The sequence below is a fragment of the Leisingera sp. ANG59 genome, from assembly GCF_013317235.1.
Lineage (GTDB): Bacteria > Pseudomonadota > Alphaproteobacteria > Rhodobacterales > Rhodobacteraceae > Leisingera.
Genome location: NZ_WLCM01000001.1, coordinates 1 through 112,929 on the forward strand (window position 1 = coordinate 1; position 112,929 = coordinate 112,929).

The window sequence follows — 112,929 nt, forward strand, 5'->3', positions numbered from 1 at the left end:
GATCCATCGAAATGAACCAAACCGCCCGCATATCTCTTCAGTATTCCATCAATGTCAAAGAGCATCATCCGGAGGCCAAAACCAGACCGTTGCGCCAATCCCTCAGCGCGCCCGCCTGCAAAATCTCCAAAATGACCCAGTCTCTCCTGAGCGTCCAGCCGTCTCTCCGGCCCGTCTCCCGTCCGATCCTGCGTCGCCGCCGCCCCGTCCGGTGTGTCTCAGCAGCGCCTCAGCGCCGCCGGTGAGGGGGCTTTTACGGTTACACCAAAACACCCGCAACCCAAAAATTCAGAAAAACGCCAAAATCCGCAAAGAAAAATCACAAATCAAACAAAATCAATACCTTACAGCAAAACAAAGTCAGAAACACTGACCCGCCTGCCGCAACACCAAACACCGCAATTCCAACCCAGAACCCCCAAATCAGATCCCCGCACCGCTTACCCACAGACTCAGCCCCCTTATCCACAGACCCAAAGCCAGGAATCGCAGACTCAAAGCCAGGAATCAAAGAAAGGCCAAGACCCNACCCAAAAATTCAGAAAAACGCCAAAATCCGCAAAGAAAAATCACAAATCAAACAAAATCAATACCTTACAGCAAAACAAAGTCAGAAACACTGACCCGCCTGCCGCAACACCAAACACCGCAATTCCAACCCAGAACCCCCAAATCAGATCCCCGCACCGCTTACCCACAGACTCAGCCCCCTTATCCACAGACCCAAAGCCAGGAATCGCAGACTCAAAGCCAGGAATCAAAGAAAGGCCAAGACCCCCTGAATCGAAACCAAGCCACGATCCCATCCAGCTGGAGGAACGCCAACTGTGTCGCAACGCAGCAGACGCAGAACGATAAGCGAATAGAGCGCCGCAAACTGCGGCGCCGTCAGATTTCCACACAAGCGGGCTCAGCTTTCGAGTTCACTCAACCCCTTAGCGAGAGCATTGCGCATTCCAGCCTCTTCCATGTGCAGCCGCAGCCGCTGGTTAAACCCGCCTGGCGTATTCAGCGCCCCGATCAGGCTCGCGCATTCTGACGCCTGCAGGCTGGTGGACACCAGCATCCTCAGGAAGGCCTCTCCTTGAGCGGGGTCCGATACCCGCTGCCCAAGCCAGTTCGCAGCATCGCCCACCAGGCGCGCAGCCGGCGAAAGCACTGCCTGGGCCGCCAGATAGGACTTCAGCTCCGCCCCGTCCTTAAGCACGAAGACCTGGTTGTCCGGCTCGAAAATCCGGCCAAGCAGGGCGGTATCCCCGAGGGCCATGATTGGAGAGCCACCCTGTGCGATGCCGGGAAACGGCATCATGACCGCTGCCGCCGTTGCCGGCGCAGCCCAGTCCGCAACCTGCTCCAGCTCCGCGCCCGCCATGAACGAGACCACTTGCTGATCCGCCCGTAAGGTCAGGCCGCTCAGAACGGCCTCCGCAATCTCCGCCATCAGGCCCAGGAAAACCACGTCGCTTGCATCGATCACGGCCTGGTTTCCGGCCACGGCAACATCATCGAAGGCCTCGGCAAGCGCCGAAGCGTGGCTTGCGCTGCGTTCCGAGACGGTGATCTGGTGGCCCTTGCCCGCCAGCCCCCGTACCACAGCGGAGGCGATGGTTCCGCATCCCAGGAATCCCAAACGCATATCAGATATCCTTCATCAGCCGCAGCGCATCATAGATCGCCGCGTGGGTGTTGCGTGCAGAAACCGCATCACCGATGCGGAACAGCTGAAACCGGCCCGAGGGATTGGCGCGGATCGTTTGCGGCCGACCGCTGATCAGGGCGCTTTGGTCCACCTCGCCCCGGTTGACCGATACGTCCTTGAGCGCGAAATAGAGATCGTCGAGCGGCAGGGTTCCGTAATTCAGCACCACCTGATCATACTCGACCTGATAGGAATGGCGGCTGTAGTCGGTGCCGATGGACGCCGTCAGCCTGTTGCCGCTGCTCGCCAGCCCCTGCAGGCGGCGGGCAACCGTGAACGTCACATCCTTGTCCTGCAGCGCCCGCATGTAAGGCACCAGGTTCATGCCCATGATGTCAGGGGCAAAGGTCCGGTCGGGAGTCATCACCTCCACTTTGGCGCCCGCATTTGCCGCAGCTTCAGCTGCCATCAGGCCCGGGTGATCGCCGCTTTCATCGTAGACCAGAACGTGCCCGGCCGGCTTCACATCGCCGGAAATGATGTCCCAGCTCGACACCGCATGGGGCAGGTCCCTGCCGGTTTCATGCAGCATCATGCAGGGCATTCCGCCGGTTGCCACAATCACGACGTCCGGGCCCAGCGCCTGAACATCCTCTGCTTCGGCCCAGGTGTTGAAACGGAACGCCACCTCCCGGGCCGCGCATTGCGCCATGCGCCAGTCGATGATGCCGATCATCTCCGCCCGGCGCGGGTTCTGCGCGGTCAGGCGGACTTGGCCGCCCGGTTCCGCTGCAGCTTCGAAGACGGTCACGTCATGGCCGCGGTCGGCCGCCACCCGCGCAGCCTCCAGCCCGCCTGGCCCGGCACCAACGATTACCACTTTCCTGCGGATTTCCGCCGGGGTGATCAGGTGCGGCATCGTGAGTTCGCGCCCGGTGGCAGCATTGTGGATGCACAGCGCCTCCCCCGCCTGATAGATGCGGTCCAAGCAATAGGTGGCGCCGACGCAAGGGCGGATATCATCCTCGCGCCCTTCCATGATCTTCTTCACGATATGCGGATCGGCCATATGGGCGCGGGTCATCCCCACCATATCCAGCAGGCCGCTGGCAACCGCGTGGCGCGCAGTGGCCACATCCGGAATGCGCGCGGCGTGGAAGGTCGGCATGCCTGTTGCCTTCTTCACCTCTCCAGCGAAGTCCAGATGCGGCGCCGACTTCATCCCCTGCACCGGGATCACATCGGTCATGGCCGGATCGGTGTGGATGCGGCCGCGGATCACGTTGAGGAAGTCCACCATGCCGCTGTCCGCCAGGCGTTTGGAGATCTCCAGCCCCTCTTCCGGGGTGATCCCGCCCGCTTCCGCCTCATCCGCGGTGTACCGCAAGCCGACAATGAACTCATTTCCGACACGGTCCCGCACGGCCTGCAGAACGTCCATCGGCAACTTCATCCGGCTGTCCAGCGTCTGGCCGCCGTAAGGCCCGTCCAGATCATTGGTCAGCGGCGACCAGAATTGATCCAGCAGATGGCCATAAACCTGCAGTTCGATCCCGTCCATTCCGCCCTTTTTCATCCGCTCCGCCGCATCGGCGAAGTCGGAGATGATGCGGGTGATGTCCCAGTCTTCAGCCAGTTTCGGGAAGGACCGGTGCGCAGGCTCCCGGTGGCGCGAGGAGCTGACAGAAGGGAGCCAGTCGCCCTTGTTCCAGCCGGTGCGGCGGCCCAGGTGGGTGAGCTGGATCATCACCGCTGCACCATGTTCGTGAACCTGATCGGTCAGGTTGCGGATCCAGGGAACCACTTCGTCCTTGTAGGCAAGGATGTTGTTGAACACCGGCGGACTATCGCGGCTGACCGCAGCCGATCCCGCAGTCATCGTCAGCGCCACGCCGGCCTTCGCCCTCTCCGCGTGGTAGGCGGCATAGCGCGCCTTCGGCATGCCATCCTCCGGATAAGCCGGCTCATGGCTGGTGGTCATAATCCGGTTGCGAAGCGTCAGGTGCTTCAGCTGGTAGGGCTGCAGCAGCGGATCCTTGGACATGGGCGTCTCCTGGCACGGTGGCTTGGCGGCGAGTCTTCCGCCACTCTTGACACATATGTCGACAAAACTTTCACACCTGTCAAGAAAAGTTGCACCAGCCCGGCCCCGCTGCTATGGCTTGCGCATGGACACACAGGACATTTCCCGCCCGAGGCTAAGCGAAGAAGACTGGCTCGCAGCGGCTTATGAGGTGCTGACCGAAAGCGGTGTGGAAGCGGTGAAGGTGATGCCGCTGGCCAAACGGCTTGGCGTTTCGCGCACCAGTTTCTACTGGCACTTCAAGGACCGAGAAGAACTTCTGGAAGCGATGGTCCGGCGCTGGGAGGAGCGGAATACCGGGAACCTGGTGGCCCGTACCGAGGCCTATGCCGAAAGCATTGCCGAAGCGATGTTCAATCTGTTCGACTGCTGGATCGACCCGGAACTGTTTGATGCAAGGCTGGATCTGGCAATCCGCAACTGGGCGCGCAACGACAGCAGCCTGCAAGAGAGGCTGGATCTCGCGGATACCCGGCGCGAACAGGCCATGACCAACATGTTCACACGCTTCGGCTACCCGGAGACGGATGCGCTGATCCGTGCGCGCACAATGATCTACACCCAGATCGGTTATATTTCGATGCAGGTGCACGAAAGCACGGAGTACCGGATTTCCCTGATGCCCGGCTGGATCGAGGTATTCACCGGCACCCGCCCTGAGCCGCGGGATCTGGAGCGGTTTCTGTCCCGGCACCGCTAAACCCGGCCGGGACCCGGACGCAAGGAACAGTCCAAAACAAAAGCGCTCCCGCTGGCCAGGCAAGCATCAAAAAGGCCCGCCCCGCAGTTGGGCCGCGCGCCTGGCGCCAGCCCGGCGCGACCAGAAGAAACGGGCGCGGAAGCCCTGGTTCCGCGCCCGCCTTGTTCGCTCCAGCAGCTCTGCCGGATTACTCGGCTGCGATCTGCCCTTCGATCTTTTCGACCTTCACCGCCGAGAACTTGAACTCGGGGATCTTGCCGTAGGGGTCCAGCGCCGGGTTGGTCAGGATGTTGGCCGCTGCCTCCACATAGGCAAAGGGAACAAACACCATGTCCTCGGCAATTGCCCGGTCGGCGCGCGCCATGATCTCGATCGAGCCGCGGCGGGTCGACAGGCGGATCATCTCGCCAGGCTCGATTCCCATCAGCTTCAGGGTGCGCGGGTTGAGCGAGCAGTTTGCCTCCGGCTCCACCGCATCCAGAACCTTGGAGCGGCGGGTCATCGACCCGGTGTGCCAATGCTCCAGCTGGCGGCCGGTGGTCATGATCATCGGATAATCCGCATCCGGTGCTTCATCCGGCGGGATCACAGATGCCGGGGTGAAGCGGGCGCGGCCCTCGGGGCGCGGGAAGCCGTCACCGAACACGATCGCCTGACCGGGGTCGGTCTCATGCAGCGACGGGTAGGTGATGGTCTCGGTTTCCAGACGCTCCCAGGTGATGTTGTTCAGAGACTTCATGTTCAGCTTCATCTCGGCAAAGACTTCGCTGACATCCTTGTAATCCCAGGGCAAACCGATGCGCTGCGCCAGTTCAACGGTGATCTGCCAGTCCTCCCGCGCTTCGCCCGGAGGCGGAACGGCGGGGCGCACACGCTGCACCTGGCGGTTGGTGTTCGACACTGTGCCGTTCTTTTCATAAAGCGCCGAGGCGGGCAGAATGATATCGGCATAATTCGCCGTCTCGGTCAGGAAGATGTCCTGCACAATCAGCAGTTGCAGCTTTGCAAAGGCATCACGGGCGTGATCCACGTCCGGGTCCGACATCGCCGGGTTCTCGCCCTGAATGTACATGCCCTTGATGTTACCGGCATAGACCTCATCCACGATCTCGGTCACCGTCAGGCCCTTCTCGTTCGAGAAGTCACCGCCGCCCCAGACATCCGTAAAGCTGCGACGCACGTCATCCGAGGTCACGGTTTGGTAGTCCGGCAGGAACATCGGGATCAGGCCCGCGTCGGACGCGCCCTGCACGTTGTTCTGGCCGCGCAGCGGGTGCAGGCCGGCGCCCGGCTTGCCGACGTTGCCGGTCATCAGCGCCAGCGAGATCAGGCAGCGCGAGTTGTCGGTGCCGTGGATGTGCTGGGAAACGCCCATGCCCCAGAAGATCAGACCCGCCTTGCCCTTTGCAAAGGTGCGCGCAACGCTGCGCAGCTGCTCAGGCGAGACACCGCAGATTTCCGACATCTTCTCAGGCGTGAACTGCGCCAGATGCTGTTTTTCCGCTTCCCAGTTCTCGGTGTACTTGTCGATGTACTCCTGATCGTAGAGCTCTTCCTCAACGATCACGCTCATGATCGCGTTCAGCATCGACACGTCCGCGCCCGGGCGGAACTGCACCATTTCGGTGGCAAACCGGCGCAGGCCGACGCCGCGCGGATCCATCACGATCAGCTTGCCGCCGCGCTTGGTGAACTGCTTGAAGTAGGTCGCAGCCACCGGGTGGTTCTCGATCGGGTTGGAGCCGATGACGATCGCCACATCCGCGTTTTCGATCTCGTTGAAGGTCGCGGTCACAGCACCGGAGCCGACATTTTCGATCAGCGCCGCAACGGAGGACGCGTGGCACAGGCGGGTGCAGTGGTCGACGTTGTTGTGCTTGAAGCCCTGGCGGATGAACTTCTGGAAGAGATAGGCCTCTTCGTTGGTGCATTTCGCCGAACCGAAGCCCGCAACCGACTTCGGGTTCTCATCGAGCAGCTTCATCAGACCCTTGGCGGCCAGATCCATCGCCTCTTCCCAGGTCGCTTCGCGGAAATGGGTCGACAGGTTGCCCGGATCGACATTCAGCCCCTTGGCCGGCGCGTCGTCGCGGCGGATCAGCGGCTTGGTCAGGCGGTGCGGATGGTGGATGTAGTCAAAACCAAAGCGGCCCTTGACACACAGACGGCCTTCGTTTGCCGGGCCGTTGATGCCCTCGACGTGCTTGACCTTGCCGTCCTTGACCTTGAGCGAGACCTTGCAGCCCACGCCGCAGAACGGGCAGACGCTTTCGGTTTCGGAATCGTAGTCCTTGCTGTCGCCGACCTGGTTTTCGTCCAGCACGGTGGCGGGCATCAGCGCGCCGGTCGGGCAGGCCTGGACGCACTCGCCGCAGGCCACACAAGTGGACTGGCCCATCGGGTCGGCGATGTCGAAGGTCGGATAGGCATCGTGGCCGCGGCCGGCCATGCCGATCACGTCGTTCACCTGCACTTCACGGCAGGCACGCACGCACAGGCCGCAGGAAATACAGGCGTCCAGGTTCACCTTCATGGCAACGTGGCTGTCGTCCAGCAGCGGGATGCGGCCTTCTTCCAGTTTCGGGAAACGGGATTCCGTCACGCCGTTCAGCTCCGCCATGTCCCACATGTGGGAGGACTTGTCGTGCGCCTCTTCCTTCTTGGGCTGGTCAGCAACCAGCAGTTCCATCACCATCTTGCGGGCGTTTTCCGCGCGCGCGTTGTTGGTGGTGACAACCATGCCCTCGGCGGGCTCGCGGATGCAGGAGGCCGCCAGCGTGCGCTCGCCCTCGATCTCCACCATACAGGCGCGGCAGTTGCCGTCCGGACGGTAACCCGGCTGCGGCTTGTGGCACAGATGCGGGATCTTCAGCCCGCGGCCGTTGGCGACTTCCCAGATGGTCAGGCCCTTGTCCGCCGTGACCTGTTCGCCATCGAGTGTGAATGTGACTTTATCGCTCATGGCTCAGACCTCATCCGGAAAATGTTTCATGGTCAGGCGGATCGGGTTCGGCGCAGCCTGGCCGAGGCCGCAGATCGAGGCATCGACCATAGCGGTGCTCAGCTCTTCCAGCAGGCCCTGATCCCACTTCTTCTCGCTCATCAGCTTGACGGCTTTTTCACAGCCCACCCGGCAGGGGGTGCACTGGCCGCAGCTTTCGTCCTCGAAGAAGCGCAGCATGTTCAGCGCCGCGTCGCGGGCCGAGTCCTGGTCGGACAGCACCACCACGGCAGCGGAGCCGATGAAGGTGCCATGCGGCTGCAGCGTGTCGAAGTCGAGCGGAATGTCATTCATCGACGCAGGCAGCAGGCCCGAGGACGGCCCGCCCGGCTGGTAAGCCTTGAACGCGTGGCCATCCAGCATGCCGCCGCAGGCCTCGATGATGTCGGTGATGGTGGAGCCGGCGGGCAGCAGATGCACGCCCGGGTTCTTCACGCGGCCCGAGACAGAGTAGCTGCGCAGGCCCTTGCGGCCGTTCTTCTCAACCGAATTCAGGCACTCCGGGCCTTCGCGGTTGATCTTGCAGACCCAGTACAGGGTCTCGACGTTGTGGACCAGGGTCGGGCGGCCGAAGACACCCACCTGCGCCACAAACGGCGGACGGTGGCGCGGCTCGCCGCGCTTGCCTTCGATCGACTCGATCATCGCGCTTTCTTCGCCGCAGATATAGGCCCCTGCCCCGCGGCGCAGATCGATGTAGCCTTCCTCGACGATGCCGGCGTCTTCCAGCGCCTTGATCTCGCGGCGCAGGATCTCCAGCACCGCCGGATATTCGTCGCGCATGTAGATGAAGGCTTTCTCGGCCTCGACGGCCCAGGAGGCGATCAGCATCCCCTCAAGGAAGACATGCGGGGTGCGCTCCAGATAGTAGCGGTCCTTGAAGGTGCCGGGCTCGCCTTCGTCGCCGTTCACGGCGAGGTAGCGCGGGCCTTCGTTGGCGCGCACGAAACCCCATTTGGTGCCGGACGGGAAGCCAGCTCCGCCCAGACCGCGCAGGCCGGCTTCCTTGACTTTCGCCTGTACCGCTTCCCAGTCGCCATTCGCACGCAGGTCCTTCAGCGTGGCATAGCCGCCTTCCGCTTCATAGGCGGCGAAGGTTTCATACTCGGGGATGTGCGCGTGAGTGTCGTCTGCCGCGATCGCCGCTTCCACCTTTTCGATGGTGGCGTGGTCGATGTGGTTATGGCCGATCTCCAGCACCGGCGCTGTATCGCAGCGGCCCATGCAGGGCGCGCGCAGCACGCGGACCTGGCTTGCGTCCAAGCCATCTTCCAGCGCCTTCTGCAGCTGCTGGGCACCCGCCAGTTCGCAGGACAGCGAATCACAGACCCGGATGGTCAGCGCCGGCGGCGGCGTCTCGCCTTCCTTCACCACATCGAAATGGGCGTAGAAGGTAGCCACTTCATAGATCTCTGCCTGACCGGTCCGCATCTCCTCGGCCAGCGCCCGGATGTGTGCGGCGCTGAGGCAGCCGTATTTGTCCTGAATCAGGTGCAGGAACTCAATCAAGAGGTCACGGTTGCGCGGGCGGTCCCCCAGCAGTTCCTGAACCTCGCTCAGCGCAATGTCGTTAACCTGGCGGCCTTTGGGCGTTTTGCGGCCCTTGCCTTTGCCGGACTTCCATACGCCCTTGCTATCATCCAATGGTGCCATGGGATCCTCCAGTCAGCACGTCTTTCATTCAGCCAATGCCATCAAGAATGAATATCGTCAAATCTGGAAATTGGATTGCACGATCAGGAAATCTTATGACGCCATTTGCGGCATCCTATTGTCTACAAACGTCGCAACTACCTCTTTCAAAGCGCGCACAGTTGTGAGTTCCGGTGTCCGGTCCAGAGTCGCAATGCAGATCGGCCGCGCCTGCTCGGGCTCCACCAGCGCCAGAACCCGGGTGCCGCCCAGGTCGCCCAGCGCCTGCATCAGCGCCCGCGGCAGGATGGTTGCTGCCGAGCCTTCCCGCGCCAGCACCATCGACGCCATGAAGCCGTTGGACTCGGAAACGATCTCCGGCCTCAGCCCCAGATCGGCAAAGATCCGGTCCAGAATCCGCCGGTTCTGCATCTGCTGGTCCAAAAGGCTCAGCGGCAGTTCAGCCGCTTCCGCCCAGCTGATCGCATCACCGCGGCCGGCCACCATGTCTTCCGGTGCCAGAAGCACATAGCTTTCCTCATACAGCTGCTGCACCGTCACCAGTTCGCGGCCCATACCGTCGGCATAGGTAATTCCGGCATCGATTGTACCATCATACAGCCGCTGCTGGATAGCCAGCGAGGTGGTGACCTCCACCTGCGCCAGAATCCGCGGGTAGGCCTGATGCACCTGGTCCACCAGCTGTGCGGCCCAGGCAGTGGCAGTTGGCACCACTCCCAGCACCAGCGTGCCGCTCACTTCACCGCGGGTTGCGGCGATCTCCTGTTCCAGCGCCTTGGCATCGTCGAGGATCGAGCGTGCCCGGCGCACGATCATCATGCCTTCCTCTGTCAGCCCCTGGAAACGGTTGGCCCGGCGCACAATGGACAGGCCCAGCCGCTCTTCCAGATTGCGGATCCGCATGGAAAAGGCCGGCTGCGACATGCCGCAATCAGCGGCTGCCTTGGCGAAATGCTTGTGCCGCGCCAGCGCTGTCAGCAGCATAAGGTCCTTGAGTTCGATCATGACGGAACCTTAAGCCGCTGCCGCCGGTCTGTACAATGGAACAGTTGCCGGCTCAGCCTTGGCTGGCGGGGCCAACGGAGGTTTCCGTGGATCCGTAAAGCACGGTCAACTCCTCCAGAACGGCCAGGGCGCTCTGCAGCTGCACCGCCATACCAGGGCTGCCTGCAAGCGCCTTTTCCAGGAGATCTTCGCGGGCAGCCCGCATTTCCGCGGCAGCCTGGCTGCCCTCCTCCGTGAGGCTGTAGGATACACCCGAGCGGCCTGCGCCCTGCTTCTGTGTCAATCCCGCTGAGGCCAGTTTGCGCAAAGAATACTGAATGTTGGGAATATCCACGCGATTGGTGATCCGGGCCATTTCCTTGATCGAGATAGAGCGGCCGCTTTCTCCGATCAGAAGCAGCAAGGTGATTTCCGCCCCCGACAACGCCACGCCGCTAAGCTGTTCGAAACGCGCCACCTGCCAGCGGACAAGCCCCTCATGCGTCCGCTGCACCGCTAATTCCAAATCCCGAAACCTGTCAGAAGGCTGCTGATCAAATGGGTCTGAAAACAAGGACTGACTGACTGAATGATCCAACGAACAACTCCAAAATCTGCTGCCTCAAAACAGGCAAAATGGTATGGATCAGAATGCCGGTGCCTGCGGCGCACCGCCCGGGCCACAATTCAAGGCACTCAAGCACCCTGCGGCAGGCCAAGCTTAATTCCGAAGATCCAATTCAAATACACCGCAACATATCCGCTCAAATCGCCGAAACTTCAATACCCTGCCCGATCACACGGCAGAACTGGCAGGCAAGATTAAAACGATGCACGCATCCGCACAATTGGCAGGCCAGCAATACTTGCAGGCGGCAGGACTTCCTGCCAGCCACCAGCTTTCAGGTGCCGGGATCCAAGCCTGCTGAAAGGGCTCAGGAAATCGTCAGGTTCCGCAAATCGCGCCGCCGCATGGCGTCGCGCGCAAGCCCGCCATAGGTCTCGCGCACCTGTCTCCTGCCAGTTGCCCCGGAAAGACAAACCGCTGGGGCCAGAGCTGGGAACAGCTCAAACAGCTCCCGCCGGCCTTCGGTGTTCAATCCGCGGACAGCCTCAGGCCCCGGCCAGAAAGTTTCTGTTGCAATACCTTCGGCAAAGATCACTTCGTGCTGCTCCGTCATGAGATGCACATAGGTGACCGGACCGCTTGCACCTGACACCTGAACGCAGCTGGTGTCGATCTCCGCAAGTAGCTTGGCAGACAGGAAGCTTTCGTCAAACCGCCTGTCCGCCCCCAAAGCCCTGCGGCCAATCAGCAAGCGATGCTGCGGGGACAGCAGCATAGGCCGGTCCGGACACAACAGCCCACCCGGACGGACGCGGTAAGGTCTCAGATGCGGACGCCGGGCCAGTTCCGCCGGGCTCAGGATACGGCATCCGGTCCAGATCACCGGCTGGTAGCCATTGTCGGCGGTCTGCAGTAAGTCGCCAACCCGAATCTGCCCGGCCGGTACCGCGCCGCGCTGGGTGGCGATCAGAACATCAGGCGTAAAACAGGGGATCCCGGCGGAATACATCTGCTGCGCGGTTGTCATCTGCGCCGGGGTCACCCCCTGCAGAACAAGCATTTCCCCGCCCGGGAAGGTGAGCAGGGCATTGCCGGACCCATCGTCACTGACAGAGATGTCCCAGGCGCGCACGGCTCCGGCCGGTCCGGTGCCGCCCGTCAGGTCCGAAATGTCCAACTGGTCATTATAGAAGCCGTCAAGATCGTCATCGGCAATGCTGAAGTCGGTGATCGTATCGGTGCCGCCGCCACCGCTCAGGATCAGCTCATCATAGCCTGTTCCGCTGGTGATCGAGTCATTACCGGCCCCGAAAGCTACGGTGTCGTCACCAGCGCCTGCATCGATCACGGTTCCGGCGCTGTCTGAAGAAGCGTCGACTACATCCGCCTGATCCGTGAGATGAAGCGCCTCGATCTCCGAGAATGTGATCGTGTCGGCACCGTCGGTGATCGTGCCGGCCTCGTCGCCGGTGTAGGTGACAGTGACTCCTGTGGTGACACCCGACATGTCCACAGTGTCATAGTCATTACCGGCCTCGCCGCCGGTCAGGGTGTCATTTCCGAACCCGTCCGACATTTCGAAGGTATCGGCATCGGCTTCGCCGTGCATCTCGTCGGCACCGGCCCCGCCAACCAGCAAGTCGTCATCGTTGCCGCCGTACATTGTGTCGGCACCGTCGCCGCCTTCCAGCGTGTCATTGCCGTCGGTTGCAACAATGCTGTCGTCGCCGGCCCCGCCGACAAGACTGTCGTCGCCGGCCGAGTTTCTGAGAGTATCGTTGCCGGCACCGCCGATCAGCGTGTCATTGCCCAGGCCGGTGGTCAGGCTGTCATCACCGTCGCCGCCTTCGATGTAGTCATCGCCATCACCGCCGGAGATCGTGTCCGCACCCAGGCCGCCGATCAGCGTGTCAGCCCCAGCGCCCCCGTCCATCACGTCGTCGCCGTCGCCGCCTTCCAGGCGGTCATTGCCGGTCTCACCATACATCAGGTCAGAGTCAGCGCCCCCAAGCAGGAGGTCGTCATCGTTGCCGCCATACATGGTGTCGGACCCGTCGCCGCCCTCCAGGGTGTCGTTGCCGTCAGTCGCAACGATACTGTCGTTGCCGGTGCCGCCGACCAGGCTGTCATCGCCGGCCGAATTCCTCAGGGTGTCGTCGCCTTCACCGCCGATCAGCGTGTCATTGCCAAGGCCGGTGGTTAGACTATCGTTGCCGGCGCCGCCTTCGATGTAGTCATCGCCGTCGCCCCCGGCGATCGTATCCGCCCCAAGACCGCCGATCAGCGTGTCAGCCCCAGCGCCCCCGTCAAGCACATCATCGCCATCGCCGCCGTCTAGGCTGTCGTCGCCATCTTCGCCCAAAAGTGAGTCATTACCGCCCTGGCCATAGACAATGTCATGCCCGCCCCCCGCGAAAACGGTGTCGGCGCCTTGCTCGATCGGGGTGATAACCGGATCGTCGATAACGTCGCCGGATAGGGTGAACCCCGCCAGCCCGTCGCGGGTCTGCAGGGTGAACTCGATCGAAGAGCGGTCCTCGAACGCCGCAGAAAACCAGGCATCCTGATCCGTGTAGCTATTATACTGAGTCCCGCTGGCCGTTACCAAATTGCCGTCGGTTGAAGTGCTGAGAGAAGTATTCGAAGCGACGCCAAAGGAGGTGAAGCTATTGCCGTCGATGATGACCGCCTCAGCATCGCCGTAACCGCTGTTGTCATCGACATCGTTGAAAGTGGCAGTGGAATTCAGATAGACCGGCTCCCCCGTTGCCGGGTCGAAGAATTCCAATCGGAACGTCGCCTGATCGCCAGCCTGATCGCCTTCCAGCAAAATTTCAGCACCTTCGGTATAACCGAACTGCACCGACATGTTCGAATTGGATTTCTCCACCAGGACAAGTTTGCCCCAGACCTTGGTGCCATCTTCAAGTGTCGCGATGTCGCTGAAAACTGCGTAGTTACCGGCAGACCCGGTCCAGCCGTCATGCGAGATGGTCTGGATTTTGTTAATGTTCAGTTCAAGCGGGCTGGCATCCGTGCCCTGATTGAACCCGTCCCCCATGTCGCCGTAGATGACATCATCGCCGTCGCCGGCATCGATGGCATCGTTGCCTTCCTCCCCCGCAACGGTGTCGGCACCGGCGCCGGCTTCGATGATGTCATCACCGGTGGTTCCTGCAAGCCTGTCGTTGCCTACTGTGCCTTTCAGGGTCGCAAGAAGGCCGGCAAGCCAGTCAGGTAATGCCATAGTAAAATCTCATATTCCGGTCATGGCTGTACGGGCGCCCGTACAAGGCCACGTGTTTTTGGCTTAGGCGCCGTTGGTTCTGCCCTCAATACAGCCATCCCTGTAATGAATGGTAAATCCGGAAGAAGCCGGGCCGGACCTGCAACGAAACGGCCGGTATGCCCCGCGACAGTGCAATGCCATGCCGACCGGTGACAAAGGGTGCTCCGCACCATTCCGGGCCGCAGATGATTCGCGCCGACCTGAAGGCGTTCAGTTAAAAGTGGAACGTTTTTTCCGCCGCCCTAGGCCGCCGAAAGGCTCAAATACAGGGCTACGGCGGCCATTTTAACGGCCCTGAAATGAATCCCCCCAAATGTTTTGACGTCCGGCACCTCACTGCCGGCACCGCCAAAGGCCGCTCTCAGGCAGTCCGGCAGACTGAAATGTTGATGGGAACTTCGCCGTTATGACTCGACTGTTTAAATTCTGGAACAACATGCGGCTGGGCCGCAAGCTGCCGCTCTCCATTGCCGCGCCGACAATCTTTCTGACGCTCGCCTCGGGCTTCTTCTTTGCCTGGGAGGCCGGGCAGGCGCTGAAAACCAACCGCGAGGCGGCCTATGCCACGCTGCTGGAAGAGCGCAAGGAAGCGCTGGAGAACTGGGTTGCGGGGCTGCGCTCCCAGACCCGGACGCTGGTTGCCAGCAAGGCGGTTGAAACAGCGCTGCGCGACTTTTCCAACGGGTTCTACTCGCTTGGCGACGATCCCAGCGGCCATCTGCGCGCTACCTATGCCGACGGCAACCCGAACCCGGCAGGCGAGCGCTACAAGCTGCTGGACGCCAAGGACAAATCAGCCTGGTCGATCCGCCACAAGATGAACCACATCGGTTTTGTCACCTTCCTTGAAGAACAGGGGTTCCTGGACGCCTATCTTTTGGATGTGCAGGGCAACATGGTCTACTCGGTCCACAAGAACGAAGACTTCGCCCTGAACTATCTGGACGGGCCGTACAAGGACAGCGGGCTGGGCCTGGCCTTCCGCGCCGCCCTGGAGATGGAGCAGGGCAAGGTGTACCTGTCGGAGATGGCTGCATATGAGGCCGATGGCGGTGCAGCTGCCATGTTCATCTCCTCGCCCGTCTTCAAGAAAGGCGCGATCATGGGGGCGCTGGTATTGCGTGTACCGGTGGATGGCATTGCCGGCATTCTGTCCCGGTCCGCATTGCTCGGCGAAACCGGGCAGGCTTATCTGGTGCGCGGCGACGGCATCGCCCTGACCGCATCGGATCGCGAAGGCGGTCACCAGGTCCTGACAAAGCTGCCCGAACTCCAGCAGATCACCGCGGCGCTCAGCGGTGGGGAAAGCAGCTTCTCCGGCACCCCGGGCCTCTACGGCCAGCCGGTTGAGGCGATGGCTGCAAGCGTCGGTCTGGACGACCGAACCTGGGGCATCGTGCTGGAGGTCGACAGCGCCGAGGCCCTGGCAGCCGAGAAAAGCCTGGTCAATGCCTCGATGCTGCAGGCTGTCGGCGTCGCTCTTGCGGTGGCGCTGCTGTCCTGGATCGCGGCCCGCGGCATTGCGCGCAAGGTGTCCGGCCTGTCCGACAGCGTCGAACACATTGCCGCCAAGGACTACGGCCATCCTGTGGCCGGTCTGGGCACTGGCGACGAATTCGGCAATATCGCCGGCATCCTGGAAGGCTTCAAAACCGATCTGCAAAAAGCCCAGCTTGCTGATGAGGAACGGGCGGAAGCGCAGCGCCAGCAGGATCTTGTGGTGAATGAATTGCGCACCGGCCTGACCCGCCTGGCAAAGGGCGATTTTTCAACCACGATCGACGCGCCCTTCCCCGAGGCCTACAAGGGCCTGCGGCTCGATTTCAACCAGACGGTCAACACGCTGAACGCAACCGTGCGCGAAGTGGTGGAGGCCACCACCAGCATCCGCAATGGCACCTCGGAGATCAGCCAGGCCTCTGACGACCTGTCGCAGCGCACCGAAAGCCAGGCTGCAACGCTGGAGCAGACCGCCGCGGCGCTGGATCAGATGACCGCCAGCGTCAAGGCCGCTGCGGATGGCGCACGCAAGGTGGAAACCGCGATGAACGAGGCCCGGGACGAGGCAACGGCCAGCGGCGAGGTTGTGCAGAACGCCGTCACCGCGATGAACGGGATCGAGGAATCCTCCCGCCATATTTCCCAGATCATCGGCGTGATCGACGACATCGCCTTCCAGACCAATCTGCTGGCCCTGAATGCGGGTGTCGAAGCCGCCCGCGCCGGCGAGGCAGGGCGCGGCTTTGCCGTCGTCGCCTCCGAAGTGCGGGCGCTGGCACAGCGTTCCTCGGATGCGGCCATGGAGATCAAGACGCTGATTTCCAATTCCGGCGAACAGGTCGAAAAGGGCGTGGACCTGGTCGGCAAGGCCGGCGAGGCGCTTCACAGCATCGTCTCGCAGGTGTCGCATATTTCCGGCCTGGTCTCGGATATCGCCACAGGCGCGGCAGAACAGTCGACCGGCATCGGCGAGATCAACACCGGGGTGATGCAGCTTGACCAGGTCACCCAGCAAAATGCCGCAATGGTGGAGCAGATGACGGCGGCCGGCCAGCTGCTGAACGGCGACGCCACCAATCTGGCCGGCCTGGTGGCGCAATTCGACGTTGGGCTGGAAATGGCGGCCCCGCGCCGGGACACCCGGCCGGAGCTTCCGTCGGCGCATGGGACCGGCTGGGACGAATTCGCGGAGACGCCCGCTGCCATGCCTGTTTCGGACGGATCGGCCGCCTTGGCAAAATGGCAGGACTTCTGATCCCGTCCCGGTCCGAACTATTGCGGCGGCGGCTGCTTGCGCCACACTTAGCAGCAGCCGCAACTAACCATATTGTGGAAACCGGATTTTCAGACTTTAAAAGGAAAATGGAACAAATCCGAACACCAGGCAATATTTCAGGCCGCTATTGCCAACGGTGTTTCAGAAAAAGCAAAGGTGGCTGAATGGCCCTGTCAAATCTCCCCGCTCGCTGGCTGCGCGCCTTCAGCAACAGGACATACCTTCCTGCCCTGCTTGCGCTCGCTGTCGTATGTGCTGCGGGACTTTATGCCGAAAGACAGAACGCCACGATCCACTACCAGTCCCAACGCGCCGACACCCAGCAAGCAGCGGGGGTTATCAAGTCCCGCCTCGAGGGTCAGCTGAACGGCGACTACCAGCGACTGCGCGGCCTGGCGGCCATGCTGGCGACAGAGCCGGACATGGGTCAGGAGCGGTTCAGCCAGATTGCTGGCCAGGTACTGGAAGGGAAGACCGCCATCCGCCATATTGCTGCGGCTCCCGGGCTTGTGGTTACCCTGGTTCACCCGATGAAAGGCAACGAAGCGGCTCTGGGGCTGAACTACAACAAGAACGAAGCCCAGCGCGCCGCGGCACACCGGGTGCGCGACAGCGGAGAGATGGTTCTGGCTGGCCCGGTTAATCTTGTGCAGGGCGGCTCCGGGTTCATTTACCGCCTGCCGATCTTCACCGGCACCGGGGAACATCGGCAATTCTGGGGCATTCTTTCGGCGGTTGTCGAAACAGATACCCTTTATGCGGGTACGGGCATGCACCACGGCAGCGCGCTTGAACTTGCGCTGACAGGCCGGGACGGCACCGGGGCTGCCGGTCAGCAGTTTTTTGGCACAGCCGGTATTTTTGCGGACAACCCGGTGCTTCTGGACATTACCTTGCCCGCCGGATCCTGGCAGCTGGCCGCCCGTCCGCAAGATGGCTGGCAGAATAGCCCTGAAAACCTATGGAAGCTTCGGCTTGCGCTTGTGGTAGCAGGCACTCTGATCGTGTTCCCCACATTCCTGGCAGGCAGGCTGTCCCATGCCCGGCAAGCCGTGATCGGCAAGCTGCGGCACCGGGAAGCGGAACTGGAGGCGGTCTCGCGGCGGCTGGAAATTGCGGTAAAGACCTCCCGGGTTGGTATCTGGGAATACGATGCCGCAGCCCAGCGGGTGAGCTGGGACAGCAGGATGCACGAGTTGTACGGCGTGCCTGAAGAACAAGGCCCGCCCAGCGGAGAGGCCTGGGCCGAAATGCTGCACCCTGACGACCGCAGCAGGGTTCAGGATGCCATGAAAGCCGCGGAAAGCGATCGCACAAGCTTTGCCTCTGATTTCCGGATTGTTCTGGACAACGGCACGGTCAAGCACATCCGGGCACTGGCCAGCCCGTTCACCGATGCACACGGCCGGAACCTGATGATCGGCGTCAACTGGAATGTCTCCGAAGATGTGAGCCTGCGCGAGGAACTGATCCGCGCCAACCAGACCCTATCCGAACGCAACAGTGAGCTGAAACTGGGCAAGCAAGCCCTGGAGCAGGCGCATGCAGAACTGCAAAAGCAGCAGGCGGAATTGCACCGTTTGTCGCTGGTTGCGAAACACGCCTCTGACAGCATCATCCTGACCGATGCGGAGCGCCGGATTCTCTGGGTTAATGACGCATTCACCCGGGCAACAGGTTATCTGGCTACTGACGCCATCGGCCGGTCCCCGTCTGAACTTCTGGACGGGCCGGACACGGACGCCAAGGTGATCCAGGAAATGAACCGCCACAAAGACCTTGGCATCCGCTACCACAACGAGGTTCTCAATTACACGAAATCGGGCGACGAAGTCTGGTTCGACACCAACATCGTGCCGGTGACATCTGCGGATGGATCCGTGGATCTGATCATCGGCATCGAACGGGACATCACGCACAGCAAGCAGCGGGAACGCGAACTGGCCGAGGCGAAGCTGGCGGCGGAACAAGCCGACCGCGCCAAATCAGAGTTTCTGGCCAACATGAGCCATGAGATCCGCACACCCATGAACGGCATCATTGGCATGGCCGACCTCCTGGCAGAGGCGGAACTGCCGCCTGACGAACTGCAAAACGTGGAAACCATCCGCAGCTCGGCCCAGGCCCTGCTGAAGATCATCAACGACATCCTAGACCTGTCGCGGCTGGAAGCGGGCAAGCTCTCGATCACAGGGGAAGACTTCAATCTGCGCGATTGTGTCAGCAGTGCAGCCAACCTTTTCCGCCCGAAAGCGCAGGAGAAGGGCCTGCCGCTGGAAATCAGCTATGCGGACGGGCTGCCGGAGCGGATGCACGGCGACGACGGGCGCTTGCGCCAGATCCTGGTCAACCTGATTGGCAACGCGGTGAAATTCACAACGGAAGGCAAAATATCGGTCCGGGTGTCACATGCGCCGGGCGACCCGTACCGCCTGATTGCCAAAGTCGAGGACAGCGGGATCGGGATCGCAGAAAATCAGGCACGCCATATCTTCGACCGCTTCACACAGGCCGACGCTGCAACAACCAGGGCATTTGGCGGTACCGGACTGGGTCTGACCATCTCCAGCATGCTTGCCAAACGGATGGGCGGCGGCATTTCGGTCGTCTCGGAACCGGGCCGGGGATCCTGTTTCCGGCTTGAGCTTCAGCTGGCAGCGGCCGGCGAAACAGCGAACGAAGCTGTTCCCCTCACTTTTGCGAGCCCCGCGAAGCTCGCTCCTTGCAGGGTGCTTTTGGCCGAGGACAATCAAACAAACAGGCTGCTGATCCGCAAATACCTGCGCGGCCAGCCTGTGGAACTCGTTGAGGCTGCAAACGGGCGCGCAGCGGTGGACATGTGCAAGGAACTGCAGCCTGATATCATCCTGATGGATATGTCGATGCCGGTTCTCGATGGTCTCGGGGCGACCCGGGAAATCCGCAGCTTGGCTGTTCCGCAGCCTGTGATCGTAGCCCTGACGGCCAACGCCTTTGCCAGCGACCAGCAAGCCTGCCTGGACGCAGGGATGGATCATTTTCTGGCCAAGCCGGTAAAAAAGGCCGTTCTTCTGCACACGCTGGCAGCGATTTCCAAGGAGATAGCACCGCGGCAAAAACCCCGGGCCAGTGCCTGACAGAGGCAACCTGACGCCGGTCCGGCTGCAGGGTCATACAGCTGTTCCGATCAGGCCGACACCAGCCGCCATCAGAACTGCCGATCCCAGCCGCCGCATCCAGTACCCTTCCTTCAGGAAGACAAAGCCGATCAGCGCTGCAAAAATCACCGAGGTCTCGCGGAGCGCAGAAACCGCCCCAAGCGGGGCAAAGTTTTTGGCATATAGCACCAGCCCGTAGGCAATCATCGACACCAGCCCGCCGACGATGCCCAGTATCCAGGTCTTGCCGGGCAGGAGTGCCAGCGTCCGGCGCCTGCGGACAGCAACAAACCCGGCAATGAAGATATGCAGGAAAGCCCCCCAGGCCCAATAGCTCAGCGTATGTCCTGAAAGGCGCACCCCAATGCCATCGACCACGGAATAGATTGAAATGCAAAATCCGGTGCCGGCAGCAAAACCGAATGCCGCCCGCCCGACCCCTGACCGCAGCGCCTTCCAGCTGCTGAGCTGAATGCCGCAGCCGATCACTGCAATTCCGGCCCAGGCCTGCAGCGGCAGAACCTCACCGGCAAAAGCCATTGCCCAGACCGCAACCAATGCCGGTACGATGCCGCGGGCAATCGGGTAGACAACGCTAAGGTCACCGTGCTGATAGGCACGGCCCAGCATGTAGTAGTAGCCGAAATGCACGACCGTCGAGACCAGAATATGGGGCAAGCTTTCAGCCGCGGGTAGCGGCAGCACCGCAATCATGACAGCACCCGGAATAACCTGGCCCAAGGCCACCAGCCCCAGCGTGGTGGTCCGGTCGGCAGCCGTCTTCACTATGGCGTTCCACAGCGCGTGCAGCAGCGCCGCTGACAAGATGATTGCAATTACGGGGGCGACGGCGGCGATGTGGCTGTTGAACTCGCGCAGGGCGCGCAGCGTTTCCAGGTGGATGTCGGAGGTGTCAAAGCTCTCCCGCGCGCCGTCCTGCAGCCGCTTCAGGTGGCGCTTGCGGCTGTCGTGCTCCATCCGCTTCAGCTCGGTCTTCTCCAGGCTCAAGAGCCGCGCGCTCTCCAGGTCGTCGGAGATCAGCACGTTGGAGGCCAGCTGCATATTGGCCAGGATCGCCTCATGCATGCGGGTGATCTCCAGCCAGCCCTCGCGCGAGAAGCTGAGGCCCTTCTTGTTCATTTCCCCCGCCAGCACCGTCAGGCGCCGCGCCACCACGTCGCCCGCGGTCTCCAGCCGGATCGCGTATTCCATCAGGCTGCGGGCCGCTTTCAGCTCCGCCTTGCCGAACGCCTCCTCCGGGATCGCCGCCACATAGCGGCGGATGCCGGAGAGGCAGGCGTTCACCTCCGCGTCCATCCGCTGCACCGCCCTGATCTGTTCCTTGCTGCCGCCCTTGTACAGCTCCAGCACCGGGCGGAACATGGCGCCGGTCTGGTCGGCCATCCGCAACAGCTCCCGCTTGAGGTTGGCCACCGCCTGCGCGGGCGAGCCGTAGCTGCCCTGCTCCAGCGCGCTGACCGGGCGGCCCGGCTGCGCCGCTTCTGCCTGCGCGGGTTCCGGGAAGGCGCGGGCAAAGACGCCGCCCAGCGGGGTGCAGGCCGGCAGCGCCAGCAGCAGGAGCGATGCGTTGAAGGCGAGATGCGCATTGACCAGCATCTGGCCGCCCTGCGGATCGCCGAGCCAGCCCTGGCGCAGCGCCAGATTGGCGCCGAACAGGCAGAGCACCGCCCAGGTGCCGCGTAAGGTAAGGTTGGCATAGGGAATGCGCCGCGCCTTCAGCGCCATGCCGCGGCTGAGCCAGACCGGGATGAAGGCGGAGCCGAAATTGGCGCCCAGGACCAGCGACAGGCCGGCGGCAAAGGGGATGGCGCCGATCTGCACCAGGGTGACGCACATCAGGATCGCCGCCACGCTGGAATGCATCACGAAGGCCAGCGCGCCGCCGACCAGGAAGGCGGTGATATAGTCGCGCGCCAGGTAGCCCGCCACCGCGGGCAGAAAGGCGCTGTCGCGGATCGGGTCCATCGCCTCGCGCAGGAAACGCAGCGAGATCAGGATGAAGGCAATGCCCATCAGGATCCGGCCCAGCTGGCGCGCCTTCTTGGCCTCGGTCTTGACGAACAGGTAGCCGCCGGCCGCCAGCAGCACCGGCACCAGCCAGTCGAGCTTGAACGACAGGATCTGGATGATCAGCGCCGAGCCGAGATCGCCGCCCAGCACGATCGCCAGCCCGGCGGGGAAGGCCAGATAGCCGCTGGCGGCAAAGCCGGAGGTCAAGAGCGCCACCGCCGCCGAGCTTTGCAGCACGATCGCCAGGATCAGCCCCATCAGCCCCGCCTGCAGATGGCTTTGGCGCCCGGTCAGCAGCCGCTGGAACGAGGCGCCGTAGCTGCGCTCGATCCCGGTCCGCACCATCCGCACCGCATACAAAAGCAGCATCGTGGCACCCGCCAGGCTGATCAGAAAGGTCAGTATCGCCATGTCAATTTCCGCTCAAAGCCGTCTGCCGGAGCGCAACCGCTCCCCGCATGGCCTTAGTGCCGCGCGGCTCCGGCGGCAACAGCTATTCCTTCCCCAGTAAAGACTGGAATTGCCGCGCCGCGCCCGCCTCTTCGCGGGTCGACGGTTCAGTCTCCCTTGCCGGATAGGGCGACCTCTGTTTTCACCCCCCAGCCGGTCAAAGCAGCAGACAGTTTCTTGCCGGGATCCTGATCGGTGAACAAGACAGTGACCCTGCGAGGATCCGGTCCGCAGTGGGGAGCCGTTTCTGCAAACTTCGGATGTGCAATTGCAACCGCAACCTTCTGGGCGCAGTCGGCGGCCACGCTCGCCAGCTGAGCTTCCTCTGCACTGTGATAAAGCACCCCATGTTTGGCCGAAAGCGCGTCCGCAGACAGGACCGCCATGTCAAGCGCGAACCGGCGCAACTGCTGTTCGGCAATAAAACCGAAAGTGCCCCGCTCGTTACTCTGCATTTCGCCACCCAGAAAATGCACCCGGTTGCCATTGTGGTTTGCCAGAGACTGCGCCACCCCAATCGAGTTTGTGACCACGGTCAGATCAGACTTCTGCCGCAATTCCTCCGCAACAAAAGCCGTGGTAGACCCGACATCAAGAAACACCGCCATCCCGTCGCGCACATGACCGGCAGCCAGCGCAGCAATTCGCGCTTTCTCCTTCTGGTTCTCAGAAATCCGCCGCGCGAAACTTGATGCGCTTTGCGGACCGGCCAGAAAAGCGCCGCCATGCACACGCTGTACGGCCCCAACCTTGTTCAGCGCCTTAATGGTGCGGCGCACGGTCTCCTCCGACACATCCAGCATCTTTGCCAGCTCGGCGCTGCGGGCGGAGCCGCCGAGGCGGCGCAAGGCATCCACAAGCTCCATTTCACGATGGGACAGGGGTTAATGCTGCGAGATTCCGCGTAATTTGCTGTTAACAAACAAGGTTTCGCAGCGAAACCCCTTTTCGGTAACGCTGCCCCCGCGGACCGCGATCCGCATTGCCCTGCCAAAGCAAAACCGCCGCGGCTTTGAGGCCGCGGCGGTTCAATGTCAGTCCCGGAAGGGCTTACAGGTTCGGGTAAAGCGGGAACCGGGCGCAGAGGTCCGCCACTTTGGCGCGCACCGCCGCTTCCACGTCGGCGTTGCCCTCTTCACCGTTGGCCGCCAGCCCGTCGATCACCTCGATGATCAGGTCGGCGATCTGGCGGAACTCCGCCTCGCCGAAGCCGCGGGTGGTGCCCGCCGGGGTGCCGAGGCGCAGGCCGGAGGTCACGGTCGGCTTTTCCGGGTCGAACGGGATGCCGTTCTTGTTGGTGGTGATATGGGCGCGGCCCAGCGCCTTGTCGGCGATGTTGCCGGTGACGCCCTTGGGGCGCAGATCGACCAGCATAACATGGGTGTCGGTGCCGCCGGTGACGATGTCGAGGCCGCCCTGGATCAGCTGGTCGGCCAGCGCCGCCGCATTGGCGCGCACCTGCTTCTGGTAGGCCTTGAACTCCGGCTTCAGCGCCTCGCCGAAGGCCGCCGCCTTGCCTGCGATCACATGCATCAGCGGGCCGCCCTGGATGCCGGGGAAGATCGCCGAGTTCACTTTCTTGGCGATCGCCTCGTCATTGGTCACGATCATGCCGCCGCGGGGGCCGCGCAGGGTCTTGTGGGTGGTGGTGGTGGCGACATGCGCATGCGGGAACGGCGAGGGGTGCTCGCCCGCCGCGATCAGGCCTGCGATATGGGCCATGTCGACCATGAAGTAGGCACCGACGCTGTCGGCGATTTCACGGAACTTGGCAAAGTCGATCTGGCGCGGGATGGCGGAGCCGCCGGCGATGATCAGCTTCGGCTGGTGCTCGTTGGCCAGCGCCTGGATCTGGTCGTAGTCGATCCGGTTGTCATCGCGGCGCACGCCGTAATGCACCGCGTTGAACCACTTGCCCGACTGGTTCGGCGCGGCGCCGTGGGTCAGGTGGCCGCCGGAGGCGAGATCCATGCCGAGGATGGTGTCGCCGGGCTTCAAGAGCGCCTGGAACACGCCCTGGTTGGCCTGGCTGCCGGAGTTCGGCTGCACGTTGGCGAACTCACAGCCGAACAGCTGCTTGGCGCGGTCGATCGCCAGGTTCTCGGCGACGTCGACATACTGGCAGCCGCCGTAGTAGCGGCGCCCCGGGTAGCCTTCGGCGTATTTGTTGGTCAGCACGGAGCCCTGCGCTTCCATCACCGCGGCGGAAACGATGTTCTCGGAGGCGATCAGCTCGATCTCGTCGCGCTGGCGGCCCAGTTCGGCCGTGATCGAGGCAAACAGTTCAGGATCGCGCTCAGACAGCGCTTGGGTGAAAAANCAGCTGCTTGGCGCGGTCGATCGCCAGGTTCTCGGCGACGTCGACATACTGGCAGCCGCCGTAGTAGCGGCGCCCCGGGTAGCCTTCGGCGTATTTGTTGGTCAGCACGGAGCCCTGCGCTTCCATCACCGCGGCGGAAACGATGTTCTCGGAGGCGATCAGCTCGATCTCGTCGCGCTGGCGGCCCAGTTCGGCCGTGATCGAGGCAAACAGTTCAGGATCGCGCTCAGACAGCGCTTGGGTGAAAAAGCCGGTGTCACGGGTCGCTTCAGTCATGGTGGCTCCGTTGGAGTTGGGATCAGAATTGAGGGATTTCCTATCGGAAACTTCCTTGCGCAGGAAGCCTGTAAAGCGACATATCCCTGCGACAGAACGGCAACTATGGCCATCGGCGGAAAGCTGTGATTGTTTCGGAACCAGATGCCTAATACCGGAAACAGATTTCATGAGTTTGAGAATCGCCTTTCTGGCCAGTGACGTTGACGTGGCACAGGATGCGCTGGCTGAACTGAGCCGCCGCTACGGCCATGTGCCGCCTGATCAGGCCCAGGTGATCGTGGCGTTGGGCGGCGACGGCTTCATGCTGCGGACCCTTCATACCATGGTCGATCACCCGGCGCCGGTCTATGGCATGAACCGCGGCACTGTCGGCTTCCTGATGAACGAATACCGCGAGGACGGGCTGATCGAACGGCTCGAGGAAGCAGTACAGGAGATTATCAATCCGCTGTCGATGACTGCGATGGACCGCCGCGGCGAGGTGCACAAGGCGCTGGCGATCAATGAAGTTTCGCTGTTGCGCGCAGGCCCGCAGGCGGCGCGGCTCAGGATCTCGGTGGATGGACGGATGCGGATGGACGAGCTTGTCTGCGACGGCGCGCTGGTTTCCACCCCGGCGGGCTCCACCGCCTACAACTACTCCGCCCATGGCCCGATTATTCCGATCGGTGCTGATGTGCTGGCGCTGACTGCGATTGCTGCCTTCCGTCCTCGGCGCTGGCGCGGGGCGCTTCTGCCCAGCAATGCGATGGTGCGATTTGATGTTCTGGAGGCGGACAAGCGCCCGGTTATGGCCGATGCCGACTCGATTTCGGTTGCCGATATCGACTGGGTGGAAATTCGCACCGATACGCAAATCCGCCATAAAATCCTGTTCGATCCCGGCCACGGGCTGGAAGAAAGACTGATCTCCGAGCAATTTACCTGATTGTTTAACGCCGGGCTCACGAAGCTGTGAACTTCCCGGTAACCATTCTGTGCGATGATTTATCCACAGGCAGCTGTGTGTTGCGATTGCCTGAGGCTGCAAGGCCGATGTGCCGGACCGGCGGTTTGTATGTGTTCCAGTTTTGTGTTTTCCGCCGGTTTGGTCCGGCACGCCCCGCCGCTGTGAGCCGGGGCGGATCGTGCGGCATTGGTAGTGAGTGACTTGGGTTCAGAAGGACCCCGGGGGCGGCTCATTCTGTCCCCGGGGACTTGGAAAGCGGCTTTTGGAGAACGTTGTTTTCACCACTGCCGGCGGAAGGCTGCTGAGCCGGTCCGCGCAAACGCGCGGCTAAGCAGGTCTGCGCCGCCGCCTTTTCCGGAAGTGAACGAAACACAGCTGCTGCAGCGGCTTTGCCCGGCGGTGTTCAGCATGTCCCTTCCCCCATTCCCATACGGAATGGAGCGGTGTTTCTCAGCGGGGAATGACTGCCGCCTGGCGCGGAGGAGCAATCCGCACGTGCCAGGCGCGGGGCAGGGTGCTACAGCCCCTCGCTTGCGGCCATCTTCTCCCACAGCGGCAGGCACATGCGGCCTGCGCGCGCCTCAATCGCGGCGCAGGCATCCACCGCCAGATCCTCGCGCCAGCGGCGGGCGGCGATCTGCACATTGATGGGCTGCGGCCCCTTTGGCAGCTGCGCCAGCCGGGCCGGGACAGAGGCCGCGGGCAGGCCGAGGAAGTTCATCGCATAGGAATAGACCGCGCAGCCCAGCACTTCATGCACGCCTGCCGCGCCCTCGGTATCGCGGTCCGGCTTGAAGAAGGGCTGCGGTAGGAAGGGCGACAGCACCAGCGGGTAGTCCTCCATGAACAGCGACCACTGGCGCGCGTAATGTGTGCGTTTGGCCATCATCTGCAGCAGCTCGTCGCCGGCATAGGGCGGAAATTCCTGGAAATAGACCGCAAAGATGTCGCGCACGGTTTGCGACCCGGAGGCGTCCACATCGTGTTTCATCAGCGCGTAGATCTCGCCCATTAGCGCGCGGTAGCCGGTGCGCCCGGCATCGAACACGTTGGGTGGCTCCACCTCTTCGACTTGGTAGCCCGCATCGGTCAATGCATCGCGGGCAAAGTCCAGTGCGGCCTCGACCTCGGGGTGCAGGTCGTAGCCATGGGTGTTTTTCGTGAAGGCGACCTTGATAGGGCCCTCCAATGCCTCGACGTGCCACGGCATCGGCACATGGAAGGGGTCGCGGGGAGCCGGGGCAATCAGCGCGGGCATCGACAGGTGCAGGTCCTCGGCGCTGCGGGTAATCAGCCCCTGCACCGACATCAGCTGCGCCAGCAGCCCGCGCTCCGCGGTCTGGCTGGGGTTCCAGGCGGGCACCCGGCCAAGGCCCGGCTTGACGGTCACCGCGCCATTGGCGGCGGCGGGAAAGCGCAGGGAGCCGCCGATATCATTGCCGTGGGCCAGCGCGCCGATCCCAGCCATCACCGCGGCCCCCGCGCCGCCGGAGGAGCCGCCGGGAGAAATATGTAGGCCCCAGGGGTTATGGGTGCGGCCAAACAGCGGGTTGTCGGTATCGGCGCGGAACGAAAACTCCGGCGTGTTGGTGCGCCCGATCACCACCGCGCCGGCCTTGTGCAGGTTCTCCACCACAGGGGCGTCTGCCGGGGCAATCAGGTCCTTCAGCGCGGTGACGCCGTTAGAGGTGGCGTGGCCTTTCTGGTCGATATTGATCTTGATGGTGACCGGCACCCCGTGCAGCGGTCCGGGTGCCGCGCCGTCTGCGCGGGCCTTGTCCAGAGCCTGCGCGCGCTCCAGCGCCTCGGTGCTCAGGTCCTCGACCACTGCATTCAGAGCCGGGTTCACCGCGTTCATCCGGTCGATGGAGGCCTGGACCGCTGTTTCCGCCCTCAGGTCGCCCGTGCGGGTAAGTTTCGTCAATTCCGTGGCGCTCAGGCGCCAAATGTCGGTCGTTGCCATGCAAAAGCCTCCCTGGCCGCAGCCTAGGCGGGCAGGGCGGAGTTGCAAGCAAAACCGGACGGAAAACAGGCTCCGCCTGCTGGCGGAGCCTTCAAAACCCTCGCAGGGTTTTTGGCCGTTTTCCGTGCCGGGAAACTAGGGAGGTTACTTGGCGTAGCCGATGGTCTGCAGCGCCGCGGTGATTTCGTCCAGGATCGCGGGATCGTCGATGGTGGCAGGCATCTTCCAGGGCGTGCCGTCGGCGATGTTCACCATGGTGCCGCGCAGGATCTTGCCGGAGCGGGTCTTGGGCAGCCGGTCGACCACCACCGCCAGTTTGAAGGCGGCGACAGGACCGATCTTCTCGCGCACCAGTTTCACGACCTCGGACACCACTTCGCCATGATCGCGGTCCGCACCCGAGTTCAGACAAAGGAAGCCCACCGGCATCTGGCCCTTGAGGCTGTCCGCCACGCCGATAACGGCGCATTCGGCGACATCCGGGTGGCCCGCCAGCACCTCCTCCATGCCGCCGGTCGACAGCCGGTGGCCCGCCACGTTGATCACGTCATCGGTGCGCGCCATGATGTAGAGGTAGCCGTCCTCGTCCTTCATGCCGGCATCGCCTGTTTCGTAATAGCCGGGGAAGGTATTCAGGTAGCTCTTCTTGAACCGCTCTTCCGCGTTCCACAGGGTCGGCAGGGTGCCAGGCGGCAGCGGCAGTTTCACTGCAATCGCGCCCAGCTCGCCCGCCGCAACCGGGTTGCCGCCCTCGTCAAGAATATCCACCTCATAGCCCGGCATCGGCACCGCAGGCGAGCCGAGCTTGGTCGGCAGCTCCTCGATCCCCAGCGGGTTGGCGGCAATAGACCAGCCGGTTTCGGTCTGCCACCAGTGGTCGACCACCGGCACCTTCAGCTGCTCCTGCGCCCAGGTGATGGTGTCGGGATCCGCACGCTCACCGGCCAGGTAGACCTGCTTGAGACCGCTGAGGTCGTATTTCCGGACGAACTCGCCCTTGGGGTCCTCCCGCTTCACCGCGCGGAAGGCGGTGGGGGCGGTGAAGAAGCTCTTGACCTTGTGCTCGGAAATCACCCGCCAGAAGGTGCCCGCATCCGGGGTGCCGACCGGCTTGCCCTCGAACACGATGGTGGTGTTGCCGTGGATCAGCGGCCCGTAGCAGATGTAGCTGTGGCCGACGACCCAGCCCACGTCCGACGCCGCCCAGAACACGTCGCCGGGATCGACGTTGTAGATGTTCTTCATGGTCCAGTTCAGCGCCACAAGCTGGCCCGCGGTGTGACGGATCACCCCCTTGGGCTGGCCGGTGGTGCCGGAGGTGTAGAGGATATAGGAGGGGTGGTTGCCCTCGACCGGCACGCATTCGGCCGGTTCCACGCCGTACTGGAAGCCGTGCCAGTTCACGTCGCGGCCCGGGATCAGCTCCGCCACTTCCTGCTCGCGCTGGAAGATCACGCAGAACTCCGGCTTGTGCGCGGCCAGGTCGATGGCGCCGTCCAGCAGCGGCTTGTAATGCACGATGCGGCCCGGCTCGATGCCGCAGGAGGCGGCGATGATCGCCTTGGGCTTGGCGTCGTCGATGCGCACGGCGAGTTCATTGGAGGCAAAGCCGCCGAACACCACCGAATGCACCGCGCCGATCCGGGCGCAGGCCAGCATCGCCTCCAGCGCCTCGGGGATCATCGGCATGTAGATGATGACGCGGTCGCCTTTCTCCACCCCCTTGGCGCGCAGCGCGCCGGCCAGGGTGGCCACGCGGTTGCGCAGCTCGACATAGGAGATTTCACGCTTGGTATGGGTGACCGGGCTGTCATAGATGATCGCGGTCTGCTCGCCGCGGCCTTCCTCGACATGGCGGTCGACGGCGTTGTAGCAAGTGTTCACCTTGGCATCGGCAAACCATTCGTAAAGCCCTTCGCCCTTTTCAAACAGCGCCTGCTTCGGGGCTTCATCCCAGCTGATGCCCTGTGCGGCCTCCATCCAGAAGCCTTCCGGATCCTGTTTCCAGGCCGCGTAAATGTCCTGATATCCCATGGTGTTCAACTCCTCCTGCCATTTGCGTAGGCGAGAAACCGGCAGCCGGGCAAGTTTTGCTGCGTCTTCACGCAAGGTTGGTCAAGGAATTTACAGATTCTGCCCGGATTTGCGCCGGTGATTTACCGGATTTACAAGCGATGGCCGGCTTGCCCGCCGCCAACTTTGCAAACTGGTGTTTGCTGTAGAATATTCCGAAAACCCGCTGCCGAATTGCAAACTTGCAAAACCGGCTGCCATGCTCCCGAACCCGCCGCCGGGAATCACCCGTTTGAGGATTTGGCAAAGCGGGGCAGGCTGTCTTTCAGCTCCAGCCACCTAACATGGTCGGAATGGAACACATGGAACTTGGGCGGCATCTGGCTGGGGCTTTCCAGCGTCGCGGTGTAGAGGTGGATGTTCACCGGATCGCGCGCGGTGCGATAGGCCATCTGGGTGCCGCAGGTGCCGCAGAACAGCCGCTCCACCCCTTCGGATGAATTGTAGACCTTCAGCTCCGCGCCGGACCATTCCACCGCCTCATGCGGCAGCCCGAAGAATGCGGTGACAGGCGCCGCGCAGTTGCGGCGGCAGTCGGCGCAGTGGCAGTAGCAGCTCCAGGCCGCCTCGGCCCGGCTCTCCCAATGCACTGCGCCGCAGTGGCAATGCCCTCTCATATCCGGCCTCCCTGACTGGACGGCCGGCTGACGGGGCCGCGCAGTTAACCGTAGTGCGCGACCGGCGTGCCGGCAATGGCGGCCATGTTCAGGAGCCCGCGTGCGGTGATCGAGGGGGAGACGATATGGGCGCGGTTGCCCATGCCCATCAGGATCGGCCCCACTTCCAGCCCGCTGGCCCGCATCTTGAGGATGTTGCGCACGCCGGAGGCCGCATCGGCATGGGCGAAGATCAGCACATTGGCGGCGCCGTCCAGCCGCGAATTGGGGAAGATCCGCTCGCGCAGCTCCGGGTCCAATGCGGTGTCGATGTTCATCTCGCCCTCATAGACGAAGTCGCGGCGCTTATCGTCGAGGATTTCAATGGCGGCGCGCAGCCGGCTGCCGGTGTCGCAGGAGATATTGCCGAACTGCGACTGCGAGCACAGCGCGATCTTTGGCTCCAGCCCGAAGCGGCGCACATGGCGGGCCGCGCCCATCACGGTTTCGGCGATCTGCTCCGGCGTCGGCTCCACATGCACATGGGTGTCGGCAATGAACAGGGGGCCGTCCTCCAGGATCATCATCGACAGCGCGCCGTGCGGCGAATAGGTGCCGCCGCCCAGCACCTGCTGCACGTAGTTCAGGTGCCAGCGGTATTCGCCGAAGGTGCCGCACAGCAGGCTGTCCGCCTCGCCGCGGTGCACCATGATGGCGCCGATCGCGGTGGTGTTGGTGCGCATGATCGCCTTGGCCAGGTCCGGCGTGACCCCGCGGCGCTGCATCAGCTTGTGATAGCTGTTCCAGTAGTCGTAGTAGCGCGGGTCGTTTTCCGGGTTCACCAGCTGGAAGTCGCGGCCCGGCCGCACGTCCAGCCCCAGCCGCTCGCAGCGGCGCTCAATCACCTCCGGGCGGCCGATCAGGATCGGGGTTTCGGTGGTTTCTTCCAGGATCGCCTGCGCAGCGCGCAGCACCCGCTCATCCTCGCCCTCGCTGAACACGATGCGGCGGGCGGCCGCGCGGGCGGCCTCAAAAACCGGCTTCATCAGCAGTGCCGATTTGAAGACAGTCTGTTTAAGCTTCTGCTTGTAGGCCTCGATATCCTCGATCGGCCGGGTCGCCACGCCGCTGTCCATTGCCGCCTTGGCCACCGCGGAGGAGACCACCGCCACCAGCCGCGGGTCGAACGGCTTCGGGATCAGGTAGTCAGCCCCGAAGGTCAGCTGCTCGCCCTTGTAGGCTGCCGCGGCCTCAGCAGAGGTGGTGGCGCGGGCCAGTTCCGCGATGCCGTCGACGCAGGCAATCTGCATCTCGTCATTAATCTCGGTCGCGCCCACGTCCAGCGCCCCGCGGAAGATGAAGGGGAAGCACAGCACGTTGTTGACCTGGTTGGGGAAATCGCTGCGGCCCGTGGCGATGATCGCATCCGGCGCCATCTTGCGCGCCTGGTCGGGCATGATCTCCGGCGTCGGGTTCGCCAGCGCAAAGATGATCGGCCGCGCGGTCATCTTGCTGACCATTTCCGGCTTCAGCACATTGGGGCCGGACAGGCCCAGGAACATGTCGGCGCCGTCCATCACCTCGTCCAGCGTGCGCAGGTCCGAGGCCTGGGCAAAGGCCGCCTTCTGCGGGTTCATGTCCTCTTCGCGGCCCTCGTACACCAGCCCGTGAATGTCGCAGAGCCAGATGTTCTCGCGCTTCACGCCCAGCTTCAGCAGCATGTTGAGGCAGGCAATCCCCGCCGCGCCGCCGCCAGTGGAGACGATCTTGATGTCCTCGAACGACTTGCCCGCCACATGCAGCGCGTTCTTGGCCGCGGCGCCCACAACAATTGCGGTGCCATGCTGGTCGTCGTGGAAGACCGGGATGTTCATCCGCTCCCGGCACAGTTTCTCGACCACAAAGCAGTCCGGCGCCTTGATGTCCTCGAGGTTGATCGCCCCGAATGTCGGCTCCAGCGAGCAGACGATCTCGGCCAGCTTCTCGGGATCGCTTTCGTTGATTTCCAGGTCGAAGCAGTCGATGCCCGCGAAATTCTTGAACAGGACCGCCTTGCCCTCCATCACCGGCTTGGAAGCCAGCGCGCCGATGTTGCCCAGTCCCAGCACTGCGGAGCCGTTCGACACAACCGCAACCAGATTGCCGCGCGAGGTGTAGCGGGCGGCATTGGCTTCGTCTGCCTTGATCTCGACGCAGGCTTCCGCCACGCCGGGCGAATAGGCGCGGGCCAGATCGCGCCCGTTGGCCATCGGCTTGGTCGCGCGGATCTCCAGCTTACCGGGGCGGGGAAACTCGTGATAGTTGAGTGCGGCTTGGCGCAGGTTCTGTGAATCGGACATCTGGCGCTCCTCGGAAAGGGTATTGTTTAGCGTTAAACCATTTTTTCTGCCGGAAACATAGCCCAAACTGACGCAAACGGACGCGGCGGCAGACCGGGCGGCGGGTTCTTGCATAAACCCTGCCGCAGGGCCACTCTCCTGCCAACAGAACAGGGAGTGAAAACGTGAGCGAAACAATCGCTGAGATCCGCCTGCCGACGGATGAGCTGCGCAAAGATATTCCGTTTTACACCAAGGTGTTGGGTATGAAGATGGACATGATCTATCCGGCGGATGATCCGAGCACCGCGGTGTTTTCCGGCCACGGTCTGCGCCTGAGGATCGAAAAAGGGGCGCCGGAATTTCCGGGCACTATCCGGATTTTGACTGAAGATCCTGATGGATTTGCCGAAGGACAGCGCCGCCTGACCGCGCCCAACGGCACCCGGGTCGAGATAGAAGAACGCCACCCGCCGATGGTGATGCCGCAGACGGTTCACAGCTTCGTGGTCCGCCGCCTCAAGGATCAGGCGCCCTGGATCATCGGCCGCGCAGGCATGTATTACCGCGACCTGGTGCCGGACCGGCTGGGCGGCTCGATCATTGCCAGCCACATCCGTATCCCTGACGGCGGCCCGGTGCCGGACATGGTGCATTTTCACCGCGTCGGCTTCCAGCTGATCTTCTGCATCCATGGCTGGGTCGATGTGGTTTACGAGGATCAGGGCGAGAAGATGCGCCTGACCGCGGGCGACTGCTTCATCCAGCCGCCGGAGATCCGCCACCGGGTGCTGGAGGCCAGCGACAATGTGCAGGTGATCGAAATCGGCGTGCCGGCCGAGCATGTCACCGAGATCGATCACGAGATGACCCTGCCGACGCCGCACTACCGTCCCGAACGGGAATGGCAGGGGCAGCGGTTTGTCTACAACAGAGCGGAAGGCGCTGAGTGGGGGCCGTTCCGCTTGCCGGGCTATATCTGCCGCGACACCACCATTGCCGAAAACACCAAGGGCGTCGCGGGCGTGCAGGTGGTGCGCCGGGGCGAGGGTAAGCCGCAATGGGCCGCGCATGACACCGACATCCACTTCACCTTTGTGATGAACGGCGAGGTGACGCTGGAGGGCGAGGGCCGCGAGCCTTACCGGCTGGAGCAGGGCGACGCCTTTGTCATCCCTCCGGGCATGAAGACCCGCCTCAGTGCGCCGTCTGACAATGTTGAATTGCTGGAGGTGACTCTGCCGGGGGTGTTCAAGACCACGCTGGCCTGAACTCAGAGCGGCGCAAAGAACTGCCTCCGGGGGCTTCCGCTTCCCGGAGCAATTCAGCTATCCTGCAGTATCTTGACCAAACGATCAAAAATCGGGGAATCGCCATGAGCCTCAAAGCCGCCGCCGCCGCTGTCCGCGAAAACGCCCACGCGCCGTACTCCAACTTCAAGGTCGGCGCCGCCATCCGCTCCGCCTCCGGCCAGATTTATGTGGGCTGCAACGTCGAAAACGTCGCCTACCCGGAGGGCACTTGCGCCGAAGCAGGTGCCATCGCCGCAATGGTGGCTGCGGGGGAGAAAGAACTGGCGGAGGTCTATGTGATCGCCGATTGCCCGACCCCGATCACGCCCTGCGGCGGCTGCCGCCAGAAGATCAAGGAGTTCGCCAGCGGAGATGTGAAGGTCATCATGGCCACCACCGACGGCGACGAGCAGGAAACCACCATCGGCGCCCTGCTGCCCGGCGCCTTCGACGCGGACCATATGGAGCGCAGCTGATGGACGCCCGTGCCATCAACGCCAGCCTGCGCCGTGGTGAAACGCCCGGCGGGGAAGCGCTGCGCTGGTTTGCCGAAGGGCTGGCCAGCGGGGCCGTCAGCGATGCGCAGGCCGGCGCCTTCGCCATGGCGGTCTGCCTGCAGGGGCTCAGCGTCGAGGGCCGCCGCGCCTTGACGCTGGCGATGCGCGACACCGGCGATGTTCTGGCCTGGGATCTGGACGGCCCGGTGCTGGACAAGCACTCGACCGGCGGCGTCGGCGATTGCGTCTCCTTGCTGCTGGCGCCTGCGCTGGCGGCCTGCGGTGCCTATGTGCCGATGATCTCCGGCCGCGGCCTGGGCCACACCGGCGGCACCCTGGACAAGCTGGAGGCGATCCCCGGCGTCTCCATCAGCGTCACTGAGGACCGCTTGCGGGACATGATGCGGGACATGGGCTGCGCCATTGTCGGCGCCACCGCCCAGATTGCGCCCGCGGACAAACGGCTCTATGCGATCCGCGACGTGACCGCGACGGTCGAAAGCCTCGATCTGATCACCGCCTCGATCCTGTCTAAGAAACTGGCCGCCAGCCCGGATGCGCTGGTGCTGGACGTCAAGATCGGCTCCGGCGCGTTCATGAAAACCGCCGATGAGGCCCGCGCGCTGGCGCAGTCGCTGTGCGATACGGCCAACGCGGCCGGCTGCAAGACCTCGGCGCTGATCACCGACATGAACCAGCCGCTGGCGCCCGCCCTTGGCAACGCGCTGGAGGTGGCAGAGGTGATGCGGGTGCTGACCGGCGGCACCTCCGGTCCGCTGGCAGAGATTTCGGCGGTGCTGGGCGGAGAGCTGCTGGCCCACGCAGGCCTCGCAGTGGATGCGGATGACGGCGCGGCAATGATTACCGCCGCCCTCACCGATGGCCGTGCGGCAGAGCGCTTCGCCAAGATGATTGCTGCCATGGGCGGCCCCGCGGATTTTGCCGCGAACTGGCAGGACCATCTGCCGGGCGCGGAAGTCGTGCGCGAGGCCAAGGCGCCCTCAGAGGGGCATGTCTCTGCCATGAACGGCGAAGCGCTCGGGCTGGCGGTTGTCGCCCTCGGCGGCGGCCGGATGGTGGAGAGCGACAAGATCCATCCGGGCGTCGGCATCTCGGACATTGTCCGCCTGGGCCGGCAGGTCGGGGCAGGCGACACCCTTGCCCGTATCCACGCGGCCAGCGATGATGCAGCTGAGAAGGCGGAGGCGGCCTTTCTCGCGGCAGTCTCCATCGGGGAGGCGCCGGACACTCTGCCGCCGCTGGTTCACGAAAGGATCACCTGATGCCCCGAGCCTTCCTTGTAGTGATGGATTCCGTTGGCATCGGCGGCGCGCCGGATGCCGGAACCTTCTTCAACGGCGGTCTGCCGGACCTTGGCGCCAACACCCTTGCGCATATCGCCCAGGCCTGCGCGGCCGGGCAGGCGGAAGAGGGCCGCAGCGGCCCGTTGCAGGTGCCGAACATGGAGCGCCTTGGCCTAGGCGCAGCAATGCGGTTGGCGTCCTCTGTGCCGTTTCCCGGGTTGGATGCAGAACCGCAGGGGATGTGGGGCTGCGCCAGCGAGCTCAGCCGCGGCAAGGACACGCCATCGGGCCATTGGGAGCTGGCAGGCCTGCCGGTGCCCTGGGACTGGCATTATTTCCCCGATCAGGCGCCGTCCTTTCCCGAGGATCTCTCCGCCTTTGTCGGGGAGCAGGCGGGCACGGATTGTATCCTGGGCAATTGCCACGCCTCCGGCACGGTGATCCTCGATGATCTCGGCGCCGAACACATGCGGACGGGCAAGCCGATCTGCTACACCTCCGCCGACAGCGTGTTCCAGATCGCCGCACATGAGGAGACCTTTGGCCTCGACCGCCTTCTGAAGCTGTGCGAGGCCATTGCCCCGCGGCTGCACGCGATGAAGGTGGGGCGGGTCATTGCGCGCCCCTTCCTCGGCTCCGCAGAGGAGGGCTTTACCCGCACCACCAACCGCCGCGACTATGCTATCACCCCGCCGGCACCGGTGCTGACCAACTGGGTGCAGCAGGCGGGCGGCAAGGTCCACGCCATCGGAAAGATCGGCGATATCTTCTCCATGTCCGGTATCGACACCTTGAAAAAAGGCTCTGATGCCAAGCTGATGGAGCATCTGTTTGAGGCGGCCGAGACGGCGGAGGACGGCAGCCTGACTTTCGCCAACTTCGTCGAGTTCGACAGCATGTACGGCCACACCCGCGACGTCTCCGGCTACGCAAGGGCGCTGGAATGGTTCGATGGGGAAATCGGCCGCCTGCTGCCCAAGCTGCGCCCGGGTGACCTGCTGCTGCTGACTGCCGATCATGGCAACGATCCCAGCTGGCCTGGCACCGACCACACCCGCGAACAGGTGCCGGTACTGATCGCAGGCCTTGACGCAGGCCCCCTCGGGCAGGTCAAATTCGCCGATGTGGGCGCCTCCATCGCGGCCCATCTGGATGTCCCGGCCCAAGGCCCCGGCCGAAGCTTTCTTTGACCCTATGGTCAAAACACGCTTGCCTGCCGCGGCCAAGCCCGTAAAAGCGCGCAAAAGCAAACTTTAGGAGTGCCCCATGACCGACCACCTGACCGTTGTTGATCACCCGCTTGTGCAGCACAAGCTGACCCTGATGCGGGACAAGGGCACCTCCACGGCCGGCTTCCGCCGCCTGCTGCGCGAGATTACCCAGCTGCTGGCCTATGAAATCACCCGCGAGATGCCGCTGACCACCACCAGTATCGAAACCCCGATGGAGGAGATGGAGGCGCCGATCCTGGCCGGCAAGAAGCTGGCGCTGGTGTCGATCCTGCGCGCGGGCAACGGCATGCTGGACGGCGTGCTGGAGCTGATCCCCTCTGCCCGCGTCGGCTTTGTCGGCCTGTACCGCGATGAGGAAACCCTGGAGCCGGTGCAGTATTACTTCAAGGCGCCCGAGGGCCTGAAGGACCGGCTGGTGATTGCCGTGGATCCCATGCTTGCCACCGGCAACAGCTCTGCAGCCGCCATCGACCTGCTGAAGGAGGCCGGCGCCAACAACATCCGCTTCCTGTGCCTGCTGGCCTCGCCCGAAGGTGTCGAGCGGATGAAGCAGGCACACCCGGACGTGCCGATCGTGACCGCGTCTTTGGACCGCGAGCTGAACAAGAAGGGCTATATCCTGCCCGGCCTCGGCGATGCCGGAGACCGGATGTTCGGCACCAAATAATCTGCCGCCGCCAGGGCGGGGCAAACCTGTCCTGGCGGCCGTATCCGGCGGCGGGACGTGAATTGGTTTCAATTCATGCAAAAATTGCCCGCATAAAGGCCTATTGTTGCTGCGGAATCTTTACTCACAGGCAAGATTCGGGCATCCTGCAGCCATATTTTGTGGGGCTCAGGAATGAAAATAACTAGAATTATTGCACTGGCCATCATCGCGGGGACGAGCAGCGCAGCGGGGATACAGGCACAAACCTTGCGGGACGCCAGCCCGCCCGCCGAATATCCGCCGCTCTCCTACAAGGGGAAGCAGTATGTGGACAGCCGCGGCTGCATTTACATTCGGGCGGGTATTGACGGGGAAGTGAACTGGGTGCCGCGGGTCAACCGCGCCCGCAAGCATCTTTGCGGTTACGCCCCGACCCGGGTTGCGGGGACCAGCCGGCAGCGGCAGGCTGCGTCAAAACCGGAACTGATCACCCTTGAACCCGGCCAGCAGCCCGCGCAGGCGGCTGCGGCTGGTGCGCAGCCAAGCGTAGTCACAACTGCCAAGCCGGTCCGGAAACCGCAGCCTTCCAGCGTCCAGCCTGCAACGGTTGCGGCAGTACCGGCGGCCCCCAAGCAAGCCGTCCGGAAGGTTGCGCCGGCAGCGCCCAAACCCGCAGCAGCGGCACAGAAGCCGGCGGGGAACGCGGGCTGTGCAGGCCTGTCCGACGTCAGCCGCCGGTACACCAACTCCAACGGCGTGCGCTGCGGTCCGCAGGAGGAACCGCCAGTCAGCTATGGCGGGCCGCAGTCCTCTCTGCGGATCACGCCGAACACCCGCGTGGTGCAGGCGCATGTCTACCAGGACCGCCGTCTCAGCAACAGTTTCCAGGTGCCCAAGGGCTACCGCCCTGTCTGGACCGACGGCCGGCTCAATCCGCAGCGGGCAGTGCGCACGATGCGGCCGGCGGTGATCATCAGCGGCGTCCAGGCCCCGGCCGGGTATGAGACGGTGGAGCGCGAGGATGGCCGGATGAACCCGATGCGCGGAGTGCGCACGCCAGGCGGCGATGCGCAGATGGCGCAGATCTGGACAAATGGCGTGCCGCGCAAGCTGGTTCAGCCGCTGCTGGACCGGTCCACGGTCATCCTGCCGCGCGACGCACGTGTCAGCCCGGCTGAGGCGCAGCCCAAGGGCCTGCGCCTGTCCACCCGCTCAGCCCCCGGAGCCGCGGCACTGGAGCAGCTGGCAACATCCCGCCGCTATGTCCGGGCAGCGACCTATGCTGATCCGGCCGAGGCCGAGGCGGCGGCCCGCAAACTGGCCGCCTCAGGCCTGACGGTGCGGCTTGGCACCGTCAGTCGCAAGGGGCGGCCCTACAAGGTGGTTCTGGCCGGGCCCTACCGGGGCGACGCCCAGGCGGCCGCAGCGCTGGCCAAAGTGCAGAGAGCTGGTTTCAGCGGTGCCCGCCTCAGCAAGTAACCCATTGAACAATAATCTGGTTTGGCCGGGAATCTGCCTGGCCTTTTTTGTTGCCGCCGTGCAAATGCGGCGGCTCTTAAGATTACGGTCTACTGGCGACGGCAGGTGAAGAAGACAGCTTCCAGCGGCATCTGCAGCGGCGGCGGCCCAAAGCGGTTCCGCAGTTCATCCAGAATGGCGCTGGCGATCTCATCGGGATCAACACCGCCCCGGGACCGGATCTCATCGACCAGCGGATTGCCATAGACCAGCGCCTCGGCAAATTTTTCCGGGTCTTCGATGGTCTTGTTCTGCGTGACGGTCTCGTGGCTGACTTGCGACCAGTCTTCGCCGCTCAAGTCCGCCTTCACCGCCTCCGGGTCGCCGTAGTGGAACGGCACCTTGTAAAAGCCCGGCGGGTCTTCGGGGAAGAACTGCGCCGCGATGGTGTCGGCAATCTGTGAAAACGGGTTCCTTGTCATCGGTGCCCAGACGTTGAAGACATAGTGGCCGCCGGATTTCAGCACCCGAGCAGCCTGGTGGAAGGCGGCGGCTTTGTCCGGAAAAAACATCACCCCGAACTGGCAGGCAATCAGGTCAAAGCTGCCATCTTCAAACGGCAGAGCCATCGCGTCGGCAGGCTGGAAGGCGACATTCTTAGCGTCTGAGAGTTTCGCCTTTGCCAGCTCCAGCATCGGCTCGTGCAAATCCGTGACCGTCAGTTTGCAGCCGGGCGGCAGCTTGCGCCGCAGGCGCTGCGAGACGATCCCGGTTCCTGCCGCCAATTCCAGGACGTCTTGCGGCGCATGGGCACGGCAGCGTGCGGCCAGATCATCCGCATAGTTGTAAAAGATCACCGGCCCCAGGCCGCTGTCATAGTGGCTGGGAATATCCCCGGTGAAACTGGCCGAATTCTCCGGCATGGCTCATTCCCCCCTGAATGTGCGTTTGCGCAGATGTGACGATCTTAACAGATCCGGCGCATTTTCGCGATTGGCAGGGGGTGGGGGCGCAGCAGGATCAGCCGCAGATGTTCTGCAGCTGCACCCAGTCGCGGTCGTTCAGCACCGGCTCCAGCTCGCGGCCGGCCATCGGGTCGGCCTCGATCAGCCCCAGCACGGTCTCGCCGGTGATGTCCAGCGCATAGGCATAGGGGGAGGAAGGCAGGGCGGCGCGGGCAAATTCCGCGAGCAGCACCTCGTCCGGCAGCTTCGGCCGCGGGCTGGCCAGGGTGGCCTCTGAGTAGGCATCCAATGCCGCGCGGTCCAGCTCGCCGGTGGTCAGCAGCTTGAAAGTGGCGAGGAAGCCGCCGGCCTCCAGCAGCTCGAGCATCGGGTCGCTGGCCACAGCCCGGGCGCGTTCCGCGAGGACCGCCCCGGCGGCGACCGCCGGGTCCTCGAAGTCCTCCACGAAGGAGCGGTTCAGCAGGACGATGCCGCCGGGAAGATGCAGGCTGCCGGGAATGCCGGAGCGCATGACCGCCAGCTGCCGCACACCGGTGCGCTGCGCCAGGTTCTTCAGGATCGGGGCGGCCTCAGGTGTGGCGCAGGCGGGGCCGGAAACCCGCTCGATCCGCCCCAGCAGCGCCTGGCCGATGGCCTTGCGCTTGATATCCGGCACCACGCTGACGGCGTGGCGGGTCACGGCGCCCGGCAGCCACAGCACCAGCAGCGCCAGCACCAGTGCCAGGGTGCCCAGGATACTGACCGCCCGCAGCCGCCCGGGCCGCGCGCGCGACCGCCCGATGGCGTTCTGCACCCGGGCGATGGCTTCCAGCATTGCGGTTTCGTCCTCAGCCAGCTCCAGCGTTTCGCCTGGGTCGCCGTCAGGATGGAACATGGCAGGGAACTCGCCGGGGTTGGCACGCTCCACCGCCGCCAGCGACCAATGCGCAAGCGGCAGATCGTTCATGCTGGCAATGGTCAGCGTTGCATCGCCCAGAGAGATGATCACATCCCGCCGCTGCGCCTCAGGATCTGCGCGCCAAAGGCCCGCAGCCTCCAGCCGCTCGAATTCCTTCAATGCCGTCATGCAGCCTGCCCGGTCCCCATCCGTATCCCTGGCGCCAGACTAGTCGCATAAAACAGGGGCGGCAATTTGCTTTGCCGCCCCGGATGCTGTTTCGCCGCAAAAATTACAGGTTCTTGGCAATTTTCCTCAGCTCGAACTTCTGGATCTTGCCGGTGGAGGTCTTGGGCAGCTCCTGGAACACCACCTTCTTGGGCGCTTTGAAGCCCGCCAGCGTTTCGCGGGTGAAGGCGATCAGCGCCGCCGCGTCTTCCTTGGCGCCGGCCTTCAGCTCGACAAAGGCGCAGGGCACCTCACCCCATTTCTCGTCCGGCATTGCCGCTACCGCGGCCAGCAGCACATCCGGGTGCGCCATCAGCACGCCCTCCACCTCGACAGAGGAGATGTTCTCGCCGCCGGAGATGATGATGTCCTTGGCCCGGTCGGCGATCTGGATATAGCCGTCGGGGTGCTGCACGGCGAGGTCGCCGGAGTTGAAATAACCGTCCTTGAAGGCTTCGGCGGTGGCCTCCGGGTTCTTCAGGTAGCCCTTCATCACCACATTGCCGCGCAGGCCGATCTCGCCCTGGCTCTGGCCGTCCATCGGCAGCACGTTGTGCTCGCTGTCGCGCACCACCACCGGCTCCAGCATCGGCATGGCAACACCCTGGCGGGACTTCTTGGCGGCGATGCCGGCCTTGTCCAGCCCGTCCCACTCGCTTTTCCAGTAGCATTCGGTGACATGGCCAAAGGTTTCGGTCAGCCCGTAGACATGGGTGATGTTGAAGCCGAGGTTTTCGATCTTCGACAGCGTCGCGGGCGCGGGCGGGGCGCCGGCGGTGAAGACTTCCACCGTGTGGTCAAAGGTGCGGCGCTCTTCGTCCAGCGCGTTAACGATCATGTTCAGGACGATCGGCGCGCCGCCGAAATGGGTGACGCCCTCGTAGTGGATGGCGTTGTAGATGTTCTGCGCGGTGATATCGCGGCAGCAGACCACTGTGCCGCCCACCAGCGGCATCATCCAGGTGTGGTTCCAGCCGTTGCAGTGGAACAGCGGCACGATGGTCAGATAGACCGGGTGCAGCACCATCCGCCAGGACACCACCGTGCCCATGGTCATCAGGTAGGCGCCGCGGTGGTGATAGACCACGCCCTTGGGCCGCCCGGTGGTGCCGGAGGTATAGTTCAGCGCCAGGCTTTCCCACTCGTCCTGTGGCATGATCCACTGGAAATCCGGGTCGCCGCTGGCCAGCAGCGCCTCGTATTCCCTGTGCCTGCCGGTGGCGTGCCAGCCGGCTTGGTCATCCGCCACCTCGATCAGCACCGGGGCGGGGCCGTCCATTTCCTCAACGGCGGCTTCGGCCAGCTCCAGGAACTGCGGGTCGACCAGAACCGCCTTGGCCTCGCCGTGACCGAAGATATAGGCGACCGTGCCCACATCCAGACGGGTGTTGATGGTGTTCAGCACAGCGCCGCAGGCCGGCACGCCGAAATGCGCCTCTGCCTGGGCGGGGATGTTGGGCAGCAGGGTGGCCACCACGTCGCCCGGCTTCACCCCCAGCTTTGCCAGGCTGGAGGCCAGGCGGGTGCAGCGCTCATGATATTCAGCATAGGTCTTGCGGTGCTTGCCATAACTGACCGCCAGCCGGTCCGGAAACACCTGCGCCGCCCGCTGCAGATGGCTGAGCGGCGACAGCGGCACATAATTTGCGGCAGTCTTCTCCAGACCGGTTTCATCCGCCATCCACCCCATCAGTTTCCTCCCCTGAATCACTTTGGTGTCGCTTAGAGAACAGATATTGCGGAAAGTTGCGGCCAATGGGAAGGGTATGAAACAAACAGCCGCACTCTCCGCCCCGGGCAGCAGCCAAACGGCCGCAGCGCAGTCCATGCTTGCTGCCATGCTGATAATAGGCATCACCGACAACGCCGTGCCGCTGATGGCCGAGACGATCGGGCTGGGCCAGTTCTACCTGTTGCGCACATTTGTCGCACTGCCGTTTCTGTGGCTGATGGCGCGGGCCGGGCTGGGCGGGCTCCGCTGCCGCAATTTCGGCGCGGTGCTCCTGAGGGCGGTGCTGGTGGCGGTGTCGATGGTGTTCTACTTCTCCGCCGTGGCACTGATGCCAATCGCCCAGGCGCTGGCTGGGCTGTTCACTTCGCCGATCCTGATCGTGGTGATCTCGGTCCTGTTCCTCAGGATGCGGATCGGCTGGATAAGGGTTGCCGCGGTCCTCGGCGGGTTTGCCGGCGTGCTGATGGTGCTGCAGCCGGATCCGGCGGCCTTCAATTGGCTGATCCTGGTGCCGGTGGCAGGCGGGCTGTTCTACGCGCTCGGTTCGCTGGCGACCGGCCTTTACTGCCAGGGCGAAAGCACGGTGGCGATGCTGTTCGTCTATCTGCTGGTGCAGGGCGTTTTCGGCGCCATGCTGCTGGCGGGGCTGGAAGTCTGGCCGCAGGCGGTGCGGGCGGGCGCGGACGGTTTTGTCACCCGCGGCTGGGTCTGGCCGCTGTGGGAGATCTCGCATCTGATCCTGCTGCAGGGCTGTGCAGCGGTGGGCGGCGTGTTCCTGATCACCAAGGCCTACCAGCTTGGCGAGGCGTCTTATGTCGCGGTGTTCGAATACTCTGTGATGATTGTCGGCCCTGGGGTTGCCTGGGTCTATTGGGGGCAGGCGCTGAACATCTGGCAGATGCTGGGCATTGGCCTGATTATCGCGGCCGGCGCCACGATTGCGCTGCGCTCCCGGTAGGCGGGCCGGGGCCAGTGCCCGGAGGCGCAACTGGGGCGTTTCCAACAACGGATCAATGCCCTAGGATCGGCGCATGATCCTGTCGCAAGGCCGCCAATACGTCTTTGTCCACATCCCCAAGACCGGCGGTACCGCACTGGCGCTGGCGCTGGAGGCACGCGCGATGGCGGATGACATGATGCTGGGCGACACGCCGAAGGCGCTGAACCGCCGCCGCCGCCTGAAGGATACCGAGACGCGCGGGCGGTTGTGGAAGCATTCGACCCTGGCGGATATCGAAGGGCTGGTGCCGGATGACACCCTGAGGGGCCTGTTTGCCTTTACCCTTGTGCGCAATCCCTGGGACCGCGCGGTCAGCTATTACCACTGGCTGCGGGAACAGAGGTTCGCGCATCCGGCCATCGCCCTGGCGAAAGCCCTGGAGTTCCGCAGCTTCGTGCAGCACCCGGAGATCATTGCGGCCTTCCGCGGCAGTCCGGCGTCCTCTTACTTGCGCCATGCGGACGGGACGGAGCAGTGCCAGCTCTATATCCGGCTGGAGCAGTTTCCCGCTGATGCGCAGCCGCTGTTTGATCACCTCGGGTTTTCCCTGAATCTGCCGGTGGTCAATGAAAGCGGCCGCCAGCGCGACTGGCGCATCTACTACGACGATGCCGCGGCAGAGACTGTGGCCGGCGCCTGCGCGCAGGATATCGCGCAATTTGAATACTCTTTTAACGATTCTCCCCTATCCAGGTAGCGTGAAGAGCGCTGAACGAGCCTGACCGGGACCTTATCCGGAAATGGCCGGGCGGATTGGCGTAGTAACGTGAACAATGTCCGGTTTTTGCCTTAGTTCCGTTCCGTAAGTGGCAAGGGTCAAAGAAGAAGATCGGACAGGCCGGCGAGGTTTCCGCCGTGCCGGCAGGAAAGGAAAGCGGATGCTGGACTGGCTTCTGAAACGCACCAACTCCCCGGCCGGCGGGGTCATGAACAGCGGCTTTCCCCTGATCCCCGTGGGTCAGGGCGGTTTCCTGGCAGGCACCCATGTGGCCTCCAACCTGGGCTGGCGCCCGGTGGAGGCGCTGACACCTGGCGACAAGGTGCTGACTTTTGATCGTGGCATGCAGACCGTGGTGGAACTGAAGCGTGAGGTCATGATCCCGGCGGAGGGCGATCTGGAACCCGCCCGCTGCCCGCTGTTTGTGCCGCGCGATGCGCTGATGAACCGGGTGCCGATGTGGCTGATGCCGGATCAGGGGGTTCTCCTCGAAAGCGAACTGGTGGAAGACGCCCAGGGCGATCCCTTTGCTATCGTTCCGGCCTGCGCCCTGGAAGGCTACCGGGGTATTCGCCGGATGCATCCGGGCGCCCAGCTGGAACTGGTGATGCCGCGTTTTGCCGAGGATCAGGTGATCTATCTGGAGGCCGGGATGCTGGGGTATGCGGCGGCACCGGCGAATCTGATGTGCGGCCGGGTGTTCTCCGAACAAGGCGCCTACCGCGTGCTGGACCCGGATGAGGCGCGCGGCCTGGTACTGTCGATGATGGCGGAGGAAGAATACTGGCCCGCAGGCGCCACCGCTGGTGCGGCGCAGTCCGAGATTCGGATGTAAGATCAGTTGCGGCGTGTAACAAATTGAAAGTAATTTAAAAAGGCCAGCGCTGGGGCGCTGGCCTTTTCTTTCTTGTGCTGCCGGTCAGGCGGCTGCGGATTTCTCCGGGGCGAAGCGCCCGTAAAAGCTCTTGCCTTTCTCCGCCATCTCGCGCAGCAGCGCCGGGCAGGTGAAGCGGTCACCGAACTGCTCAGCCAGGCTGTCGCAGCGTTCCGCCGCGTAGGGCGTGCCCAGGATATCCAGCCAGCTCAGCGGGCCGCCGGACCACGGCGCAAAGCCCCAGGCCAGAATGGCACCGACGTCGCCCTCGCGGATGTCCATCAGCACGCCTTCCTCCAGCGCCCGCACTGCTTCCAGCACCTGCGCAAACATCAGCCGCTCCTGCACCTCGATCAGATCGGGCTGTTCGGCGGCCAGCGGGTATTTTTCCTGCAGGCCTTTCCAGTATCCGGCGCGCTTGCCCTTGTCGTCATAGTCGAAGAAGCCGGCATTGGCCTTGCGCCCCAGGCGGCCCTGTTCCTCCATCCAGAAGATCAGGTCGTCCGCCGGGCTTTCCGGGTAGGCATCGCCCATTGCCGCCATGGTGGCGCGGGCAATCTTGGCGCCGAGATCAATCGAGGTCTCGTCGGTCAGCTGCACCGGCCCCACCGGGAAGCCCAGCTGGCGCGCGGCGTTGTCGATCAGTACCGGGCTGACGCCCTCGGTGATCATCCGCATCCCTTCGTTGATGTAGGGGATGATGCAGCGGTTGGCGTAGAAGAAACGCGCATCGTTCACCACGATCGGCGTCTTGCGGATCTGGCGCACGTAATCCAGCGCCTTTGCCACCGCGCGGTCGCCGGTTGCCTTGCCCTTGATGATTTCCACCAGCAGCATCTTCTCGACCGGTGAGAAGAAGTGGATGCCGATGAACTGCTCCGGACGGCTGGAGGCCTTGGCCAGTTCGGTGATCGGCAGGGTGGAGGTGTTGGAGGCGAAGATGCAGTCCTCGGGAATGATCGCCTCGACCTTTTGGGTCATCTCGGCCTTCACGCCCGGGTCCTCGAACACCGCTTCGATGATCAGGTCGCAGCCCTTCAGCGCCTCGAGATCGGTGGTCGCGGTGATCTGGCCGAGCAGCGCTTCCTTCTTCTCCTCGGTTGCCTTGCCGCGCTTGATGCCCTTGTCCATGTAGGCGGCGGAATAGGCCTTGCCCTTGTCGGCGGCGTCCTGGTCGCGGTCGATCAGCACCACCTCCATGCCCGCCTGGGCCGAGACCAGCGCGATGCCCGCGCCCATCATGCCCGCGCCGAGCACGCCGATTTTCTTCACCGACTGGTCTGGCACATCCTTGGGCCGCACCGCGCCTTTTTCCAGCGCCTGCTTGTTCAGGAACAGGCTGCGGATCATGGCAGAGGACGAGGGGTTCATCAGCACGTTGGTGAACCAGCGCGCCTCGATCTTCAGCGCGGTGTCGAAATCAACCAGCGCGCCCTCATAGATCGAAGACAGCAGCGCTTTGGCCGCCGGGAAGGCGCCCTGGGTCTTACCGTGCACCATCGCCGAGGCGCCGACAAAGGTCATGAAGCCCGCAGGATGATAGGGGGCACCGCCCGGCATCTTGTAGCCCTTGGCATCCCAGGGCTTGACCAGATCGGCGTCCTTGGCGTTCAGCACCCACTCCTTGGCCGCGGCCAGCGGATCCTCAGACACCGCGTCGATCAGCTGCGCGCCCTTGGCCTTCTTGGGGTCCATCATCTTGCCTTCCAGCAGGACTGGGGCTGCCGCCATTGCGCCCACCATGCGGGAATACCGCGTGGTGCCGCCGCCGCCGGGGAAGATACCGATCAGGATCTCCGGCAGGCCTATCTTGGCCTTGGGGTTGTCGGTCATCACCCGGTGATGGCAGGCCAGCGCAATCTCGGTGCCGATGCCGGCGCAGGTGCCGTTGATCGCACAGGCGACCGGCTTGCCGCCCTTCTTGGTCTTGGGGTCCATGCCCGCCAGCTCCAGCTTGCGCAGGATGCGGTGGCCGCCCATGGTGAAATCGAACAACCCTTGGGCCGGATTCTCACCCGACTCTTCGCGGATGGTTGCCAGCACATTGAGGTCCATGCCGCCGGCAAAATCCTTCTTGCCGCTGGTAATGACGATGCCCTTGACACCCTCGTCTTCCAGTGCCCGGTCCACGTATTCCTCCACCAGGCCAAAGGCCTCGCGGGTGAGGACGTTCATGGACTTGCCTTCGGCGTCCCAGGTGATGATTGCGACGCCGTCTGCGTCCACGTCGTATTTGAAATCGCTCATGTGTCTTCTCCGGTCTGGTCAGCCGTCAGCGGGCTGCCGTCCTTGCGGGTAAAGGTGAACTCGCCGCTTGCGAATTTCACCATCATGTCCAAATCGCTGTAATAGCCGGTCTCGGTTGCGGTGCGGGTGCCCACCACCAGGAACGCTGCGGGCTTGTCCGAACGGTTCACCAGATGGTGGCCGTTCTCCTCGCCTGCCGGAAAGGCGGCGCAGTCGCCCGGCATCATCTCGTGCGCACCCTGATCGTCGATCAGGGTGCAGGTGCCTTCGATCACCATCACGAACTCGTCCTGCTCCATGTGGTAATGGCGCAGGGACGACATCGCGCCCGGCTCCAGCCGCACGATGTTGACGCCGAACTGGGTGATCCCGCCCGGGTCGCCCAGCGGCTGCACGCTGCGGCCTGCGCAGGCCTCGGCCAGCTTGCCGGGGTAACCCGATCCGGTCCGCCAGGGCAGTTGGGATAGGTCCAGCTTCGGCATCAGACGCGCTCGATGATGGTGGCGGCGCCCATGCCCGATGCGATGCACAGGGTGGCGAGGCCGCATTCCTTGTCCTGGCGCTCCAGCTCATCCAGCAGGGTGCCGATGATGATCGCGCCGGTGGCGCCTAGCGGGTGGCCCATGGCGATGGAGCCGCCGTTGACGTTCACCAGCTCCGGGTCGACGTCAAATGCCTGCTGGAACCGCAGCACGACAGAGGCGAAGGCTTCGTTCACCTCGAACAGTTCCAAGTCGCCGATGGTCATGCCGTTGTCGGCCAGGATCTTCTCGGTCACCGGCACCGGGCCGGTCAGCATGATGGTCGGATCGGTGCCGATCTTGGCGGTCGCCTTGATCCGCGCCCGCGGCTTCAGGCCATGCCGTTCACCAAACTCCTTGTTGCCGATCAAAAGTGCCGCCGCGCCGTCCACGATTCCCGAGGAATTCCCGGCGTGGTGAATATGGTTGATCCGCTCGAGGTGCGGGTATTTCAGCATCGCAACCTTGTCGAAGCCGGGCATCTGCTCGCCCATCATCTGGAAGGCGGGGTTCAGCGATCCCAGCGCCTGCATGTCTGTGCCGGGGCGCATGTATTCGTCATGGGCCAGGATCGGCAGGCCGTTCTGGTCGCGCACGGTGATGACGGATTTGTCAAAGCGCTTCTCTTCCCACGCCTTGGCGGCACGGCGCTGGCTCTCCATCGCCAAAGCGTCGGCCTGGTCGCGGGTAAAGCCGTATTCGGTGGCGATGATATCGGCCGAAATACCCTGCGGCACGAAATAGGTCTCCATCGCGAGGCTCGGGTCGACCGCAATCGCAGCCCCGTCCGAGCCCATCGCCACCCGGCCCATCATCTCCACGCCGCCCGCGATATAGCCATAACCGGCGCCGCCCTTCACCTGGTTCGCGGCCAGGTTCACCGCCTCCATGCCGGAGGCGCAGAAGCGGTTGATCGCCAGGCCCGGAATGCGCTCATCCAGGTCCGAGGCCAGCACGGCAGAGCGCGCCAGGCAGCCGCCCTGTTCCATCACCTGGGTCACGTTGCCCCAGATCACGTCCTCGACCGCGTGGCCTTCCAGGTTGTTGCGTTCCTTGATCGCGTTCAGCGTCAGGGCGGACAGGCGGACCGAGGTCACCTCGTGCAGGGAGCCGTCCTTGCGTCCTTTGCCGCGCGGGGTGCGCAGCGCGTCATAGATATATGCGTCTGTCATCTTGCTCTCCTCAGGCCCGGTCCGACGGGTTGCCGGGCATCAAGTCATAGGGGTGTTTCCAGCCGGGCAGGGCGCTGATACGGCCCAGCCAGGCGTCGATATGGGGCCACGCGGCCCGGTCGAAGCCAAACGGCTCCGGGTAAAACAGGTAGCCGCAGCAGGTCAGATCGGCGTTGGTGAGGCCATCGCCCACGATCCACTCGCGGCCCTGCAAATGGATGTTCAGGGTGGTGAAGGCAGCCTTCAGGCGGCCCTGCATGAAGGCAATCACCTCCTGCGGGCGCTTGTTCTCGGGGATGAAATTCATCAGAAAGCGGGTCATGCCGATCTGGCTGGACAGTTTGTGGTTGTCCCACAGGATCCAGCGCAGGACCTCGTACTTGTCCTCCGGTGAACCTCCGAACTTGCCGGTCTTGTCGCTGATGTACTGCTGTATCACGCCGGACTGCGAAAGGCGGAGATCTCCGTCCACTAGCACCGGCGCCTCGGCCATGACGTTGAGGCCGCGGTAATCATCGGTGCGGTGCGCGCCGCCGAAGAAGTCGACAAACACCGGCTCCCAAGCCAGGCCCGACAGCTCCAGCGCCAAGGCCGCCTTGTAGGAGTGGCCGCTTTCGCCGAAGCAATGCAGTTTGATTGTCATGTGTTGCTCCCTGTGTCTGCTGGCGGAGCGGGGGTTTCACACCCCCGCACCCCCGTGGAGTATTTTCAGCAAAGAAGAAGGGGTGGGTTCATTCTTTCTTAACCATGTTCCGTTGCACTCGTCCTGCGGTACAGGCTGGAGAGCCGATGACCGCCAAAGGAGAAGCCCTGCTTTCCGGCCTGGCACCGCCGGGCCGGGGCAGGGTGGATCTTGAGCTTCTTCTTTGACCAATACTCAAATTCCATCAGCTGCCTCCTGCGGTTACAGGGACCGCGCAATCAGCTCCTTCATGATCTCATTGGTGCCGCCGTAGATCCGCTGCACCCGGGCGTCGGCCCACATCTCACCCACCGCGTATTCCTGCATGTAGCCATAGCCGCCATGCAGCTGCAGGCATTCGTCCAGCACCTCGCCCTGGGTGTCGGTGATCCAGTATTTCGCCATCGCGGCTTTCTCGACCGTCAGTTTGCCCTGCAAATGTTCTGCGATGCATTCATCAAGGAACGTGCGCGCGACCTTGGTCTTGGTCAGGCATTCGGCCAGTTTGAAGCGGGTATTCTGGAACTGGGTCAGCGGCCCGCCAAAGGCTTCGCGCTCCTTGCAGTAGGCGACGGTGCGCTCCACTGCGCCCTCCATCGCGCCGACCGCACCGCAGGCGATGATCAGCCGCTCCTGCGGCAGCTGCTGCATCATCTGGTAGAAGCCCTGGCCTTCGGCGCCGCCCAGGATGTTCTCCGGCGGAATCTCCACATTGTCGAAGAACAGCTCGGATGTGTCCGCCGCGTGGCAGCCGATCTTGTCCAGGTTGCGGCCGCGGCTGAAGCCCGCGGCGCCGTCGGTTTCCACCGCCACCAGCGACACGCCCTTGGCACCCGCCGCCGGATCGGTCTTGGCCGCCACCAGGATCAGGTTCGCGTGCTGGCCGTTGGTGATGAAGGTCTTCTGGCCGGTCAGCCGGTAGGCGTTTCCGTCCTTCACCGCCTTGGTCTTGATCGCCTGCACGTCGGAGCCGGTGGAGGGCTCGGTCATTGCCAGCGCGCCGACCAGTTCACCGGTCACCATCTTCGGCAGCCAGCGCTGTTTCTGCTCCTCGGTGCCGTAGGCGAGGATGTAATGGGCGACGATGCCGGAGTGGATGCCGTGGCCCCAGCTGGCCAGATTGGCTCGGCTGCCTTCCATCAGGATCACCGCCTCATGGCCGAAATCACCGCCCGCACCGCCGTATGCCTCGGGGACCGAGGGGCACAGCAGGCCCAGGTCGCCAGCCTGTTGCCAGGTCTCCCGGTCCATCATGCCCTGTTTGCGCCAGGCCTCGAACTTGGGCGCCCATTCATTGGTGATGAACTGGGCGGTCATCTGGCTGAGCATCTGGTGCTCTTCGGTCATCCATGCGGACTGCGTGCTGGTCATCTCTCTCCCTTTGGCCGCATGCGGGCCTATCTTTTGCGCGCCTCCAGCTCGGCGTTGAAAAGCCGCAGCCGGTGGGTCAGGTTTTCGTGGTCCGTCACACTGTCGAAATGCTCGAACAGGAATGACAGCGCTTCCCCCTCATCCAGCCCGGCCTCCTGGGCAAACTTCTTCAGTCTGCGGTAGCCGTCCTCGGTCATCGCGACGGGGAAGCGGCGGGTCAGGCGGAAACGTTTCGGCATTGTTCGGTCCTTTGCATGTCAAGGCACCGGCCGGGGCTTGGGCGGGCGCCCCGGTGAGGGCGCCCGGAAAGGCATCAGAAGGCGTCCGCGTCCAGCGCCATCACCGTGTCCGCGCCGCTTTCGATGCGGGCCAGGTGCAGCTTGGTGGCGGGCAGCCGACGTGCCATATAGTACCGGCCGGTTGCGAGCTTCGTCTCATAGAACGCCGCGTCATCGGCCCCGGCGTCAAGCGCTTCCTGCGCCGCCTTGCCCATCTTGGCCCACATCAGGCCCAGGCAGACCTGGCCGAACAGATGCATGAAGTCGTAGGAGCCCGCCAGCGCATGGTTCAGGTTCTTCATGCCGTTTTGCATGAAGAACATGCCAGCGGCTTGCAGATCCTTGGAGGCCGCCTGCAGCGGTTTGATGAAGTCCTTGGTGAAAGCCTCTGAAATATCTTTGTTTTCCTGGCAGAACGTCTTCACCATATCAAAGAAAGCCAGGACGTATTTGCCGCCGTGCTGCCCCAGCTTGCGGCCCACTAGGTCCAGCGCCTGCACGCCGTTGGCGCCTTCGTAGATCATCGCGATGCGGGCGTCGCGGGTGTATTGCGACATGCCCCATTCCTCGATGTAGCCATGGCCGCCATAGACCTGCTGCGCCTGCACGGTCATGTCATAGCCCTGATCGGTCAGAAAGCCCTTGATCACCGGGGTCATCAAAGAGATCAGCCCGTCGGCATCCTTGTCGCGTGCGCGGTGCGCCTGGTCGATCAGGGTGGCGCCCCACAGCAGGAAGGCACGCGCGCCCTCGGCAAAGCTTTTCTGGTCCATCAGCGAGCGGCGGATGTCCGGGTGCACGATCAGCGGGTCTGCCGGGCCATCCGGGTTCTTGGCGCCGGTCACGTCGCGGCCCTGCAGCCGGTCCTTGGCGTATTCCAGCGCGTTCTGATAGGCGGCCTCGGCCTGCGCCAGGCCCTGCATGCCCACGCCCAGGCGGGCCTCGTTCATCATGGTGAACATGGCGCGCATGCCCTTGTGCTCTTCACCCAGCAGCCAGCCCACCGCCCCGTCATAGTTCATCACGCAGGTGGAGTTGCCGTGGATGCCCATCTTCTCTTCGATTTTGCCGACCGAAACGCCGTTGCGCTCGCCCAGCGAGCCATCCGCGTTCACCAGGAACTTGGGCACAATGAATAGGGAAACACCTTTGATGCCTTCGGGGCCGCCGGGGATCTTGGCCAGCACCAGGTGCACGATGTTCTCTGCCATGTCGTGATCGCCGGAGGAGATGAAGATCTTCTGCCCGGAAATCTTGAAGCTGCCGTCGCCCTGCGGCTCCGCCTTGGTGCGCATCAGGCCCAGGTCGGTGCCGCAATGCGGTTCGGTCAGGTTCATGGTGCCGGTCCACTGGCAGCTGATCATATTGGGCAGATAGGTGGCCTTCTGCTCATCGGTGCCATGCGCCAGGATCGCCGAGGCCGCGCCGTGGGTCAGGCCCTGGTACATGGTAAAGGCCTGGTTGGCGGCCGAGAAGAACTCGCCCACCGCGGTGCCCATCACATAGGGCATGTTCTGGCCGCCGAATTCTTCCGGCATGTCCAGCCCGGTCCAGCCGCCTTCCTTCATCTGCTCGAAGGCTTCCAGGAAACCCTTGGGGGTGTAGACCACGCCGTTCTCCAGGCGGCAGCCCTCCTGGTCGCCCACCACATTCAGCGGGTGCAGCACTTCGCTGGCAATCTTGCCTGCCTCTTCCAGCACGGCGCCGGTGAAATCCGGCTCCAGCTCATGGTATCCGGGGATGTCCTGGCCGGAGACCTTCAGCACGTCGTGCAGGATAAACTGGGCGTCTTTGGCGGGGGCTCGATAGGAAGGCATTGCGGTCCTCTTCAGGGTCTTGTGGCTCAAGTCAGTGCCGGGCGGGCCGGCGGGAAAGGGCKGGGCGGCGGCCTATTCGGCCGCCTCCTGCTTGGCCTTCATCGAGGCGATCATCTTCTCGCCCCAGGCCAGCTGGTCCTTCAGGTCCTCGATTGCCTCGGTCAGCTCCTCGCGCTGGCGCTCCATATCGGCGAGCCGGTCACGCGCGACCTCATAGGTCTTGGTGAGCTGGGTCACCTGCTGGTCGCCGACATGGTACAGCTCCAGCAGCTGGCGGATTTCCTCCAGGCTGAACCCGAACCGCTTGCCGCGCAGGATCAGCTTCAGCCGGGCGCGGTCGCGTTTGGTGAACAGCCGCTTCTGGCCGTCGCGGATCGGGAACAGCAGTTCCTTGGCTTCGTAGAACCGGAGCGTGCGGGGCGTCACGTCAAAGGCCTCGCACATCTCGCGGATGGTCATGGTGTCTTCGGTCATCGTCGTCACTCTTACGGCTTGGTGCAGGACCAAGCTGTGCGGAGTTGGCTTTTCGATCAAGACTGACTTTACGTTTACGTAAGTTGTACGTTGCGTCACTTTGCGGGGTGTTACTTGTTCGCAAAACGAACACAATGTGACGTAACGTTACGGTCTGGCTGAGGGGCCGCCGACAGTTTCTGCAACGGCTCTGGCCCGGAAACAGGCGAATCCAGTGCGGCCACTGTAAAAAGCAAAACCCCGCCTCAAGGGCGGGGTTCAGAATTCCGGAAAGATGCGTTCGGCCTACTTCAGCAGCGCCCGGGTGCTTTCCCGCAGTTCGCTCAGCTCTTCAATCGCCTCATTGATCTGTTCCCGCTGCTTATCCAGCTCAACCAGCTGGCGGTCGGCCATTTCCATGAAGGCGTGGTTCTGGGCGTCGTTGCCCTCTTTTTCATAGATCAAGAGCCACTGGCGGATCTCTTCCAGCTGAAAGCCGAATTTGCGCCCGCGCAGGATCAGCTTCATCCGGGCACGCTCCCGCGCGCCGTAGAACCGCGACCGGCCTTCGCGGTCCGGCTGCAAAAGCTCGATGTATTCATAGTAGCGCAGCGTCCGCGGCGTAACGTCGAACTCGGCGCACATTTCTTTGAATGACAATCTGTTGTCGGTCATCCGTCGTCTCCCTTGCCGGGAACCTATGCACTTGCAGCGAACAGTGCAACCTCCGCGGCGGCACACTTGCGCTTTTGCCGGGGCAGGGCCAAAGATGGGGCAGAGATTTCAAAGGACAGTCCCATGGCCGACAAGACCGAGCTCGCGCGTCAGTTCATCGAAGCGATCCCGCACGCCAAGCAATTGGGAATGAAGCTGACAGAGATCGGCGACGGCACCGCCGAGATCCGCATGGCCTATGACAAAAAGCTGGTCGGGGACCCGGCCACCGGCGTCATCCATGGCGGCGCGGTGTCGGCGCTGATGGATACATGCTGCGGTGCAGCGGTGATGAGCCACCCCTCCGCCCCCGGCGGCACCGCAACCATCGACCTGCGCATAGACTATATGCGGCCCGCCACCCCGGGGCAGATGATCACCACCCGCGCCACCTGCCACCAGATCACCCGTACCGTTGCCTTTGTCCGTGCCGTCGCGATGGACGAGGATGAGGACCGCCCCGTCGCCACCGCCTCCGGCGCCTTTACCGTGGAGAAGAAGTTTTGAGCCGCCCCCGTCCCGAACCGATCCAGGTGGTCAAGCAGCGCCGCGATGCAGCCCTGTCGGCGCTGGTGGATTCGGTGCCCTATATCCGCTTTCTGAACGTGACCTTCGAGCGCCGCGGCGATGAGCTGACGGCGGTGCTGAATTTTGACGACAAGCTGATCGGCAACCCGTTTCTGCCCGCAATCCACGGCGGGGTGACGGCAGCCTTCCTGGAAATCACCGCGATGATCACGCTCAATTGGTCGCACCTGTGGCAGCGCATCGAATCCGGTGATCTGGACCCGGCGGAGATGGCCAAGGGCAACCTGCCGCGCCAGCCCAAGACCATCGACTTCACCGTCGATTACCTGCGCTCCGGCCTGCCGCGCGATGCCTATGCGCGGGCGCGGGTGAACCGCTCAGGCCGCCGCTATGCCTCGGTGCATGTGGAGGCCTGGCAGGACCATAAGGACAAGCTGTTTGCCCAGGCCACCGGCCATTTCCTGATGCCGCAGGACAAGAACGGCGAAGGCTGAACACCCATGACGAGCGCGGACACCGGAATCACCCACGCCCGGGTGCTCAGGATCGCTTTGCCGATTGTGCTGTCGAACGCCACGGTGCCGATCCTGGGCGCCGTGGACACCGGCGTGGTCGGCCAGATGGGCGAGGCTGCGCCGATCGGCGCGGTTGGCATCGGTGCAGTGATCCTGGCAACGATCTACTGGATCTTCGGGTTCCTGCGCATGGGCACCACCGGCCTCGCCGCGCAGGCCCGCGGCGCGGGGGACTGGGCCGAAACTGGCGCCCTGCTGATGCGCGGGCTGCTGCTGGCTTTTGCCGCCGGCGCCGTGTTCATCATTGCGCAGGGCGCCGTGTTCTGGGGTGCCTTCGCGCTGGCGCCGGCCAGTGCGGAAGTCGAAAGCCTGGCCCGCGATTACCTGGAAATCCGCATCTGGGGCGCGCCGACTACCATCGCGCTTTATGCGGTGACCGGCTGGCTGATCGCGGTGGAGCGCACCCGCGGCGTGTTCCTGCTGCAGGTCTGGATGAACGGGCTGAACATCGTGCTGGACCTGTGGTTTGTGCTGGGCCTCGGCTGGGGCGTGGAAGGCGTTGCCATTGCCACGCTGATTGCCGAATGGACCGGTCTGGCATTGGGTCTGTACCTGTGCCGGGATGCCTTTGCCGGCGATCAATGGCGCGATTGGGCGCGGGTGTTCGACCCTGCGCGGCTGAAACGGATGATGCAGGTCAACGGCGACATCATGGTGCGGTCGGTGCTGCTGACCGGGTCCTTCACCACCTTCCTGTTCATCGGGTCCGGCATCGGCGATGTGAACCTCGCCGCCAATCAGATCCTCTTGCAGTTTGTCGAGATCACCGCCTTTGCGCTGGACGGTTTCGCCTTCTCCGCCGAGGCACTGGTGGGCGGTGCTGTCGGCGCCAAGGCCCGGCAGCGCGTGCGCCGCGCCTCCATCATCACGTCGCAATGGGGTGTCGGCGGGGCGGTTCTGCTCGGCATTGCCTTTGCCGCGGGCGGCCCCTGGCTGATTGATCTGATGTCCACCTCGCCTGAGGTGCGCGAAGCGGGCCGGGTGTTCCTGATCTGGGCGGCGGTGCTGCCGGTCCTGAGTGTCGCCAGCTACATGTTCGACGGCATCTACATCGGCGCCACCTGGACCCGCGACATGCGGTGGGCGATGCTGCAGTCGGTGGCCATCTATGTGGTCGCGCTGCTGGTGCTGGTGCCGGCCTTTGGCAATCACGGCCTGTGGGGCGCGCTGATTGTCCTGAACATCGCCCGCGGCGTGACGCTGGGCCTGCGCTACCCGCGGTTGGAGGCGCAGGTGGGCGCATAGCAGGGGGCAGGGGGGCTGCAACGCCCGCCTGACGGCTTACAGCAGCGTTTCGATTGCCTCGGTCGGGCGGCCGATCACGGCTTTGCCGTCCTTGATGGCAATCGGGCGCTCGATCAGGATCGGATGCGCGGCCATTGCCGCCAGCAGCTCTTCCTCGGCGCTGTCTTTGCTCAGGCCCAGCTCCTTGAAGACCTTCTCGCCGGTCCGCATCATCGCAACCGCGGAGACGCCAAGCGCCGCCTGAACGGTCTTGATCTCCTCGAGCGAGGGCGCGTCCTGCAGGTACAGCCGCTGCTGAACCTCCGCGCCGCGCTCTTCCAGCAGGGCGAGGCCCGCGCGGGATTTCGAACAGCGGGGGTTATGCCAATAGGTGATCACAGCCAATCCTTCCGTTTGGTGCCAACCGCTTGCGCGACATTTTCAAAGCCGTCGCGTGCCAGCAACGCGTCCAGCCCGCGAGCAATGTCGCCCGCCAGCGACAGCCCGCCATAGACCATCGCGGTATAGAACTGTACGGCGCTGGCACCGGCGCAGATCTTGGCATAGGCTTGCTCTGCCGTGCTGATGCCGCCGACGCCGACCAGCGGCACCTTGCCGTCCAGAAGCTCCGACAGCTGTGCCAGAACCCGGGTGGATTTCTCAAACAGCGGCGCACCGGACAAACCGCCGGCTTCATCCTTGTGCACGCTCTGCAGCCCGTCGCGCGACAGGGTGGTGTTGGTGGCAATCACCGCGTCGATGCCGGTTTCCAGCGCGACGGCGGCAATGTCCTCGATCCCGGCCCGGTCCAGATCCGGGGCGATCTTCAGGAACACCGGCACCCGGCGGGAAAGGCCCTCCCGGGTCTCGACAACACCGGCCAGCAGCGCCGACAGCGCCGCCTTGCCCTGCAGGTCGCGCAGTTTCTCGGTGTTGGGGGAGGACACGTTGACGGTGGCAAAATCCAGATGCGCGCCGCAATGGGCCAGCACCTTGGCAAAATCCGCGGCGCGGTCCCCGCTGTCCTTGTTGGCGCCGAGGTTCAGCCCGATGACCGCATCACGCGGGCGCTGCGCCAGCCGGGCACCGATCGCCTCCATGCCCTCGTTGTTGAAGCCGAAGCGGTTGATCGCCGCCTTGTCCGCCGTCAGGCGGAACAGGCGCGGCTTGGGGTTGCCGGGCTGCGGGCGCGGAGTGGCGGCGCCCACCTCGATAAAGCCGAAGCCGGATTTTGCCAGCGGCGCCAGCGCGTCGGCATTCTTGTCATAGCCAGCCGCCAGACCAACCGGGTTCGGCAGGTCAATCCCGGCCAGCGTAGTCTTGAGTCGGGCAGAGGTGACCGGGCCGGGAGCTGGGGCCAGTCCCATCATCAGTGCCTTCACCGACAGCCCGTGCGCCGCCTCCGGGTCGATCCGGTGCATAGCGGCCAGTGCCAGCTTTTCTGTCAGCTTCATGCCATTTCCTCCGGGAACTTATGGGTGCCCTCGACCAGCGGCAGCGGCTTGGCCCAGACCACGTCGCTCATGCGGATGTTGCGGTAGAGATGCGGGAACTCGGCACCGCCGCGGGACACTTCCCACTTCAGGTCCGCTCCCATTGCATCGGCATCGCAGGCCAGCAGGGTCAGGCCCTCCGCCCCGGCGAAATGCTTGGCCGCTGTTTCCGCCGCCTGGGTGGCGGTGGAGAAATGGACATAGCCGTCCGCAACATCAATCGGCGCGCCCGGCGTCGCGCCCGCAGCTTGCAGCGCGGCCCATTCGTCCGCCCGGAAAATCTTGTAAATCAGCATAAGCGCCTGATGCCCTGCGTTTACGGAGGAATCAAGGGGGATTGGGGCGCTGGTCGTCGGCCAAGCTGACGCAAGGGGAGGCAACGTGGCGGCTTTTCCCCTTTGACGGGCGCGGGGTTTGGGCGCAGGCTCATCTTAAAACAGAACAACGGGAGCGCTTCTCATGATTGCACGCATTCTCACATCGGTTGCAGCCCTGGCCCTGACCGCGGGCAGCGTGGCGGCGGAGTACAAGCTGACCATCCTGCACACCAATGATTTCCATTCGCGGTTTGAGCCGATCAACAAATACGACAGCACCTGCGACGCAGAGGATCAGGCTGAGGGCAAATGTTTCGGCGGCACCGCGCGGCTGGTAACGGCGATTGCCGACGCACGGGGACGGGCGGAGAATTCGATCCTGGTGGATGGCGGCGACCAGTTCCAGGGCTCGCTGTTTTATACCTATTACAAGGGCAAGGCCGCGGCGGAGTTTATGAACCAGCTGGGCTATGACGGGATGACGGTCGGCAACCATGAATTCGACGACGGGCCGGAGGTGCTGCGCGGCTTTATGGATACGGTGGGCTTTCCGGTGCTGATGTCCAATGCGGATGTGTCTGGTGAACCGGCTTTGGCGGATGTGCTGAAGAAATCGACGGTGATTGAGCGCGGCGGCGAAAAAATCGGCCTGATCGGGCTGACGCCGGAGGACACGCATGAGCTGGCAAGCCCTGGCAAGAACGTGCATTTCTCCGATCCCGTGGCGGCGGTGCAGGCAGAGGTCGACCGGCTGACGGCGGAAGGGGTGAACAAGATCGTGGTACTCAGCCACTCGGGTTATGGCGTCGACCAGAGGGTGGCGGCGGAAACCACGGGTGTGGATGTGATCGTCGGCGGGCATTCGAACACCTATCTGTCCAATACCTCGGACAAGGCGGCGGGGCCGTATCCGACCGTGGTGAATGGGGTGCAGATCGTGCAGGCCTATGCCTATGGCAAGTTTCTGGGCGAGCTGAACGTGACGTTTGACGATGCGGGGAAGGTGGTCAGCGCGACTGGCGAGCCGCTGAAAATGGATGCGGCTGTCAGCGAGGATGCGGCGACCCTCGACCGGATCGCGGTACTGGCGCAGCCGCTGGATGAAATCCGCAACAAGGTGGTGGCAGAGGCCGCGGAACCTGTCGAAGGCAGCCGCGATGTGTGCCGGGTGCAGGAGTGCCCGATGGGCAATCTGGTGGCCGATGCGATGCTGGACCGGGTGAAGGACCAGGGCGTGACGATTGCCATTGCCAATTCCGGCGGCATCCGCGCCAGCCTGGATGCGGGGGAGGTCACCATGGGCGAGGTGCTGACCATCCTGCCATTCCAGAACACGCTCTCGACGTTTCAGATCGACGGCAAGACGTTGGTTGAGGCGCTGGAGAACGGGGTGAGCCAGGTGGAGGACGTCAAGGGACGTTTCCCACAGGTGGCGGGGCTGAAATTCAGCTGGGACAGCTCCGCCGCGCCGAACGAAGGCCGTGTCACCGAAGTGATGGTGGCGGAGGGCGATGGGTTTGTGCCGATTGACCCGGCCAAGACTTATGTGGTGGTCACCAATGACTATGTCCGCAATGGCGGCGACGGCTATGCGATGTTCGAAGGGGACGACAAGAACGCCTATGATTTCGGCCCTGATCTGGCGGATGTTCTGGCGGAATATCTGGCAGCGCAGGGCCCCTATGTGCCCTATACCGACGGGCGGATTTTGCAGGTGAAATAAGTAGCAACAGATAGGTCCGAACCGGAGCCAATGTTTCGCGCGCGAAACATTCGGACAGGAGGGCTGCCGCATTATCTTTAAGCATCCTTAACCTTCGCCACCCGTTTGTTAACGGGGCGGCGGGGGCTTTCGCGCCGCTTGCGTGCATGGCAGAATAAACCCATGGACCACCCGCTGATTGACCTCATCAATGCCCGGATCGAAGCCGCCGAGAAGGACGGCGCCTTTGACAACTTGCAAGGCGCCGGTAAGCCGCTGCCGAAATGCGAGGACCCTGAGAATGAGCTGGTCAACCGGCTGGTGCGCGAGAGCGGCGGGGTGCCGGAGTTCGTGAGCCTGTCGCGTGAGCTGCAGCGGCTGCGGGCGGAACTGCGCGAGGCCGGCGACCGCAGCCGCCGACAGGAGATCCTGAAAGAGATGTCGATGATGGACGCGCGGATTGAAATCGCGCGCAAGGCTTACACGAAGTAACTTCTGTTAACCCCTGATTTCCGGCCAGATTTCCGGGTCCAGCCCGTCGATGAAGGGCGCCAGCACATCGACGTATTTTTTCCACTTGCCAATCGAGCGGGTGTGCGCAGTCTGGCGCACCTGCGTGTTCGACAGGGTCAGCACCTGGCCCTCGTGACGTTCCGGGTGGGCCATGTCCTCGACCCAGTTCAGCCCGCAAAAGTCTGCCAGCTTGCGGCTTTCGCCCTCGATATCCGCAACGAAGCTTTCGTAGCGCAGGTCATAGATCCGCCCCGGCATCACCTGCCGCCAGTGCTGCATCAGCCGGCCATAGAGGTTGAAGCGGTGCGCCATCGCCTTGAGGTCGTAAGCATAGGTGAGCGAGCTGCCGGAGAAATAGCCGCGCCAGATCGACAGCGCCACATCGCGCGGATCGCGGCAAAGATGAACAAAGCGTGCATCCGGGTAGGCGGTGCCAAGGTGGCCCAGCAGGCGGTAGTTGTCGGGCATCTTGTCGACATAGGCGCGGGTGCCCTTGGGCATTTCGGGCAGGCGGCTGATGTCTTCTGCCGTGAAATCGCGGGCGGCTTCGGGGGTGAAGTCCTGATCCTTGTCCAGATAGGGATGCAGCAGGAAGGCCGGCACGCCGCGCTCGCCCAGCGGGAACACATCGGGGTGCAGGCCGATCACGGTTTCGGTGAGCGTGGTGCCGGAGCGCGGCATCCCCACCACATAGATCGGGCGCGGGCCTTCCGGCGGGGTTTCCGCCGGGGTGATGACTTCCGGGAAGGCGGCCATGATACGGCTGAACTGGCGCTCGCTTCCCTCGTAGTCATAGGGGGTCTGCGCCGCCATGCAGGTGTTCGCCTCGTCATTGTGGGCGGCGAAAGCCTCCTTGTCGCCCGCCTGATCTGCGATCCGGGCCAGGGCAAAACTGACATTGGCGCGGTCAAGTGAACGCGGGGCTGCGGCTTTCAGCGCCTTCTGCGCAACGGGCAGCAGCTCTGCGTTCTGGTCGCGGCTGCTGATGCGGGCCAGCATTTCCAGCACCTGGGTGTCCTTGGGGTCCAGTTCCATCAGCGCCAGGCATTGCTCGCGGGCAGCGGCGGAGTCGCCGTTGGAGATCAGCTGACTGGCCAGGCGGCGGCGCGCCTCCACGTTCTGCGGGGCCACGGCGACGGCCTTCCGGGCGGCCTCGGTGGCCTCGTCCTGGCGCATCAGGCGGGCCAGCAGCAGGCTGGCGTTCTGCAGCGCGTCGGAGTCATTGGGGTTCACCTTGAGCGCGGCCTGATAATCCGCCAGCGTTGCCTTTTCATCGCCGAGCGTGTTCCAGGCAGTAGCGCGCAACCGCAGCATCCGTGGCTGGCGCGGATCACGGGCCAGCGCGGCGGTAGCGGCCTCAATTGCGGCCTCTGCGTCGTTCATCACCAGATGCGCCTGCGCCTGCAGGTAGAGCGCGGCCTGATCGCCTGGCTGGTCCTTCAGCACCCGCTCCAGCAGTTTCATCGCCGGTTCGCCCTGCTGCATGAACAACAGCGTCTGCGCCAGGTTCTTGCGGGCGTCGTGAAAACCGGGCGCCAGTGCCAGCGCCTTGTTGAAATAGGGCACGGCATCGCGGTGCTTGCCCAGGCCGGACAAGGAGATGCCCGCGATATTGGGGAAATCCGGGTGGCCCTTGTGCCGCTTCATGCCGCCCTTGGACTGTTTCAGCGCCTGTTTGAACTTGCCCTGGTTGAGAAAGCCCAAGGCGGACTGGAGATCGTTCTGAAGAGTCATGAGGCCTATCTATCATCCTGTCAGGGCGGCTGAAAAGCAGTGGGCTAGGGAGGCTTTGCATCTGCGCCCCGGCCCGGGTTAGAAATCAGCATGTGCGGACGATTTGCCATAACCCTGCCCACTGATGCAATGGCGCAGCTGTTTGCGGCGCAACCTGCAAACGATCTGCCCAAGGTGCCGAACTTCAACGTCTGCCCGACCAATCCGGTGCATGTGGTTCAGGCGGGTGATGCCGGGCGGCAGCTGGCGGCCATGCGCTGGGGCTTCCTGCCGCATTGGTACAAGAGCGAGACCGCCGGGCCGCTGCTGATCAACGCCCGGGCAGAGACGATTGCGGAGAAGCCTGCCTTTGCCAAATCCTGCCGCGAGCGGCGCTGCCTGATCCCGGCCAGCGGGTTTTATGAATGGACCAAGTCGGCGGACGGCGCCCGGCTGCCCTGGTACATCCGCCGCAGCGACGGCGCCCCCATTGCCTTTGCCGCTGTCTGGCGAAGCTGGGGCGCGGACGATCCCGTCAAGACCTGCGCCATTGTCACCACTGCCGCCAACGAGGGGCTCTCGGACATCCACCACCGGATGCCGCTGATCCTGGAGCCGGAGGACTGGGGCAAATGGCTGGGCGAGGAAGGCCATGGCGCTGCCAGGCTGATGCAGCCGGGGGCGGAGGGTGTACTGGACTTTCACCGGGTTGATCCGGCGGTGAACTCCAACCGCGCAGAGGGGCCGGAGCTGATCGAGCCTTTCGGGGAAGAGGATATCCCGCGCGGGCAGCTGGTCTGAGCACACTACTCGGCAGCGTGGCGGGCGGGCAGGTCGCGCTGCGGCGCGCGGCTGAGGTCGTTGCCGGCGAGCGTTGCCTTTTTCAGCAGCGCCACGAAGGTCTCCTGCTCGGCCTTGGTAAGGCCTGTGAGGATGCTGGGCTGAGACGCCTGCACAATGGGCAGGATGCGGTCAAGCAGTGCTTCGCCATCCCGTGTCAGGCTGACCTCACGGGCGCGGCGGTCGGCCTTGGACACGCGGCGCTCTATCAGCCCCTTGTCCGCCAGCCGGTCCACCACCTTGCCCAGGGTGGCGCGGTCATAGGCGATGAGACCCGCAACCGAGGCCTGGTCGATGCCGGGATGGCGGTGGATGGCGGCCATGGCGGAGAACTGCACCGGGGTGAGGTCGACGCCTTCTGCCGCCATGCGGTCCATGAACTGGGCCACGGAAATCTGGTGCAGCCGCCGGATCAGGTGGCCGGGCAGGGAGTGAATGTCCAACGGGTCGGTTTTCATGGCCTACTGGTCCTTGGCGGTCGGGCGCCCCGGTGCTTCATCCGGGCAGGTCTGATTGCAAGGATTGCCATACCGCCCTGTGCGCAGTACGCGCAAGACTTATCGCCGCGGCCGCGGCAATTGCAGCTTTTCCTTGCGCATGGGGCGCGGTAAGTCTGGCCCATGGCGCTGAAATTCACCTCCTTGCAAGAGTTCTACGCGCACGGGTTCGACACCGTGATCGACGTGCGCAGCCCGGCGGAATATGCCGAAGACCATGTGCCGGGCGCGATCAGCCTGCCGGTGCTGGACAACGAGGAGCGGGCTGAGGTCGGCACCATCTACGTGCAGGACAGCCCCTTCAAGGCGCGCAAGCTGGGCGCGGCGCTGGTGTTCCGCAACGCCGCCAACCACATCGAGCAGAGCCTGAGCCACCATGAAGGCGGCTGGAAGCCACTGGTCTACTGCTGGCGCGGCGGCCAGCGGTCCGGGTCTTTTACCTGGATGCTGCAGCAGATCGGCTGGCGCGCCGAGGTGGTCGAGGGCGGCTACCAGACCTACCGCCGCCTGGTGAACGCGGCGCTGTATCAGTCCGCGCTGCCGCACCATCTGGTGGCGCTGGACGGCTATACCGGATCGGCCAAGACCGAGGTGCTGAAACGCGCAGGAAAGCTGGGTGTGCAGGTGCTGGATCTGGAAGGGCTGGCCAATCACCGCGGCTCGCTGCTGGGCGATATGCCGACGCCGCAGCCCTCGCAGAAGGGGTTCGAATCCGCTGTGGCCGGGGCGCTGATGCGGCTGGATCCGGCCCGCCCGGTGCTGGTGGAGGCCGAGTCCAGTAAGATCGGCCAGCGGATCATTCCGCCTTCGGTCTGGGATGCAATGAAGCAGGCCCCCCGGATCGAATTGCAGGTGCCGGTGGCGGCGCGCTGCCGCTATCTGGTGGAGGCCTACGACGATATCCTGTCGGACGCGGAGCGGCTGCGGGAGAAGCTGGGCCCCTTGCGCGCGCACCGCTCCGGCGCGGTGGTGGACGGCTGGTTCGCAAGCATCGAGGCGGGGGACAAGGCCGGTCTGACCGAAGCGCTGATGGTGGAGCATTACGATCCCGCCTACCGCAAGTCGCGGGCCGCGATCGGGGCCGAAGTCGCCGCCACGGTCGAGGCTGTAGCGCTGGATGAAGCGGGGCTGGATGCCGCTGCCGCGCAGGTGGCGGCGGTCATGTCCGGTCTCTGACCGGGGCTCTCCCGCCCGTCGCCGGTGCATTAGTGATGCCCCGCTCCCGTTGGGCGCGGCGCTGCGCTGAGGGTGACCGCCCCGGAACCTTCCGTGACTTTGCCGACAAGGGCCGCCGGATACCCGGCTACGCGCAGCTGATCCAGCAACTCGCCGGCCTGATCAGCGGCGACTGCTGCCAAGAGGCCGCCGGCGGTTTGCGGGTCGAACAGCAGGTCCTGCCAGCCGGAGGTTTTCAGCTCCGGCAGCGCAGCCTGGTTGGCGGGGAACAGAGAGGAGCGGATGCCGCGGTCCGCCAGTTCCGCCGCGCCCTGCATCAGGGGGATCTTGCCGGTGAACACCTCTGCGCCCGCGCGGGACGCCTCGCAGATGCCCAGAAGATGGCCGAGGAAGCCGAAACCGGTCACGTCGGTCATCGCATGGGCGTCCTTCAGAATGCGGGCGGCGGCACCCTGCGGCTGGCTCATCTGCTCCAGCGCGGCGGCCACCCAGTCGCCTTCGGCCTCGCCCGCCATCTCCGCAGCCATCAGCACGCCGGAGCCGAGGGGTTTGGTCAGGATCAGCGCATCGCCCGGCTTGGCGCCCGCAAGAGTGATTGCGGGGCGGGGGCAGAGGCCGGTGACAGTGAAGCCGATGGTCAGCTCATCCCCGAGCGAGGTATGGCCGCCGATGATGGCGGCACCGGCCGCCTGCATGACCTCCGTGGCGGCGCCCATGATTTCCTGCAGCGTGCGGGCCTGCAGCGCGGACGACATGCGCGGCAGGATCAGGTTGGCAGTGGCCGCCTGCGGCTCTGCCCCCATTGCCCAGATGTCGCCGAGCGCGTGCACGGCGGCGATGCGAGTCATAGCAACCGGGTCGTTGGTGAAGCTGCGCAGGTGGTCGGTGCTGATCACCTGTTTGACGCCGCCGATGGTCAGCAGTGCGGCATCGTCGCCGGGCAGCGGGGTGATATCGTCTCGGTTCGCAGTCCCAAGACCGGCAAGCGTGCCGAACAGCGCATCTCGGCCGACCTTGGCACCGCAGCCGCCACACATGGGCTTGTCGCCAAGCGCCGCCTCCATGTCCAATGTGTGTTCAGCCGGCAGCGGCGGAGCCTCCATTGCGGGCAGGTCGCGGAACTTCTCCATGAAGGCCTGGTCGATGCGGTTCTTCCAGCTCCACATCAGTGAGCCTGTAAGGGTGGTGCCGAAACGTTCACCGAGCGCCTCTTTGGAGCCCATTGAGATCAGTTTCAGGTAATCCTTCTGCGGCCGGTACTTGCGCAGGGGATCGCCGGTCATGAGCGCACGCAGGTTGTGGTAGAGCACTGGTGCCTGTCGGACGGCATAGACGCCTGCCTTGGGGCGCGGGGCGAAGTCCATGTGGGCGCAGTCGCCTGCGGCAAAGACCTGCGGATCAGAGCTTTGCAGGGTTTCGCTGACACGGATGAAACCGTCGTTCACGTCCAGGCCGCTGTCCGCGAGCCAACCATAGGGGCGGGCGCCGGCGGCGCCGGTTGTAAAATCCGAGAGGATCTCCCGCCCGTCCTGCAGCACGATGTAGCTGTCTTCGATACGTTCGATGCGCGCGTTTTCCTCGAGCCGCACGCCCTGTTCGACCAAGGCGCGTCGCAGAGACTGACTGGCCTTGCCTCCGATTGCGCGCAGGGCTTTGCCGCTGTCGATCAGCGTGGCCTGGGCCAGGCGGCCGCGGGACCTGAGGGCATAGGCCATGGCGAGGATCAGCTCCACCCCGGCGACGCCGCCGCCGATCACGGCCACATGGGCGGGGCCGTCCCCTTCGCGGAAAGCGGCCCATCGGCCGGCAAAGCGGCCGAGCGGCTTGGCCGGGATGCCGTGTTCGGCAAAGCCCGGCAGGTCCGGCATGGCGGAGGTGATGCCGATGTCGATGGAAGCCACGTCATAGGCGATCGGCGGGCGGCCTGGCACATGCACCAGCCGGGCGGCGGTGTCGATATTCTCTGCCGCTGCCAGCACCACGCGGGCGCCGGCGAAGCGGGCGAGGCGCACCAGGTCGATATCCAGCTCCTCACGTGCGTAGTGACCAGCCGCGAAACCGGGAAGCATGCCTGAATAAGGCGCGGTGGGGCCCGGGTTGATCACCGTCAGCCGGGCGCCGGGCAGGGGCTTCATGCCCCATTTGCGTAGCACAAGCGCGTGGGCGTGGCCGCCGCCCACCAGTACCAGGTCACGGGTCAGCGGCAGGCGGGAGGTGTCGATCACGGGTCAGGCCTTCCAGAGTGCAGAGCGTTCAGTCTTCTTCGGGCGGGGTCTGGGCCGCGTGGCGGCGTTCCTCGTCCTCGGGCGTGTCATGAGTGGCCCAGTGATCGTCGCCGCCGGCCTCGGGCATGGTGTCGCGGGTTTCCTCACGGTGGATATGCACCTTGGCAATGAAATTTGCCGTGATCGGTGCGGTGAGGAACAGGAACAGAGTGATCATCAGCTCATGGTAGGAGAAGTATTTCTCAAACGCGGCTGCGTGCAGCATGGAGGCCAGCAGGACGCCGCCGACGCCAAGGGTCGTGGCCTTGGTTGGCGCGTGCAGCCGGGACATCTGGTCGTTCAGCTTGATCAGCCCGTAGGAGCCGACAATGCCGAAGATGCCGGCGGTCACCAGGAAGGCGGCGACGAGGAATTCAAGGATGGTTTCCATGGCTTTCCCCTTACTCGATGATATTGCCGCGCAGGATGAAGCGCGCGTAGGCCACAGTGGAGACAAAGCCGAGCATGGCGATGATCATCGCGGCCTCAAAGAAGATCTCAGTCCCCAGTGCCATGCCGTAGAGCACCATCAGCGCGATGGCGTTGATGAACATGGTGTCGAGCGCCAGGATGCGGTCGGCCACGTCGGGGGCGGTGACGACCTTCCATAAGTTCATCAGCATGGCGAGCGCGAAGCAGGCGAAGGCAAAGGTGGCAGCGCTTTCGATCATTCGAAAATCTCCATCAGCCGGCGCTCGTAGCGCTGTTTGATCTCATCCCGCACCGCGTCGGGGTTGGGGGCGTCAAGGCAGTGGACCAGCAGGGCGTGGCCCTCATCCGAGACATCCGCCGACAGGGTGCCCGGGGTCATGGTGATGGTGCCTGCGAGGGCGGTAATTGCCTCGGGTGTTTTCAGCTCCAGCGGAATGGTGATCCAGTTCGGACGGCGGTCGGCGTTGGGTTTGAACAGCACGATGCGAGCAACGATGATATTGGCCTGGATGATGTCCATCAGCACCACCAGGATATATTCCGCGATCTTGAGCGGGCGCCGCAGGTTGGGACGGTTGGGCCAGTAGGGCTGGGTCACGAAGGGGATCACCACCCCCAGCAAAAAGCCAAAGACCAATGAGTTCAGCGACCAGCGGTTCACCATCAGAAGCCAGGTGAGGGTTAGCAGAAGGGTGAGAAATGGGTGCGGGAACAAGCGCCAGATCAGTTTCATTCCTCGGTCCTCCCAAGCACGGTGTCGATATAGGCCGAGGGCGCATAGAGCTGCGCTGCGGTGGCCTCAGCATAGCGGGTGGCGGGGCCTGCAAAGACGGTGAGCGCCACCAGACCGCCAAGGAGGCCGAAACAGGCCACAAAGGGCAGCTGCGCCGGTCTCGCGGGCAGGGTGTCGACGGGCGGTTCTGCGCTGGTGTCAGTGTCCTCCGGCGGCAGGCCGTGGCCCTTCCAGAACAGCAGCGAGCCTGCGCGGGCCATGCCGATGATGGTGATCAGCGAGCCCAGCAGGATCACGCCCCAGATCCAGGGTGCAAGTTCAGCGCCGCGGGTGGCGTCCAGCACCAGCAGCTTGCCCAGGAAGCCCGACAGCGGCGGCATGCCCGCCAGCGCGATGGCGGCGGCGAAGAACAGCGCCGAGATCAGCCCGGTCTGCGGCATCGGCAGCTGCGGCAGGATCCACTGTCCCTGGCGCTCCATGACCAGATCGGCCACCAGGAACAGAAGTGCCGCCGCCAGTGTGGAGTGCACCAGGTAGTAAAGCGCGGCGGCGGCTGCGGTTTCGGTGAACAGCGAGATGGCGATCAAGAGGGTGCCCATGGAGGCGATGGCGCCGAAAGCCGCGAGGCGGCCAAGCTTCTTGGAGCCGAGGACACCGATGGCGCCTGCACCGAGTGTCAGAAGGGCAGCGGGCAGCAGCCAGCTTTCGGTCAGGCCCGCGGTGGCCTCAACCTCAGGGCCGAAGACCAGCGTGTAAATGCGCAGGATCGAATAGGCGCCGACCTTGGTCATGATCGCAAAGAGCGCCGCCACCGGCATTGGCGCGTTGGCATAGGCCGAGGGCAGCCAGAAATGCAGTGGCAGGAGCGATGCCTTGATGGCGAAGACCAGCAGGAGCATCACCGCGCCGACGCGCAGCAGGGCGGTGTCCTCTGCCGGGATCTGGGCAACCTTCACGGCGAGGTCAGCCATGTTGAGGGTGCCGGTCACCGAGTAGAGCGTGCCGAGCGCAAACAGGAACAGGGTGGAGCCCAGGAGGTTGAACACCACATACTGCACCCCGGCCTGGAACCGGCGGGTGCCGCCGGAGTGGATCATCAAGCCATAGGAGGCGATCAGCAGCACCTCAAAGAAAACAAACAGGTTAAAGGCGTCGCCGGTCAGGAAGGCCCCCATGATGCCCATCAGCTGGAATTGGAACAGCGCGTGGAAGTTGGAACCTCGGGTGTCCCAGCCGGAACCGATGGCATAGAGCAGCACCGGCAGTGCCAAGAGCGAGGTCAGCACGATCATCATCGCCGACAGCCGGTCCAGCACCAGCACGATGCCGAAGGGTGCGGGCCAGTCGCCGAGCTCATAGATTTTGACGGTGCCGTCTGCGGATTGTGCGGCCAGCGCCAGGGTGATGCCTGCGAGCAGAACCGCGCTGGCCAGGGAGAAGATGCGCTGCAGGTCAAGATGGTGGCGCAGAACCATGATGATGAAGGGCGCAACAAGGGCGGGCAGCACCACAGGTGCGATCAGAAGATGCTCCATCATGCGTCGTCTCCTGCGCCGTCGGGTTCGGCCGGCATGGCGGTTCTGTCATCGAGCGAGGAGAGGTACGCTCCGAGGGCGATCATCACCACCACGGCGGTCATGCCGAAGGAGATCACGATGGCGGTCAGCACCAGCGCCTGCGGCAGCGGGTCGGTATAGGCAACCTCCTCATACTTGTTGAGGATCGGCGGCGCGCCGGTGGCCAGCCTGCCGGTGGCAAACAGGAACACGTTGACCGCATAGGTCAGCAGCGACAGGCCCAGGATCACCGGGAAGCTGCGGCGGCGCAGGATCAGGTAGACGCCTGCCGCCGTCAGGATGCCCACGGCAGAGGCAACGAGAAGTTCCATGGTTATCCCTCCGTCCCGGTCTTGACCGCTTCGTCGCGGGCCGGGTTGATGTCCATTGCGTGTTCTGTGCTCATCCCCGGCTGCCAGGCGAAGCGCGACAGGCTTTCGAGCGCCAGCAGCACTGCGCCGACAACCGCCAGGAAGACGCCGAGGTCAAACAGCGCAGCGGTGGCCCATTCGAACTCCTCCAGCGGCGGCCAGTGGATGTAGCCGAAGTCGCTGGTCAGGAACGGCATTCCGTTGAACCAGGCGCCCATGCCGGTGGCAGCGGCAATCAGCACGCCGGAGCCGATAATGGCATGATACGGGTAGCGCTGCCGCTCGGTCGCCCAGGCAAAGCCGGAGGCCATGTACTGCATGATGATGGCGATTGCGGCGACCAGCCCGGCGATGAAGCCGCCGCCCGGCAGGTTGTGGCCGCGGAAGAAGATATAGGCCGCAACCATCAGCGCCAGCGGCATCATCACCCGGGTTGCAACCACCATCATCAGCGGATGGCTGTCGCCTGCCTGCGGCAGGTCCGGTTTGCGGTTCAGCAGATAGGCGCGGACCTTGGAGGCCAGCACCGCCTCGGTCAGGGCGAAGATCACCATGGCGGCAATGCCCAGCACGATGATCTCGCCGAAGGTGTCATAACCGCGGAAGTCGACCAGGATCACGTTCACCACATTGGTGCCGCCGCCGCCCTTGTAGGAATTGGCGAGGTGGAAATCCGAAATCGTCGGGAAGGCGAAGTCGCGCATCAGCAGCGCATAGATCAGCCCGCCCGCGCCGAGGCCCGCCACCACCGAGATCGCGCCGTCGCGCAGGCGGGCGAGGGCCGGCGTTTCGACCGGGGTTTCCTTGGGCATGAAGTTGAGGGCCAGCAGCATCAGGATGATGGTGACCACTTCAACCGAGATCTGGGTCAGCGCCAGGTCGGGGGCCGAAAGGTAGTTGAAGGCCATCGAGACGACCAGGCCGACGACGCCGATCAGCACCAGTGCCAGCAGGCGGTTGCGGTGCTTGGCGACGATGAACAGCGTCGCCACCACCAGCGCGAACCAGCCGACAACCGGCAGCATGCCCGGCTCCTGCAGCTGGCGGGTCTCAGTGCCCAGGGCGCCGCCGCGGTAGGCGAAATAGCCGACCGCCACTGTGAAGGCGACCATGATTGCGGCGTACCGGGTCAGGACACCGTTGTGCAGCCCTTCGGTCACGAACTGGCTGAGACGGGTGAAGGCGCCGATCAGGGCATCGAATATGGTTTTGGCCTCAGGCCGGGGCATGGCGTTCCAGATCCGCTGCAGGGGCGCATGCAGCGCCAGCAGGGCGAGGCCGCCGATGGTGGCCGCCACCGACATGTAGAGCGCCGGGGTCAGCCCGTGCCAGAGCTTGAGCGAGTAATAGGGCAGCTCGCCGCCGCCGGTCACCGCGCCTGCGGCTGTCGCGACCATCGGGCCTGCAATCTTGGCCGAGGCGAGGCCGATCAAAACCACCAGTACCACCAGGAACGCCGGGCCGATCCACATGCCGGTGTTCGGGTCATGCGGGTGTCCGGGATAGTCGTCGCGCTTGCGGCCGAGGAACACATGGGCGATGAAGCGGAAGGAATAGGCGGCTGAGAACAGCGCCGCCACCGTGGCCAGAGCAGGCACGATCAGATGCGAGCCGTTCCAGATGGTGTGGGCGGTTTCCTCCAGCATCATCTCCTTGGACAGGAAGCCGTTGAGGGGCGGGATGCCGGCCATCGACAAAGCCGCCACCATGCCGATGGTGAAAGTGACCGGCATCAGGTGGCGCAGTCCGCCCAAGCGCTTGATGTCGCGGGTGCCGGCCTCGTGGTCGACGATGCCCGCAGTCATGAACAGCGCCGCCTTGAAAGTGGCATGGTTGATGATGTGGAAGACCGCCGCCACCGCCGCGATCTTGGTGCCGAAGCCCAGCAGCATGGTGATCAGGCCCAGGTGGCTAACGGTGGAGAACGCCAGCAGCGCCTTGAGGTCGTCCTTGAACAGAGCAATTACCGCGCCGACCAGCATGGTAACAAGGCCTGTGGTGGCAACGATGTAGAACCACTCCGGCGTGCCGGCCAGCACCGGCCACAGGCGGGCCATCAGGAACAGCCCGGCCTTCACCATGGTGGCGGAGTGCAAATAGGCCGAGACCGGCGTCGGCGCCGCCATTGCGTGCGGCAGCCAGAAGTGGAACGGGAACTGCGCCGACTTGGTAAAGGCGCCCAGCAGGATCAGGATCAGCGCGGGCAGGTAGAGATCCGAGGATTGGATCGCTTCCTTGTTCTGGAGAATGACACTGAGATCATAGGAACCTGCGATATGACCCAGCATCAGCATGCCGGCAATCATCGCCAGCCCACCGGACCCGGTGACGGTCAGCGCCATCCGCGCGCCCTGGCGGCCTTCGGGCAGGTGTTTCCAGTAGCCGATCAGCAGGAAGGAACTGAGCGAGGTCAACTCCCAGAACACCAGCAGAAGCAGGATGTTGTCGGACAGCACGATGCCGACCATCGCGCCCTGGAACAGCAAGAGGTAGCTGTAGAACTGCCCCATCGGATCTTCGCGCGACAGGTAGTAGCGGGCGTAGAGGATGATCAAGAGGCCGATGCCAAGGATCATCGCCGCAAACAGGAAGCCGAGCCCGTCGAGAAAGAAATGCGCGTTGACGCCGAGAGCGGGAAGCCAGTCCACGGCGGCGTAGACTGTCTCGCCGCGGAACACGGCGGGAATGTGCAGCATCAGCCCGATAAAGGCGAGCAGCGTGGTCAGCCCGGCGGCCGAGGCCGCAGCATTGCGCCCGGCGCGGATCAATAGCGCGGGAAAAACGGCTCCGAGGAAGGGCAGGGCCGCAATCAGGAAAAGGGACACGTGCAAGTCTCCTGTCGGGTTGGCGCGTCGTTTTTAGGCCAGAGCTACGCAAAATTCCTGCGCAGAACCACCCCCGCCGCCCGGATTGCGGCGGTAATGCCGCAGCCAAAGGCAGAGTGAATACGCTCGTTACGGGCATAATTGGGCAGCAGGCGCGCAATAACAAGAACTTGACCAGCGGATTCGGCCTGTTTCCGGTGATTGAGGGCCTGCGGCCTGCTAGACAATAGGGGCAAAAGAGGCAGCGGAGGAATGATGGCTGGGGCAGAAGCAGGAAACCCGAAGCTCACGCGGCGGCTGATGCTGCTGGGCGGCACTGCGGCGGCGGCGGGCTTTGGCTACTGGTGGCAGCGCCGCCAGCCGCCCGATCACGCCCACCCGCGGCTGACGGCGGCGGAGGCCTATGCCCAGGCGCAGGCCGGCGAGATTACCCTGGTGGATATCCGCACGCCGCAGGAATGGCGGGTGTCGGGTGTCCCGGTGGGCAGCCATCAGATCGACATGCGGCGGGACGATTTCATCAAGGCCCTGCAGGCTGTGGCAGGGCCTGACCGGTCTGTGCCTGTGGCGCTAATCTGCGCCCGCGGTGTGCGCTCGGCACGAGTGACGCTGATGCTGTCGGAGGCGGGCTATACCCATGTGATCGACGTGCCGGAAGGGATGTTCGGGTCTGCAGCCGGGCCGGGCTGGATCGCCGGCAACCTGCCTTTGGCGCGGTGGCAGGGATGATGCAGGGGCTGAGCAAGGCGGCGGCTGCCGCAGCTCTGGCTGCGGCAGTGCGGCCATGGCGGAGTGCGGCGCAGAGGCAGGTGCCTGCAGAGTCGAAGAGGGACAGTATCAAATTGTCCTGCCGGATCCTGCAGGGGCAGAGGGCGCCGTGCCGTTGGTGATGTTCCTGCACGGCTACGGCGGCAGCGGCAGCAGCGTGCTGGACAACCGCTCCCTGGTGGAGGGGCTGACCGAGCAGCGGCTATGCGGTGATCGCGCCTGAGGGGCTGCAGCGGGACGGCAGCGGCCCGCAGTCCTGGGGCATCGGCCCGTTTTCCGGGGGGCCGCGATGAAGGCGCCTTCTTTTCAGAAGTGCTGGCGGATGCGGCGGAGCGTTTCGGTACCTCGAGGTCGCAAACAGTGCTGGCCGGGTTCTCGGTCGGCACCTTTTTGGTGCATTATCTGGCCTGCCGCGATCCGGCGGGCTTTGCGGCTTACGCGCCGGTCTCGGGGGCGTTCTGGCGGCCGCAGCCGGAGCGTTGCACCGGGCCGGTGCGGCTGTTGCAGGTGCATGGCTGGCGTGATGAGGTGGTGCCGCTGGAGGGGCGTGTCCTGGGCGGCGGCCGGTTTGAGCAAGGTGACGTCTTTGCCGCGCTGGAGGCCTGGCGGGAGGCCAATGGCTGTGCCTCCCATGCGCCGGGCAGGGCGTGGAGCACCAACGGTCTGTTGCGCCGCCGCTGGGACTGCGGGCCGGGCGCCGGGATAGACTTGGTGCTGTTCGATGGCGGCCATACGGTGCCCAAGGGCTGGGCCGGGCTGATAGCGGATTGGTTCGAGGATCAGCTGGCGGTGCGCTGACGCCGCCGGAGCGTCTAGAAAAGGGCGGCGGGCTCCCGCCCCTTTGGCCTGAAAATCAGAGATTTCCGGCAAAGCGTTGGCCGGTCAGCGCCCCCTTTCGGCCGCGCTGCGGTTGTGTTTGCCGCGGGCCGCGCCGCGCGTCAGCGCAGAGCCGGACCCAAGGCTGGCTAGGGTGCTTCGGCAATAGCCGGGGCATCCTGCGGGCGCGGGAGTGTTCTCCTCCGGGTCCGGGTTTACTCCGCCGGGGTTCCGCGGGGCGTGCCGCCGTCCAGCAGCGCTTTCAGCTCGGCACGGGCGGCACGGGCGGCGCGGGTGATCTGGGGTTCGGTGAACTCCTCCCGCGTGGCCATCCAGTGGCGGATGCGGTTCACGGTCTTGACGCCGGAGAGCGCCGACAGCGGCACCGCAAGCACCAGGGACAGCGCAATCGGCGCCAGCCACAGCGACACGGTGCCGGTCAGGATGCCGGCCCAGAGCGCAACCCCGCTGACGGTTTCCAGCGCGTGGCAGGTGATCAGCGTGCGCAGGGAATAGCTGCCGCCGTCGCGTGCCTGCGGCGCCCAGCCGCGCTGCAGGCCAAGCGCAGTGCGGAACACGGCGATCATCTGCTGCACCATCAGGATCGGCGCATAGAGGATGGCCAGAACCACCTCGGACAGGAACGACAGCGCGAAATGCACCGGGCCGCCGTATTCGGAAAACCGGCTGCCGGTCAGCGGCAGGGCCATTGCGGCCAGCATCTTGGGCGCCAGCAGCATGGCGTAGATCAGGATGATCACCAGCACGTGCTTGGGTTCGGACATATCCGGCCAGCTGGGGCGGAAGGGGTTGGCTTCGCTGAAGTAGCTGATCACCGAGGCGTCCTCGCTGCGGCCGATCACCGCCCAAAGGACCAGCAGCGCAAACCAGACCGGCGCCATCAGGTAGCCGATCGCGCCTGCAAACAGGTGAAAGCGGGAGATCGCGCGGAAGCCCTTGGCGTGCAGCAGGTTCAGGTGCTGCAGGTTGCCCTGGCACCAGCGGCGGTCGCGCAGGATGTGGTCGATCAGGGTGGCGGGGGTTTCCTCGTAGGAGCCGCGGATGCGGGGCAGGAAACGCACCGACCAGCCGGCCCGGCGCAACAGGCCCGCCTCGACGAAATCGTGGCTCATGATCAGCTTTTCGCCGCCGCCGAAGCGCGAGCGCAGCAAGGGAAGCCCGGCGCAGGCGGCAAAGGCGCGGGTGCGGATGATGGCGTTATGGCCCCAGTAGTTGCCCTCGTGGCCGGCCCAGCGGGCCAGGCCCTCGGCCAGTGCCAGACCGTAGACGCCGTTGGCGAACTGCTGCATGCGGCCAAACACCGACTGCGCGCCGATCAGCTGCGGGTAGCTCTGGATCAGGCCGGCGCCTGGGTCGCGCGCCAGCGCGTCGGCCAGCCGGGCAATGGCGCGGCCGGTCATCAGGCTGTCGGCGTCCAGCACCAGCATCGCCTCGTAATCCGCGCCCCAGCGGCGCACCCAGTCGGAGATATTGCCGACCTTGCGGCCCTCGTTGTCGTCGCGGCGGCGGTAGTAGAGCTCGGTGCCTGCGGGCAGCATGCTGCGCAGCGCCTCGACGCTGGCGCGTTCCTGCGCGGCAATCGCGTCGTCGCGGGTGTCCGACAGGATGAACATCGCGTATTCGTGCAGGCCGCCGCGGCCGTGCAGCTCCTGCAGCATGGTCTGGGCGTTGCCCAGCACATACCAGGGCACCTCGTTGTAGACCGGCATCAAGAGCGCCACCTTCATCGGGCGGGCAGCGCCGCGGGCGGTGGTGCGTTCGCGGCGCGACAGGCTGTAGAGGCCCAAGAGCACGGTGGAGACGGTGAAGGCGATCCAGAAGAAGTTGAACGCAATCAGCGCCAGCAGGATCACCTCCAGCGCCGAAAAGCCGCCATCGGTGAACCAGCCGCCCATGACCCAGGTCAGAACGCCGGTTGCGGCCATCGCAGGCGAAAATGTCAGCAGGCGCCACAGGGCCACCTGGCGCGGCGCCGTGCCGCCGGGGGCGGCGGCGTCGCGGAAGTCCTTGCTGAAGTCCTGTTCCGGCATCGCCAGGGGCTGTTCCGGGGGCATCAGATCACATGCAGTCATGCGGTCCACCTGTAAAGCCAGACCTCGGAAGCGGGGCTGCCGTCTTTCCTGAGCTGGGCGCGAAGTTCAACATGATCCCGCTCGCCGGGATCGAAATAGAAGGCAAGACGCAGGCCGCCGGTTTCCGGGTTGCGCTGCAGCACGCCTTCACTGGCCGCCACATGGGGAGAGTGGATGTGGACGTCAAGGTCCTCCGGATCGCCATCCAGCAGCGGGTGCGAATCGAAGTCTATGGTGATGATCCGTCCCGGCCCGCCGAAGATGCGGGCGCCCTCGGCGGTGGACAGCACCCGCGGCAGCGGCAGCGCGGGTTCGTCCCCCCAGGTGAGCCGGTAGTTGAGGCTGACCTCGGTGCCGGCGGTATAAGGCTCGCGCGGGCGCCAATAGGCGACGATGTTGTCGTAGATTTCCTTGTCTGCCGGAATTTCCACCAGGGTGACGGCACCCTCGCCCCAGTCGTCCCTGGGTTCGACCCAAAGGCAGGGGCGTTTGTGGTAGAAAGCCTCCAGGTCGTTGAAGTCCGACAGTTTGCGGGCGCGCTGCATCAGGCCGAAGCCGCGCGGGTTTTCGTCAACGAAGGAAGACACCTGCAGGCGTTTGGGGTTCGAGAGCGGCCGCCACAGGGTCTCGCCGTTGCCGTTCTGCACCAGCAGGCCGTCGGTGTCGTGCACCGCCGGGCGGAAATCGTCGAAGTCGTGGCGGTTCTTGGCGTCGAACAGGAACATCGAGGTGAGCGGTGCAAGTCCTGCGTGGGTCAGGTCTTCGCGGGCAAACAGCGTTGCCTCCACATCCATCACGGCGCTGCTGCCGGGGGTGATGGTAAAGCGGTAGGCGCCGGTGACGGAGGGTGAGTCCATCAGCGCATGCACCACCATGTGGCGCTGGCCGGGGGCGGGGGCCTCCAGCCAGAATTCAATGAATTCGGGAAACTCCTCACCCTCGGGGTCGGCGGTCTTGAGCGCCAGGCCGCGGGCCGACTGCCCGTAGGCGTTGCCGGAGCCGATGGCGCGGAAGTAGCTGGCGCCCTGAAAGACGCAGAATTCGGTTTTCTTGCCGGGTTCGGACTGCTCCGTGCGCAGGCGCAGGCCGGAGTAGCCCAGGTCGCCTTCGGTGGTCAGATCGGGGGCTTTGTCGGATTTGTCGAACAGCGACAGATCGAAGGGCACCCGGGCAGCCAGCCCGTTTGCCACCGTGTTGATCTGGATGGCACGCGGAAAGTACAGCCCGGGCAGGAAGAAATCGACGTTGTAGCTGCGCTCCGTCCCGGCCCAAAGCGCGTCCTTGGTGCGGAACCAGCGGGCCTTGTAGTCGTCATAGGACTGGGCCAGCCAATCCTGCGGAACGGTGGGGCGTTCGGCATAATCCGCGGCGGCCAGGGCGCGGGCCTTGGCGACCACGATGTCGCGGGTGAACGGCACCGCTTCGCTGGCCATGCCGGGCAGCGCGGCCAAGGCGGTGCTGCCCAATGCGGCAGCTATGAAGGTGCGGCGGGAAAAAGCGCTCATCGCTTGGCTCTCCAAGGTTGCGACTTGAACCAGGCTGCGGTGTAAGCGCAGGCAATGATTAGGAAAAAGCCAGCCAGGTTGGCGAATGCCGTGGTCATAACCGCGCGGTCGGTCTGGTCAAGTGCAAAGCCGATGAAACGGGCCAGTGCCATCGAAAAAACAAACACTGCAAGCGATTGCTGGCCTACTTTGGTGATAAGCGACAGCAAAACTGCCCAGATGCGCGCGGCCAGCGAGTGGCCGGTGGCGATGAGCCGCTTGCCGCCGGAGCCGGCAGCGGCCCAGCCGAGGTAGGCCAGCGACAGGAAGTGGGCGTAGCGCAGAAGGCCGAAGTCGGTTTTCTCGCGCCATTCGGCGGTGATTTCCCAGGTCGGTCGGATCAGGCTGGCAAGGTCTTTGTTCGCAGCTTCCACCCACAGGAAGACTTTCCAGGAGCCGAAGGGGGCGGACAGGATCAGGAACGCGGCCGCCAGAACAACCAGCGCCTTGGACACCGGCGGTTTCGGCAGCCAGCCCTTCATAAAGGCAAAGCCGGTAAAGAACAGCAGCTGCCAGCCGAGCGGGTTGAAGAACCATTCGCGGTCGGACCAGGGTTCCGCCGGGAAAGAGATGCCATTGGGGCCGAGGCCGATCATATAGGGATTGGCGGTCAGCCAGATAGCAACCGAGGCACCGGCCACGGTCCACAGGCCGGCCTTTTCCAGGCCCATCATCAGCGGCATCAGCAGAAGCACCACCAGGTACATCGGCAGGATGTCGAAATAGTTCGGTACATAGGTGAGGGTGAACAGCCCGGTGAGCTGCTGCACGGTGTTGGTGAAGAACCAGTGCAGGTTCAGGGAACCGATGTAGCTCTTGCCGAAGCTGCCGTAGAGATCCAGCGCCGCCATCGAGGCGGCGAGAAAGAAGAACAGGCCGATATGCGCCCAGTAAACCTGCCAGCAGCGGAAGACGACGCGGGCGGTCCCAAGCCACCAGCCTTGCTTGGCATAGGAGCTGCCAAAGGCGATGGCCGAGGCCATGCCGGAGCAGAAGACAAAGATCTCGGTTGCGTCCGAAAAGCCGAACCGGGCCGGAATCCAGCTGGCCCAGCGGTTGCCCGGGATATGCGCTACGAGGATGATGAACATCGCAATGCCGCGGTAGAAGTCGAGCCGCGGGTCGCGGATGCGCGGCTGGGCTGCCTGCGGCGGCGGGTCCGCGCGGTTGGCGGCACTGGGGTCTTTCTGAGGCCCGGGAAAGGGCGCAACGCTGGACATTGGTTGTATTGGTCCTCGAAGGTCTTATTCGGCGGGAACGCTTCTGGGGTCGGGGGAGTTCCGGCCTTGGGCGATCAAGGCGCGTCGGGCCAGGGCGTAATTGTCCTCGGTGCCGCCGCGCTTGACGCGGCGGTCATCCAGTATTGTTTCGACTTCGTCAAGCCGTCCTGCGCGCAGGCCCGCGTCGATGGTTATCCGTTCGAAAACATCGCGTTGCGCATGACTGCCGCCGGCCAGCAGCATCGTGTCGCGGGCTGTGGATAAATTCTCGAATGCGGCCTTGTAATTAGCGTCTCCGAAGGCCTCCAGACCGTCTGCGGCAGCGCATCCGGGAGCGGCCATCCGCTCTTTCGCCTCGCTGCCGCCGGCGCTGGCATCGGCGTGAATCCGCTGAACCAGCCGGTGCGCGTCCTCCTTGCGGTGGCCGGTGAGGGCCAGGAGGTAGTGCAAATCGGCAAAAATCAGACTTCCGTCCTCGGTCCGGGCGGCACAGAGATTCGCCAGCTCCTCCCAGCGGGGGCCGACATCGACGCCCTCCAGCTCCAGACGCATCAGCAGCGAGGTTGCATTGGAGATGTCACGGTAGTCGTCGGTCTTGTCCTTGCGGACCTCGGTGTCATAGAGCGCGATGGCCTCGTCCATCTGGCCCAGGTCCAGATGCATCAGCGCCTTGTGCCACCAAACGTGGTAACGGAAGTTGTTGCAATGCGCCCAGGCTACTTCGCGGCCATGCAGCCACTCCAGCCCGGCCGCTGCATTGCCGGACATGTCATGGACATGGGCAACGGCGTGCAAGCCCCAGGCGTCGTCCGGCGCCATCCACAGCGCCTGGCGGCCGGCATTGGCGGCGCGTTCGTATTCGCCGGTTTCCTCCAGCGCAAAGGAATGGCAGCCCAGCAAGTAACCTCGGCCCGCGTGGTCCGGGTCATAAGAGGGCAGCACCCGTTCGACCGAGAGCCTCATGCCCGCGGGGTCGCCCATGATGAAGCGGATGCCGTGGCTGAGTTTCATCGCCAGGGTGTCCTGCGGGAAGGCGTCCAGCACCTCCTCCATCCGCTGGATTGCCTGGCTTGGCTGGCCCGCTAGCCAGTTTTCAAGAGCGTCGACATATTTCCGTTCGCGCGGCAGTGCGCCTTCGTAAAGCGCCTTGGCGTCGCGCAGCGCCCCGCGGGCACTCGGCAGCAGTTCGCTGCGCCCCAGCATCAGCAGCGACAATCCCTTGATGGCATGTGCCAGGGCAAATTCCGGTGCGGTGGTCAGCACGGCGCCCAGATGATCCGCAGTGGCGGCGGCGTGGGACAGAACCCCAAGCTGCACGGCGTTCCAATCCTGCAGCGCGGCGGTGTCAGTCAGGCTGCTGTCCTGGCCAAAAATATCATGCATCATGGGTGTCCAATCTCTGTCAAATAAAGCGCGGGTTGCTGTCCCGATGGAGAGTAGTTCATCGCAACGGTCCGGGCGAACCCCGCTCGCGGTTTGGTGATAGGCTGTGTGCACCCGGCTTTGAAATTCGCCGGATGTGTAGGATTTTCCCGGAAAATTCTGCAAGTGACCGGGGCTGAAGACAGCAAAAACACCGCCGGTTTGGCGGTGTTTTGCCGGAATCTGTAACACTTGGCGGAATGCTGCCGCGGAACTGGGCGGTCAGGATGTCCCGAAGGGAGAAACCGAGCCCAGAATCTCCTCCGTGCCCTCGCCGCACCGGGGCGGCGGGTGGCGGTATGTAACAGGCGTGCGCGAGAAATTGAGCGGATTGCCCAACAGCTTTACCGGGCCTGCTGCGGTCTCCATGCCGATCGCCATCTGCCGGGCCGCAACCTGATCCGTGGCAAACAGGTTGTCCAGGGTTTGGACCGGGCCGGCCGGGACCTTGCGGACCTCCATGGCGTCCAGAACTACTCTGGTGGCGAAGCGCTGCACCGCCGGGATCAGGATCCCGTTCAGCGCATCGCGGTTCTGCAGCCGGGCCGGGTTGGTGGAAAAACGGGGATCCTCCGCCAGCCCCTCAAGCTTCAGAAACTCCATGAAGCGGCGGAACTGGCTGTCGTTGCCCACGGCCAGGATGACGTGGCCGTCCTCGGTTTCATAGACGCCATAGGGCATAATGCTGGGGTGCTCATTGCCGCGGCGTTTTGGGATCTGGCCGGTGTTCAGATAGGCGACACCTTCGTTGATCAGCCAGGCGATCTGTGCATCGACCAGCGCTAGGTCGATCTGCTGGCCCTCACCGGTTTTGCTGCGGTGGTGCAGGGCGGACAGGATGCCGATGCAGGCATACATGCCGCACATCACATCGGCGATGCCAACACCCGCCTTCATCGGCTGGCCGTCCGGTTCGCCGGTCAGTGACATGATGCCGCCGAAGCCCTGCGCCATAATGTCGTAGCCGGGCTTATGGCTGTTGGGGCCGGTCTGGCCGTAGCCGGAGATGGAGCAGTAGATCAGCCCGGGCAAATCATCCTTAAGACTGGCGTAATCCAGCCCGTATTTCGCTAACCCGCCGGGTTTGAAGTTCTCGATCAGGATATCGGCCTCCGCCGCCAGGCGTCGGATCTCCTGCTGGCCGTCTTCCGTTGCAATATCTATGGAGACGGAGCGTTTGTTTCGGTTGGCGGCCATGAAATAGGCCGAGAGATCGGATTGCTGCCCCTCCGTATCCAGGACATAGGGCGGCCCCCATTGGCGGGTGTCGTCGCCGCCGGTCTTGGGGTTTTCCACCTTGATCACCGTGGCGCCGAGGTCGCCCAGGAGCTGGGTGCAGGTCGGGCCTGCCAGGATGCGGGAGAGGTCGAGAACCTTGACGCCCTTGAGGGCGCCATGGGGGAGCGGGTCAGATGCGGCCATCGTAGCCTCCGCGTTCGATCACGGCCGAGATGACGGTGAACTTGTCTGCTGTCAGCGCGTCCTGCAGGGCGGTGCGCAGTTCGGTTCGGTTGGAGACTGCCACGCCGTAGCCGCCAAAGGCGCGGCCCATGGCAGCGAAGTCGTGTTCGGCGAATTCCACCCCGCCGTTGGCGAGCTGGCGCTGGCGCTGCTTCAGTTCGATCAGGGCAAGGCTGGCGTCGGCAAAAACCACGAAGACCGGAGCAACGCCCAATTCCGCAGCGGTGGAGAGTTCACCGGCGACCATCAGGAAACCGGCATCACCTGAAAAGCTGACGACCGGACGCTCCGGCTGCGCCAGCTTGCGGCCGATTGCCATTGGCACCGCGCAGCCCATGGTGCACAGCGCCGAGGACTGGATCAGCCCGCGTGGTTCCTGGCAGTGCCACATCTGGCTGAGCAGGATACGGTGGGCGCCGCTGTCGGCAGTGGCAAGCGTTTCCGGGGGCAGCGTGGCGCGGCATTCTGCGATGACGCCCGCCGGGCCCCAGCCCTCATCCTGCGGGAAGGCCTCTGCCAGTGCGGATTTGACCGCTGCCGGGCGGCCATTGACCCAGGTTTCGCGCGGGTTGGTGCCTTCGGAGAGGGCTTCCAGCGTTGGGGCGATGGCGGTCAGGAAGTTCAGCCCCGCCTGATGCATGTAATGGGTATTGGCCTGCGGCACGACGTCGATGACGTTCTGGGTCTCCACTTTCCAGACGTTGCGCCAGCCGGGGCGCATCTCGATCGGGTCGTAGCCGAGGGAGAGCACCAGATCGGCCTCCCGCACCAGCGGCAGCAGGTGCTTGTCTGCCAGCGGCGACAGGCCGGCGCCGCCCAGGCAGAGGGGGTGATCCTCGGGAATGATCCCCTTAGCCTTGTAGCTGGTGATAAAAGGGATCTGGTGCCTTTCGAGGAAGGCGAGGAGGGCAGGGCCTGCGTTTTCCTGAAGCGCATCGAGGCCGATTACCGCGACCGGGCGCGTCGAGGCTGCCAGCCAGGAACGCGCCTGCGCCAGCGCCTCGCCGCTTGGTGCGGTTGCACTTGCAGGCGCACGGCGGATGCCGCGGTCCCCGGCCGGCGCGTCTGCGGTGGAGATCGGCACGTCAATATGCACCGGGCCGTTGCGGGGCTCTGTTGCGATGGCGACAGCCTTGTCTGCGATCAGGTCCGCTGCGTCCGGGTCCAGCCGGAAGGTTGCCTTGGTGATCGGCGTGAACACCGCGCGGTGGTCGAGAACCTGGTGGGTGTAGCTCTGTTCCTCTGCCGCATCGACGCAGCCGGTCAGGACCAGCATTGGCACCCGGTCCTGATAGGCGTTCGCGACCACGTTTATGCCGTTCAGCGCGCCTGGGCCGAGGGTCGCTACCAGAATGACCGGGGCGCCGTCCGCATGATGCACGCCTTCGCCGATGAAACCGGCGCAGTTTTCATGCTTGGCCAGGTGGAAGGTTATGCGGGCCTTGGTGAGCGCATCGACCAAGGTCAGCACTTCGCCGCCGGGCATGCCGAAGGCGTGGCGGCAGCCCGCCTCGTGAAGCCGCCGGGCTAGAACATCGGCTGCGCGTGAGGTTTCTGTCATCTTGTCCGTCCAGTCCTTTGATTTGCAGCCAGAATGCCGAGGCAGCGTGTGTGCGCAAGCCCTCTCACGCCAGTGTGAGAAATGCTGCCGCGGATTTTGGCGCAAGCGGAGGGTATTGGGTATTTGTGACCAGAAAGAAGCTGGTACCTATTCCTGCGCCTGCTGGGCGATCAGCGCAAAGCGTCGGTCAAGCTGGCCGGCCAGGGCTGCCAAACCTGCGCCGCCTTCATCCGAGTAGGGGGCAAAGACGTGAGTGGGCAGTTTGTAGGACAATGTGGCGGTGCCGTCCGCCTCCTCGGTCACATACATGCGCACCGGGGCTTCTATCATCGCTGCGGTCGACAGGGCGAGGGTCTAGACTGCGAAGTCGTTGTTGAAGAGTCCGATAACGCGGTTGCCGGGGATGGTGATGCCGCGGGCGGCGGCGGCCTGGGTCGGGCCTGCCTGGGTGACGACGCCCAGGCCTTGGGCTTTGGCTGCGGCTTTGACATCAGCAATCAGCTGCTCGAAGGACTTGGCGGTCTCATGCACGGCCCAGCCGTCGCGCGGAGCGACACTGCCTGCGGAGGCTGTTGCGGCAGTCAGGACTAAGGCGGCGGTCAGGCGTTTGAAAAACATGGGGCTCTCCAGGGCGTCAGTGCCAACACTAAAAGCGTTGCTGCGCTTGCGGGGCTCACAATTGCGTGCGGAGCGCCGCTGCGGGTCAGACCGCAATCCTGCCGCCGCCCTTTTTGGTCACAACGACCACCGAGGGGCGAGGCGGCATGGCTGGGTCGAAATCCGGCCAGCGTGTCGCCGGATCCTCGAAGGTGGACTCGCGTTCGAACCCTTTGAGGCTTCTGGTGCCGTCGGTCCCCGGGTGCTGCACTGCCAGGAACAGCGTTTCAGTGTCCGGGGTGAAATAGGGGCCGCAGAGCTCTGCCCCGACCGGGCAGCGGAAGAAGAGCTTCGAGTGGCCGCGAAGGCTGCCTTCGGTCTCCAGCCCGTAGAGCCCGTCCGACTTGCCTGTTTTGTCCCACTTGCGGCCCTGGTCGGTGGCGACCCAGAGGCGGCCCTCGGCGTCAATAGCGCAGTTGTCCGGGGAGCCGAACCAGCCGTTTTCTGAGGTCTCCGGGTTCCATTGGGCGCCCACGGCTGCAATTGCGGGGTTTCCGCATTGCACCAGGATAGACCAGCTGCCGCGGGTTGCGGCGTGGTCGCCGCCGTCTTCCATAATTTCGATGATATGGCCGAAATCAGACTCCGGGCGCGGGTTGGCGGCATCGGTCTGGCCAGATTCGCGTTTGGAGTTGTTGGTTAGCATGACGAATGCGGTGCCGTTACCACAGGGCGAGACATCTTCGGGGCGGTCCATAGGGGTTGCCCCCAGCGCGTCCGCGGCGAGGCGGGCGTCAATCAACACGTCTGCCTGGCTGGCAAAGCCATTCTCAGCCGTCAGCGGACCGTGGCCCTGCACCAGCGGCAGCCAGTGCAGGGTGCCGTCCGGATCGAAGCGGGCTGCGTAGAGGGTGCCTTGGCTCAGCAGGTGGGAGTTGGCAGCACGGTCCTCAGACACCACGCCTTCGGAGATGTATTTGTAGAGATATTCGAACCGGGTATCGTCACCCATGTAGATCACCAGGCGGCCCTCGGCGCACAGGACGGTCTCCGCGCCCTCATGGGCAAAGCGGCCAAGGGCTGTGTGCTTCACCGGTTTGGAGAGCGGGTCCAGCGGATCAACCTCAACAACCCAGCCGAAACGGTTGACTTCATTGGGTTCTCTATCGATGTCGAAGCGGTCGTGGTATTTGCCCCAAGCGTACCACATGGCAGGCACGTTGTAGCGGGCCATCTGCGCGGCCTCCGGCTGGGCTGAGAGATCCGGCTCGCCCTCGGTGTCCAGATTGTCGGTCCAGAAGTAGCCGTGGAAGTTTTCCTCTGCCATCAGCCAGGTGCCCCAGGGGGTCATGCCGCCGGCGCAGTTGTTCAGGGTGCCGATGACCTCGCGCCCGGTTGGATCGGCGCCCGTCTGCATCCGCGGATGGCCTGCGGCGGGGCCGCCGATCGCCATCACCGTGTTAAGCGGCGAGATGCGGCGGTTCATCGCGCCATCCCGCACCGCCATCCATTTGCCGTCTGCGCCGCGGGTGATCTCCACCACCGAGCCGCCGTGGGCAGCCATTTCGATCTCGGCCAGCTCTCTGGTCATGCCGGTAAACTCCGCCTTGTCCTGGCGGCCGAGGCCGGGGAACATCACCTCTTCGTTGGTGTATTCGTGGTTCACGCACAGCAGGCCGCGGGTGCCTTCGGCGTTCAGCGGCAGGAAGCCGACATAGTCGTTGTTGTAGCCGAATTGCTGCAGCTGGGCTTCGGCGCTCTGGTTCATCACGTCGAACTCCGGCGCATCTGCAGTGATCGGGTCGCCCCAGCGCAGCAGGATGTTCGCGTCATACCCCGCGGCGACATGGTGGGTTTCGTCAATTCCCCAGGCCAGCTCGTCAAAGGCATAGCGGCTTTGGGAACCGGAGACCGCCGCATTTGCCGGGCGCGGCGCGGCGAGGGCGGGGGCGCCGAACAAGGCAGCGGTGGCGGAGGTGCCAAGCAATCCCGTCAGCACCTCGCGGCGGCCGTAGCGGGCGGCGATCACGTCGCCGATGGTGCGGTGAAGGTCCGGGTTGGTTGGAAAATCGTCAGCGGCCTCAAAGGCTTCTGCCTTGTTGCCGGTCTGCGCAGCGTTGATGATCTGCCTGCGGTTCATTGCTGCTCTCCCATAGGCCCGCAGCTTGGATGCGGATAGGCGGTTTTTCCGGAAGGCCGTGTTTTCCGCAACTCCGGGACGTCAATCGCCGTCGTTGCAGAAAAGCTGGTAAACCACTTCCAGCACCCGGCGGGGCTTGTCATCCGCCAGGCGGTAGTAGATCGCCTTGCCGTCGCGGCGCGGAATGACCAGCCCTTCCAGGCGCAGGCGCGACAACTGCTGGGAGACGGCGGCCTGGCGGGCTGACAGCAGTTCTTCCAGTTCCGTCACGGATTTCTCGCCTGAGACCAGATGGCACAGGATCATGAGCCTCCCCTGATGGCTGATGGCCTTGAGGAAGTTGGAGGCTTTGGTCGCGTTGGCGACCATTTTGTCCTTCTCTTCAGGATCCATGTCAGCTGAAAATTCGGGTAGTGGCATCTTACGTCTCCAGGCGGCACCGGGGCGCCTTACTCCTTCTTTGAAATCCGCGCAGGCAGTGATTTTGCGTAATCCGTGCGTATTATCAACATAATATGTATGAGCGCTTAGCAGAACTGAGCGGAACGGCCAAAGCAAAAGTTCGTTTGCGGCCGTTGGGGCGGGCGCTCTTTGCGTTCAGGCCCTGATCGGCCAGAACGTGCTGCGGGGCATTTTCGGGTTGCGCCCCGCCGCTGACGGCAGGCCGTCAGCTCCAGCCCTTGCGGAAGAAATGCGGCGAGGCACCGAACTTGCGCTTGAACTGGCGCGAGAAATGGGTGGCCGAGTTGAAGCCGGAAGCCAGCGCGATTTCGGTCACGCTCATCGAGGTTTCGTTCATCAGCGCGAATGCATGGCTCAGCCGCATATCGAAATAGACGTGCATCGGGCTCTGGTTCAGATAGCGCGAGAACAGCCGCTCCAGCTGGCGGCGGGAGATGTCGAGCCGGTCGCACAGCTCGCCGATCGACAACGGCTCCTCGATCGATTCCTGCATCAGCTGCAGAGCGTTCAGCAGGCGCTGGTTGCGGCTGCCGATAGCCACCGCATAGTTCGATTTCTGCGGTGCCGCCTGGCCGCCGGAGCGCACATGCAGGCACATGTCGGCGACGATGATCGCCAGCTGCTTGCCGTGGCGTTCCTCTATCAGGTGCAGCATCATGTCGGTGGCGGCATTGCCGCCGCCGCAGGTCATCAGGGGGCCTGAGATTTCAAAGATATTGGGGGAGGGCTCCAGGCTTGGGTAGCTCTCCAGGAAGCCCGGCTGGTTTTCCCAGTGCAGGGTGAACTTGTGGTTCTTGATCAGACCCGCCTGGGCCAGTGCAAAGGCGCCGGTGCAGATGCCGCCGATGGAGCGGCCAAAGCGGCTTTCGCGGCGCAGCCAGTTCAGGGTGACCTCGCTGGCGGCTGCGTGCGGTTCCACCCCGGCGCAGACAAAACCCAGCGAATCCGAGGGCAGCGGCTGCAGCTGGGTGTCTGGCGTCACCACCATGCCGTTGGAGCAGCGCACAGGCTGGCCGTCCTCCGTCATGATGTACCAGCGGTAAAGCCGGGTGCCGGTCACCTGGTTGGCAATGCGCAGCGGTTCGATTGCGGCGGCCACGGGCAGCATGGTCGCCTTGGGCAGCAGCAGGAAATAGAAATCCTGCGGCTCACCCTCGAACGGGATGGCGAGATTGGCGGCGGCGCCTTTCTGAACGAAGCTGTCATCGGACATGGCGGGACCCCAGCGCAGCACCCGGTGAAAACACCAGGCAGAATTCGGACTTGATTTTGCTTCCTAAGGTGCTGGTGCCGCCGGCAGCCGGAGAATAGCGACAGCGCTCCGGCGGATTGCGACACCACATGCAGGTTTGCGTCACCGGGAAAATGACCGCCGCCCCTTGCAGGTCAAAAGGGGCGATACTAAGACTCGGGTAACACACTGTCGGGTATGGTGCCGGACATAAACAACGCAGGCAGGTCGCAATGATTGATCCCAGAGAAACATACATGAACACCCTGGTCCCGATGGTGGTTGAGCAGACCAGCCGGGGCGAGCGGGCCTATGACATCTTTTCCCGCCTTCTGAAGGAGCGGATCATCTTCCTGAACGGCCCGGTGCACGACGGGATGAGCTCTTTGATCGTGGCGCAGCTGCTGCACCTTGAGGCGGAAAACCCGTCCAAAGAAATCTCTATGTACATCAACAGCCCCGGCGGCGTGGTGACCTCCGGCCTGTCGATCTATGACACCATGCAGTATATCAAGCCCAAGGTGTCGACCCTGGTGATCGGCCAGGCGGCCTCGATGGGCTCGCTGCTGCTGACTGCCGGTGAGCCGGGCATGCGTTTCTCGCTGCCGAACTCCCGCGTGATGGTGCACCAGCCCTCCGGCGGCTTCCAGGGCCAGGCGACCGACATCATGATCCATGCCGAGGAAACCCTGAAGCTGAAGAAGCGCCTGAACGAGATCTACGTGAAGCACACCGGCCAGGACTACGACACCATCGTCGGCGCGTTGGAGCGCGACAACTTCATGTCGCCGGAAGAGGCCAAGGAGTTCGGCCTTATCGACGAGATCGTCGAGAACCGTGCCAAGGGCGATGACGAGCAGGCCTGACGCCTGAGCTTGTGAACAGCCGTGTGCCCCGGCGATTCAGACGGGGCGCACTTTCACATTGTGGCGGCCTAAGCACTGTCTTAAGCTGGCCAAAAGATGAATTGCCCCGCAGCGCGGGCGCAGCGGACCGGGCGGACTGAAAGGTAGACCATGGCGACGAATTCAGGCGGCGACAGCAAGAACACCCTCTATTGCAGCTTCTGCGGCAAGAGCCAGCATGAAGTGCGCAAGCTGATCGCAGGCCCCACCGTGTTCATTTGCGATGAATGCGTTGAACTGTGCATGGATATCATCCGTGAAGAGACCAAGGCCTCGGGCCTCAAGGCCACCGACGGCGTGCCGACGCCCAAGGATATCTGCCAGGTTCTGGATGATTACGTGATCGGCCAAGCCACCGCCAAGCGGGTGCTGTCGGTTGCTGTGCACAATCACTACAAACGTCTGAACCACGCCCAGAAGGCAGGATCAGATATCGAACTGGCGAAGTCGAACATCCTGCTGATTGGCCCCACCGGCTGCGGCAAGACGCTGCTGGCGCAGACGCTGGCGCGGATTCTGGACGTGCCCTTCACCATGGCCGATGCGACCACGCTGACCGAAGCGGGCTACGTGGGTGAGGATGTCGAGAACATCATTCTGAAGCTCTTGCAGGCGTCCGAGTACAACGTCGAGCGGGCGCAGCGCGGCATCGTCTACATCGACGAGGTCGACAAGATCACCCGCAAGTCGGAAAACCCCTCGATCACCCGCGACGTGTCGGGCGAGGGCGTTCAGCAGGCGCTTCTGAAATTGATGGAAGGCACCGTGGCCTCGGTGCCGCCGCAGGGCGGGCGCAAGCATCCGCAGCAGGAATTCCTGCAAGTGGATACTACCAACATCCTGTTCATCTGTGGCGGTGCGTTCGCGGGCCTCGACAAGATCATCGCGCAGCGCGGCAAGGGCTCCGCAATGGGCTTTGGCGCCGATGTGCGTGACAATGACGAACGCGGCGTGGGCGAGATCTTCAAGGATCTGGAGCCGGAAGACCTGCTGAAATTCGGCCTGATCCCGGAATTCGTCGGCCGCCTGCCGGTTCTGGCGACGCTGGAGGATCTGGATGAGGACGCGCTGGTCACCATCCTGACCAAGCCGAAGAACGCGCTTGTGAAACAATACCAGCGCCTGTTCGAGCTGGAAGACACCGAACTGGACTTCACCGAGGAAGCGCTGAGCGCGATTGCAAAGAAAGCAATCGAACGCAAGACCGGTGCCCGTGGCCTGCGCTCGATCATGGAGGATATCCTGCTGGATACCATGTTCGATCTGCCGGGCATGGAGAGCGTCACCAAGGTGGTTGTGAATGAGGAGGCGGTGACCTCTGACGCGCAGCCGCTGATGATCCATGCGGATGCCGAGAAAGAGCCGGCCTCAGCGGGCTGAGCGGCAATAAGTCACTATCATGCGGCGCGGAATTTTCCGCGCCGCTTTCTTGTTGAGGAGAGCAACATGATCAAGCGGATTTCTTCGGGCGGTGAGTTCGAGGCCAAGATCGGCTATTGCCGCTCCGTGGTGGCCGGCGGTTTCGTGCATGTGGCAGGCACTGTCGGGCAGGGCGACGATGTCGTTGCCCAGTGCCGGTCGGCGCTGGACACTATTGCGGCCGCTCTGGAGAAGGCGGGCGCCAGCTTTGCCGATGCGGTGCGGGTTAACTACTATCTGCCGGACGCGGTGGAGTTTGAACCTTGCTGGCCCATTTTGGCCGAGACCTTTGGCGACAACCCTCCAGCGGCCACCATGGTGGAGTGCAATCTGATTGATCCCAAGTTCCGGATCGAGATCGAATTGACTGCGCTGGCGCCTGCTGAGGGGTGACTTGGCCGGCAGCGCAGCCGCGGCTGAGGTGAATCTGCCAAATCCCGCCAAGTCACAGGCTGTCCAGGGTGCAAGCCACTGGACCTTGGCGGGAATTTGGGCCATATCGAAGTCGGAAAAATCCGGAGGCACCCATGGGAATCCTGAACACTCTTCTGCGCGCTGTGACATGGTGGAACGGCTCCACCCTGAACACCCGGATCTTCACCGCCCGTAAGGGCATTAAGGTGGGTGAGGATGATCAGGGCAACGTGTTCTACCGCAATGCGGACGACAGCAAGCGCTGGGTGATGTTCAACGGCGAAGTGGAAGCGTCCCGCATCAACCCTGACTGGCACGGCTGGCTGCACCGCACCTTTGACGAGGTGCCGAGCGAGAAGCCGCTGATGCATAAGGCCTGGGAAAAGCCGCATCAGGAAAACCTGACCGGCACCATGTTGGCCTATGCGCCGGCCGGTTCCATCCGCGCTGGCGGCGAGCCGAAAGAGCGCCGCGATTACGAGGCCTGGGTGCCAGAGTAAACACATCTGCCAAAAAGGCTGATTTCATGTCCCATAATCCCACTGAAGTATTTGCCGGCGGCATCGTGCTGGCGGCGGCAGTCGGCTTTGCCGTTTATGCCGGACAGGCCGCTGGCCTCTCCCGCGGCGGTTCCACCTATGATCTGACAGCGTCGTTCCGTTCGCTGGAAGGCGTCAGCGTTGGAACCGACGTGCGGCTGGCCGGGGTCAAGATCGGCACCGTGACCGGTGTCGAGCTGAACCCGGAGACCTTCCGGGCCGACACCGTATTTTCGGTCAAGGAAGGGATTGAGGTCCCTGACGACAGCGCAGTGGTGATTTCCTCCGAAGGCCTGTTGGGCGGCAATTTCGTCGAGATCATGCCGGGCGGCTCACCCTTTGCCTTCGAACCTGGCGATGAGATCGAGGATACCCAGGGCGCGGTCAGCCTGATTTCGCTCCTGGTGAAATTCGTGGCAGGCGGCGGAGAAGAGTCTTGAGACACCTGGCTGCAGCACTGACGGCTGCCCTGCTGGCGCTGCCCGCCTTGGCGCAGGAGCAGGCCACCCAAGGGACGGCGGCGGTGCTGCGGGCACTGGATAAAGTTAACGGCCATTCCCTGGATGCCGAGGTGGCCATTGGTGCCAGCGCCGAGATGTTCGGCCTGCTGGTGACCGTCCGGGACTGCCGCTATCCGGCGGAGAACCCGACCGGGGACGCCTATGCCTTCTTGTCGGTGCAGGACCCCAAGAACGGTGCAGAGCATTTCCAGGGATGGATGATTGCCTCCAGCCCGGCGCTGAATGCGCTGGACCACAACCGCTACGATGTCTGGGTTATCCGCTGCAAAAGCAGCTGAGGGTCCGGTACCGGCGGCCGCATAAAATCCGCCTCCTTTTCCAAAGCCTCGCGCAGCAGCGCGCGGTAGCGCGCGCGGGTGACCTCGACCCCGCCGAGGGACGCCAGGTGCGGGGTCAGAAACTGCGTGTCGCACAGGGTGAAGCCCGCCTGCACCAGCCGGTCGGTCAGGTAGGCCAGCGCCACCTTGGAGGCGTCGCGGCGGCGGGAGAACATGCTTTCGCCAAAGAACGCGCCGCCCAGTGTAACGCCATAGGTGCCGCCTGCCAGCTCGCCCTTGTGCCAGACCTCCAGCGAGTGGGCGTTGCCCATCATATGCAAATCCATATAGCGGTCGCGGATTTCGCTGTTGATCCAGGTTTCGGCCCGGTCCGCACAGCCATCCACCACGCCCGCGAAATCCCGGTCCACGGTGATCAGGAAGCCGCCGTTTCGGATGCGCTTGGCGAGCGAGCGGGAGATGCGGAAGCCGTCCAGCGGCAGGATTCCGCGCCGCTTGGGATCGACCCAGAACACTTCGGGGTCGTCGCGGTGTTCGGCCATCGGGAAAACACCGGCGGAATAGGCGTGCAGCAAAAGATCGGCAGTCAGGCTCATGATGCCGCCAGTATAAAGGGGAAAGGCAGGGAAAAGTAAAACGGGGCGCAACCGGATGGTGCGCCCCGCGGTGTTTCAGCCCGGCGTGTTTTCTTCCAGCCAGCGTTCCAGCCAGTGGATGCCGTAGTTGCCGGTGTGGATGTCTTCTTCCTGCAGCAGCGCATGGAACAGCGGCACGGTGGTGTCGATGCCGTCGATGATCAGCTCGCCAAGTGCGCGGTTCAGGCGCGCCAGCGCCTCGGTCCGGTCGCGTCCGTGCACGATCAGCTTGCCGATCAGCGAGTCGTAGTAGGGCGGGATTGAGTAGCCATCATAAAGCGCCGAATCCATCCGGACACCCAGGCCGCCGGGCGCGTGGTACTGGGTAATCTTGCCCGGGCAGGGCGAGAAGTTCGGCAGTTTCTCGGCGTTGATCCGCACCTCGATGGCGTGGCCGTTGATCTCCAGGTCATCCTGGGTGAACGACATCGGCAGGCCTTCGGCGACCCTGATCTGCTCGCGCACCAGGTCGACGCCGAAGATGGCCTCGGTCACCGGGTGCTCCACCTGCAGGCGGGTGTTCATCTCGATGAAGTAGAACTCGCCGTCCTCGTAGAGGAACTCGACGGTGCCGGCGCCGGAATAGCCCATCTTGCCCACGGCGTCGGCGCAGATCTTGCCTATCTTGGCGCGTTCTTCCGGGGTGATGCAGGGGCCGGGGGCTTCCTCGAAGACCTTCTGGTGGCGGCGCTGCAGGGAGCAGTCGCGCTCGGCCAGGTGGATGCCGGTGCCCTTGCCGTCGCCAAAGACCTGAACCTCGATGTGACGCGGCTTCTGGAGGTATTTCTCCATATAGACTTCGTCATTGCCGAAGGCGGCCTTGGCCTCGGAACGGGCGGTGGAGAAGGCCGAGACCAGCTCTTTCTCGTTCTTGGCCACCTTCATGCCGCGGCCGCCGCCGCCGGCGGTGGCCTTGATGATCACCGGGTAGCCCATGTCAGCTGCAGCCTTCTTGGCTGCCGTGATGTCGGGCACGCCGCCTTCGGAGCCGGGCACCACCGGGATGCCGAGGTTCTTGGCGGTTTCCTTGGCGGTGATCTTGTCGCCCATGATGCGGATATGCGCCGCGGAAGGACCGATGAAGGTCAGGCCGTGGTCTTCGATGATCTGCACGAAGTTGGCGTTTTCCGACAGGAAGCCGTAGCCCGGGTGGATCGCCTGGGCACCGGTGATCTCGCAGGCGGAGATGATGGCCGGGATCGACAGGTAGCTTTGGGCGCCTGACGGCGGGCCGATGCAGACCGATTCATCGGCCATGCGGACGTGCATCGCGTCGGCATCAGCGGTGGAATGCACCGCGACGGACTTGATGCCCATCTCGCGGCAGGCGCGGATCACGCGCAGGGCGATCTCGCCGCGGTTGGCAATAAGGATCTTGTCAAACATGGCAGACCCTTATTCGATGATGACCAGAGGGGACCCGAATTCAACGGCGGCGCCGTCTTCGACCAGGATGCGCTTCACGGTGCCTGCCTTGGGCGCAGGAATGTGGTTCATGGTCTTCATGGCTTCGACGATCAGCAGGGTATCGCCTTCGCTGACCTGTGCGCCGACGGAGATGAAGGAGGGCGCGCCGGGTTCCGGCTGGAGGTAGACGGTGCCGACCATCGGCGAGGTCACGGCGCCGGGGTGGCTGGCCGGATCGTCGTTTGCGGCTGCCGGGGCGGCAGCGGCAGGCGCGGCTGCGGCGGCAGTCGGTGCGGAGGCAGGCACCTGTACCTGCACCGGCGCGGCGGCCATTGCGGTCTGGCGCGATACGCGCACGTTCAGGCTGTCATCATCGCCATAGTCGCGTTTGACCTGCAGTTCTGTCAGGTCGTTTTCGCGCAGCAGTTCCGCCAGCGCCTTGATGAATGCCACGTCAGCTTCGTGAGATTTGTTTGTCATATTGTCCTCAGCCAATTCCGACAGGCCCGCCGATTAGGGCGGGCAGGAAATTAGGGCGCTTATAGGGCAAGGATTACCGCAAGGAAAGCACTCCTGAACTGCGCTGTAACATGAGGTCTATGGCGCGGATTCGCAATTGCCGGCGGGAAATTCCTGCCTAAAGCGGCATTCCGGTCAGTTTTGCCACCAGTTCCGGCAGCTTGCGGGCGCCGAATTTCTGCAGCAGATGCGCGCGGTGGCTTTCCACAGTGCGGTAGGACAGGTCCAGCTGCTTGCCGATTTCCTTGGCCGACAGGCCCTTGCAGGTGAGGATCGCCACCTCGCGCTCGCGCGGGGTGAGGGAGACGACGGGACGGTCGTCGGAAATGTCGGCAAAGGACCAGATGCCGGTCTGAAACGGCGCCTGCGGCGTGACCGACCGCCCGCGCACCCGGCACCAGAACAAGGCGCCGGAGCGGCGGCGCATGATGCGCTCGTCGCTGTAGCTGCCGCTTTGCGCCTCAGGCTGCTGCAGCAGGGCGCCGATGCGGTTGAAGTCCTCCTGGCTGGGATAGAGCTCAGCAATCAGCATGCCGGTATAGTCGCCGGGTGCGCCGCCAAAGGTCGCGGCGAATTGCAGGTTGCACCGGGTGATGACGCGGCGTTCCAGAACCGCGAGGCCCACGGGGGCATGGTCAAAGGCAAGATCGCTCATATGGTATTCTTACGCAGGTATTTTTGCGGAATTGAAGGGCTTTGCCTGTGCGTGCCAGTTTCCGGCCGCAACAGCAAGCCGGGGAGGGGAAGAGGATGAATATCGCAGTATGGCTGGCACGGATGGCGGCGGCAGAGGGTGCGCGCCCGGCGCTGTACTTGGGGCAGGCGCTTATGGCGGATTACGCCGGGTTCCATGCGCGCGCGGCCTCTGTTGCGGGCTGGCTGCAGGGGCAGGGCATCGCGCCGGGAGACCGGGTCGGTATCTTCATGAAGAACTGCCCGGACTACCTGATCGCGCTTTACGGCACCTGGTATGCCGGTGCGGTTGCTGTTCCGATCAATGCCAAGCTGCACGGCAAGGAGGCGGAGTTCATCCTGCAGAACTCCGGTGCCTCTCTGGTATTCACCGCGCCGGGGCTGACGGAGGCGGTTCAGGAGGCTGAGGCCGCAGTGCGCTGCGTGGATATCACCGGCACGGAGTATGCCGTTGCGCTGCAGGCGGATTCTGTGGCGGAACCTGCCTCGCGCCTGCCGGGGGATCTGGCCTGGCTGTTTTACACCTCCGGCACCACCGGGCGTCCCAAGGGGGTGATGATCACCCACCGGATGCTGATGAACATGGCCATCGCCTATTTCGCTGACGTGGATCAGGTGAGCGCAGAGGACCACGCGCTGTATGCGGCACCGATGAGCCACGGTGCGGGGATCTATGCCATCCAGCACGTGCTGGCGGGTGCGCGCCATGTCTGCCCGGAGTCGGGCGGCTTTGACGAGGCGGAGATTTTCGATCTTGCCGCGCATTTCGGGCGGGTTCACATGTTTGCCGCACCAACGATGGTCACGCGCATGACCTCAGAGGCCAAGCGGCTGGGCCGCGAGGGCGAGGGGCTGCGCACCGTCGTTTATGCCGGCGGGCCGATGTATGTCGCCGACATCATTGAAGCGGTGGCGCATTTCGGCCCGGTCTTCGTGCAGGTCTACGGTCAGGGCGAATGCCCGATGGCGATCACCGCGCTGCCGCGCGAGGACGTTCAGGACCGCGTGCATCCCCGCTGGAAGGAGCGGCTGGCCAGCGTCGGCAAGGCGCAGAGTGTGGTGGAAGTGCGGATTGGCACGCCGGAGGGTGAATTCCTTCCCGCAGGGAGCCATGGCGAGATCATGGTGCGGGGCGACGCGGTGATGCCCGGGTACTGGCAGAACCCCGAAGCCACGGCCAAAACGCTGGTCAACGGCTGGCTGATGACCGGCGACATGGGGGTGCTGGACGAGGATGGCTACCTGACCCTGCAGGACCGCTCCAAGGATCTGATCATCACCGGCGGCTCCAACGTCTACCCCCGCGAGGTGGAGGAGGTGCTGCTGATGCATCCGCAGGTGCGCGAGGTTTTCGTGGTGGGCCGTCCCCATGCGGACTGGGGCGAGGAAGTGGTGGCCTTTGTCGTGGGTGATGCGCCGGACGCGGAGCTGGACGAGCTGTGCAACAGCCGGATCGCGCGGTTCAAGCGGCCCAAGGCGTACTTGCGCATCGAAGCCCTGCCCAAGAACAACTATGGCAAGGTGCTGAAAACCGAGCTCCGCAAGCGGCTGGCGGGGAGCCGGTAGCGGCAACAGGGGTTCAGGCGGCGGTTTTGTAGACTTGCCACCTGTCCGGCAGCCCCTTCAGTTCGTGCGAGCCCAGGGATTCGAAGCAGAAGCCGGACCCGGCTACCAGATCCTTGACCGTGCGCGAGACAACGATATCGCCTGGCTGCGCGAGGTCCGCGATCCGTGAGGCGATGTGGACCGCCAGCCCGCGCACATCGTCCTCGGTGATCTCGACCTCGCCGGTATGCACCGACACCCGGATATCCAGCCCGAGCTGGGCGATGGCGTCGCGGATGGCGCTCGCGCATTGGATGGCCCGGCCGGGGCCGTCAAAGGTGGCAAGAAAGCCGTCGCCCAGCGATTTGATCTCCCGCCCGTCGAACAGGCGCAGTTCCTGCCGCACCCGGCTGTCATGGGCGTCTTTCAGGCTTCGCCAGGCGCTGTCGCCCATGGCCTCAGCGCGGGCGGTAGAGCCCACGATGTCGGTGAACACGATGGCGGCCAGTACCCGGTCAACAACCGGTTCGGGCTTGGCGCCGGTCACGAACTCCTCGATTTCCGCAACGATCTGCGCTGCCTCCGGCCCGAGGAAGGGGAAATGATCCACCCCCGGCAGCTCAACCAACCGGGCTTTCGGGATGCGGGCCGCCAGGGTGCGCCCGCCTTCGATATCAATCAGCGCATCCTCGGTCTTGTGCAGCACCAGCGCGGGCGCCTTGATCGCCGGCAGGATGGCGGTGATGTCGATCTGGCTGTTGACCTTCATGATCTCGATCACATCGCGGGGCGATGCGCCGGTGCGCTCGTATTTGCCCCACCAGTCCTGGATCTGGAGATCCCCGGCCGTTGACGGGCAGAACAGCGGCAGGCTGGTGCCGCTTCCCCACGCGGTTTCGGCGTAGTCGAACAGCTCCTGCAGTGACTCCTGCGTCGGGAACCAGGAGGTGAAGCTGGCAAAGGCCCCGTAAAGGATCAGATGCTCGCAGCGCCGGGCATGGTAGGCTGCGAACACAGCGGCAAGGGAGCCGCCCTCTGAAATCCCCATGACCGATGCGGTGTCAAAGCCGACAGCATCCATCACCGCGCGGATGTCATCCATCCTCTTGTCCATGTCCGGAGTCGCCACGCCGCGGTCCGACAGGCCGGTGCCACGCTTGTCGAACACCGCGACACGGGCGAAATGGCCGATCCGTTCCAGCCAGCGGGCAAAGCCCGGCTCGTCCCAATAGGTTTCGATCTGCGAGATGAAACCCGGCACGAACACCAGGTTACGCGGCCCGCTGCCAAAGGTCTGATAAGCGATATGGACATCGCCGCTCTTGGCGTATTGCGTCTGTGGTCTCATGGTCAGCCCCCGTTGACGGCAATTTGCGCAGCGGGTCCGGGGCACAGAGTGCCGGGAAGTGGAGCGATAGGCGGCGAGGCTGCGCCGCGCCGCTGCGAGCCTTCCCACTCACTTTAGCAAATTCCGGCTGCGAAGTCAGTTTCGCAGGCCGCGCAAAAAAAGAGGCCAGCCCTGAATGGAGCCGGCCTCAGTCTGCCACTGCCGGCACGCGGGTGGCCGGCAAGACGGAGATGAATTCTTGGCGCGCGCCTCAGATCGCCAGGTATTCGGCGCGCAGTTCCTCGTTTTCGAGAACCTCGGCGGCGGTACCGTCAAAGACGATGCCACCGGTATCGAGGATCACCGCACGGTCCGCCAGTTCCAGGGCGCGGACCGCGTTCTGCTCGACAATAATGGTTGTCATGCCCTGTTCCTTGATGTGGATGAGGGTCTTTTCGATCTCGTCGACGATCACCGGCGCGAGGCCCTCGTAAGGTTCGTCCAGCAGCAGCACCTTGATGTCGCGGGCCAGCGCGCGGGCAATCGCCAGCATCTGCTGTTCGCCGCCGGACAGGGTCACCCCTTCCTGCTTGCGGCGTTCGCCAAGGCGCGGGAACAGGTCGTAGAGGCGCTCCAGCGACCAGCCGATGGGCGGGGCGATCTGCGCAAGCTGCAGGTTTTCCTCCACCGTCAGGCCGGGGATGATGCGGCGGTCTTCGGGCACCAGGCCCAGGCCCTCAGCAGCGGCTTCATAGGACGTCATCTTGTGCAGCGGTTTGTGATCCAGCCAGATCTCGCCGCGGGTCACCATGGGTGAGCCGGTGCGGGCGATCGAGCGCAGGGTCGAGGTCTTGCCCGCGCCGTTGCGGCCCAGCAGTGCCAGGATCTCGCCCTCGTGGACGTTGAAGCTGATGCCCTGCACGATGTAGCTCTCGCCGTAATAGGCGTGCACATCCCAGACCGACAGGAAAGCCGGGGCGGTGGTGGCCACGTTGGCGTTCTTGGAGAAATCGGGTTTCACATTCATGGTGTTTCTCCTTTACGCGCTTTCGCCCAGGTATGCTTCGCGCACCTTGGGGTTGCCGCGGATGTTCTGCGGATCGTCCTCGACCAGCGGGGTGCCTTGCGCCAGCACAGTGATCCGGTTGGCGAGGCTGAACACCACATGCATGTCGTGCTCGATGATGGCGATGGTGATGTCACGCTCGTCGCTGATCTGTTTCAGCAGGTCGATGGTGTTGTTGGTGTCGGCCCGCGCCATGCCGGCGGTGGGCTCATCCAGCAGCAGCAGACGCGGCTCCTGTGATAGGCACATGCCGATCTCCAGCCGCCGCTTGTCGCCGCGGGACATGGCGGCGGCGTGCATGTGCCGCTTGTCCGCCATATTCATTTCTTCCAGCATGTGCTCAGCCTTTTGCAGGATGTCCTTCTGTTTCAGCACCGCGGACAAAGCGTTCAGCTCAAACGCGCCATCCCGTTTGGCAAAGCAGGGGATCATCATGTTTTCCAGCACCGTCAGGTCGCCGAAAATCTCCGGCGTCTGGAACACGCGGCTGATGCCCATCTGGTTGATTTCGTAAGGAGCACGGCCCAGCACCGACTGGCCGTCGAACATGACGGAACCGGTGTCGGGGATCAGTTTGCCCACCAGGCAATTCAGCAGCGTGGACTTGCCGGCGCCGTTCGGACCGATGATCGCATGGACCGAGTTTTCCTGAACGCTGAGGTTCACGTTGGACAGTGCCTGCAGGCCGCCGAACCGTTTCCCCACGTCTTTGACTTCAAGGATACCCATTGTTCTGTCTCCTTATTCCGCGGGGTTGGTTTCGCCAGAGGCGTTGCTGTCTTTGGCCTTGCGGCCGCGCAGCCAGCCCTTGATCCGCTGGCCGCCCTCAACAAGGCCACCGGGCAGGAAGATCACCACCAGCATGAACAGAATGCCCAGGGTCAGGTGCCAGCCCTTGCCGATGAAGGGGTGGATGATGAACACCACTGCGTCCTCCATCCCGTCCGGCAGGAAGCTGAACCAGGTGTGCAGCACGTTGTCGTTGATCTTGGAGAAGATGTTCTCGAAGTACTTAATGAAGCCTGCACCCAGGACCGGGCCGATCAGCGTGCCGGCACCGCCGAGGATGGTCATCAGCACCACCTCGCCGGAGGCGGTCCACTGCATCCGTTCAGCCCCCGCCAGCGGGTCCATCGAGGCCATCAGCCCGCCTGCAAGACCCGCATACATTCCGGAGATAACAAAGGCCGCCAAAGTATAGGGACGGGTGTTAAGGCCGGTGTAGTTCATCCGCTGCTGGTTCGATTTCACCGCCCGCAGCATCATGCCGAAAGGCGAGCGGAAGATGCGGATCGCCAGATAGAAAGCAGCCAGCATGATCAGCGCGCACAGGTAGTAGCCGGCATTGAACTGGAAGGCCCAGGGGCCGACAGCCAGTTCGAAGGTGGAGCGCATTTCCAGCCCGAACAGGTTGGTCACCGGGATCGAGCCGTCCGCGGTGGCGGAGACACCCAGGATCCGGGGATCTTCCAGCGTCAGCTGCAGGCCGGTCTCACCGTTGGTAACCGGGGTCAGCACCGAATAGGCCAGGTTAAAGGACATCTGCGCGAAGGCCAGTGTCAGGATCGAGAAGTAGATGCCGGAGCGGCGCAGGCTGATAAAGCCAATGAGCAGGGCGAACAGGCCCGCGACGATGACCGACAGCACAATAGCCGGGATCACGTTCATGCCAATGAGCTTGAACATCCAGACGGCGGAGTAGGAGCCGGCGCCGAGGAAGGCCGCGTGGCCGAACGACAGGTAGCCGGTGAGGCCGAACAGGATGTTGAAGCCGATGGCGAAGATCCCGAAGATCACGAAACGCTGCATCAGGTCCGGATAGCCCGCGTTGAACTGCGCCATGGCGCTGCCGGTCGGGAAGGGGTTCAGGATGAAGGGGGCGAACAGCGTCAGGCAGGCGACGATGATCAGCAAAGAAGTATCTTTTTTATCCAGTCCGAACATGTCTTAGTCCTCCATCACGCCTTTGCGGCCCATCAGGCCCCGCGGACGGGTCAGCAGAATGATGATTGCGACCACATAGATGATGATCTGGTCGATGCCGGGGATCAGAGATTTGATCTCGTTCATCGAGGCAAAGCTTTCGAGCACACCCAGCAAGAAACCCGCCAGCACCGCGCCGGGCAGGGAGCCCATGCCGCCGACAACCACCACCACGAAGCTGAGAACCAGGAAATCCATGCCCATGTGGTAATTGGGTGAGTTGATCGGTGTGTACATGACGCCGGCCAGGCCCGCGACGGCGGCGGCGATGCCGAACATGATGGTGAAGCGGCGGTCGATGTTGATGCCCAGGAGGCCCACCGTCTCGCGGTCGGCCATGCCGGCCCGCACCACCATGCCGAAGGTAGTGAACTGCAGGAAGCTGAAGATGCCGCCGATAATCAGCACAGCGAAGAAGAAATAGACCACGCGCCAGACCGGATAGACGATGTCCATGCCGATGGCTGCGCCCAGGTTCACAACGCCGTTCAAGGCATCCGGAGCCGGGGTCTGGATCGGGTTGGCGCCATAGAAGTATTTCACCACTTCCTGCAGCACGATGGCGAGGCCGAAAGTTACCAGGATCTGGTCGGCGTGGGGGCGCTTGTAGAAGTGCTTGATCAGGCCGCGCTCCATCACGTAGCCGACGCCGATCATGATCGGGATCGCAAACAGGATCGCAAGCGGCACCGCCCAGTCGATGATGCTGCCGCCGATATCGGGGCCGAACCAGGCCTCCACATAGGGGGTTTTGACCTTGAGCGGGTTGCCCAGAAAGTCTTTCTGGGATTCGTCCACGAGCTCAAAGCTGAGGTTCAGGATGCGCTGCAGGGTGACGGCGCAGAAGGCGCCGATCATGAACAGCGCCCCATGGGCGAAGTTCACCACGCCCAGCGTGCCGAAGATGAGTGTCAATCCCAGCGCGATCAGCGCATAGGCCGAGCCTTTGTCGAGCCCGTTCAGGATTTGCAGGAGAATGGCGTCCATGGGTCCCACCGTTAGTCAGGTTGGGGAAGGCCCGCCCGGCGGGGGAGCGGACGGGCCGGTTGGGGCAGCCGGAGCCCGGTGCGGACTCCGGCCCGGAACTTTAAAAATTCCGGTGCCCTGCGGCTGGCTTATGCGCCCGGGTTGCAGGAGCCTAGATTGCCGCCTGCGAACATCGGGTGGTCCGGTGCGTATTCCACCTGTGCCCGCGGGGTGACTTCGACCACTTCCAGAAGATCGAACTCCGAGGTCGGGTTTTCTTTGCCGCGCACCACCAGGACGTCCTTGAAGCACTGGTGGTCTTCGGCGCGGTAGAGGGTCGGGCCGTTGCCCATACCGTCGAACTCAAACCCTTCCAGCGCCTCCACGACTGCACAGGGGTTGAAGCTTCCCGCGCGCTCGACCGCGTCTGCATAAAGCAGGGTCTGCACATAGCAGGTGTGTGCGGCCTGGCTCGGCGGGAAGCCGTATTTGGTGCCAAAGGATTTCACGAAAGCCATGGAACCTTCATCCTGCAGCGTCCAGTGCCAGTTGGTGGAGCCGTGGATTCCCTTAACGTTTTCGCCTGCGCCCTTGGCCATCAGGCGGGAGTAGAGCGGCACGACGATCTCGAAGTTCTTGCCGTTCACCACTTTCTCGCGCAGGCCGAACTGCACAGCATTGGTCAGCGAGTTCACCATGTTGCCGCCGTAATGGTTCAGCACCAGCACGTCGGCGCCGGAGTTCAGCACCGGGGCGATGTAGGAAGAGAAGTCAGTTGCGGCCAGCGGGGTGCGGACCTTGTTCACGGTCTGCCATCCCAGCGCCTCGGTGGCGGCGGCAATCGATTCCTCCTGGGTCCAGCCCCAAGTGTAGTCGGCGGTCAAGTGATAGGCGACCCGGTCGGTGCCATAGAGGTTCTTCAACACCGGCGCCAGCGCCGCGCCCGACATGTAGCCGTTGAAGAAATGGCGGAAACCGTTGGCCTTCTTGTCCTTGCCGGTGGTGTCGTTGGAGTGGGTCAGGCCGGCCATGAAGATCACGCCGGCCTCCTGGCAGAGACCCTGCACCGCGATGGCAACGCCGGAGGAGGAGCCGCCGGTGATCATCACCGCGCCGTCCTTCTCGATCATCGACTTGGCGGAGGCGCGGGCGGCGTCGGACTTGGTCTGGGTGTCGCCGGTGACATATTCCACCTTCTTGCCTAGGATGCCGTTGCCCTGCAGCGCCTTGGAGCTGAAGGTGTTCATCATGCCGCCGTCGCCGCCGCCGTTCAGGTGCTCGACCGCCAGCTCATAGGCGCGCAGCTCGTCGGCGCCTTCGTCAGCGTAGGGGCCGGTCTGGGGCACGTTGAAGCCCAGGGTGACGGTGCCGCCGGTCGGCTCGTTGGTAAAGGCCGCGGCGGAAGAGGCGGTAAAGATGGTCGGCAGCGCCACGCCGGCGCCTGCAATTGCGCCGGTCTTAAGGACTCTGCGGCGCGAAACGTCAAATTCAGACATGTATTCCTCCCTGATATGATTGGTGCCTTGCAGCTCCTCACTTCTGCGCGGTACCAGCACATTGCGTGCAAAATCAGTATGAGAGGCTCATGTAAACTCAGGCAATAAAACCCTTTTACAGCTTGAAAATTCTGTAAAGAACTGAACAGTATTCCTGGGTGATCTGTAAACAAAGTTATTTTGCGTTGCAGAAAGCCGTTGAAATGGAAGTGTTTTGGGAGGCCCGCCAGCATGGCACGCGACACCCTGACCGGCAGCCGGATCCGCGAACGCAGGCTGATCCTGGGCATGCGCCAGGCCGAACTGGCGCGGGAGGCGAGAATCTCACCCTCCTATCTCAACCTGATCGAGCACAACCGCCGCAGAATCGGCGGCAAGCTGCTGGTTGGGATTGCCGGGGTGCTGGGGGTGGAACCGTCGATGCTCAGCGAGGGGGCAGAGGCGGCGCTGATCTCGACCTTGCGGGAGGCCGCGGCGGACAGCGGTGTGCCGATTGCGGAACTGGACCGGGTTGATGAATTCGCCGGCCGCTTTCCGGGCTGGGCAGAGGTTCTGGCGGCGGGCCACCGCCGCATCGCCACCCTGGAACGGACGGTGGAAACCCTTTCGGACCGGCTGACCCATGACCCCAACCTTGCAGCCTCGGTGCATGAGGTGCTGTCGACCGCCGCCGCGATCCGCTCCACCGCGTCGATCCTTGCGGAAACCGGCGAGCTGGAGCCTGAATGGCGCGACCGTTTCCACAAGAACCTCAACGAGGATTCGCTGCGTTTGTCCGAAAGCAGCCGGGCGCTGGTGAGCTTTCTGGATGAGGAAGGCGCAGGTGCCGACCGCCGCGGCATGCCGCAGGAGGAAGCGGAGGCGTTTTTCCTGAGCAACGGCTTTCATTTCCCGGCCCTCGAAAACGGCTCTGCCACGCCAGAGGACCTGGTGCTGGATGAACCTGACCTGACCGGTGAGGCGGTGCGCAGCCTGGCGATGGCAGCGCTGGAGCAATACCGCTCCGATGCCCGGGCAATGCCGCTGCGCGCGCTGGAGCAGGAGATCGCCGCCGGCGGGATTGATCCGGTTGCCTTGGCCCGCCGGTTCAACTGCGCGCTGCCTGCGGTGCTGCGCCGTCTGGCGGCGCTGCCGGAGGAGGTGCTGGGCCAGGAGACAGGGCTGGTGATCTGCGATGCCTCCGGCACGCTGCTGTTCCGCAAGCCGGTGACAGGATTCGCGATGCCGCGCTTTGGCGCCTCCTGCCCGCTGTGGCCGCTCTATACTGCCTTGGTGCAGCCGAATATGCCGGTCAGGCGCAACGTGGTCCAGCACGGGCGCAATGCCGCGGCCTTTGATTGCATGGCCACGGCCTGGATGCAGAATCAGCCGGATTTCGGCGAGGATCCCCTATACCGCGCGGTGATGCTGATCCTGCCAGGGGCCAAGGACGCGCAGGATCCCCAGCCGGTCGGCGCCAGCTGCCGGATCTGCCCGCGCCAGGGCTGTCCGGCGCGGCGCGAGCCGTCGATCCTGAAGGAAGAGTTTTGACACTCAGGCGGGCGGGCGGCTAACCTGCGCAAAAATAACCGCGTGTCCGGGCTGTCCAGGCCGCAGGGCCGCGCCGGGAGGAAATTCTGCTGATGGGCAGGCATGTTGTTCTGATTGAAGATGAGCCGAACATTACCGAGGCGATCCGGTTTCTGCTGATGCGCGACGGCTGGAGCGTGGACGCGCATACCGACGGTGCAACTGCGGTTGAGGTGATCCGGGACGCGGGGCCGGACCTGGTGATTCTGGACCTGATGCTGCCCGGCAAGAGCGGCCTGGAAATCGTGCGGGAGCTGCGCACGGTGGAGGGGATGCAGTCTCTGCCGGTGCTGATGCTGACAGCCCGCGGCCAGATGCGGGACCGTGAAATGGCGGAGAAGGCAGGTGTGACCCGGTTCATGACCAAACCGTTCTCCAACGCCGAAGTGCTGACCGCGGTGCGCGACCTGCACGCCCAGGCCGGGCAGGGATAACGGCGCCATGGCGCTGGGAAGCGGCGAAGAACAAGCGGGCACCCGCACCGAGCGCCAGACTTACCGCCGCCGCCGGCTGATGGACATTTCCAGGCTGCTGCCGGTGCTTGGGGCGTTGCTGCTGGCGCTGCCGCTTTTGTGGCCCGAAGCCTCGGCCCATCCGGCGGCGCGCGGCGGGGTCAGCATGTCGGTCGCCATCATCTACGTCTTTGCCGTCTGGGTCGGCCTGATCGCCGCCTGTTTCGTGTTCAGCCTGGCGGTGCAGCGGTGGGCCGACCACTGGACCGGTGGGGGGCCGGACGGGGCCGGCAGCCCAAGCCAGGACCCGGACGGAACGGAGGACAGCTGATGGCCTCTCTCAACGTCCTTGCCTTTGTCTGCCTGGCCTATGTGGCCTTTCTGTTCTTCATCGCCTTCTGGGCCGACCGCATGGCAAGCCGCGGCCGCAGTGCCGCCTGGATGCGCTCGCCGCTGATCTACACGCTGTCGCTGTCGATCTATTGCACCGCCTGGACCTTTTACGGCGCCGTTGGTTATGCGGCGCGGTCGGGGCTGGAGTTCGTGACCATTTACCTCGGCCCGTCGCTGGTTATGATCTGCTGGTGGTGGGGCCTGCGCAAGCTGGTGCGGATCGGGCGCAGCCAGCGGATCACCTCCATCGCTGACCTCCTGTCCTCGCGCTATGGCAAGTCGAACCTGCTGGCCGCCGGGGTGACCATTCTGGCGGTGATTGGCGTCACCCCGTATATTTCCCTGCAATTGCAATCCGTTACGCTGTCTTTTGCAATCTTCGCCGAGGCCGACCCGCTGCGGGGATACAACGAAACCTCCATCGTGTTCTGGGTTGCTGCGGGGCTGGCGGTGTTTGCCATCCTGTTCGGCACCCGCAACCTCAACGCCAATGAGCGCCACCATGGGGTGGTAACCGCGGTTGCGCTGGAGGCGATTGTCAAACTGGCGGCGCTGCTGGCGGTCGGGATATTTGTTGTTTGGGGCATTGCCGGCGGCGTCGGCGAAACGCTGGCGCGCATCGACGCCTCCCAGATCGGGCAGTGGAACGTCGACGGCAGCCGCTGGGCCACGATCACCTTCCTGGCTGCTGCGGCTTTCATTTGCCTGCCGCGCATGTTCCAGGTGATGGTGGTAGAGAACGAGGACGAGCGCCACCTGCGGATCGCTTCCTGGGCGTTTCCGCTGTACCTGCTGCTGATCTCAATGTTCGTGGTGCCAATTGCCGTTGTCGGGCTGGACCTGCTGCCTGCCGGGTCGAACCCCGACATGTTTGTGCTTACGGTGCCGCTGCAGCAGGGCCAGCAGGGGCTGGCAATGCTGTCTTTCCTGGGCGGTTTTTCCTCGGCCACTTCGATGGTGATTGTGGCGGCGATGGCGCTGTCGACGATGGTGTCGAACCACATCGTGATGCCGGTCTGGCTGCGGCTGCAGAACCGGCAGGCATCGGTTTCGGGCGACGTGCGCGACGTGGTGCTGCTGTCGCGGCGGGTGTCAATCGCGGCGATCATGGCGCTGGGGTATTTCTATTACCACCTCTCCGGGGGCGCCGCGGCGCTGGCGGCCATCGGCCTTATTTCCTTTGCCGGGGTGGCGCAGCTGCTGCCCGCTCTGGTGGGCGGCCTGTTCTGGCGCGGCGCCACCCGCAGCGGCGCCTTGGCGGGGCTCACTGTCGGCTTCGGGATCTGGCTTTACACCATGCTGCTGCCGGCCCTGGGCGGCGGACTGCTGCCGGAGCACATCCTGCGCTATGGGTTGTTCGGGCTCAGCTGGCTGCGGCCTGAGGCGCTGTTCGGGATCGAAGGCCTGGACCCCACGGTGCATGCGGTGATGTGGTCGATGAGCCTCAATGCGCTGGTGTTCTGCCTGGTCTCGTTGATGAGCTTCCCCAGCCCGCTGGAGCGGCTGCAGGGCGCCCAATTCGTCAATGTGTTCGACCATTCGGCGGGGCCGCGCGGCTGGACCGGATCGGTGGCGCAATGCGAGGATCTGATGATCATGTCGCAGCGGATCCTGGGCGCCACAGAGGCGCAGGCGTTCTTCCAGCGCGAGCGGATGCGCCAGGGCGGCCGCGGTCCCTTGCCGGAGCCGACGCCCGCCTTTCTGGAGCGGCTGGAACGGGAGCTCAGCGCCTCCATCGGGGCGGCGGCGGCGCATGCGATGATCGGTCAGATCGCTGGCGGATCCTCAGTTTCGGTAGCCGATCTATTGGCCGTGGCGGACGAAACGGCGCAGATGCTGGAATATTCCAGCCGTCTTGAGGCGCAATCGGCGGAGTTGTCAGCAACGGCGCGCAAGCTGCGGGAAACAAATGAGAAACTCACTCAACTTTCCGAGCAGAAGGACGCTTTCCTGAGCCAAGTCAGCCATGAGTTGCGGACCCCGATGACGTCGATCCGGGCATTTTCCGAGATCCTGCGCGATGCCGGGCAGCTCAACCCGCAGGAGCAGCGCCGCTATGCGGGAATCATCCATGACGAAACGCTGCGACTGACCCGTCTGCTGAATGACTTGCTGGATCTCAGCGTGCTCGAAAGCGGTCAGGTCAGCCTCAACGTCACAGCGGGTACACTGTCCGAAGTGCTGGATCATGCCGTGGCTGCCGCGCTGGCGGGGTCAGAGAAACCGCTGACAGTCCGGCGCAGCCCGGAGGCGGAAGGTTTCCGCATTTCCTCTGACCTGGACCGGCTGTCACAGGTGTTCATCAACCTGATCGCCAACGCCCAGAAATATTGCGACGCAGAGCAGCCGGAACTGACGGTATCCGCTTCGGCGTCCGGCGGGCGACTGCACATTGATTTCACCGACAATGGCAGCGGTGTGCCGGCAGATTCCCAGCAGATGATTTTTGAGAAATTTGCGCGGGTCAGCCCGGAGCGGGCAGGCGGCGCCGGCCTTGGCCTAGCGATCTGCCGCGAGGTCATGCAGCGGCTGGGCGGCGATGTGTCCTATCTGCCGGGACGCGGCGGCGGCGCCTTCCGGGTTTCCTTGCCTGCCGCAGGCGAAAAGGCGGCGTAACTGGTCTGGGAATACAGAAGTTGTTAACCCCCTTTCGGTTAAAACCGGGGAAACGGGACGCGCAAGGGGCAGGTTGAACAGCCTATGTCTGAGACAGAAGCAGCAGAGGCAGGCAGCGGCAGGCAAAATGTGCTTGCACGCAAGCTGGCGGCGACCAAGGAAGGCGCCGGGGGGCTGACCAGTTCCCTGACCCTGAAGGCGTTGCGCCGGTCGGTCGCGCGCGCGGCCGCGGACCTGTGCAATCTGCCGATGGCGGTGCTGGCGGCGCGTCAGTCCAACCGGGTATCCGAAGACCTGGCCGAACAGCTGTCGGACAAGGATCTTCTGGTGGTGCTGGACTGCCCGCAGGGGCGGCTGGGTGCTGCCAGCATGGATGCGGCGACCGTGACGGCGCTGATCCAGCAGCAGACCATCGGTGCGGTCATCGGCAAGGCGCCGTCCGAGCGCCACTACACGCCCACCGATGCAGCAATGACCGCAGACTTCCTGGAGCGCAGCTTTGCCAAGGTTGTGGCGATGCTGGACGGCCAGGCGGACCAATCCCTTTTTTCCGGTTACCGCTTTGGCGCCCAGGTCGAAAACGTGCGCAGCCTGGTGCTGGGCATGGAGGCCGATGACTACCGGGTGATCGAGCTGAACCTGGACCTTGCTTGCGGCGCCATGCAGGGGGTGATGAAGCTGATCCTGCCCGAACCCACGGCAGAGGACTTGCAAGGCGGCCAGGGCAGCGCCAGCGGCCCGTCGCTTGGGGCCAGTCTCGATTCGATCCGGGCCGAGCTGACTGCTGTCCTGTGCAGGATGCGGGTGCCGGTTCAGAAATTTGCCAGCCTGCAGATCGGCGATTCCATTCCGTTGGATTCTGCGTTTCTCTATGAAACCGACCTGCTGACCATCGGCGGCAATCCTGTGGCGCAGGGGCGGCTTGGCCAGATGAACGGCTCGCGTGCGGTGCGCCTGAACCCGCCCAGGAACAGCCGGCCTGCAGACATTGCTGCGGATGCGGCGGCGTTCTCAGAAGGCGGCGGAATGCAGGCTCTGCCGGACGCGACGACAGAATTGGGGCTGGATATGGGAATCGCTGCGCAAGGCTTGCAGGTCCCGATGGATGACATGGGGCTCCCGGCGCTGGACGCCGGGACGGCTTTGGATGCCACGTCGCTGGATGCCGGCGCTGGCGGCGGGATGCCCCCGCTTGGCGGAGAGGGGCTGGATGACGGCCTTGGCGGCGGACTCGGCGGAGAGATGGATCCAATGGGCCTGCCTGCGCTTGACGGAGATGGCGCGCTGAGCATGGATGGACTGGAGGGCGGCCTGCCGGATCTTCCGGACCTGCCCGATTTGCCGGACCTGCCTGCGGGTGACCTGGGTGATTTTTCAGGTTGTGATGCAGAGGAGATATCCCAGCTGGCCGGGCTGGAAAGCGCATTGCCGGATGGCTGAGCCCCGTCGGCGAAGCTGCCGCGGACCCTTGAAGACCCTCATATCACTTGCCGTCAGTACCGGTCAAATCCCCTATTTTTTGCCAAAGCGCGCCTTAGGTAGCGGTGACAGTGGCAAGGGCAGAACCGGGCTGAAGCCGGCCACACCTTGTTCGGCCCTGACATTGGGCACGGAGGGGGCCGGCTCCAGGGAAACGGCTGGCAAGTGGAGAAAATTGGGTGATTTAAGGGGCAGCGGCGGCGCAGCGCCGCCCGTCCCGCGGCCCCTGAACTTTACCTTAGGTGCCGGCCAGAGAAACCAGTGCCGGGCGCAGCCCGTCCAGCTGATACCCTGCGGCCTGAGTTTTTTGCAGGATCTCGTCAGGGGACAAGTCGCCGGCTTGACTCAGCGCCCAGACCACCGAGCAGCGCGTGCCTGAGGCGCAGTAGGCCAGCACGGGGCCTTCGCAGCCCTCATACAGTTCACGCTGCAAAGCAACATTTTCCGGCGTCATGGTCTGATGGGTCAGCGGCAGAACCTCGAACCGCAGGCCCGCGGCCTCGGCAGCGGCACGGATGGTCTCTGCCTGATGGCTGGGTGGCACTTCCTCATCCGGGCGGTTGCAGATCACCGTCTTGTAGCCGGCATCGGCAATGGCGGGCAGGTCCTCGGCCGAGATCTGCGGCGAGACCGAATAGCGGGGGGTGATTACGCGTGCATCCATGGCCCGAGTCTTTACGCGTTTGCAGCGGCCCGGTCCAGATGCCGGATGAACCATGGCGCGGCCATCATGCCGCAGGCCATTGCCGCAAAGAACAGCAGGCCCTGCCAGCTGTTGTAGCTGAGCGAAGCCATCGCCGGGCCGGGGCAGAGGCCCGCCAGCGCCCAGCCGGTGCCGAACAACACGGACCCAAGCACAAGCCGCCTGTCCAGATCGGCGGAGGGCGGGGCGGGGAAGCTGCCGCCGGCCGCAGGTTTGCGCCCTTCAGCCAGCCGCCATGCCAGCGCCATCGGCAGCAGCGCGCCGCCCATTACGAAGGCCAGGGTGGGATCCCAATCGCCAAGGATATCCAAAAAGCCCTGCACCTTGGCGGTGTCGGTCATCCCCGACAGCATCAGTCCGGTCCCGAACAGGCTGCCTGCAAACAATGCCAGAAGAATCCGCATCATCAGATCACCCCCAGAAGCTGGCGCAGAACCGCCAGTGTCAGAATGCCGGCCAGCATGAAGGCCGCTGTTGCCGAAATGCCGCGCAGGGACAGGCGGGAAATGCCGCAGACCCCGTGGCCTGAGGTGCAGCCATTGGCAACCCGGGTGCCGACACCAACCAGCAGGCCGGCCAGCACCAGAACCGCAGCATTGCTGGTGACATGGGTATCTGGCGTGCCGCCTGTCAGCAGCCCGATCAGCAGCGGCATGCCGATCACCCCGGCGATGAAAGCGGTCCGTTCGGCCGCGGTGTTGCGGCCGCTGCCATCCAGCAGCCCGCCAAGTATTCCGCTGGCCCCCATGATACGGCCGTTGCCCAGCAGGTAGACCGCGCCGCCCAGCCCGATCAGCAAGCCGCCGCCCAAGCCCCAGATCCAATCCGTTTCCATGTGTGGTCTCCGTTACTTTGCGGTCAGAGCTTGTTGACCGGGATCTTCAGGAACACATCGCCCTGTTCGTCCGGCTCCGGCATCTGGCCCGCGCGCATGTTGACCTGCAGCGAGGGCAGGATCAGCCGCGGCATGCCCAGTGTCGCGTCGCGGGCGTCGCGCATTTTGACGAACTCCTCGATGCTGCGGCCGGAGCCGACATGCA

Annotated in this window: 98 protein-coding genes and 3 pseudogenes (1 of these 101 only partly in view); 36 read left to right on the forward strand and 65 right to left on the reverse strand. The window is 64.0% G+C overall.

All coding sequences use genetic code 11. The features are described from left to right. Nucleotides 1-373 (forward strand): hypothetical protein (locus GKC28_RS26160; protein ID WP_217433935.1); only part of this gene is annotated, 373 nt, incomplete at its 5' end. Between the two features lie 537 nt (nucleotides 374-910). On the opposite strand, the gene GKC28_RS00005 is transcribed toward GKC28_RS26160, so the two are convergent. Together GKC28_RS00005 and GKC28_RS00010 are read right to left on the reverse strand one after the other, a co-directional pair. Next, nucleotides 911-1,636, reverse strand: coding sequence for an NAD(P)-binding domain-containing protein (locus GKC28_RS00005; RefSeq protein ID WP_174144324.1), 726 nt, complete (start codon nucleotides 1,634-1,636; stop codon nucleotides 911-913). A gap of 1 nt (nucleotide 1,637) precedes the next feature. Further along, nucleotides 1,638-3,683, reverse strand: coding sequence for an NADH:flavin oxidoreductase (locus GKC28_RS00010; protein WP_174144328.1), 2,046 nt, complete (start codon nucleotides 3,681-3,683; stop codon nucleotides 1,638-1,640). 124 nt (nucleotides 3,684-3,807) lie between these two features. Between GKC28_RS00010 and GKC28_RS00015 the strand changes: the two genes are divergently transcribed. Next, a complete protein-coding gene (locus GKC28_RS00015; protein ID WP_174144331.1) occupies nucleotides 3,808-4,422 on the forward strand; it encodes a TetR/AcrR family transcriptional regulator in 615 nt (204 codons plus the stop codon). Nucleotides 4,423-4,609: 187 nt separating this feature from the next. Here the strand turns inward: GKC28_RS00015 and fdhF are convergent, their stop codons facing one another. From fdhF to GKC28_RS00040, 5 genes are all read right to left on the reverse strand, one after another. Then, entirely contained in the window at nucleotides 4,610-7,384 is a 2,775-nt protein-coding gene (gene fdhF / locus GKC28_RS00020) for a formate dehydrogenase subunit alpha (RefSeq protein ID WP_174144335.1), read from the reverse strand. Nucleotides 7,385-7,387: 3 nt separating this feature from the next. Next, nucleotides 7,388-9,076 carry an NAD(P)H-dependent oxidoreductase subunit E gene (locus GKC28_RS00025; protein ID WP_174144344.1) on the reverse strand — a complete coding sequence of 563 codons (1,689 nt, stop codon included), beginning with the start codon at nucleotides 9,074-9,076 and terminating at the stop codon, nucleotides 7,388-7,390. Nucleotides 9,077-9,169: 93 nt separating this feature from the next. Continuing rightward, nucleotides 9,170-10,081, reverse strand: a complete 912-nt coding sequence (locus tag GKC28_RS00030; RefSeq protein WP_174144347.1) for a LysR family transcriptional regulator — start codon at nucleotides 10,079-10,081, stop codon at nucleotides 9,170-9,172. Nucleotides 10,082-10,133: 52 nt separating this feature from the next. Then, complete coding sequence (locus GKC28_RS00035; RefSeq protein WP_174144349.1) at nucleotides 10,134-10,574, reverse strand: winged helix DNA-binding protein; 441 nt, start codon at nucleotides 10,572-10,574, stop codon at nucleotides 10,134-10,136. 421 nt (nucleotides 10,575-10,995) lie between these two features. Next, on the reverse strand, nucleotides 10,996-13,875 hold the full coding sequence (locus tag GKC28_RS00040) for a Hint domain-containing protein (RefSeq protein ID WP_174144351.1): 2,880 nt from the start codon (nucleotides 13,873-13,875) through the stop codon (nucleotides 10,996-10,998). Between the two features lie 448 nt (nucleotides 13,876-14,323). On the opposite strand from GKC28_RS00040, the gene GKC28_RS00045 reads away from it, so the two are divergent. Together GKC28_RS00045 and GKC28_RS00050 are read left to right on the forward strand one after the other, a co-directional pair. Beyond that, nucleotides 14,324-16,672, forward strand: coding sequence for a methyl-accepting chemotaxis protein (locus GKC28_RS00045; protein WP_254604102.1), 2,349 nt, complete (start codon nucleotides 14,324-14,326; stop codon nucleotides 16,670-16,672). A 185-nt stretch (nucleotides 16,673-16,857) separates the two neighbouring features. Further along, on the forward strand, nucleotides 16,858-19,809 hold the full coding sequence (locus GKC28_RS00050; RefSeq protein WP_174144353.1) for an ATP-binding protein: 2,952 nt from the start codon (nucleotides 16,858-16,860) through the stop codon (nucleotides 19,807-19,809). A 33-nt stretch (nucleotides 19,810-19,842) separates the two neighbouring features. Here the strand turns inward: GKC28_RS00050 and GKC28_RS26285 are convergent, their stop codons facing one another. The 5 genes and pseudogenes from GKC28_RS26285 to glyA (GKC28_RS00075) all read right to left on the reverse strand — a co-directional run. Further along, nucleotides 19,843-20,688 (reverse strand): DMT family transporter, encoded by an 846-nt coding sequence (locus GKC28_RS26285; protein ID WP_174144840.1) that lies wholly within the window; start codon nucleotides 20,686-20,688, stop codon nucleotides 19,843-19,845. Beyond that, nucleotides 20,674-22,272 (reverse strand): annotated as a pseudogene (locus GKC28_RS00060) (Na/Pi cotransporter family protein); the annotation flags it as partial. The pseudogene GKC28_RS00060 and the gene GKC28_RS26285, both read right to left, overlap by 15 nt. Before the next feature lie 146 nt (nucleotides 22,273-22,418). Continuing rightward, nucleotides 22,419-23,177, reverse strand: coding sequence for a DeoR/GlpR family DNA-binding transcription regulator (locus GKC28_RS00065; RefSeq protein ID WP_174144355.1), 759 nt, complete (start codon nucleotides 23,175-23,177; stop codon nucleotides 22,419-22,421). A gap of 184 nt (nucleotides 23,178-23,361) precedes the next feature. Beyond that, nucleotides 23,362-24,678: a serine hydroxymethyltransferase gene (glyA, locus tag GKC28_RS00070; RefSeq protein WP_254604103.1), complete on the reverse strand. Its 1,317-nt coding sequence runs from the start codon at nucleotides 24,676-24,678 to the stop codon at nucleotides 23,362-23,364. Continuing rightward, nucleotides 24,632-24,907, reverse strand: a pseudogene (gene glyA, locus GKC28_RS00075) (serine hydroxymethyltransferase); the annotation flags it as partial. The gene glyA (GKC28_RS00070) and the pseudogene glyA (GKC28_RS00075), both read right to left, overlap by 47 nt. A gap of 169 nt (nucleotides 24,908-25,076) precedes the next feature. Here glyA (GKC28_RS00075) and GKC28_RS00080 point away from each other — a divergent pair. Continuing rightward, nucleotides 25,077-25,838, forward strand: coding sequence for an NAD kinase (locus GKC28_RS00080; protein ID WP_174144357.1), 762 nt, complete (start codon nucleotides 25,077-25,079; stop codon nucleotides 25,836-25,838). A gap of 538 nt (nucleotides 25,839-26,376) precedes the next feature. Here the strand turns inward: GKC28_RS00080 and GKC28_RS00085 are convergent. The 4 genes from GKC28_RS00085 to GKC28_RS00100 all read right to left on the reverse strand — a co-directional run bounded on the left by GKC28_RS00085 (nucleotide 26,377) and on the right by GKC28_RS00100 (nucleotide 32,830). Further along, on the reverse strand, nucleotides 26,377-27,822 hold the full coding sequence (locus GKC28_RS00085) for an amidase family protein (protein WP_174144359.1): 1,446 nt from the start codon (nucleotides 27,820-27,822) through the stop codon (nucleotides 26,377-26,379). A gap of 144 nt (nucleotides 27,823-27,966) precedes the next feature. Continuing rightward, on the reverse strand, nucleotides 27,967-29,856 hold the full coding sequence (prpE, locus tag GKC28_RS00090) for a propionate-CoA ligase PrpE (protein ID WP_174144360.1): 1,890 nt from the start codon (nucleotides 29,854-29,856) through the stop codon (nucleotides 27,967-27,969). A 263-nt stretch (nucleotides 29,857-30,119) separates the two neighbouring features. Then, nucleotides 30,120-30,512, reverse strand: coding sequence for a GFA family protein (locus GKC28_RS00095; RefSeq protein WP_174144361.1), 393 nt, complete (start codon nucleotides 30,510-30,512; stop codon nucleotides 30,120-30,122). A gap of 44 nt (nucleotides 30,513-30,556) precedes the next feature. Then, nucleotides 30,557-32,830 carry an NADP-dependent malic enzyme gene (locus tag GKC28_RS00100; RefSeq protein ID WP_174144362.1) on the reverse strand — a complete coding sequence of 758 codons (2,274 nt, stop codon included), beginning with the start codon at nucleotides 32,828-32,830 and terminating at the stop codon, nucleotides 30,557-30,559. 164 nt (nucleotides 32,831-32,994) lie between these two features. Here GKC28_RS00100 and GKC28_RS00105 point away from each other — a divergent pair, with 164 nt between their 5' ends. The 6 genes from GKC28_RS00105 (at nucleotide 32,995) to GKC28_RS00130 (ending at nucleotide 39,262) form a co-directional block, all read left to right on the forward strand. After that, nucleotides 32,995-34,080 carry a cupin domain-containing protein gene (locus tag GKC28_RS00105; RefSeq protein ID WP_174144363.1) on the forward strand — a complete coding sequence of 362 codons (1,086 nt, stop codon included), beginning with the start codon at nucleotides 32,995-32,997 and terminating at the stop codon, nucleotides 34,078-34,080. Nucleotides 34,081-34,163: 83 nt separating this feature from the next. Then, nucleotides 34,164-34,577: a cytidine deaminase gene (locus GKC28_RS00110; RefSeq protein ID WP_368041081.1), complete on the forward strand. Its 414-nt coding sequence runs from the start codon at nucleotides 34,164-34,166 to the stop codon at nucleotides 34,575-34,577. After that, complete coding sequence (locus GKC28_RS00115; RefSeq protein ID WP_174144365.1) at nucleotides 34,577-35,881, forward strand: thymidine phosphorylase; 1,305 nt, start codon at nucleotides 34,577-34,579, stop codon at nucleotides 35,879-35,881. Before GKC28_RS00110 ends, GKC28_RS00115 begins: the two co-directional genes overlap by 1 nt. Next, the gene (locus tag GKC28_RS00120; RefSeq protein ID WP_174144367.1) at nucleotides 35,881-37,092 is read left to right on the forward strand and encodes a phosphopentomutase; all 1,212 of its coding nucleotides are present in this window, start codon (nucleotides 35,881-35,883) and stop codon (nucleotides 37,090-37,092) included. The genes GKC28_RS00115 and GKC28_RS00120 overlap by 1 nt, the downstream gene beginning before the upstream one ends. 76 nt (nucleotides 37,093-37,168) lie before the next feature. Next, nucleotides 37,169-37,801 carry a uracil phosphoribosyltransferase gene (gene upp, locus GKC28_RS00125; protein ID WP_065266360.1) on the forward strand — a complete coding sequence of 211 codons (633 nt, stop codon included), beginning with the start codon at nucleotides 37,169-37,171 and terminating at the stop codon, nucleotides 37,799-37,801. Between the two features lie 174 nt (nucleotides 37,802-37,975). After that, on the forward strand, nucleotides 37,976-39,262 hold the full coding sequence (locus GKC28_RS00130) for an SPOR domain-containing protein (protein WP_174144369.1): 1,287 nt from the start codon (nucleotides 37,976-37,978) through the stop codon (nucleotides 39,260-39,262). An 89-nt stretch (nucleotides 39,263-39,351) separates the two neighbouring features. Here the strand turns inward: GKC28_RS00130 and GKC28_RS00135 are convergent, their stop codons facing one another. The 3 genes from GKC28_RS00135 to GKC28_RS00145 form a co-directional block, all read right to left on the reverse strand. Then, nucleotides 39,352-40,164: a class I SAM-dependent methyltransferase gene (locus GKC28_RS00135; RefSeq protein ID WP_174144371.1), complete on the reverse strand. Its 813-nt coding sequence runs from the start codon at nucleotides 40,162-40,164 to the stop codon at nucleotides 39,352-39,354. Nucleotides 40,165-40,261: 97 nt separating this feature from the next. Further along, on the reverse strand, nucleotides 40,262-41,272 hold the full coding sequence (locus GKC28_RS00140; RefSeq protein WP_174144374.1) for a hypothetical protein: 1,011 nt from the start codon (nucleotides 41,270-41,272) through the stop codon (nucleotides 40,262-40,264). Between the two features lie 103 nt (nucleotides 41,273-41,375). Next, nucleotides 41,376-43,001: an AMP-binding protein gene (locus GKC28_RS00145; RefSeq protein WP_174144376.1), complete on the reverse strand. Its 1,626-nt coding sequence runs from the start codon at nucleotides 42,999-43,001 to the stop codon at nucleotides 41,376-41,378. Nucleotides 43,002-43,077: 76 nt separating this feature from the next. On the opposite strand from GKC28_RS00145, the gene GKC28_RS00150 reads away from it, so the two are divergent. The 3 genes from GKC28_RS00150 (at nucleotide 43,078) to GKC28_RS00160 (ending at nucleotide 45,596) form a co-directional block, all read left to right on the forward strand. Next, nucleotides 43,078-44,001 (forward strand): DMT family transporter, encoded by a 924-nt coding sequence (locus tag GKC28_RS00150; RefSeq protein ID WP_174144378.1) that lies wholly within the window; start codon nucleotides 43,078-43,080, stop codon nucleotides 43,999-44,001. 73 nt (nucleotides 44,002-44,074) lie between these two features. Continuing rightward, nucleotides 44,075-44,740, forward strand: coding sequence for a sulfotransferase family 2 domain-containing protein (locus tag GKC28_RS00155; protein WP_174144380.1), 666 nt, complete (start codon nucleotides 44,075-44,077; stop codon nucleotides 44,738-44,740). A 181-nt stretch (nucleotides 44,741-44,921) separates the two neighbouring features. Continuing rightward, complete coding sequence (locus tag GKC28_RS00160; RefSeq protein ID WP_174144382.1) at nucleotides 44,922-45,596, forward strand: Hint domain-containing protein; 675 nt, start codon at nucleotides 44,922-44,924, stop codon at nucleotides 45,594-45,596. Nucleotides 45,597-45,680: 84 nt separating this feature from the next. On the opposite strand, the gene GKC28_RS00165 is transcribed toward GKC28_RS00160, so the two are convergent. The 10 genes from GKC28_RS00165 to GKC28_RS00210 all read right to left on the reverse strand — a co-directional run bounded on the left by GKC28_RS00165 (nucleotide 45,681) and on the right by GKC28_RS00210 (nucleotide 54,851). Further along, a complete protein-coding gene (locus tag GKC28_RS00165; protein ID WP_174144384.1) occupies nucleotides 45,681-47,882 on the reverse strand; it encodes a 3-hydroxyacyl-CoA dehydrogenase NAD-binding domain-containing protein in 2,202 nt (733 codons plus the stop codon). After that, a complete protein-coding gene (locus GKC28_RS00170) occupies nucleotides 47,879-48,364 on the reverse strand; it encodes a cupin domain-containing protein (protein WP_174144386.1) in 486 nt (161 codons plus the stop codon). Before GKC28_RS00170 ends, GKC28_RS00165 begins: the two co-directional genes overlap by 4 nt. Further along, nucleotides 48,364-49,575 carry an acetyl-CoA C-acetyltransferase gene (locus GKC28_RS00175; RefSeq protein WP_174144388.1) on the reverse strand — a complete coding sequence of 404 codons (1,212 nt, stop codon included), beginning with the start codon at nucleotides 49,573-49,575 and terminating at the stop codon, nucleotides 48,364-48,366. The genes GKC28_RS00170 and GKC28_RS00175 overlap by 1 nt, the downstream gene beginning before the upstream one ends. A gap of 10 nt (nucleotides 49,576-49,585) precedes the next feature. Then, nucleotides 49,586-50,218 carry a glutathione S-transferase family protein gene (locus tag GKC28_RS00180; protein ID WP_174144390.1) on the reverse strand — a complete coding sequence of 211 codons (633 nt, stop codon included), beginning with the start codon at nucleotides 50,216-50,218 and terminating at the stop codon, nucleotides 49,586-49,588. Nucleotides 50,219-50,316: 98 nt separating this feature from the next. Next, nucleotides 50,317-50,463 (reverse strand): hypothetical protein, encoded by a 147-nt coding sequence (locus GKC28_RS00185; RefSeq protein ID WP_174144392.1) that lies wholly within the window; start codon nucleotides 50,461-50,463, stop codon nucleotides 50,317-50,319. 16 nt (nucleotides 50,464-50,479) lie between these two features. Beyond that, nucleotides 50,480-51,628, reverse strand: a complete 1,149-nt coding sequence (locus GKC28_RS00190; RefSeq protein WP_174144394.1) for an acyl-CoA dehydrogenase family protein — start codon at nucleotides 51,626-51,628, stop codon at nucleotides 50,480-50,482. 26 nt (nucleotides 51,629-51,654) lie between these two features. Next, entirely contained in the window at nucleotides 51,655-51,867 is a 213-nt protein-coding gene (locus GKC28_RS00195) for a hypothetical protein (protein ID WP_174144396.1), read from the reverse strand. A 74-nt stretch (nucleotides 51,868-51,941) separates the two neighbouring features. Next, a complete protein-coding gene (locus GKC28_RS00200) occupies nucleotides 51,942-53,723 on the reverse strand; it encodes an acyl-CoA dehydrogenase C-terminal domain-containing protein (RefSeq protein ID WP_174144398.1) in 1,782 nt (593 codons plus the stop codon). 72 nt (nucleotides 53,724-53,795) lie between these two features. Beyond that, nucleotides 53,796-54,197, reverse strand: coding sequence for a MerR family DNA-binding transcriptional regulator (locus tag GKC28_RS00205; protein ID WP_174144400.1), 402 nt, complete (start codon nucleotides 54,195-54,197; stop codon nucleotides 53,796-53,798). Nucleotides 54,198-54,482: 285 nt separating this feature from the next. Further along, nucleotides 54,483-54,851, reverse strand: a complete 369-nt coding sequence (locus GKC28_RS00210; protein ID WP_174144403.1) for a MerR family DNA-binding transcriptional regulator — start codon at nucleotides 54,849-54,851, stop codon at nucleotides 54,483-54,485. Between the two features lie 123 nt (nucleotides 54,852-54,974). Here GKC28_RS00210 and GKC28_RS00215 point away from each other — a divergent pair, with 123 nt between their 5' ends. Genes GKC28_RS00215 through GKC28_RS00225 form a run of 3 tightly spaced genes read left to right on the forward strand, consistent with a single transcriptional unit; the run spans nucleotide 54,975 to nucleotide 57,238 of the window. Continuing rightward, complete coding sequence (locus GKC28_RS00215) at nucleotides 54,975-55,397, forward strand: PaaI family thioesterase (protein WP_174144405.1); 423 nt, start codon at nucleotides 54,975-54,977, stop codon at nucleotides 55,395-55,397. After that, on the forward strand, nucleotides 55,394-55,912 hold the full coding sequence (locus tag GKC28_RS00220) for a PaaI family thioesterase (RefSeq protein ID WP_174144407.1): 519 nt from the start codon (nucleotides 55,394-55,396) through the stop codon (nucleotides 55,910-55,912). Before GKC28_RS00215 ends, GKC28_RS00220 begins: the two co-directional genes overlap by 4 nt. Nucleotides 55,913-55,918: 6 nt before the next feature. Next, a complete protein-coding gene (locus GKC28_RS00225; RefSeq protein ID WP_174144409.1) occupies nucleotides 55,919-57,238 on the forward strand; it encodes an MATE family efflux transporter in 1,320 nt (439 codons plus the stop codon). Between the two features lie 36 nt (nucleotides 57,239-57,274). Here GKC28_RS00225 and arsC read toward each other — a convergent pair whose 3' ends face one another. The 3 genes from arsC to GKC28_RS00240 are packed head-to-tail and all read right to left on the reverse strand — an operon-like array spanning nucleotide 57,275 to nucleotide 59,006. Beyond that, on the reverse strand, nucleotides 57,275-57,616 hold the full coding sequence (arsC, locus tag GKC28_RS00230; RefSeq protein ID WP_174144411.1) for an arsenate reductase (glutaredoxin): 342 nt from the start codon (nucleotides 57,614-57,616) through the stop codon (nucleotides 57,275-57,277). Further along, complete coding sequence (locus GKC28_RS00235; protein ID WP_174144413.1) at nucleotides 57,613-58,671, reverse strand: quinone-dependent dihydroorotate dehydrogenase; 1,059 nt, start codon at nucleotides 58,669-58,671, stop codon at nucleotides 57,613-57,615. Before GKC28_RS00235 ends, arsC begins: the two co-directional genes overlap by 4 nt. Beyond that, nucleotides 58,668-59,006, reverse strand: a complete 339-nt coding sequence (locus tag GKC28_RS00240; protein ID WP_174144415.1) for a DUF952 domain-containing protein — start codon at nucleotides 59,004-59,006, stop codon at nucleotides 58,668-58,670. Before GKC28_RS00240 ends, GKC28_RS00235 begins: the two co-directional genes overlap by 4 nt. Nucleotides 59,007-59,169: 163 nt before the next feature. Here GKC28_RS00240 and GKC28_RS00245 point away from each other — a divergent pair, with 163 nt between their 5' ends. Together GKC28_RS00245 and GKC28_RS00250 are read left to right on the forward strand one after the other, a co-directional pair. After that, nucleotides 59,170-60,750 carry a bifunctional UDP-sugar hydrolase/5'-nucleotidase gene (locus tag GKC28_RS00245; protein ID WP_174144417.1) on the forward strand — a complete coding sequence of 527 codons (1,581 nt, stop codon included), beginning with the start codon at nucleotides 59,170-59,172 and terminating at the stop codon, nucleotides 60,748-60,750. 162 nt (nucleotides 60,751-60,912) lie between these two features. Next, nucleotides 60,913-61,221 carry a DUF1992 domain-containing protein gene (locus GKC28_RS00250; protein ID WP_019295807.1) on the forward strand — a complete coding sequence of 103 codons (309 nt, stop codon included), beginning with the start codon at nucleotides 60,913-60,915 and terminating at the stop codon, nucleotides 61,219-61,221. A gap of 6 nt (nucleotides 61,222-61,227) precedes the next feature. On the opposite strand, the gene GKC28_RS00255 is transcribed toward GKC28_RS00250, so the two are convergent. Beyond that, complete coding sequence (locus GKC28_RS00255) at nucleotides 61,228-62,976, reverse strand: tetratricopeptide repeat-containing sulfotransferase family protein (protein ID WP_174144419.1); 1,749 nt, start codon at nucleotides 62,974-62,976, stop codon at nucleotides 61,228-61,230. Nucleotides 62,977-63,066: 90 nt separating this feature from the next. Here GKC28_RS00255 and GKC28_RS00260 point away from each other — a divergent pair, with 90 nt between their 5' ends. Next, the gene (locus tag GKC28_RS00260) at nucleotides 63,067-63,756 is read left to right on the forward strand and encodes an SOS response-associated peptidase (protein WP_174144421.1); all 690 of its coding nucleotides are present in this window, start codon (nucleotides 63,067-63,069) and stop codon (nucleotides 63,754-63,756) included. Between the two features lie 5 nt (nucleotides 63,757-63,761). Here GKC28_RS00260 and GKC28_RS00265 read toward each other — a convergent pair whose 3' ends face one another. Then, complete coding sequence (locus GKC28_RS00265; RefSeq protein ID WP_174144423.1) at nucleotides 63,762-64,253, reverse strand: MarR family winged helix-turn-helix transcriptional regulator; 492 nt, start codon at nucleotides 64,251-64,253, stop codon at nucleotides 63,762-63,764. Between the two features lie 162 nt (nucleotides 64,254-64,415). On the opposite strand from GKC28_RS00265, the gene mnmH reads away from it, so the two are divergent. Further along, a complete protein-coding gene (mnmH, locus tag GKC28_RS00270; RefSeq protein WP_174144425.1) occupies nucleotides 64,416-65,468 on the forward strand; it encodes a tRNA 2-selenouridine(34) synthase MnmH in 1,053 nt (350 codons plus the stop codon). Between the two features lie 29 nt (nucleotides 65,469-65,497). Here the strand turns inward: mnmH and selD are convergent, their stop codons facing one another. The 7 genes from selD to GKC28_RS00305 are packed head-to-tail and all read right to left on the reverse strand — an operon-like array spanning nucleotide 65,498 to nucleotide 73,649. Beyond that, on the reverse strand, nucleotides 65,498-67,690 hold the full coding sequence (selD, locus tag GKC28_RS00275; RefSeq protein ID WP_174144843.1) for a selenide, water dikinase SelD: 2,193 nt from the start codon (nucleotides 67,688-67,690) through the stop codon (nucleotides 65,498-65,500). A gap of 31 nt (nucleotides 67,691-67,721) precedes the next feature. Beyond that, nucleotides 67,722-68,123: a Na+/H+ antiporter subunit G gene (locus tag GKC28_RS00280; RefSeq protein ID WP_174144427.1), complete on the reverse strand. Its 402-nt coding sequence runs from the start codon at nucleotides 68,121-68,123 to the stop codon at nucleotides 67,722-67,724. Nucleotides 68,124-68,133: 10 nt separating this feature from the next. Beyond that, nucleotides 68,134-68,403, reverse strand: coding sequence for a K+/H+ antiporter subunit F (locus tag GKC28_RS00285; protein WP_019295814.1), 270 nt, complete (start codon nucleotides 68,401-68,403; stop codon nucleotides 68,134-68,136). After that, a complete protein-coding gene (locus GKC28_RS00290; RefSeq protein WP_174144429.1) occupies nucleotides 68,400-68,897 on the reverse strand; it encodes a Na+/H+ antiporter subunit E in 498 nt (165 codons plus the stop codon). The genes GKC28_RS00285 and GKC28_RS00290 overlap by 4 nt, the downstream gene beginning before the upstream one ends. After that, complete coding sequence (locus GKC28_RS00295; protein ID WP_174144844.1) at nucleotides 68,894-70,432, reverse strand: monovalent cation/H+ antiporter subunit D; 1,539 nt, start codon at nucleotides 70,430-70,432, stop codon at nucleotides 68,894-68,896. The genes GKC28_RS00290 and GKC28_RS00295 overlap by 4 nt, the downstream gene beginning before the upstream one ends. Then, nucleotides 70,432-70,785, reverse strand: coding sequence for a Na+/H+ antiporter subunit C (locus GKC28_RS00300; RefSeq protein ID WP_174144431.1), 354 nt, complete (start codon nucleotides 70,783-70,785; stop codon nucleotides 70,432-70,434). Before GKC28_RS00300 ends, GKC28_RS00295 begins: the two co-directional genes overlap by 1 nt. Nucleotides 70,786-70,787: 2 nt before the next feature. Further along, the gene (locus tag GKC28_RS00305) at nucleotides 70,788-73,649 is read right to left on the reverse strand and encodes a monovalent cation/H+ antiporter subunit A (protein ID WP_174144433.1); all 2,862 of its coding nucleotides are present in this window, start codon (nucleotides 73,647-73,649) and stop codon (nucleotides 70,788-70,790) included. 255 nt (nucleotides 73,650-73,904) lie between these two features. Here GKC28_RS00305 and GKC28_RS00310 point away from each other — a divergent pair, with 255 nt between their 5' ends. The 3 genes from GKC28_RS00310 (at nucleotide 73,905) to GKC28_RS26295 (ending at nucleotide 75,215) form a co-directional block, all read left to right on the forward strand. Continuing rightward, nucleotides 73,905-74,378, forward strand: coding sequence for a rhodanese-like domain-containing protein (locus GKC28_RS00310; protein WP_174144845.1), 474 nt, complete (start codon nucleotides 73,905-73,907; stop codon nucleotides 74,376-74,378). Between the two features lie 55 nt (nucleotides 74,379-74,433). Then, nucleotides 74,434-74,640 carry a hypothetical protein gene (locus GKC28_RS26290; protein WP_254604105.1) on the forward strand — a complete coding sequence of 69 codons (207 nt, stop codon included), beginning with the start codon at nucleotides 74,434-74,436 and terminating at the stop codon, nucleotides 74,638-74,640. Between the two features lie 137 nt (nucleotides 74,641-74,777). Continuing rightward, a complete protein-coding gene (locus GKC28_RS26295) occupies nucleotides 74,778-75,215 on the forward strand; it encodes a hypothetical protein (RefSeq protein WP_254604106.1) in 438 nt (145 codons plus the stop codon). 233 nt (nucleotides 75,216-75,448) lie between these two features. On the opposite strand, the gene mdoH is transcribed toward GKC28_RS26295, so the two are convergent. The 10 genes and pseudogenes from mdoH to GKC28_RS00365 all read right to left on the reverse strand — a co-directional run bounded on the left by mdoH (nucleotide 75,449) and on the right by GKC28_RS00365 (nucleotide 88,946). Then, nucleotides 75,449-77,326: a glucans biosynthesis glucosyltransferase MdoH gene (mdoH, locus tag GKC28_RS00320; protein ID WP_174144435.1), complete on the reverse strand. Its 1,878-nt coding sequence runs from the start codon at nucleotides 77,324-77,326 to the stop codon at nucleotides 75,449-75,451. Next, nucleotides 77,323-78,831, reverse strand: coding sequence for a glucan biosynthesis protein (locus GKC28_RS00325; RefSeq protein ID WP_174144437.1), 1,509 nt, complete (start codon nucleotides 78,829-78,831; stop codon nucleotides 77,323-77,325). The genes mdoH and GKC28_RS00325 overlap by 4 nt, the downstream gene beginning before the upstream one ends. Further along, nucleotides 78,828-80,090: an OpgC family protein gene (locus tag GKC28_RS00330; protein WP_174144439.1), complete on the reverse strand. Its 1,263-nt coding sequence runs from the start codon at nucleotides 80,088-80,090 to the stop codon at nucleotides 78,828-78,830. The genes GKC28_RS00325 and GKC28_RS00330 overlap by 4 nt, the downstream gene beginning before the upstream one ends. Before the next feature lie 24 nt (nucleotides 80,091-80,114). Beyond that, nucleotides 80,115-81,476, reverse strand: a complete 1,362-nt coding sequence (locus GKC28_RS00335) for a tetratricopeptide repeat protein (RefSeq protein ID WP_174144441.1) — start codon at nucleotides 81,474-81,476, stop codon at nucleotides 80,115-80,117. Between the two features lie 258 nt (nucleotides 81,477-81,734). Continuing rightward, nucleotides 81,735-82,934, reverse strand: a complete 1,200-nt coding sequence (locus GKC28_RS00340) for a CaiB/BaiF CoA-transferase family protein (protein WP_174144443.1) — start codon at nucleotides 82,932-82,934, stop codon at nucleotides 81,735-81,737. Continuing rightward, complete coding sequence (locus GKC28_RS00345; RefSeq protein WP_174144445.1) at nucleotides 82,921-84,534, reverse strand: thiamine pyrophosphate-binding protein; 1,614 nt, start codon at nucleotides 84,532-84,534, stop codon at nucleotides 82,921-82,923. The genes GKC28_RS00340 and GKC28_RS00345 overlap by 14 nt, the downstream gene beginning before the upstream one ends. A 147-nt stretch (nucleotides 84,535-84,681) precedes the next feature. After that, nucleotides 84,682-85,152, reverse strand: a pseudogene (locus GKC28_RS00350) (DUF302 domain-containing protein). An 85-nt stretch (nucleotides 85,153-85,237) separates the two neighbouring features. After that, entirely contained in the window at nucleotides 85,238-87,271 is a 2,034-nt protein-coding gene (locus GKC28_RS00355; RefSeq protein ID WP_174144447.1) for a PhoX family phosphatase, read from the reverse strand. An 81-nt stretch (nucleotides 87,272-87,352) separates the two neighbouring features. Beyond that, nucleotides 87,353-87,691, reverse strand: a complete 339-nt coding sequence (locus tag GKC28_RS00360; RefSeq protein WP_174144450.1) for a helix-turn-helix transcriptional regulator — start codon at nucleotides 87,689-87,691, stop codon at nucleotides 87,353-87,355. 247 nt (nucleotides 87,692-87,938) lie between these two features. Then, nucleotides 87,939-88,946, reverse strand: coding sequence for a GlxA family transcriptional regulator (locus tag GKC28_RS00365; RefSeq protein WP_174144452.1), 1,008 nt, complete (start codon nucleotides 88,944-88,946; stop codon nucleotides 87,939-87,941). Nucleotides 88,947-89,197: 251 nt separating this feature from the next. Between GKC28_RS00365 and GKC28_RS00370 the strand changes: the two genes are divergently transcribed. The 6 genes from GKC28_RS00370 (at nucleotide 89,198) to GKC28_RS00395 (ending at nucleotide 93,040) form a co-directional block, all read left to right on the forward strand. Then, nucleotides 89,198-89,830, forward strand: a complete 633-nt coding sequence (locus GKC28_RS00370) for an ATP-dependent Clp protease proteolytic subunit (protein WP_174144454.1) — start codon at nucleotides 89,198-89,200, stop codon at nucleotides 89,828-89,830. 150 nt (nucleotides 89,831-89,980) lie between these two features. After that, nucleotides 89,981-91,249, forward strand: coding sequence for an ATP-dependent Clp protease ATP-binding subunit ClpX (clpX, locus tag GKC28_RS00375; protein WP_174144456.1), 1,269 nt, complete (start codon nucleotides 89,981-89,983; stop codon nucleotides 91,247-91,249). Nucleotides 91,250-91,315: 66 nt separating this feature from the next. Then, complete coding sequence (locus tag GKC28_RS00380) at nucleotides 91,316-91,681, forward strand: RidA family protein (RefSeq protein ID WP_174144458.1); 366 nt, start codon at nucleotides 91,316-91,318, stop codon at nucleotides 91,679-91,681. Nucleotides 91,682-91,815: 134 nt separating this feature from the next. Next, nucleotides 91,816-92,202 carry an NADH:ubiquinone oxidoreductase subunit NDUFA12 gene (locus GKC28_RS00385; RefSeq protein ID WP_174144460.1) on the forward strand — a complete coding sequence of 129 codons (387 nt, stop codon included), beginning with the start codon at nucleotides 91,816-91,818 and terminating at the stop codon, nucleotides 92,200-92,202. Nucleotides 92,203-92,228: 26 nt separating this feature from the next. Beyond that, nucleotides 92,229-92,681, forward strand: a complete 453-nt coding sequence (mlaD, locus tag GKC28_RS00390) for an outer membrane lipid asymmetry maintenance protein MlaD (protein WP_174144462.1) — start codon at nucleotides 92,229-92,231, stop codon at nucleotides 92,679-92,681. Further along, complete coding sequence (locus GKC28_RS00395) at nucleotides 92,678-93,040, forward strand: DUF2155 domain-containing protein (protein ID WP_174144465.1); 363 nt, start codon at nucleotides 92,678-92,680, stop codon at nucleotides 93,038-93,040. The genes mlaD and GKC28_RS00395 overlap by 4 nt, the downstream gene beginning before the upstream one ends. Here GKC28_RS00395 and aat read toward each other — a convergent pair. The 4 genes from aat to GKC28_RS00415 all read right to left on the reverse strand — a co-directional run bounded on the left by aat (nucleotide 93,004) and on the right by GKC28_RS00415 (nucleotide 96,256). Beyond that, nucleotides 93,004-93,636: a leucyl/phenylalanyl-tRNA--protein transferase gene (gene aat, locus GKC28_RS00400; protein ID WP_174144467.1), complete on the reverse strand. Its 633-nt coding sequence runs from the start codon at nucleotides 93,634-93,636 to the stop codon at nucleotides 93,004-93,006. The two genes, GKC28_RS00395 and aat, sit on opposite strands and share 37 nt — an antisense overlap. Nucleotides 93,637-93,711: 75 nt before the next feature. Then, on the reverse strand, nucleotides 93,712-95,061 hold the full coding sequence (accC, locus tag GKC28_RS00405; RefSeq protein ID WP_174144469.1) for an acetyl-CoA carboxylase biotin carboxylase subunit: 1,350 nt from the start codon (nucleotides 95,059-95,061) through the stop codon (nucleotides 93,712-93,714). Between the two features lie 9 nt (nucleotides 95,062-95,070). Further along, entirely contained in the window at nucleotides 95,071-95,562 is a 492-nt protein-coding gene (gene accB / locus GKC28_RS00410; protein ID WP_174144471.1) for an acetyl-CoA carboxylase biotin carboxyl carrier protein, read from the reverse strand. Nucleotides 95,563-95,719: 157 nt separating this feature from the next. Next, on the reverse strand, nucleotides 95,720-96,256 hold the full coding sequence (locus GKC28_RS00415) for a PAS and helix-turn-helix domain-containing protein (protein WP_174144473.1): 537 nt from the start codon (nucleotides 96,254-96,256) through the stop codon (nucleotides 95,720-95,722). A gap of 95 nt (nucleotides 96,257-96,351) precedes the next feature. Between GKC28_RS00415 and GKC28_RS00420 the strand changes: the two genes are divergently transcribed. After that, nucleotides 96,352-97,860 (forward strand): class I adenylate-forming enzyme family protein, encoded by a 1,509-nt coding sequence (locus GKC28_RS00420; protein ID WP_174144475.1) that lies wholly within the window; start codon nucleotides 96,352-96,354, stop codon nucleotides 97,858-97,860. 13 nt (nucleotides 97,861-97,873) lie between these two features. On the opposite strand, the gene GKC28_RS00425 is transcribed toward GKC28_RS00420, so the two are convergent. From GKC28_RS00425 to GKC28_RS00450, 6 genes are all read right to left on the reverse strand, one after another. Beyond that, a complete protein-coding gene (locus GKC28_RS00425) occupies nucleotides 97,874-99,187 on the reverse strand; it encodes an adenylate/guanylate cyclase domain-containing protein (protein WP_174144477.1) in 1,314 nt (437 codons plus the stop codon). A gap of 250 nt (nucleotides 99,188-99,437) precedes the next feature. After that, a complete protein-coding gene (locus tag GKC28_RS00430) occupies nucleotides 99,438-100,193 on the reverse strand; it encodes an ABC transporter ATP-binding protein (protein ID WP_174144479.1) in 756 nt (251 codons plus the stop codon). Between the two features lie 12 nt (nucleotides 100,194-100,205). Then, on the reverse strand, nucleotides 100,206-100,961 hold the full coding sequence (locus GKC28_RS00435) for an ABC transporter ATP-binding protein (protein WP_008557057.1): 756 nt from the start codon (nucleotides 100,959-100,961) through the stop codon (nucleotides 100,206-100,208). A 12-nt stretch (nucleotides 100,962-100,973) separates the two neighbouring features. Further along, complete coding sequence (locus GKC28_RS00440) at nucleotides 100,974-102,176, reverse strand: branched-chain amino acid ABC transporter permease (RefSeq protein ID WP_174144481.1); 1,203 nt, start codon at nucleotides 102,174-102,176, stop codon at nucleotides 100,974-100,976. A 3-nt stretch (nucleotides 102,177-102,179) separates the two neighbouring features. After that, nucleotides 102,180-103,202, reverse strand: coding sequence for a branched-chain amino acid ABC transporter permease (locus tag GKC28_RS00445; RefSeq protein ID WP_174144483.1), 1,023 nt, complete (start codon nucleotides 103,200-103,202; stop codon nucleotides 102,180-102,182). 128 nt (nucleotides 103,203-103,330) lie between these two features. Then, a complete protein-coding gene (locus tag GKC28_RS00450) occupies nucleotides 103,331-104,677 on the reverse strand; it encodes a substrate-binding protein (protein ID WP_174144485.1) in 1,347 nt (448 codons plus the stop codon). A gap of 231 nt (nucleotides 104,678-104,908) precedes the next feature. On the opposite strand from GKC28_RS00450, the gene GKC28_RS00455 reads away from it, so the two are divergent. From GKC28_RS00455 to GKC28_RS00475, 5 genes are all read left to right on the forward strand, one after another. Beyond that, a complete protein-coding gene (locus tag GKC28_RS00455) occupies nucleotides 104,909-106,207 on the forward strand; it encodes a helix-turn-helix domain-containing protein (protein ID WP_174144487.1) in 1,299 nt (432 codons plus the stop codon). A 92-nt stretch (nucleotides 106,208-106,299) separates the two neighbouring features. Then, nucleotides 106,300-106,680, forward strand: a complete 381-nt coding sequence (locus GKC28_RS00460; RefSeq protein ID WP_174144490.1) for a response regulator transcription factor — start codon at nucleotides 106,300-106,302, stop codon at nucleotides 106,678-106,680. A gap of 7 nt (nucleotides 106,681-106,687) precedes the next feature. After that, nucleotides 106,688-107,029: a hypothetical protein gene (locus GKC28_RS00465; RefSeq protein WP_174144492.1), complete on the forward strand. Its 342-nt coding sequence runs from the start codon at nucleotides 106,688-106,690 to the stop codon at nucleotides 107,027-107,029. Then, nucleotides 107,029-109,707, forward strand: coding sequence for an ATP-binding protein (locus tag GKC28_RS00470; protein ID WP_174144494.1), 2,679 nt, complete (start codon nucleotides 107,029-107,031; stop codon nucleotides 109,705-109,707). The genes GKC28_RS00465 and GKC28_RS00470 overlap by 1 nt, the downstream gene beginning before the upstream one ends. 84 nt (nucleotides 109,708-109,791) lie before the next feature. Further along, the gene (locus GKC28_RS00475) at nucleotides 109,792-111,147 is read left to right on the forward strand and encodes a FliM/FliN family flagellar motor C-terminal domain-containing protein (RefSeq protein ID WP_174144496.1); all 1,356 of its coding nucleotides are present in this window, start codon (nucleotides 109,792-109,794) and stop codon (nucleotides 111,145-111,147) included. A gap of 277 nt (nucleotides 111,148-111,424) precedes the next feature. Here GKC28_RS00475 and GKC28_RS00480 read toward each other — a convergent pair whose 3' ends face one another. The 4 genes in view from GKC28_RS00480 to GKC28_RS00495 are tightly spaced (at most 23 nt apart) and all read right to left on the reverse strand, a layout consistent with a single transcriptional unit that may run on beyond the window. Further along, nucleotides 111,425-111,850, reverse strand: coding sequence for a TIGR01244 family sulfur transferase (locus GKC28_RS00480; RefSeq protein ID WP_174144498.1), 426 nt, complete (start codon nucleotides 111,848-111,850; stop codon nucleotides 111,425-111,427). Nucleotides 111,851-111,861: 11 nt separating this feature from the next. Further along, on the reverse strand, nucleotides 111,862-112,293 hold the full coding sequence (locus GKC28_RS00485) for a DUF6691 family protein (RefSeq protein ID WP_174144846.1): 432 nt from the start codon (nucleotides 112,291-112,293) through the stop codon (nucleotides 111,862-111,864). Between the two features lie 2 nt (nucleotides 112,294-112,295). Then, nucleotides 112,296-112,724, reverse strand: coding sequence for a YeeE/YedE family protein (locus GKC28_RS00490; protein ID WP_174144500.1), 429 nt, complete (start codon nucleotides 112,722-112,724; stop codon nucleotides 112,296-112,298). A gap of 23 nt (nucleotides 112,725-112,747) precedes the next feature. Next, nucleotides 112,748-112,929, reverse strand: partial view of an MBL fold metallo-hydrolase gene (locus GKC28_RS00495; protein WP_174144502.1) — the end only. It continues 682 nt past the right edge of the window; the window shows 182 of its 864 coding nt (coding positions 683-864); the start codon falls outside the window, past its right edge; the stop codon is at nucleotides 112,748-112,750.

Excerpts from the sequence above, each read along its gene's own strand:
- GKC28_RS00005 (WP_174144324.1), bottom strand. The coding sequence starts at position 1,636 with ATGCGTTTGGGATTCCTGGGATGCGGAACCATCGCCTCCGCTGTGGTA.
- GKC28_RS00010 (WP_174144328.1), bottom strand. The coding sequence starts at position 3,683 with ATGTCCAAGGATCCGCTGCTGCAGCCCTACCAGCTGAAGCACCTGACG.
- GKC28_RS00015 (WP_174144331.1), top strand. The coding sequence starts at position 3,808 with ATGGACACACAGGACATTTCCCGCCCGAGGCTAAGCGAAGAAGACTGG.
- fdhF (WP_174144335.1), bottom strand. The coding sequence starts at position 7,384 with ATGAGCGATAAAGTCACATTCACACTCGATGGCGAACAGGTCACGGCG.
- GKC28_RS00025 (WP_174144344.1), bottom strand. The coding sequence starts at position 9,076 with ATGGCACCATTGGATGATAGCAAGGGCGTATGGAAGTCCGGCAAAGGC.
- GKC28_RS00030 (WP_174144347.1), bottom strand. The coding sequence starts at position 10,081 with ATGATCGAACTCAAGGACCTTATGCTGCTGACAGCGCTGGCGCGGCAC.
- GKC28_RS00040 (WP_174144351.1), bottom strand. The coding sequence starts at position 13,875 with ATGGCATTACCTGACTGGCTTGCCGGCCTTCTTGCGACCCTGAAAGGC.
- GKC28_RS00045 (WP_254604102.1), top strand. The coding sequence starts at position 14,324 with ATGACTCGACTGTTTAAATTCTGGAACAACATGCGGCTGGGCCGCAAG.
- GKC28_RS00050 (WP_174144353.1), top strand. The coding sequence starts at position 16,858 with ATGGCCCTGTCAAATCTCCCCGCTCGCTGGCTGCGCGCCTTCAGCAAC.
- GKC28_RS00065 (WP_174144355.1), bottom strand. The coding sequence starts at position 23,177 with ATGGAGCTTGTGGATGCCTTGCGCCGCCTCGGCGGCTCCGCCCGCAGC.
- GKC28_RS00080 (WP_174144357.1), top strand. The coding sequence starts at position 25,077 with ATGAGTTTGAGAATCGCCTTTCTGGCCAGTGACGTTGACGTGGCACAG.
- GKC28_RS00085 (WP_174144359.1), bottom strand. The coding sequence starts at position 27,822 with ATGGCAACGACCGACATTTGGCGCCTGAGCGCCACGGAATTGACGAAA.
- prpE (WP_174144360.1), bottom strand. The coding sequence starts at position 29,856 with ATGGGATATCAGGACATTTACGCGGCCTGGAAACAGGATCCGGAAGGC.
- GKC28_RS00095 (WP_174144361.1), bottom strand. The coding sequence starts at position 30,512 with ATGAGAGGGCATTGCCACTGCGGCGCAGTGCATTGGGAGAGCCGGGCC.
- GKC28_RS00100 (WP_174144362.1), bottom strand. The coding sequence starts at position 32,830 with ATGTCCGATTCACAGAACCTGCGCCAAGCCGCACTCAACTATCACGAG.
- GKC28_RS00115 (WP_174144365.1), top strand. The coding sequence starts at position 34,577 with ATGGACGCCCGTGCCATCAACGCCAGCCTGCGCCGTGGTGAAACGCCC.
- GKC28_RS00120 (WP_174144367.1), top strand. The coding sequence starts at position 35,881 with ATGCCCCGAGCCTTCCTTGTAGTGATGGATTCCGTTGGCATCGGCGGC.
- upp (WP_065266360.1), top strand. The coding sequence starts at position 37,169 with ATGACCGACCACCTGACCGTTGTTGATCACCCGCTTGTGCAGCACAAG.
- GKC28_RS00130 (WP_174144369.1), top strand. The coding sequence starts at position 37,976 with ATGAAAATAACTAGAATTATTGCACTGGCCATCATCGCGGGGACGAGC.
- GKC28_RS00135 (WP_174144371.1), bottom strand. The coding sequence starts at position 40,164 with ATGCCGGAGAATTCGGCCAGTTTCACCGGGGATATTCCCAGCCACTAT.
- GKC28_RS00140 (WP_174144374.1), bottom strand. The coding sequence starts at position 41,272 with ATGACGGCATTGAAGGAATTCGAGCGGCTGGAGGCTGCGGGCCTTTGG.
- GKC28_RS00145 (WP_174144376.1), bottom strand. The coding sequence starts at position 43,001 with ATGGGGTGGATGGCGGATGAAACCGGTCTGGAGAAGACTGCCGCAAAT.
- GKC28_RS00150 (WP_174144378.1), top strand. The coding sequence starts at position 43,078 with ATGAAACAAACAGCCGCACTCTCCGCCCCGGGCAGCAGCCAAACGGCC.
- GKC28_RS00155 (WP_174144380.1), top strand. The coding sequence starts at position 44,075 with ATGATCCTGTCGCAAGGCCGCCAATACGTCTTTGTCCACATCCCCAAG.
- GKC28_RS00160 (WP_174144382.1), top strand. The coding sequence starts at position 44,922 with ATGCTGGACTGGCTTCTGAAACGCACCAACTCCCCGGCCGGCGGGGTC.
- GKC28_RS00165 (WP_174144384.1), bottom strand. The coding sequence starts at position 47,882 with ATGAGCGATTTCAAATACGACGTGGACGCAGACGGCGTCGCAATCATC.
- GKC28_RS00170 (WP_174144386.1), bottom strand. The coding sequence starts at position 48,364 with ATGCCGAAGCTGGACCTATCCCAACTGCCCTGGCGGACCGGATCGGGT.
- GKC28_RS00175 (WP_174144388.1), bottom strand. The coding sequence starts at position 49,575 with ATGACAGACGCATATATCTATGACGCGCTGCGCACCCCGCGCGGCAAA.
- GKC28_RS00180 (WP_174144390.1), bottom strand. The coding sequence starts at position 50,218 with ATGACAATCAAACTGCATTGCTTCGGCGAAAGCGGCCACTCCTACAAG.
- GKC28_RS00185 (WP_174144392.1), bottom strand. The coding sequence starts at position 50,463 with ATGGAATTTGAGTATTGGTCAAAGAAGAAGCTCAAGATCCACCCTGCC.
- GKC28_RS00190 (WP_174144394.1), bottom strand. The coding sequence starts at position 51,628 with ATGACCAGCACGCAGTCCGCATGGATGACCGAAGAGCACCAGATGCTC.
- GKC28_RS00195 (WP_174144396.1), bottom strand. The coding sequence starts at position 51,867 with ATGCCGAAACGTTTCCGCCTGACCCGCCGCTTCCCCGTCGCGATGACC.
- GKC28_RS00200 (WP_174144398.1), bottom strand. The coding sequence starts at position 53,723 with ATGCCTTCCTATCGAGCCCCCGCCAAAGACGCCCAGTTTATCCTGCAC.
- GKC28_RS00205 (WP_174144400.1), bottom strand. The coding sequence starts at position 54,197 with ATGACCGAAGACACCATGACCATCCGCGAGATGTGCGAGGCCTTTGAC.
- GKC28_RS00210 (WP_174144403.1), bottom strand. The coding sequence starts at position 54,851 with ATGACCGACAACAGATTGTCATTCAAAGAAATGTGCGCCGAGTTCGAC.
- GKC28_RS00215 (WP_174144405.1), top strand. The coding sequence starts at position 54,975 with ATGGCCGACAAGACCGAGCTCGCGCGTCAGTTCATCGAAGCGATCCCG.
- GKC28_RS00225 (WP_174144409.1), top strand. The coding sequence starts at position 55,919 with ATGACGAGCGCGGACACCGGAATCACCCACGCCCGGGTGCTCAGGATC.
- GKC28_RS00235 (WP_174144413.1), bottom strand. The coding sequence starts at position 58,671 with ATGAAGCTGACAGAAAAGCTGGCACTGGCCGCTATGCACCGGATCGAC.
- GKC28_RS00240 (WP_174144415.1), bottom strand. The coding sequence starts at position 59,006 with ATGCTGATTTACAAGATTTTCCGGGCGGACGAATGGGCCGCGCTGCAA.
- GKC28_RS00245 (WP_174144417.1), top strand. The coding sequence starts at position 59,170 with ATGATTGCACGCATTCTCACATCGGTTGCAGCCCTGGCCCTGACCGCG.
- GKC28_RS00250 (WP_019295807.1), top strand. The coding sequence starts at position 60,913 with ATGGACCACCCGCTGATTGACCTCATCAATGCCCGGATCGAAGCCGCC.
- GKC28_RS00255 (WP_174144419.1), bottom strand. The coding sequence starts at position 62,976 with ATGACTCTTCAGAACGATCTCCAGTCCGCCTTGGGCTTTCTCAACCAG.
- GKC28_RS00260 (WP_174144421.1), top strand. The coding sequence starts at position 63,067 with ATGTGCGGACGATTTGCCATAACCCTGCCCACTGATGCAATGGCGCAG.
- GKC28_RS00265 (WP_174144423.1), bottom strand. The coding sequence starts at position 64,253 with ATGAAAACCGACCCGTTGGACATTCACTCCCTGCCCGGCCACCTGATC.
- mnmH (WP_174144425.1), top strand. The coding sequence starts at position 64,416 with ATGGCGCTGAAATTCACCTCCTTGCAAGAGTTCTACGCGCACGGGTTC.
- GKC28_RS00280 (WP_174144427.1), bottom strand. The coding sequence starts at position 68,123 with ATGGAAACCATCCTTGAATTCCTCGTCGCCGCCTTCCTGGTGACCGCC.
- GKC28_RS00285 (WP_019295814.1), bottom strand. The coding sequence starts at position 68,403 with ATGATCGAAAGCGCTGCCACCTTTGCCTTCGCCTGCTTCGCGCTCGCC.
- GKC28_RS00290 (WP_174144429.1), bottom strand. The coding sequence starts at position 68,897 with ATGAAACTGATCTGGCGCTTGTTCCCGCACCCATTTCTCACCCTTCTG.
- GKC28_RS00295 (WP_174144844.1), bottom strand. The coding sequence starts at position 70,432 with ATGGAGCATCTTCTGATCGCACCTGTGGTGCTGCCCGCCCTTGTTGCG.
- GKC28_RS00300 (WP_174144431.1), bottom strand. The coding sequence starts at position 70,785 with ATGGAACTTCTCGTTGCCTCTGCCGTGGGCATCCTGACGGCGGCAGGC.
- GKC28_RS00310 (WP_174144845.1), top strand. The coding sequence starts at position 73,905 with ATGGCTGGGGCAGAAGCAGGAAACCCGAAGCTCACGCGGCGGCTGATG.
- GKC28_RS26290 (WP_254604105.1), top strand. The coding sequence starts at position 74,434 with ATGGCGGAGTGCGGCGCAGAGGCAGGTGCCTGCAGAGTCGAAGAGGGA.
- mdoH (WP_174144435.1), bottom strand. The coding sequence starts at position 77,326 with ATGACTGCATGTGATCTGATGCCCCCGGAACAGCCCCTGGCGATGCCG.
- GKC28_RS00325 (WP_174144437.1), bottom strand. The coding sequence starts at position 78,831 with ATGAGCGCTTTTTCCCGCCGCACCTTCATAGCTGCCGCATTGGGCAGC.
- GKC28_RS00330 (WP_174144439.1), bottom strand. The coding sequence starts at position 80,090 with ATGTCCAGCGTTGCGCCCTTTCCCGGGCCTCAGAAAGACCCCAGTGCC.
- GKC28_RS00335 (WP_174144441.1), bottom strand. The coding sequence starts at position 81,476 with ATGATGCATGATATTTTTGGCCAGGACAGCAGCCTGACTGACACCGCC.
- GKC28_RS00340 (WP_174144443.1), bottom strand. The coding sequence starts at position 82,934 with ATGGCCGCATCTGACCCGCTCCCCCATGGCGCCCTCAAGGGCGTCAAG.
- GKC28_RS00345 (WP_174144445.1), bottom strand. The coding sequence starts at position 84,534 with ATGACAGAAACCTCACGCGCAGCCGATGTTCTAGCCCGGCGGCTTCAC.
- GKC28_RS00355 (WP_174144447.1), bottom strand. The coding sequence starts at position 87,271 with ATGAACCGCAGGCAGATCATCAACGCTGCGCAGACCGGCAACAAGGCA.
- GKC28_RS00360 (WP_174144450.1), bottom strand. The coding sequence starts at position 87,691 with ATGCCACTACCCGAATTTTCAGCTGACATGGATCCTGAAGAGAAGGAC.
- GKC28_RS00365 (WP_174144452.1), bottom strand. The coding sequence starts at position 88,946 with ATGTCCGATGACAGCTTCGTTCAGAAAGGCGCCGCCGCCAATCTCGCC.
- GKC28_RS00370 (WP_174144454.1), top strand. The coding sequence starts at position 89,198 with ATGATTGATCCCAGAGAAACATACATGAACACCCTGGTCCCGATGGTG.
- clpX (WP_174144456.1), top strand. The coding sequence starts at position 89,981 with ATGGCGACGAATTCAGGCGGCGACAGCAAGAACACCCTCTATTGCAGC.
- GKC28_RS00380 (WP_174144458.1), top strand. The coding sequence starts at position 91,316 with ATGATCAAGCGGATTTCTTCGGGCGGTGAGTTCGAGGCCAAGATCGGC.
- GKC28_RS00385 (WP_174144460.1), top strand. The coding sequence starts at position 91,816 with ATGGGAATCCTGAACACTCTTCTGCGCGCTGTGACATGGTGGAACGGC.
- mlaD (WP_174144462.1), top strand. The coding sequence starts at position 92,229 with ATGTCCCATAATCCCACTGAAGTATTTGCCGGCGGCATCGTGCTGGCG.
- aat (WP_174144467.1), bottom strand. The coding sequence starts at position 93,636 with ATGAGCCTGACTGCCGATCTTTTGCTGCACGCCTATTCCGCCGGTGTT.
- accC (WP_174144469.1), bottom strand. The coding sequence starts at position 95,061 with ATGTTTGACAAGATCCTTATTGCCAACCGCGGCGAGATCGCCCTGCGC.
- accB (WP_174144471.1), bottom strand. The coding sequence starts at position 95,562 with ATGACAAACAAATCTCACGAAGCTGACGTGGCATTCATCAAGGCGCTG.
- GKC28_RS00415 (WP_174144473.1), bottom strand. The coding sequence starts at position 96,256 with ATGAGCGATCTTGCCTTTGACCATGCCCCCGTGGGCCTCGCGGTTCTG.
- GKC28_RS00420 (WP_174144475.1), top strand. The coding sequence starts at position 96,352 with ATGAATATCGCAGTATGGCTGGCACGGATGGCGGCGGCAGAGGGTGCG.
- GKC28_RS00425 (WP_174144477.1), bottom strand. The coding sequence starts at position 99,187 with ATGAGACCACAGACGCAATACGCCAAGAGCGGCGATGTCCATATCGCT.
- GKC28_RS00430 (WP_174144479.1), bottom strand. The coding sequence starts at position 100,193 with ATGAATGTGAAACCCGATTTCTCCAAGAACGCCAACGTGGCCACCACC.
- GKC28_RS00435 (WP_008557057.1), bottom strand. The coding sequence starts at position 100,961 with ATGGGTATCCTTGAAGTCAAAGACGTGGGGAAACGGTTCGGCGGCCTG.
- GKC28_RS00440 (WP_174144481.1), bottom strand. The coding sequence starts at position 102,176 with ATGTTCGGACTGGATAAAAAAGATACTTCTTTGCTGATCATCGTCGCC.
- GKC28_RS00445 (WP_174144483.1), bottom strand. The coding sequence starts at position 103,202 with ATGGACGCCATTCTCCTGCAAATCCTGAACGGGCTCGACAAAGGCTCG.
- GKC28_RS00450 (WP_174144485.1), bottom strand. The coding sequence starts at position 104,677 with ATGTCTGAATTTGACGTTTCGCGCCGCAGAGTCCTTAAGACCGGCGCA.
- GKC28_RS00455 (WP_174144487.1), top strand. The coding sequence starts at position 104,909 with ATGGCACGCGACACCCTGACCGGCAGCCGGATCCGCGAACGCAGGCTG.
- GKC28_RS00460 (WP_174144490.1), top strand. The coding sequence starts at position 106,300 with ATGGGCAGGCATGTTGTTCTGATTGAAGATGAGCCGAACATTACCGAG.
- GKC28_RS00465 (WP_174144492.1), top strand. The coding sequence starts at position 106,688 with ATGGCGCTGGGAAGCGGCGAAGAACAAGCGGGCACCCGCACCGAGCGC.
- GKC28_RS00470 (WP_174144494.1), top strand. The coding sequence starts at position 107,029 with ATGGCCTCTCTCAACGTCCTTGCCTTTGTCTGCCTGGCCTATGTGGCC.
- GKC28_RS00475 (WP_174144496.1), top strand. The coding sequence starts at position 109,792 with ATGTCTGAGACAGAAGCAGCAGAGGCAGGCAGCGGCAGGCAAAATGTG.
- GKC28_RS00480 (WP_174144498.1), bottom strand. The coding sequence starts at position 111,850 with ATGGATGCACGCGTAATCACCCCCCGCTATTCGGTCTCGCCGCAGATC.
- GKC28_RS00485 (WP_174144846.1), bottom strand. The coding sequence starts at position 112,293 with ATGCGGATTCTTCTGGCATTGTTTGCAGGCAGCCTGTTCGGGACCGGA.
- GKC28_RS00490 (WP_174144500.1), bottom strand. The coding sequence starts at position 112,724 with ATGGAAACGGATTGGATCTGGGGCTTGGGCGGCGGCTTGCTGATCGGG.